This window comes from Pseudoalteromonas luteoviolacea CPMOR-1, assembly GCF_001625685.1.
GTDB classification, from domain to species: domain Bacteria; phylum Pseudomonadota; class Gammaproteobacteria; order Enterobacterales; family Alteromonadaceae; genus Pseudoalteromonas; species Pseudoalteromonas luteoviolacea_K.
Genome location: NZ_AUYC01000038.1, coordinates 57,672 through 173,014 on the forward strand (window position 1 = coordinate 57,672; position 115,343 = coordinate 173,014).

Genomic DNA, 115,343 nt, shown 5'->3' on the forward strand with positions numbered 1-115,343 from the left:
TTCAGTATTGGATGCGATGACATTTGGTCTGTTTATTGGGGTTACTTTTGTCACCACGTCGTTTGGGATTAGTTACTTGTTTGAGCAAAGGCCTCTAAAACTATTTCTAGTGAATGCGGGTTATCATACGTTACAATTTACTTTGATCGGATTTGTGGTTGGGAGTTTAAATTAATTGGCCAAACCTAATAAAAAGGGCCCTACTCGGACAGTCGATGTGTTTTGCTCTAAGTGCAAAGCTAAATTGTTCAAGTACCGAAAAGGCGGTAAGGGCAGCCTCATAAAATGCTTTGTCGAACGAATTAGTGTCGATCATACTATCAATCAAACTCATTGCCCTGATTGCGAACAAGAGTTTTCCAGAAAGACTCTGATAAGGGGGGCACCTGCACTCAAAATTGTTGGCAATAAAGTGACTTTTAAATAAGTGATTTCAATATAAGGACAAATATCCTGTCTCAATCATCATGCTTTTAAGATAATTCATGAGTTTGTGCTGTTTCAACGATTGAAAGTCACCCTACCCATGGAAAAGGGCCAGCGTGTTTGGGTGAGTATCCACAAAATATATGGACAAAAACATGATTGACATTTTATTTGATGTAATAGGTATGACTGGTACTTTTCTTGTGGTTGGTGCGTTTTTCTTACTGCAACTTGAAAAGGTCACACCTGATGGCCTCAAATATAACCTCATGAACCTCTCTGGTGCAATCCTGCTACTTATTAGTTTATGCTACAACTTCAACCTAGCGAGCTTTGTAATTGAGCTATTTTGGATAGTTGCTTCCTTGATTGGCTTGTATAAGTATTTCAAGGCAAAGAAGTTACAGGCTGCATAAAACTTAAGTAAAAACTTGCACAGTTACATTTCATGCGTATTATTTAGATGTATGAACGGTAACTGTGTAAGCAAAATTGGGTGAAATTGTTCACCTGAGTTGAGCTTGTTACGGTATCAGTAGTCAGGCTCAATATGAAAAAAACAGTCCCGCTTATTTTTGTCTTTCTTTTTTGCTTTAATGCAATTGCTTCTCAAGAAGAGCTATTTGAGTTGAGCTTTGAGGAGTTGCTTGACGTCAACATTACCTTAGCCACTAAAACCACTGAATCACCTACCACTGTGCCGTCGAGTACGACCGTTTTTAATCGTCAACATATTCAATTATTAGGTGTCGCCAATGTATATGAACTCATGAACTTCGTGCCTGGCATGCAGTCAACTCGCGGCGATTGGGTTGGTGCTGTGCCAAAAGAGCACGCACGAGGTATCTATTTAGACAGCGGTAATGTGTTGGTCATGCTCAATGGGCAAAGGCTTAACGATGCGTCTTTTGGCAAAGCTTCTGTTTATGCTCCTTTTATCCCCGTTGAAATAGTAGAAAAAGTCGAGTTTATCAGAGGACCTGGTTCCGCTTTGTATGGCAGCAATGCTTTTTTAGGCGTGATGAATATCGTTACAAAGAAAAATTCTAACCAGTTTATGGCTGCTGTTGGCGACAATGGTATGTATCAAGGCGCATTAAGCGTTCATCATACGTTTGAAAATGGTCTATCACTTCAAGCTAATGGCTCTTTATACAGAGATGATGGAGATGAATACTTTGAAGCGAAAGTGCGAGATCCGATTGATGGTAGGTTCGTTGAGGTTGAGTTAAATTGGGAGAATTGGCGATTTGCTATTCATAACACTGAGACACGATTAGATGAGTTTATTAATTTATCAGGTGAGTCTAAAGATAATAGGCACACCAGTCGCAATCTGGGTATGCAATTAGAAGTAAAATCATCCTGGGGTGACTCACTTTCAAATACGACAAGATTAGAATTTATAAAGCATGACATAAAAAGTGCAGGATTAATCGCCAGTGCAGAAGAACTTCAATTAGACCATGATTTTTTTGTAGGCCCACGTTGGCAATCAAGAGATCTTACCTTAAACAGCGAAACTGTTTATGAATATAACCAGTCTCTCAATATGATTTTTGGTGCTGAGTATTCTTGGGAAGAGCAATCTCGTGCTGATGTCTACACTAATTATTACAACCCTGAGACTGGGCAGATTTTTGTAGATGAGCCTTTTTACCTTGGTGGTCTTCAAGTTATTAGCAATCATGAGCCTTTTGAGCCGCTCGAAGCTAGCTTTGACTCTTACGCCGTTTATACGCAAGTTAAATATACCCTCACTGAATCTATCACTGTATTTACGGGGCTTCGTTATGATGATGTGATTGACATCGATCGTAAATTATCACCAAGATTGGCACTCATTTATCAATTTAATCCTGTACATACTTTTAAGCTACAGTATGGCGAGGCATTTAGAGCGCCTGTTAGTAATGAGCTGCATTCAAATGATGAAGTGACCGTTGGGAACCCAAATCTAAAAGCAGAATATTTAAAAACGACAGAATTAGTATGGCATGCAAAAAATGATAATTGGCAAGTGGATTTGGTTTTATTTGATAATGAATTAGAAGATTTTATTAATTTAATTCCTGTGGACGAAGCATTATCTCGTTTTACGTTTGACAATGTATTTGAAACTAGCATGCAAGGTTTTGAATTTAGCGGTACGTTGCATATAAATGAATCAGCTTGGTTATCTAGCACATTCACCCAATACATCGATTTACCGTTTAACCCTAGTTACAAAAAGTTTGGTTCGATAGTATTCAATTATAGCCAAGGAGATATGCAATACTCCGTCAACGGTATATGGAGAGACAGCATCACGGTTATCCCTGCTGTGTTACCTGATGATCCTGAGTTTTCACCTTACCATCAGCCAAGTCATTGGTTATTTGGCGCAACGATTGGATGGAAAATAAACGATAAACAAGGAGTTGCGTTACAAGTCCAGAATGTGTTTGATAAGTCTACCGATGCATTCGATCCCAGAAGGTACGATGGCAGGGTGCCTCAAAAGGGCAGGCAGCTGAGATTGCGTTACACCTACGAATTTTAACCCCGCGTGTGCAAAAGTTCATATAAATCATCTGTTCAACTTTATTATAAAACAAATGAAGATATCTCTTTAGTCCACTTAAATGGGCGAATTGCACGCGCATGAATCCCATTCGTTTATGCCCTTAAATCGTTATTGATAATCTAATATTGATTTTGTAGTATTTTGTTTACATTTTGGTCATATTTATACTGTGAATTTTGTCTTAATTTATCTAACTTCATGAAAGTATTGATTAAAAAATACAGTCGACCATAAGTTTAATTTATGTAAATTAAAGGTTTATTTTTTGTTTTGTTTAGCTAGTCTCAACTATGCATCCAATCAAGGTGCACATTCAGGTATTTTTTGAATGTAATACACACAATCAAGGAGCATAAAGTGAAACACCATAAAATAACTAAATTAACTCTCGCCACTCTTGCGGTATTGAGTTGTGCTGCAAACGCTGCGCAAAAGCAGTATTTAAATCAACATAATAACTTAAATATCATGCTGCAGTCAGGATCGATGAGTTTACTCTCAACCCCCGCAAATCAATTAATCGGCCTTTCTACTGATGACTCGCTAAAAATACTAAAAAGCTTTAAACACAAGAATGGCTCGGTGACTCATCGTTATCAGCAAATGTATCAAGGCCTACCTGTTATTGGAGACACGGTCAGTTTAACTTTTGATAAGCAGGGTCTGTTGAAGCACGCACATGGTGCTGCTGTATACGGCATTAATGCAGATGTCATGTCAGTTAAGCCGAGCTTGGCCGCGGCACAGGCTAAAGCCTTATCGACTGCCTCATTACCAGCAACGCAGTTGGCGCAAAAAACATTTCATGAGACAGAGCAGCTCGCTATATGGGTAGATAAAAATAATCAAGCTCGTTTGGTTTATGAGCTTTCGCATGTCACGTATGGCGACTCACCATCCAGACCATATCAAATTGTTGATGCGCATACTGGGGAAGTGTTACTCAGCTATGATAATATTCAACATGCTAACGCAACAGGTCCCGGTGGGAACCAAAAAACAGGTCGTTATCAATATGGCACTGACTATGGCCACTTGGATGTTAGCCAGTCAGGTAATACCTGTACAATGAACAATGCCAATGTAAAGACCATTCATTTAAATCATGGTAGCAGCGGTTCTAGCGCGCATAGCTTCACTTGCCCAGAAAACACAGTCAAAGAAATTAATGGCGCATATTCACCGCTTAATGATGCGCACTATTTTGGTAATGTGGTGTTCAATATGTACAGTGATTGGTTAGGTACGGCACCACTGAGTTTTCAATTACAAATGCGAGTTCACTACAGCAATAATTACGAAAATGCGTTCTGGGATGGACGTTCGATGACTTTTGGTGACGGTAAAGACAGATTTTACCCACTGGTAAGTTTGGATGTGTCTGCACACGAGGTGAGCCATGGTTTTACAGAACAAAACTCAGGGTTAATCTACCGTAATAAGTCTGGTGGTTTAAACGAGGCGTTTTCTGATATGGCTGGCGAAGCTGCAGAATTTTATATGAGAGGGAGCAATGACTGGTTGGTCGGACAAGATATATTCAAAGGAAGCGGTGCACTTCGATATATGAATGATCCTACGAAAGATGGTCGTTCAATTGACCATCAATCAAACTTTACTTCAGGTATGGATGTGCATCACTCTTCTGGTGTGTTCAACAAAGCCTTTTATCATTTAGCAACAACGGCTGGCTGGGACACTAAAAAAGCTTTTGTGGTTATGGCCAAAGCGAATCAGATGTATTGGACGGCAAGTACAGATTGGGATCTGGCTGGTAATGGGGTGATGGATGCTGCATGCGACCTTGGTTACAACCCAGATGATGTGAAGGCTGCTTTGGCGTTAGTGGGTGTCACATCTCAACTGAGTTCAGGCAGTAGCTGTGGTACACCGCCTACTGATGAAGAGTTAACAAACGGTGTAGCTCGCACTGGCATCAGTGGTGCAGCTAAATCACAGCAATTCTTTGTATTGAATGTGCCTGCAGGGTCAAGCAACCTTAAATTTACCACAACTGGGGGAACTGGTGACGCTGATTTATATGTGAAGTTTGGTGCCAGACCTACCTTACAAACTTATGATTGTAAGAGCACTTCCTCTACGAGTAATGAGTCTTGCCCAATAGCGAATATTCAAGCTGGTACTTATTTTGTGATGGTTGAAGCATGGAATCAAATATCTGGTGTATCACTAACGGGAAATTACTCAGATGGAAGCAATAATACACCGCCTATAGATCGTACAGAAAGTAATGTATCTGTGTCTACAGGGCAGTGGGCTAGGTATACACAAGAGCTCAATGCCGGATACGCAAATTTAACTGTATCGATTTCAGGGGGAAGTGGTGATGCTGACCTCTACGTCAACTTTGGTTCAGCTTCTTCTACATCTTCATACCAATGTCGTCCATATAAAAATGGCAATAGTGAATCTTGCTCTTTCACGAACCCTCAATCAGGGACGTGGCACATAGATTTACGTGGTTATAGTAATGCCAGTGGCGTGACATTGAATATCAAAGCAAACTAGGACTTACTTGATGAAGGCGGCGACATGCCGCCTTTTTGATATCTTCCAAAGGATAAATTATGCGTACAAGCAAATACTTATGTTTGTTGGCGTATCTTACATTTTCCTCTTTATCAAATGCAGTATCTGAAAAAAAATGGATTACGTTAGGTGCATCAGCAAGTCATCACTACCAATTAGAAAATTCTGTTAAAGGTCGTTCATATATCCAAGCTAGTCACACTCACCAAGAAGCTGATATTTTATTAATGCATGAGGCAGAGCACGAAAACCTCAGTCACTTTATGCATGAGCAGTATCACAGATGTGGTGGGTTTGTTGCTCATGATAGTGAAGCAGAAGCAAAGGCTTATTTGAGCACATTAGAGTATGCTCATAATAACCAGCCAGAATTAACATACTCAATTGATAACCCTGAAACAGTGCAAGCTTTAATGGGAAAAGTATCGACCACGGGGTTAATAAACACCGTGAGTGCGATGACCGGGTTTTATAATCGTTACTACACTCAACAATCTGGTGTTGATGCGTCAAACTGGGTTAAAAGCCACTGGGAGAGCTTAGCCAGTGTCCGCCCGGATATCTCTGTGGAGCACTATACACATTCATGGGCGCAGTCCTCTGTGGTGGTGACGGTCCCTGGGAGCGAATTGGCCGATGAAATTGTGATTATTGGTGGGCATTTAGACTCAATCAATGGCAGTAACCCAAGCAGTGGTAGAGCGCCAGGGGCCGATGACAATGCGTCAGGAATTGCGGTACTCAGTGAAGTGCTTAAGGCCATTGTGGATACTAATTATAAGCCGAAAAGAACAGTGAAAATAATGGGGTTTGCAGCAGAGGAAGTTGGACTTAGAGGTTCCAAAGCGATCGCCCAAGATTATAAAGCATCGGGTAAAAATGTAGTTGGTATGGCGCAATTTGATATGTCTGGGCATAAAGGTGGTCAGTACGATATCGTGTTCATTACCGATTATACCAATAGCGCACAAAATAACTTTATGAGCCAGTTGCTTGATAGGTATTTAACGAGCGTGAGCTATGGCTTTGATCGTTGCGGTTATGGTTGTTCTGATCATGCATCTTGGTATCAACAGAGCTTTCCTGCGTCATTTCCATTTGAGTCACGGATGAGAGAGTCAAATCGTTTGATACACACTGCCAATGATACTGAGTACGACGCGGATCATTCAATTCATTTTGCAAAGTTGGCGAGCGCGTATATTGCCGAGTTAGCCAAAACTGCAGGCAGTGTAACACCACCACCAACAGAGCCAACGCCAATTGACCAAACATACACCGATTTGAGCGTATCTTCTGGGCAGTGGTGGCGAACGTCTCTGGCTTTAGGGAGTAGTTATCAAGATCTGACAGTGAAAATTTCAGGTGGAACAGGCGATGCAGATTTGTATGTCAATTTTGGCACTCAGTCGTCAACCTCCCAATTTCGATGTCGCCCTTACAAATATGGCAATGAAGAAACTTGTACCATTTCGCTCCCCGAGTCCGGTAATTGGCATTTTGATTTGAGAGGCTATTCGCCAGCCGCAGGTGTGACGATGACCATTAAAGCAAGGTGATGTTATGCGCTGCTGTCAAACGGCAGTAGCGTTTGCAATTACCTATTTTGCACTGTGTGTGGTAATTAAAAGGTCGGTTTTATGTAACTTAAAGACGTTGTGGGCTTGTGGAAACGCAGGGGGTCATTCATACTGCCTCCTTATTTTAAGTGCACAATTATAAAAAATAGAAAAATGACGGATACAATGGTTAAAGGCAGTTCCATATATAACAAGTTTTGGCTATTTCTAGGCCCTTTCCTTTTTTTAATGACATGTATCACCCATGGCCCTGAAGGTTTATCAGAGCAAGGCTGGCGCACAGCTGGCTTGGCAATGTGGCTTGCTGTTTGGTGGGTAAGTGAGACAGTCCCAATTCCTGTTACCTCATTAGTGCCCTTATTGGCTGTGCCTCTTGCAGGGATAAACGACATAAAGAGCACATCGTCTGCCTATGCGCATCCTTTAATTTTCTTATTCTTAGGTGGGTTTTTGATTTCAATTGCGATGGAAAAGTCGCAGTTGCACAAACGTATTGCGCTGAAAACCATGTTAAAAAGTGGTACAAACCCTAAGTATCAAGTACTGGCTATGATGTTGGTCAGTGGCTTTTTGTCTATGTGGATAAATAATACGGCCACCACATTGATGTTATTACCAATTGCTTTGTCTGTGATCCATGTTTTGCAAAAAAATGGTGCTCGTTGTGATAACTATGCCAAAGCCTTGTTATTGGCTATTGCCTATAGTGCAAGCTTAGGAGGAGTAGGAACTATTATTGGTACTGCACCAAATGCGTTAATGGTCGCTTACCTGTGGGACAACCATCAAATAGAAATAGGGTTTGGACAATGGATGATTGTTGCGGTGCCATTTACATTTGGCATGATTGTTTTGTGTTGGCTTTGGCTAACTAAGTTTGCTTTCAAACTTGCTCCGCAACAAAACAACAGTCAGATGACAGAGATATTTTCCGCTCAGCTCAAAGCGCAAGGTAACATGACGATTGCTGAGAAAAACGTCATGTACGTCTTCTTATTTGCTGTATTTGGTTGGTTATTGAGGCCATATTTACAAACATGGACTGGATTAAACATAACGGATACGGGGATCGCTGTTGCAGCATCTATTATGTTATTTGTTTTACCTGCAGACAGTAAAGGCGAACAAAAAGTCATGGACTGGCCTGCTGCAAAAGAAGTGCCATGGGGCATACTCTTATTATTTGGTGGCGGGTTAACTTTAGCGAGCCAAATAAAAGGATCTGGCCTTGCTGAGTACATCGCAAATCTATTAGCGGGAGCGAGCGCTATTCCACTTGTATTGAGTGTAATTGCTGTGGCTGCTTTAATTACATTTTTAACTGAGCTGACAAGCAATACGGCAACAGCTGCGGGCTTTTTACCTTTACTTGGTCCGGTTGCAGAGCAAGTGACGGGGACTCCGTTGGTATGGATCATTCCTGCGGCAATGGCTGCAAGCTGCGCCTTTATGATGCCCGTTGCAACTCCACCCAATGCGATCGTATTTGGTTCTGGGGAAATAAAAATTAGGGATATGATAAAAGCTGGATTTGTCTTAAATCTAATTGCTATTGCTATGATAAGCCTTCTAACCTTAACGGTTGCTCGTTGGGTTTTTGTATTTTAAGCGATATTTATTTTGAGACGTTGTAAGGCCACCTAAATGAAGGTGGCCTTTTTGTTGGCCCGAAAAAAACTTTATCTTTGTTAACTTTTATTTTTATTGTCGATCTATAAATTTGGTTTACTAATTATTGGTATGATTTAATATCTAAAAACTTTTTAAGCCTGTTTCAATGATTGAATATTGTTTTAAAGTTAAATAATGGGGTAAAAAAAGCGTCGGCATTGTTTAAAATCGTGACGGCTTCGTTTCTGCTTTGACTAGTTGAACATTAGGCCTAGCAATGAGAAAGTCTTAACAGACTGAAAATTTAACGATAAAAAGGTAAGTTTAACTGTTGATGTGATTAGTTTTAATGGAGAGCAAACTTATGAGGCTGAGAGAGTGAATCAAGAACAAGTGATTGAGCAGGGGTTAATGAATTTAAAGTCCGCATACTGTCTTGAGCCATTCCCGGTGAGCTTGAAAAGAAAAGATAAGCTAAAAAAGTTAAATGCAGCAATTATTGCAAATAAACAACGTTTCGTAGAAGCGGCTAATCAAGACTTTAGTGTTCGGGCCGAGTACGACACGCTTGTAGCTGACTTAATCCCTACCGTAAGCCATATTCGTTACTTATGTCGTCATATTGATGCATTTATGAAACCGCAAACTAAAACTGCAGGTTGGCAGTTCTTTCCTTCTAAAGTATGGATTGAATATGTGCCTAAAGGGGTCGTTGGTATTATTGCGCCATGGAATTATCCGATCCAATTGGCGCTTGTTCCGCTAGCGACAGCTATCGCAGCGGGTAATAAGGTGATGATAAAACTCAGCGAATTCACTCCGGCAGTAAACAGTGTGATGAGGGATGTGCTTAAATCAATAGAGGATGACTGCATTGTCGTTGAAGGTGACGCTGCTATTGCATCTGCCTTTAGCCAGCAAAGTTTTGATCACCTATTTTTCACCGGATCTACGGGCGTCGGTAAACAAGTGTATGCAGCCGCAGCACAAAACCTTGTGCCGGTCACTTTGGAACTTGGAGGTAAGTCACCTTTGGTGGTGTTAGCGGATGCGAACCAAGACAAAGCCGTATTAGATATTATATTTGCAAAAAATATGAATGCAGGGCAAGTGTGCGTAGCACCTGATTATGTGTTGGTAGAAGAATCTATTTATGATGCTTTTATCACAAAATTGAAATATCAGTTGCTTAGGCATGAAGATAAAGAGATTAAAACAGGTGTCTTAAACGCACATCATGCCAAAAGGCTAGAGTTAATCATAAAAGAAGCGATTGAAGCTGGAGCGCAAGTTTGCCACTCTAAGCCGCTTGAAGATGTATGTGCTGAGCACTTTGGAATACACTTAGTGCTAAATCCCCCGCTAGATTCACGTATTATGCAAGAGGAAGTCTTTGGCCCTGTACTGAGTGTCTTGAAGGTACGTGACTTAGCTGAGGCTAAAAGCATCATTCAAAGCCAAGGAAGCCCGCTGACGTGTTATTTATACTCGGACAATATTGAAGATCAAATCAATATCAGACAATCTTTGCAAGCGGGTTCTATCAGTATTAATGACATACTGCTGCATGTCGCGGTCACCGATCTGCCATTTGGTGGAGTTGGGAGTTCGGGTATGGGGCAATATCATGGTAAGGAAGGGTTCGTGACTTTTAGTCACACGAAATCGGTATTTCAATCCAGTAGTCGGATTTGGCGAAGTAATTTGTTCAATCAATATAGCCATGCCATTAAAAAACTGCTGACGTGGCTATATTTGAAGTAACTTTACACTTTTACTCGGCGAAGCCACTACCTGCGATATAAGTATTGGCTTGGATTTTGTGATAAATCTCGTTGGCGATACGTTGCCCTCGTTCTAACTGAGAGCGGGATAAACTTTGCTCATCTAGTTGGCGGCTCTCTGCTGCTTGTGCGTAACCGTTAAATTCGGCAAGCAGATTCCAAATATACGAGCGTTCGACATTTTTTTGTACGCCTAAACCTTGGTAATAGAGCAGGGCAAGATTGTACATAGCCAGTGTATAGTTATTGGCTGCTGCACGTTCGTACCAAAAGCGTGCTTTAACATAGTCTTGAACCACGCCGTCACCATTGGCATTCATTACACCAAGGTTAAATTGTGCGGCAGGTAAGCCTTTTTTTGCAGCTTGAGTAAACAGGTCTACGGCTTTTTGCTTATCTAGTTTCACCCCACGTCCATCTTGATAAAGCACAGCAAGGGCAAACATTGCATCAGCACTTCCGAGCTTCACAGCCCTTTGCAGCAGTTCAGCTGCTTTTCTAGGGTTTTTCGGTACGCCATAACCACCGTCATACATTTTGGCCAATTCATACATACCGGGTGCAAAGCCCATGTCTACTAAATATTGAAATTCTTTAATGGCAATATCAAATTGACCTTGATTTGCAGCAGCGATGCCTTCTTCTAACCCTGCAAGTGTTGGCGTAGAGCTTAGAATTAGCCCTGAGAATAAAAGTGTTTGAGTTAACTTTCGCATCTTAATTTCTCCTTATGGCACAGGGTTTTTCGTTTAGTTTAATGCACATAGTATAAATATGCAGTTTAGACTATAACCTTATGAAGGGAAATAAAAAAAGCCCTTTCGGGCCTTTTAATTTTCATATCTACCGTCACCGATATGAGCAATGTAGCAAGTAAATGAGTTTGTGAATATACTGGGTCGAATAGCAATTCACTTAATGAAGTAAGTCTTGTGCGTATAATCAAAACTACCGCTTCATTGAGAATGATTATCAATAACTTTATGTTGATTGTCAACTGCAAATGATTATTAATTGTGTTTGGAGGGGTCGTGTTTAGGTTTACTTTGGTTTTTTTAGTGTTGTTGATGCTGACAGGTTGTTTTTATGGGACTGTGTATAAAAACTCAGACCGGTTGGCGTTAAATCAGCTCGAAAACTATGTAGCGCTCACAGACGATCAGCAAGCATGGTTTTTAAAAGAGTTTGGGCAAGTACAGGTAATACACCAGTCTCGTTACCTGCCAACTTATCAAGAGTGGTTAAGTGTGCTGAAAAATGGCTGGAAGGACATGGATGAGCAACAGCTATATGATCTCAGCATGCGGGTTAATGCACATTGGTATGAACTCATAGAGAGCCTAGAGCCAGCCTCTGTTAAATTTCTGATATCACTGGATAATTCTCAAAGAGCACAACTGATCGACAGCATTAAAGAAAAAATGCAAGCTAGACAAAACGATGAAGATAGGCAGGCGAGGGCCCTAACACGCTTTGAAGATATTTTAGGTAGTTTAGATATTAAACAAAAAGACATGATAGCAAGACATGTAGATAAAACTGCTTTTTATCAAGAAGTAAGGGCATTGAATAATCAAAATAGACTGGCTGTAATCGAGTCACTATTAGTGCAAAAACAGGTAGGTGAAGCTGACCTTAAAAAGCTAGGGCGTTACGTTGTTAACCACCCTCGCTATTGGCCTGAACACCGTATTGAGAAAAGGGATCGGCGTATTCGAGATCAAATCAAGTTCATGCTACAGCTAAGAGAAACGTTATCCAACAATCAACAAAAGGAATTAGCTCAGTATTTTGATGAGTTGAGTGATTTACTCTCGGTACTTAAAAACACCAAATTGTAATGACATTGGTAAAATGCTGGATTTGATTCCAGCATTAATTAAAGCTTGCTAACTGCAGCGCGTTAAGAGGTTATGCTTTTCGCGTCACAGGCAGATCTGGTTTAGCGTATTCCAATCTGTCTATCTTGCTGGTGGTGTGATAGCAGTCAAGTCCTGATACTGCCACTGTGTCTAGTTGCTCAAGGTTAATAAATCCATCTTCTTTTACTGCGATGTCAGCGACTTCAACGTGAACAATTTCGCCAATAACCAGTACCGTTTTGTTGAGCTCAATGGTTTGATGTTGTCTTAACTTTAAGCCTATTTTGACTTGACTCTGTGCAACGAAAGGCGCCTCAAAACTCTCGTGATAATATGGGGTAAGTCCTGTTTCATTAAATTCAGACTGGTCTTCGTCGTATCTAGCCGATGTCTGATGTGCTTCTTGCCAAATAAGTGAGTTAACGTGGTTTATAGTGTATGTTTCGGTTTCTAATATATTCTCTAATGTGTCACGTCTCACACTGTGAGGTCTGAATATAACACCCAGTAAAGGAGGGTTAGCGCCGAGATGAAAAACAGAGCTAACGATAGATAAGTTCTCTTTGCCATTTAAATCACGTGTTCCGATCAAATTTGCGCTTTTATACCCCGATAAGCTGTTTATAAAATGGGCTCTGTAACGTTCAGGGAGATCGAGTATGTCTTGGTTGTTAACAATCATTTTATTACCATTGTATGTTCTTACCTTGCCAGTCAATGAAGTCGACGGCACCGTTAAATTCTCTGTTGTTTTGAAAGATATTGAGTTGCTCAGCAACAAATTCCGGCTTAAATAACTTTTCTGCTGGCACATTGTTTTGAAATGGTTTTGAGAGTGCTGAGTCCGTTGTGCCAGGGTGAAACAACATTAACTTTGCATTGCATTTGCGTCTTTGCAGTTCAATGCTGGCGGTTTTGAAAAGCATATTGAGTGCGGCTTTCGATGCTCTGTAGCTATACCATCCACCGAGTTGATTATCTGAGATGCTGCCTATTCGGGCACTGAGTGCAGTGACGACGCACGGTGTTTGTGTTGACATTAAGTGCGGCATAAATGCTTGCAACCACATGAAAGGTATTGTTGTATTGATATGCATGAGCATGCCAAAGTAATCAATATCAAAAGACTCGAGTCGTTTTTCGGGCATGTGGTCTTCTGTGTGCAGTACTCCATTACATATGCTAATGGAATGGATTGCTGGATATATACGAGATATTCGAGTGGCCAACTCGTCAATATTAGCTTTTGTATAATCTGTTTCAAATTTATTTAGGTGTGCATGCGATGTATTTATTGTTTCGCGGCTTATAGCGACAACATGGTCATTGTGACGTAAGTGTAAATTGACCAGCGCTTTGCCAATTGCGCCGCTTGCCCCGATTACAACGGCCGTTTTTTGAGCCATGATGAAGGTACCTAACTTATGTTTTTGTAGTGTACGGTATTATTCGGGCATTGGATCACTAAAGCGTCTTTTCGTCGTTCATGTCCCTATGTACGTAAATCGTATTGGTCAAAAAGTGTAACTAAATGGTCTTTTCATTTATGTATGTTTAACAGTATATTGGATTGCATAAAATGTATTCAAAGGAAAGCGTATGGATCAGCAATATACAAATCTTCGCCGTAATGTGAGCCTGCTAGGTGAATGTCTTGGGGCAACCATAGAACATGCTCAGGGCTCAGAGTTACTGGAAAAAGTCGAACAGATCAGGCATCTCGCTAAAGCATCGAGAGGGGGCGATCATCAAGCCAGAGAAATGCTAATCGATACGCTCAAAGCGCTTAGCAACGAAGAATTGTTGCCTGTGTGTAGAGCATTCAATCACTTCTTAAACTTGGCGAATGTGGCTGAACAATATCATACGATATCAAAAACCGGTGCGCCTGGCGGTTCGTTTGATACGATTGAGAGCACTATTAAAGAGCTTGCCGATCACGTAGACAAAGGGACCTGTTCTCAAGCAGACGCGTTACAAGTTTTGTCTACGCTGCAAATTGAACTGGTTTTAACTGCTCATCCAACAGAGGTTACTCGACGGACAATTATCAGCAAGCATGTTGAACTCAGTGACTGCTTAAAGGAACTTGAGAGTATAGAGTGCTCAGGTGTAGAACGTGAAACGATTGTTGCTAGGATAGCACAGCTCATCTGTCAAGCATGGCATACTAACGAAATCAGAGACAAACGCCCGACGCCACTGGAAGAAGCCAAGTGGGGATTCGCTGTAGTGGAAAATAGTTTGTGGCATGCCATTCCTCAGTTTGTGAGTGAACTTAGCAAGATGGCTAAACAGCATCTGGGCATTGATTTACCGCAAAGTTTTTCACCGATTAAACTGGCTTCTTGGATGGGAGGAGACAGAGATGGTAACCCCAACGTCACAGCTAAAGTGACTCAGAGTGTGTTGGATCATGGGCGTTGGATGGCGTTGGATCTTTATTATCGCGATCTAGATAAGCTCAGTGCAGAATTATCCATGAGCGGTGCAAATCAGTTGTTGCTGTCGCGAACTGGTGAATCAAATGAACCGTATAGAGCGTTGCTCAAAAGTTTAAAAGCAGATGTGCGTGAAACCATCGATTTTTTAGAAAGTAAAATTAAAGGCTTGCCGACGTCATGCCGAGATAAAATTAAAGACACAGAGCAACTACAAACTCCGCTGTTAATTTGTTTTGACTCACTCAATGAGTTAGGCATGGAAGTGGTAGCCAAAGGCTTGTTATTAGATGTTCTAAGGCGCTTGAACTGTTTTGGTGTTAACTTATGCCAGCTTGATATTCGTCAGGATTCAGCGCGCCATACAGAAGTGCTTTCAGAGCTAACCAGGTACTTGGGAGTTGGTGATTATGCTCAGTGGTCAGAGCAAGACAAGCAAGCATTTTTACTGTCTGAGTTAAGCTCTAGGCGGCCTATTATTCCAAAACATTGGCGACCTAGTGAGTCTGTTAAAGAGGTCATTGATACGTTTGATGTGATTGCACAGCAAGACCGTGCATCTTTAGGCATTTATATCATATCGATGGCGCAATATGCATCTGATGTACTTGCAGTTCAACTTCTTTTAAAAGAGAGTGGTGTAGGATTCAATTTGCCTGTAGCGCCTTTGTTCGAGACGCTAGACGACCTTAATCGTGCCGACAAGGTTGTGACCGAGTTATTTAGTTCGAGCTGGTATAAAGGTCATCTGTCTCATCAGCAATATGTCATGATCGGTTATTCAGACTCGGCAAAAGACGCGGGGATGATGGCGGCTGGTTGGGCGCAATATCGAGCGATGGAATCACTTATTGAGTTAGGTGATAAGCACAGCATTAAGATGAAATTATTCCATGGACGTGGCGGCACTATTGGACGCGGTGGAGCACCGGCACGCCAAGCATTACGCTCACAACCCCCTGGCTCTTTGAAGCATGGTTTGAGGGTGACGGAGCAGGGTGAAATGATCCGCTTTAAATTTGGTCTTACTCCGGTTGCAATTCAAAGCTTATCCTTATATGCCAGTGCGATTATTGAGAACAATTTATTTCCCCCACCAAAGCCAAAAACACAATGGCGCGAGGCTATGGACCTGCTCAGTGAAGCGTCATGCGAAAGGTATCGTAAATATGTGCGAAACACACCAGACTTTGTGTCGTATTTCAGAAGCGCAACGCCTGAGATTGAATTGGCCAAACTACCGCTCGGTTCGCGCCCCGCGAAACGTAACCCAAAAGGGGGAATAGAGAGCCTCAGAGCCATTCCTTGGATTTTCGCTTGGAGTCAAAACCGCCTTATGTTGCCTGCTTGGCTCGGCGCAAATGAAGGTTTGAAAGCGGTTCTAAATTTGGGCGGGGAAGCCCTCATCGAGGAAATGAGCGAACAATGGCCATTTTTTAGAACTCGGCTGGAAATGCTTGAGATGGTGTTTTGTAAGGCCGATCTGTGGTTAAGCGAGTATTACGATGAGCGATTGGTGCCGGAAAACTTGCAGATCATTGGCAAACAGTTACGTGCTGAGCTCAAGGAAACAACGGAAGAGATCATTCGCTTGGCACCTAAGGGGAGTTTATTATCTGCTCAACCATGGGTTAAAGAATCCATATCATTACGAAACCCTTACACAGATCCGCTGAACTTACTACAAGTAGAGTTATTAAAAAGGACGCGCAGTACGGATGCGGATACTTTAGACAGCGCCCTAATGATAACCATGATGGGTATCGCGGCAGGTTTGCGTAATACGGGCTAGTGCTTATGTATTATTTGTATTGCGATATCACATATATATAACTTGTTGAAATAAAAAACCAACCCTTTATGGTTGGTTTTTTATTTTTTACTCATTTTTAAATCTTATTTCATTGACAGCTGCGTGCTTTAAATTAAAATCCCTTCCCTGTTTATTAATTTATTAATCGATCTTTCTGCAGAGTTCTATATGTCAGCATTATCAACCAGTATTACTTATGACAAAACAACGTCACTCATCTTAATGACAGTGCGTGGCAAAGCCGGAGCTGAAGACGTGGTCAATGCTTATAAAGCTGCTAAAGCTTATTCTGAGCAACATGGTAGTAGAAAAGTACTGGTCGACGTGTCTGAGCTAGAGCACAAGTTTGCTGCAATTGATATCGTTAATGTCATGCCTAGGGTGGCACATTACCTGACAAATATACAGATAGCTCGGGTAGTAGGGTTTGAGGGTTACATGCACGATCTCTTCTTACAAAAAGTCAAAAGATTTGGTATTCATGCAGAAAACTTCGAATGTTTTAAATCTGCGAAGGAATGGTTGAGTAACGCATAAAATCTGCGTAAACTGGCATGCCATATTCTATAATAATTAAATTATGGTAATAATAGACAACAAAACAGAAGAATATATTTTCGATATTGCGAAGCAATCCAATGGTACGCTCAGTGCGAATATCGTCTCCCAACTGACTGAACGGCTTCACTGTGAGCTAGAACAACTGCAACAAGCTTTATTGCCAGTCGCCGCAAAATTCTCCCAAGCACCCATCTCACAATTTTTTGTTGGCGCTGTCGCTTTTGATAAAGTGACGGGAAATATGTACCTTGGTGCTAATTTAGAGTTTAAACATCAAGCGTTATCTTTGGTTGTTCATGCTGAGCAAGCAGCCATAAATAACGCGTGGATTAATGGTGCTCAAGAAATCACTTCAATTGCGATTAATGCAGCACCATGCGGATTCTGTCGCCAGTTTATGAACGAGCTAAGCTCTGCTGGAAATTTAACAATATTACTTCCGACTGGGACATACTCGCTCAGTGAGCTTCTTCCTTGTGATTTTGGTCCAAATGATTTAGGCAATGCTTCGTCGTTGATGGCAAATACTGCATCTAATATTAATATCGATTTACCTATCTCTGACGCGCTTAAACAGCATTTACGATTTGCTTATGTTCCATATTCTGAGAATCTATGTGCAGCAGAGTTAGTATTAACTGATGGAAGAGCGTTCTATGGCAGATACGCTGAGAATGCAGCGTACAGTCCGAGTCTGTCGCCAATGAATAGTGTTTTAAGTCAATTAGCGCTGTCTGGTGAGCAACTGGATGAAGCGAATGTAGAACGAATTACACTGGTCGAAAGGGCTGGGTATGAGAATCAAAAATCCGTGGCGCAAGCTGTACTCACTAGCTTAAAAGGCGACGTGCCTCTTATTCACCACGTATTTTAGGCTAAAGTAGGCGTTAGCCTACTTTTCTTGTGTCAGTAATATTTCAGCTGCTTTAATAACAACAGATACTGCACGCTTTTCGACAAGTTGGTGGTCCACATCTGGGATCTCTTGTCGAGTTCGATTAACTAAGACGCCTGCGACACACGCTGCTTTAAGTCCCAGCGCCGCACACATAGTGAAAAGGGTCGCTGATTCCATCTCATAATTCATGACGTTTAACTTTTGCCATTCTTCACATGAACCTTGGAAGGCTTTAGAGACATAGCCTGAGAAAGTATCGTAACGTTCTTGACCTGGGTAAAAGGTGTCACTTGAGGCAGTAATACCAGTATGGTAAGGCACGCCTTCAAATTCACATGCTTGTACCATAGCTTGCGTGCTATGGAAATCAGACACTGCTGGATAAGCCAATGGTGCAAAGTGCTGACTCGCACCGTCTAATCTGACAGATGCCGTACTAACCAGAATATCGCCTTCGTCAATTTGCGGTTGGATTGCGCCAGTTGTGCCAATTCTAAGGAACGTTTTAATGCCAAGTTGAGCGAGTTCTTCAACGGCAATTGACGTAGATGGGCCACCAATGCCTGTTGAGCATACTACAACAGGTTGTTCTTTGATTGTCGCAAGGTAAATGTGAAATTCTCGCGTTTGCGCTAGGCAAATTGCATTATCTAGCTGTTGTGCAATGCGCTTTGAGCGTTCAGGATCACCTGGCACGATTGCAAGTGTAGCCCCTTGAAGATCTGCTTTGGTCAATCCTAAGTGAAATACCTTTTCCATAAAAAACCTTTTTATGTTCTAAAACGTAATGGTTAAAGTTAGCGAGTTTTAAGTACAGGACACATGTCCGCTACGTTCATTCAAGTTAACCAATTGCTCACTTTAAAGGCGAGCTTGGTTTCAATAAAGGTAAACTTGTTACTTGTGACCAGATAATATCGATTTGATCAATAAATACATACATGAACTATTGCAATGCTTGCATGTTGGGCCTCGCTAATCTAAACCTTAATATAGCAATGTAGAGAGGACAATTTTATGCCAACATCTCACTCAGTAGATAAAAACCCGGAGTTCGCACGGTGTTTGGAGAGCAATCAGATCGCCGCTCTAGCACCATTTCACTGGCTGTCATTAGCTTGCAAAGATATTGTTAGAGCGCCTATTCTCAGTCTCGTTTATGGTTTAGTTTTTAGCATTATCCCTGCTTTTATTATGTGGCTTGTCTTTCAGTCTGGCACGCATTTAGTGATATTACCGGCGTCAGTCGCCTTCGCGCTTATTGGTCCAGCGTTTGCTGCTGGGTTGTACGATGTTGCATGGGAATTAGAGAAAGGGCACAAACCAACATTAATACACAGCCTGAAGTCTATGTTTCGAAACCCTGCGGGTGAGTGGGGGTTTGCTATTTTATTGATGGTCATTATGATTGTATGGATGCGGTTAGCTGCCTTAATACATGCTCTATATCCAAATGTACCCAACCCTAATTTTGAACAACTTTCTGCATTTTTAGCTTTGGGTTCCATAGTAGGGGGTGTGCTTATGATGGCGGTCTTTGCTATTTCGGCATTTACGCCGCAAATCATGATGGAACGCCGTGTTGATATCATGACAGCAGTCGTGTCGTCTATTCACGCTGTGGGCACAAATGTACCTGCGATGATTGTCTGGGGATTGACGATAGTTACTCTGGTGCTCATTGGGTTTTTGACTGGCGCAGCTGGATTTATCATTATCATGCCATTGTTATCCTATGCGAGTTGGCACGGTTACATTGCGATTATTAAAACCAAAAAACCTAGAGGGTACGAATAACTAGACAGGTTCTGTGAATATTCAGCCGCTGAGAGAAAAGCGCATTTTTCTCTCAGCGGTTGACTTATATTTCTGCCATGTTATATCAGCGTTATTCTTATTGTAATTTTCTCTCAGCTCAATTTGTTAATTGTACAAATCTTTGAATTTAAATAAGTTTAATTTAAATGGCTTTGTAGTTCTTGAGATGTCACTTGATTATATTTGGGTCGAATTCAATAGCGGATTACGTTTTTGAAGTAGAGTTAATTTAGCATGATTATGCAAATTATTGAGGAGCACGCTATGAGCAACAGCAAATCACAATACCTTGAAAAACTAGAAAATTGTTTGTGCCCACCAGGTGATGGTGTTTTTACTGTAAACACAGCTAAGGAGCGTAAAGACGCACTTAGACAAAAGCTATATGGTCAAACTGAAGGTGTTGAAGCGCTTTGGAAAGAGTCGTTACAGAAGATCGATGATAGCGAGCATAAAGCAGCGATTTTGGGTATCAGCTCAGACTGTGGCGGTGGTATTTTGCGCGGCGCAAATTGGGGACCACTCTTTTTAAGAAGTACTTTAATAGAACAGCAACCGCAAACTTCTGCGTTTGATCTCGGTGATGTGCGTGTTATACCTCATTTACTTCATGATAAGTATTTAAATGAAGGCACTATCTCAAACTGTCAAAAAGCGCTTTATCAGGACGAAAATAGTGATTACTTTGTCGCACCGCTTTCAATTACTGAAGACGTTTGCGACGGATTTTACAAGCACTACCCTGAAAAAGGCGTGTTTGGTATTGGTGGTGACCACTCTATCAGTTACCCGCTGACAAAAGCATATTTGAAAGCTAAAAGAGAGCAGGGGAAGCGCACTGCAATTATTCACTTTGACGCACATACAGACTTACTGGTAGAAAGATTAGGTATTGATCTGTGCTTTGGTTCATGGTGTACCCATATTCTTGAGTTCTTACCTGCTCCACATCACTTGATTCAGTTCGGCATACGCTCAAGTGGTAAAGCGAAAGAACATTGGGAAGGCACGTTTGGTGTTAAGCAACACTGGGCGCATGAAATTCGCGAGCAAGGTGCAGATGCGATTGTTGCCGGTGTTATTGAACAACTTAAAGCCGACAAGGTAGATGAACTTTACGTGAGTTTTGATATCGATGCGCTCGACGAAGAGTTTGCTGCGGCTACAGGCACACCGGAGACGGGTGGTTTGACGCCAGAGGAAGCGTTGACAATCTTGAAAGCACTTGCAAAAGAGTTTCCAATTACAGGTGCTGACATGATGGAAATTGCACCGTTTACAGACAGTTCTTTAGCTGGACAGTCAAGTTCAGAAACGACTTTACGTGAAGGGGCTAAAATCTCTGCATTCTTAATTGATGCGATGAACAAAGCATAACACGTCTGATTAAGGGGGGAAGCCCCCTTTTTTCCTGCTTTATACTTCAGGTTGCGAGTGTATTCACATATATCCTCTGCAAATTTCACAGAGTTGCATTTCTTACCTATAGTTTATAGACATAAACCTAGTCTGATTGGAGAGATGAGTTGTATCGGTGGGTGCTTGGATGCTATTTCCTTTTATTCGTAGCGGTCGCTCAGGCTAATTATACGCTTAATATCGTGACCGAGAATTTTCCAAAATTCCAATACTTAAATGGTGAGGGAGAGTTGGTCGGTAGTGCGGTAGACAAGGTAAAATCTGTCTTGGATAACTCTGAGATAAACTATCGTATTTCAGTTGAAAGTTGGACGACAGCATACAATACCGCTGCACGAGATGATAATACTTGTATTTTTTCAATGGCTAAAAATGAGATCCGGGGTGAAAAGTTTAATTGGATTTTCCCCATTAGTAAGTTCACTACATCTTTTTATGCGCTAAAGTCATCACAAATCTCCCTAGAATCAATTGAGGATACGAAACAGTATAAGGTTGCGGTGATTAAAGATAACTACAGTCACCAATTTTTGGTTAAAAATGGGTTTATTGAAGGGTATAACCTAGTACTGATAAATTCATTTGATCGCGTATTTGAGTTACTTGAAACGAGGCGAAAATTTGTCGATTTGGTTATTTTAAGTGACAACCAGTTTGAGTTTAAACGTCAACATGAACCATTGAGCGAGTTATTGGAGCCAGTTTTAACTTTACACAATTTAGATACTGAACTTTACTTTGCCTGCAATAAAAGATTATCTCCCCATGTTGTTAAGAAAATCATATCGAGTTATGAGCAGCTACAAAGCAGTAAATTAATGCAGTAAGAGGTAGTTACCTCTTACTCACTTGCACTTATTTAGACTGAGGGCTAGTTGGCCACGAAAAGCTGTGGAAAGTGTCTAGATAAAGTTGTTCGACTTTTTCTCTGGCCCATGGGGTTTTGCGTAAAAATTTTAAGCTAGACTTAACCGATGGATCTTTTTTGAAGCAGTTTACATTAACGTGTTGCGCCATTTCTTCCCAGCCAAGTTCAGCTTCAAGTTTTTCTACTATATCTTGCAGTTTTACACCATGAAGAGGGTTATTTGGTTGCTGTGTACTCATGTTTAAACCTAAAATTCGCGACGCGCTAGTGTACTCTTATCTTACCTCTGAGATCCAGCCTTTTAGGTATCCCATCTTTGTCAAGCTGCAGCCAAACTAGCTGGCTATTCGGTTGGTTGGCATATTTGTGACTACATACATAAAGTTTATCAAACTGTTTGATTAATGCACCTTCGCTGTATTGAGATGAATTGAACCAGCAAACGCGCTGCGGTGAGTCAATAAATACCCGAGGTGAATTTTCTTTTGCATATACCGGCAAACAACATAAAAAAAGTATTAAAAATGATAAAAAATTGATCTTATACATGGCATTACTCATAGTCTGGGCTAATGTTTATTAGGTCGAAGTACGTTTATCGGCACTAATGTTACGGTATTAATTTAGTAATGGTAACGGCTGTTCAAAAGGATTGTCAGCGGCAACACCGTCTGACCGATTATATTTAAATGTAAGCACAAGTCATGCCCGAATGGTAGCTTGATTGTAATAGGGGGAAGTATGGCATTTGACACTCAGTTAATGGCGGAACTAGAACTATTGGCAAAATTTCCAAGGAGTAGTTTACACCAAGGCCTCAAAATACATAGCAGTGCGGATCAAAGCATATTAGCTGCAGCGGAGCGGTTATTTGCAAAAGGGGTAATTGATAGGCCTGATGGAGGATATTTGACAGATTTGGGCCACGACTTGCTCGCTCATATTGACCAAGTTCATGGGGCATTAAAGTAATACCCCATGTTCAAATCTCTAGTTAAGCTGCATCCGGTTGATTCTCGGGTGCTGCCTTAATAAACGCTTCTAATGTATTACAGTGTGCGTAAACTGCTGCAATCTTCGGGAATTGCGTCATGTCCACTTTGAAGCGTAGTGCATTGAAGACCTGTGGAACCAAGCAAAGATCTGCCAGCGTTGGCTGCTCGCCGAAGCAGAACGGGCCTTCGCCTAATGTGGGTTCTAACTTTTTAAACCCTTCGATAATCCAGTGTTGATACCATGTTGTTTTTTGCTCATCAGTAACGCCTAACTCACCGCTTAAATATTTAAGTACGCGCAAGTTGTCAATAGGGTGGATATCACATGCTATGGCGTAACTGAAATTACGAACCTGTGCTTTTTGCCAAGGGTCAGACGGTAAAAGGGGTGTATCTGGGTGTGTTTCTTCTAACCATTCTAGGATGGCCAAAGATTGTGCCAAAGTCCCTTGCTCAGTTTCCATTGCAGGTAAAAGGCCCTGTGGGTTTTTATCTGTGTAAGGTGCTTGCTGCTGTTCAGATTTAAGAAGGTTAACTCCTTCAAGCTGGTGCTCAATGCCTTTTAAGTTAAGCGCGATGCGGACGCGATAGGCCGCAGATGAGCGGAAGTAAGTGTATAGTTTCATTTTTAATCCTTATTCACGACAAAGGCCACAAGTGAGTGGCCAGTATAAATGCGTTTGCTAGGGCAAGTTTTTCTATTATGCACCTTTATAGTACTTTTTAATGCCTTTCCAGCAATCTGAATAGTTTGGCTGGCGTTCTTTGCCTTCTAATGCATATTTCGTCGGAGAAATAACATAACGTGACTCGAACATAAACGCCAAAGTGTTCTCATAGCGCTGAGGCTCAAGCTCTGCATTTGAGGCTTTTTCAAATACATCTGCTTCAGGACCATGCGGAGACATGCAGTTATGTAAGCTCATGCCTCCAGGAACGAATCCATGCTCTTTAGCATCATATACGCCCTCAATAAGCCCCATAAATTCACTCATAATGTTACGGTGATAATATGGTGGGCGGAACGTATTTTCTGCGACCATCCAACGTGGAGGGAAGATAACGAAATCAACATTCGCTACACCTTCTTCGCTAGAAGGAGAGGTTAAAACAGTGAAAATTGACGGATCTGGGTGGTCAAAGCTGACCGTATTCATCACATTAAAGCGAGAAAGGTCATATTTATAGGGTGCGCTGTTACCTGTCCATGCAACGACATCTAGTGGAGAATGTCCGATATCACAGCGGAATAGGTTACCGTTAAACTTAGCAACCAGCTCAAAGTCACCTTCAAGGTCTTCAAAAGCAGCGACAGGGTATTGGAAGTCACGTTCGTTGGTATACCCATTTGCGCCAACCGGTCCACGCTCAGGTAAGATATAAGGGTGGCCATAGTTTTCGCAAATATAACCACGTACTTGTTCACTGATAAGTTCTACGCGGAATTTAAGGCCTCGTGGAATAACTGCAATTTCTCCAGGTTTAATTGCAAGCTTGCCACATTCAGTGTGCAGTACGAGTTCGCCTTGTTGAGGAACAAATAGCAACTCACCGTCTGCGTTGTAAAAGTATCGGCCTTCCATTGAAGCATTTGCGACGTATACGTGAATACCGATACCGACTTGACCATTGGCACTGCCGTTAGCAGCCATGGTAATAAGGCCATCAATGAAGTCTGTTTTTTCAGCTGGTACTTCCACTGGGTTCCAACGTAACATTGACGGTGGTGTTGGTACCTCAGTGATAGGGCCTGTTCTCACTAGACCATTGTCCATTGGCTGGTATTCGCCTTGCACAACTGAAGGGCGAATACGATAGAACCAATTTCTGCGGTTTTCAGCGCGAGGGGCCGTAAATGCGGTTGTATTGTATTGCTCAGCGTATAGGTCGTATTTCACTTTTTGTGGTGAAAACTGTCCTACTGGTAACGCACCTGGTAGGGCTTCGGTTTCAAATTCGTTACCAAATCCTGTCAAATAGTCGAATTCTGTACTCATTTTACGTAGACTCCATTGATGTTTTCTGTAAGATACTCTCATGTGAGAGTAATTGCAAACATCCTGAGAAAGATGTACTGTAAATTAATAATTACAAAATAGAGAGGCGCTTTGCACCGTGAGTAAATCAGTGATTTTAGATATTAGTCAATTTTTGCCTTATCAACTTGTCGCCTTGTCTACCAAGGTAAGTGACGATTTTGCCAAAGTTTACGGTCAAGAAGCCGGACTAACGCAGGCTCAGTGGCGCGTCTTGTCACATGTGATCAATATTGATTTTGCAACAGCAAAGCAAATTTGTGAGTTAGCTAATATGGATAAATCCACGGTGTCACGTGCAATAAAGCAATTAGAGCAGAAGCAATTCCTTCGTCTTAACCAACACCCGGACGATAAGCGTGCAACAGTTATAGAATGCACTGATATGGGATTCGATTTGTATAAACAGCTGACGCCAAAAGCGTTAGAGTGGGAGCAAACGTTGTTAGAAAATTTCTCTGAAGGTGAGAAACGTACTTTTAAAGCATTGATAGAGAAGTTATCTAAATCAGTTGAAAATTAGATAGCAAGTCCAAAAGTGTGTGAACTTTCGCCATCACTATGGATAAACTATATATTGTCATAGATAAATACTTTCTTCCGTGTTTAGTTTGTAAAGCAGATTAAAGTGTCCATAGAGTGAAGTTAAAAATGAAAAAAGGGCCAGCATTAAGCTGGCCCTTGACATCTAATTCACTTGTTTAAGTTAGATATTAGAATGTGTATTTAATACCAAAGCGCATTTCCCATACAGAAGGGTCACGTTCGATTGATTGCTCTACAGCACCTGAATTAAAACCAGAGTACGTGTATTGATCTTTACTTCGATCGTAATCTACGCTAACAATACGGTTACCTACAAAGCTGCCTTTGCGCATTACACCCCAATCGTCATTCAACAAGTTTGTTAAGTTATCAATAACGAAGAAGATTTCACCTTTATGGCCATCCATTAGGCCGGGAATTTCTTGACCTACACGGAAATCAAATTTAACAAACCAGTCAGCATTTTCAGAGTTACGGCTCAATGTTGTCCCACGCTCTAAACCTTCTGATGCAATGAAGTCATTGAACTCAGCAATTTCTTCAGCACTCATATCTAGTACTACGTTAGCGTCGTCAACTTTCGGTACGTAGAACAATTGACGGCCTTGGCTATTCCAGCTTGCATCGCCAAAGTTGCGGTCACTTCTGCTAAATAAATAGCTGAAAGGTTGGCCTTTGCTTACTTGACCAAATAAGTTGAACTTCGTCTCGTATCCATCGAAGAACTCACGGTCATAGCCAAGCTGTAGTGTAAAGCGATGAGGCACTTCGTAATCAGATGTTGCAACACCTGGGTTAAGTGGATTAGTGACCGCGATATTACCGTAGTTTGAACCAGCTGTTGAGCTTGTCATTGGGTTAACATCTTTCGAATCTGTGTAAGCATATGAAAGTGTGAAATTGATACCATTATCATAGCGCTTTGAAAGTGAAGTCGAGATGGTATGAGATTCACCGTCATCGCCAGAAACATTTGTTAGCAAATACTCGTTGTCACGCGGATCATCGGCATGTCTTGATGTAAGAAGCGCTCTTCCATCAAAAGTATAATTACCAGATTCTACTAAGCCCAAATCTGTAATGATTGCTGAATCACGCTTTTTGCTCAGTAAATAGTCAACACTGATAACGTAATCGTTTTCAGTCGTATATGTACCACCTAATGCAAACTTCCACTCTGATGGAATTTCAAAGTCTTGTGCGATAGCGTTTGCGTCACCATCACCGTTTCCAACTGGCTGATTACCTACTTGATCGTATAAAGATTGAGGAACATCATAACCAGGAGTACCACCATGGATATTGGTCATTGGTGTTTCAAATAGAGGCATTGGGGCAACTTTTCCATCTGAAGTTGCTCTGTGGCTTACACCTACTTGAGTAACACCATCGTTCGAGTATGCATTTGACACCCAAACATTTGGATTACCGCCAGAGTAAAGACCTAAACCACCACGAAGCTCTAATGCATCATCAACATACCAGTTGAAACCAACGCGTGGTTGAAGAAGATCAATGCCGTCCATATTCTTCGTATTTAAGAATTTATAGCGATTCGCGAAGTTTTGGTTTGCAGTTGGTCTATCGTCGCTTGTGTATTTGTCGTAACGTAAACCAAAGGTCAACGTTGCATCAATCATTGGAAGCGCATATTCGTCTTGAATGTAGAAAGTATGTTGTTGATAAGAAAACTCAGCCGCAACATCATTTTGGTTATTTGTACCCGCTGCATTATTATAATATACACGGTCAGCTAAACCTTTTTCGAAGTCATCAATTGACTTAAAGCGAAACTCACCTTGAACGTGTTGCATGAATAGGTTGAATACATTTAGGTCTTCGTACTCATAACCAGCAGTAACTGTATGCTCATCAAAGTAATATGTACCAGAAAGTTTAACTGTGAAGTTATCCCAGTCTAGGTCATTTGCATGACGAGAATCATCTGGACCAAAATAAACTGTGCCATCGTTTTCAGTTTCAATTTGGAATTCACCAAATCCACTTGCCGCATCTAAAGAGTTTTGGCGAGCATCAAGGTCTGATTTACCTACGCGAACTTCAGTAGAGAATTGGTCATTCCAATCAGAATAAACCGACGCTACAATTGACGTAAACTCAGCGCCGCGCTCATAGTAGTGGCTGCTTAGAGGTAGTTGACCGCCACTTTCGTCAGATTGAGAAAGCTCAAAACCATCATTGTAGTTATACACAACGTTAGCGCGGTGGTCGTCGTTGATATTCCAATCGATTTTAACTAGAAGCTTTTCATCGTCAACAGGCATACTAGGTACCATTGAACCGGCGTCATAGTTATACTTATTTTTTGCGATTTCTGTGATACGTTTAACATCATCTGAAGTAACTGTTTTACCCAGTGCACTGTAGTTAAACTGCTCTACACCTTCAAGTTTTTCATAAGAAGTGAAGATGAATAGTTTGTCTTTAATAAGTGGTGCACCGACGTTAAACCCATAACGCTTTTCTGTGAAGTTACCTGCATCGTATTCTTCACCTTCAATTTTGTCACCTTTAAGTGAATCATTAGTGTAGTCGAAGAACAGACCACCATGAATTTCGTTTGAGCCAGACTTTGTAACCGCATTGATGTTACAAGATGTAAAACCACCGTACTGAACATCAAAAGGAGCAAGTTCAACGGCTACTTGTTCAATCGAATCGAAAGAAAAAGGCGCGCGAACAGTAGGGTAGCCTGTTGAGCTTAAACCGAAGTTATCATTCATGCGAACGCCATCAAGCGTTAAGCTGTTAAAACGAGGGTTACCGCCACCACATTGAATTGCGCCACGGCTTTCGTCAACGTATACACGAGGATCGGCACGTACAATGTCTTTTAGGTCACGGTTAATTGCAGGGGCTTCTTGAAGATCTTCAAGCGTGAAAGTTGCCGCAGGGCCTGTGCCACCAGACATTTGGCTGATTGGGCGACCTGTTACAACGATTTGCTCGATGTCGGACTTAGGCTGAAGTTGCACATTTATAGGGTAAGCTTCACCTAGAGATAAATATACATTTTCAAGTAATTGATCTTCAAATTTATTTGAATCAACAATAATTTGATATGGACCACCAACGCGTAGGCCTTTAGCACTAAAGTAGCCTGCATCATTTACCGTAGAAACTTTTGTTGTACCTGTAGGTAAGTGCATGATGGTAATAGTTGTACCAGCAGCTGGGTTACCTTGAGGGCCTGTAATTTGACCACGTACAGATGAAGCAGTTTCATTAGCGAATGCAGCACCACTAGCACCAATACCAGCGATTACCGCTAGAGAAAGTGCCGTTTTGCGTAGTTGCGTTTTCATTATGTTGTTTCCCGTGTTATTAGGTTTAGTAGTTAGTTTAAATATCATTTCTCAAAACTTTTATTTGTAGCAAGCGCATTAATTAAAGGCTTTGATTGAGTGTCAAAAATTTGGTTTAGTAAACCCGCTAATCTATAACCGCCTTGTTGAAGGCGTTGTTTTATAGTTGGCGTGTATTTATATATATAACTCCAACTTATTTCAGTTTCATTGCTCTTATATATTTCTTCAGCGATTTTATTCGATTCTAATAACCAATCGGCAGGTGAACTATTTAAATAATTAGCAATTAATTGTTTATTCGAGGTTGTTACTGAGCGAGTAAATTCTGTGTAAGATAGCTTTTGATGTTCCACTAGCTCCGTGTCGAAAACTTTATGAAGGTTAGTCGACTTTCCAAAAAATTCTACTTCTATCTTATTTCCACCAAGGTCTTCTGCTCTTCCTGCGTGAAAAGGCTGGTGCGCATCACCCACTAAATGAACGAGGAACTTTAGTGCGAACTGCTTGTCTTCATGTGTAGAGGAAGTGCTTTTTAAAATGTTTACGGCGTAGTTAATGCCGTCAAGAATGTGTTTCACTTCATGTTTATGTTCAATCGAACCATTGTCGTAGCGATGCATTTGCGACGGGTCATCGATATTGATGTAATGCCATTTACCGGATTGCTTTTTCCAGAAAGGACTCGGGCTTGAGCGCATTTCATCTGGCCATGTAGATACTTCGGCCAACGAGTCATCCCCTAAAAGGAGCTGGACATGAGACATTGTGGTGTGGCTGAGGTTGTTTTGCGCAAGTTCACCGATCACTCGGTGTCCATTTTGACCCCAAGCAAAGACAGAGCTGCTCATAAGGCAAGTACTTAGTGCTAAAACTGTAATTGAACTTCTAAACATCATTCACTCGACAAAATGTAAATCAGAAAAAGACCTTGTATTCCAATGCGGTCAATTGTCCGGTTTTTTAAGGAAAAAAAAAGGAGTCAATAGAATTCATAATTTCTTGTTAATAAAGCAGTAAATTCAATAGCTTACTTTTGATTGGTAAAATTACCTATTGCAATAAGTAAAGAAAGTTGATCTAATAAGCTTGTAAGGAATAAAAGAATCTAGTTGATGTGAAATACAATCTCAAATTAAGCAATAATACAACCATTGTTACAGTTTTGTTTCTGTCTGTTTTGGCATGCTTTTATCTTGCAAAGCAGTTAAATAGCCCATCTGTCGTTGTATTACCAAACCTGTTGGAAAAGCACATTCAATGTCAAACTCGCTCAGTGTCGAATAGTCAATCATTTAATGTGCATGTACCGGTAAAAAAGCTTGCGGATACGCTGGCACCTAAATTGTGTTCTGATCCGGTGTTAGCCAAGCAATATGGGTTAGTGAATATCTATTGGAGCGGGAACTTAGCTGAACAAATTGATTTTATTGCCAAAGGTTTGGCTGATTTGACATTGTCAAAGGATAATGTCATGAAAGCATTGATGGCGGAGTCTACATATAGCTACCGCTCTGTGATTGGTTATCCTGAATACACTGCATTTTTTATTTCTAATCGAGAAAAGCCTAAGTTAGAAAAAGCTTATTTCTTAGACAAAAAAATAGGGTTGTTAGATTATCCGACTAGCCGCTCAGGACATATTTTGCCTAAACAGACTTTTAAATCGTTAGATATTGATATTGATGCTTTGAACATACAGTATGTAACTTCCCATGAAATTTTGAGAGAAAAGCTGTCGTCTGGTGAGTTAGACATCATTGCTACCTATTGGAATGAGGAAGATGAAGCGTATTTTTCGAAAAACTATATTACGCCAACTGGGAGCAATATTAGTGGGAGTAAATGGTATTTAAAGATGGTGAATGATAATACCGAATTGGCTTGCTCCCTACAGGGCCTTTTGCATCAAGTTATTAAGGATACTGGCTCGAGTTATTTCGATAGTATCAAACAGTACTGGCAATGTAGCGTTTTTCCCTACGAGTTTTTGGGAGAAAATGTATGAAAAAACTAAAAAAACTCGCTACATTTACATCTTATCTCATGTTCTTCTTAATCATTTTTATTGTGATGTCAAAGTCGACTATCAATGATGTGATTTATCATGACCTACAAGAAGTCAAACTGAGGGTTTCTCTGGATAAACATCGGCTGCCATTAGCTGATCCTATGCTAAATTACTCTGGTGACCCAGAAGCGTTGGCTAGCTATATAAGTGATATTAATCAGAGTTTAAAAGCGCAAAATAGTCGAGTTAAATTGGTATCAATCTCGAATACGCCTTTGCTGCCATCTAAAGGCCTGAGTGTTGAGCATTTAAATGCGCCTGGAAGTAGAACCTACATGCTTTTTAAACTAAATACGGAGCAAAATAATTTTTTACTGATTTTTCCTGTGGTATTTGCCATATTGAATTTTGCGCTACTAAAAAATGTTTCTAGAAGAAAATATAAGATTCAGGTTCGCGATAATATAAAACCGGTACTACCAAAAAAAGCGATATTGCAGATAGATTTATATTCGAAAACTTTACAGTTAACCTCTGACAAAGAAACCAAAGTACAGTTAGCGAATAAACCCTTATGTTTTTATCTCGCTTTATTGGAATACTGCAGAGCTTACCCTGATGCGTCTTTGAATCAAAATAAAGAGCTGCCGGATGAATTGCTGGACTTGGCAGATAAATATTTCCACAGGCTGATATCATTAGGGCATACGATTAGAAAAAGGCCGAATTTTTCCAACAGCTTAGAGAAAACGTTGAGTGAGATCCGGGCTGCACTCGATGAATTGCTCGTAAGCACACCTGATTTAAAAGCAAAGTACTACCCGCCAAAAGCGCATGGTGAGGGATCTCGTTCTAAGTTGCACAGTTATGCACTTACAAACATCGTGGACAATGATATAGATATACTAGGAAAGTAAATAACAAGCATACGGCGCTAAACCGTATGCCTGAATTTAAATGGTTTTATAGCGTGTTGACGTCTATTGGAGAGTATTTCTCTATATATGCTCTTAATACTTGAGCATCTGTACTATCTGTATTTTGAAAGCCTTTCTTTTCAGTGAGTATTGGATAGCCATCTCCACCAGCAGCGTTATAGCTATTAATACTCATTCTATAGGTCGCATTAATATCAAACTCTTTGCCATTAATAGATTTAATGACAGCTTTTGAGTTTACTATACTAAAATCGATTTTATGGTATTGAAGGTAAGCACCCGCGTCAGGTGGGAAACTGCCCACTATAGACAAGTATTCGATTAACTCAGGGCCTTGCCAGTCGATATAAGCAACGCGATTTTTAAAAGGGTGGACTGTTAAAATGTCTTTATAATTAACGTCGCCAGCGTTCATGCTTGCGCGTATGCCACCACCACTGATAATGCCAAAGTCTGCACCGACCGCTTCCGTTTGTGCATTGATAATTAAATCAGCGAGTTTGCTTTGCTCAAATCTGACAAGATCTCTACTGCCGTCAAGGAATGCGTTTATAGAGCCTACTGCTCCGGCAAGTTTTTCAGCGCCTTTTTGTTGATAAGGCAATAAAAATTCATAGAGTGTTTTGTCTTTTTTAATTTCATCAGCAATAAAGTCGCCTTGTTCATTTTTTAAATTAACAGGAACTAGTTCATAACTGATGAGTGTTTTTTTATTTTCTTCTATTTTAAAGACCGCTTTACCAACATATTTACCCCACTCATGAGCTTGCATGATCCAAGTACCATTTTGCTTATCGGGCCAGCATGCTTTCCCTGCGGAAAATGACGCATCTGGATCCCCATTTTTGTCAACACAGATTGGCTCTTGCGAATGGCCACCAATGATCATATCGAGTGTATTTGGTTTTAAGCTTCTCGCTAATGTGACATCACCGGGTGCATTAATACCATGATTTGCGTCATGGTAGTGACCCATGTGCGTCACCGCAACGACCACATCTGGTTGATACTTAGTTTTGATCATATCAACTAAGGGTTGTGTTGCTTTTGCTGGCGTAATGAAATCAAGGTGACCTATATATTGAGGATTGGCAATTTTAGCTGTGTCTACTGTTGTTAACCCAACAACGGCTATTTTAAGTTGACCTTTGTTGATAATGGTATACGTTTGATAGGCGGGTTGCTGAGTTTTTTTGTCTATGATGTTGGCGGACAAAAGCGGGAAGTTGGACCAAGCAATTTGTTTATCAAGCACACTGAGTGGGTTGTCAAATTCGTGGTTACCAATTGCCATTGCATCATAACCAATGATACTCATGCCTTTAAAATCAGGTTCTGCAATTTGTAAATCTGACTCTGGGACACCCGTATTGATATCACCGCCAGATAGTAAAACTACGCTGTGGCCATTTTTTTCAGCGTCATTTCTTAGTTGGTCGATAAGCGTTTTGCGTGCTGCCATGCCATATTCACCACTTTCGTTATGCCAGAAGCGACCATGGTTATCGTTGGTGTGCAAAACCGTTAAATATCTTACATTGTTACTTGCTGTGAGAAGTTGACAGCCAGTTAGAAAAGAGAGTAAAAATAAAGAAATAATTATGCGCATAAATTATTTTAAAAATCTGAACTTATTTATGCGCGTAGTTTAAAGCAATTACACAAAAATGGCATTACAAAGTTGTCTGGCTTTGATTGTTACGAGAATTCAGTACGGCTTCTTCTCTTCTATTAAGCTCATTTTTAGCCAAATCTTGTTTTTCATGCTTGGTTTCAACCATCCAGTTTAAAAAGCAAGCGGGTAATTTATTATATGGCTCTCCAGCGTGCAAGCCAAAGTCACAAATCTGTTCTTCATTCATAGTTTTGCCCCTGTATTTTTAAAAACTTACCTTGTCGTGTCAGCGTGGTTGCTGTGCGTTTTGCATGCAGTGTAGAGCGTTTTTAATGTAAAAAAAACACTTTAGATCATAAAAATTAACTTTTAAGTCTATTTTTCACTCCGGTGGTTTGTTTGTTAGTTTTTCAAGCAGCTTGTGATTAGAGGAGATAGATATTGTGCTTGTCTATATTTAACAAACAGTTACACTTTTTCTAGGCTTATACTTGTATGGGCAGAACTTTAATATCAGTATATAGATAGATGTTTAATAAGATAAGCAAATACGTGTTAATAACCTAATCTGGAATGTAGATGCTTTAAACTGGAAATTTTATGAAAAAATTATTGGCAATAGGTGCTATTTCTCTTGGCATTTTGACTGCTTGTTCAGCGACGAATACGACACAATCTTCAATGCAACTTATTGCGCAGCAGTTGGTGGTCAGCCCGAATGATGATAGAGAGTATAAAACACTGACACTGGAAAACGGGATAGAAGTCGTGCTGGTTTCCGATCCGAGCGCTGAGAAGTCAGCAGCTGCTTTGAGTGTTGGCGTAGGTTTGCTGCATGATCCCATGTCTCAGCAGGGGATGGCACATTATTTAGAACATATGTTGTTTCTTGGCACTGATAAATTTCCTGACCCAGATGAATACGCTGCATTTGTTCAAAAAAACGGTGGTACTCATAATGCGTATACTTGGTTAGATGTGACCAATTATATGGTGAAAATTAACAACAATGCATTTGATGAAGCGCTTGAACGATTCTCTGATTTTTTTAAATCTCCAAAGCTTTATCCTGAATATACAGAAAAGGAAAAGAATGCGGTCAATGCTGAGTGGTCGATGCGACGTGAAATGGATTTTTTTGGTCAGTTTAAATTAGCGCGTCAATTATTAGGTGACCATCCTTCGAACCGCTTTTTAATCGGTAATTTAGAAACCTTGGGTGACAAACCAGACAGCAGCTTACATCAAGAGACTGTTGCATTTTATGACAAATATTACTCTGCCAATATTATGAAATTGGCTATGGTGTCTAATGAATCAATTGTTGAAATGGAAAAAAAAGCGGTTCAGCATTTTAGTTCAATTAAAAACAAAGAGATATCAGAGCCCACAGTATCAACATCGTTGAATTTTGAGAATGTCGGAAAGAAGCGCATTCACTACAAGCCGAATAAAGATGTGAAGTCACTAAACGTCGAGTTTATCATTGAGAACAACATGTCTGATTTTGCGGTTAAACCTAACTATTTTATCAGCTATTTGCTCAGTAACGAAATGCAAGGCAGCCCAGCTCAAGTACTAAAAGAGCAGGGGCTCATATCTTCTTTGACTGCATACGCTTCACCAAACCATTATGGAAATTATGGTGCGCTTAATATTGATATTCAATTGACCGATCAAGGCATGCAGCAACGAGAAGAGATTGTTGCAACAGTGATGCAATATATTAATTTGATAAAAGAACAGGGCGTTAGCAGTAAATATTTTAACGAAATAAAAACCTCCCTGAGTAATCAGTTTAGATTCTTGGAAAAAAGCGATGAGTTTTCTTATGTAAGCTCATTAACCGCCAATATGCAGGATTACCCATTAACTCATGCGGTGAATGCCAGTTATCACTATGCCAAGTTTGACCCGAGTGCAGTTAACAAGGTACTTGAGCAACTTGTTCCTAATAACATGCGTGTTTGGTATATCAGCAAAGACGAACCGGTAGACAGTAAACTGCATTTTTATGATGGTGAATATAAAGTAGAGCAAATAACTGAGGCAGAAATTGCGTCTTGGGAGAAGAAAAGTCAGTTTGCTTTAGCATTACCTAGTGTTAACAAGCTACTGCCTGAAAACTTTGATATAAAGCGTGCTCAATCGGCAGGCGTTGAGCAAGTATATCAAGGGCAACGTGTACATGCTTGGTTAAAATCTAGTGACCGTTTTAGTCATCAGCCAAAAGGTAAGCTTGAAATCTTCTTAAACAGCAGTTTACCTATCCATGATATCAAAGCCCGTGTTGTTTCGAGTTTATGGGCTGATCTGTATCAAATTGAAAAAGCTAAATTAATCACTGAAGCACACGTAGCGGGTATGAGTTTAAATGTAACTAGCTCTACTGGCATAGTGTTATCTGTGTCAGGTTTTACAGATAAACAAGCCACGCTTCTTGATGATGCGCTTCAAGGGTTTGCAATTACACCTAGTCAAAAGCAGCTAGAACAGGCAATTGATCGATATGTGAGAGGCCTTCAAAACAAAGGTAAGCAAATTCCTTATTATCAGGCATTTGATGTTTATAAGCAGACAGTAAGAGAGGGCAGCTTTGATACTGACAGCCTAATCACTACTGCAAAAAGTATTACGACAAAGGATTTTCAACAAGTACAGGCTAATTTGTTGGACGATAACCTAATTCGAGTTTTAGGTTATGGAAACTACGATAAAGAGGATATTTTGAAGGTTGTGTCTCGTATTGAGACTGTTATCGGTAGCGAAGCGCGTCAGCAAGCATATATTCGAGCTGGGTTTTGGCAACCTAAATTAAATGAAACCATTGTAGTTCAAAAAGACGTTGATGTTGCTGATGTTGCCATCGTGGATGTTGCCGTACACCCGCAGCCGGGCTATGCGCCAAAGGCAGCAGCATTAATTTTGCGATCTCATTTAAGGCAATCTCTGTTTAATACTCTGAGAACAGAAGAACAATTGGCTTATGCTGTTGGTGCATTTGCTACCAGTATTGATGAGCGCTCTGCAATGGGGCTATTTATACAAACACCTGTAAAAGGCGTGCAATCAATGCAAGCTCGTTTTGATGCGTTTAAAGTAGAATATGAGGAAAAGTTAGAAAAGTTAACTGACGATGAGTTTAATCAAATTAAAGCGTCTGCGCTTGCCAATTTAACTGAAGAGCCAAAAAACCTCTCTGACGAAGCAGAGCCAATTATTTCAGATTGGTATAAAAACACTTTAAGCTTTGACTCGAAAGCGCAGTTAATCAAGGCCGCTGAGAATGTTACAAAAGAAGATATTCAATCTTATTTCAAAAGCACTCTTTTAAATGAGGCTGCGCCTCGCCTAAATATTCAGTTGCGAGGTTACAAGTTTGCAGATGAACCTTTTGCAGATATGCCGAATCAAAAAAAGATTAACTCTATGGAAGCACTCTATCAAGATGTCCGTTTTAAATAAGCTGATATCTCGTTGAGTTGTCCACTTCTTTTTAATAAATAGAAAGTTAAATATAAAGGCAGTGTTTAAATGCACTGCCTTTTACATAATTAAAAAAACCGGTCTTAGTTATGATAGATGGAATCATTACTGCTTCTTTGCGATGTGAAGTTAGAGAAGCGAACGTAAACGATGTGAACTTTATTTTAAGGTTGCTTAACCAGCAAAGTTTTATTGAAAACATAGGAGATAGACAAGTAAAAGATCACCAAAGTGCGATGGAGTATATTACTCAGTCTTTTTTGATGAAGTATGAGTTGGAAAGCTGCGCGCCTTACATTATTTGTTTAAAGTCGGGTGAAGCAATTGGTCTTGCAGGCTTCTACCAAAGGCCATATCTCCAACATCCAGACTTGGGCTATGCGTTTTTAGATGAATACACGGGGCAAGGGTATGCACTAGAAGTGTGTGATCAATTGCTGACGTTCGCGAATCAATATTTCAATCTCACTCAATTGCATGCTATAACTGCGGATCACAATGCAGCCAGTCAGAAACTTTTGAATAAATTAGGGTTTAATCAAGTAGGAAAAATATATGTACAGACTACAGATAAAGCCGACCACCTATTTACCTATTATTTTGATTAAGTCTTTGCGTGAGTACCGCTTCAATGTCTTGTAGTAATACTTCCCAATTGGTTTGATGTGCCGTTACTAGCGCATTGAAACCATCGGCTTTGAGGGCACTGTCTATGGCAAACCGTTGACTTTGAACTAAACGGCTAGCTCCGCCTTTTAATTGATATAAATACCAGCTTCCGTCTAAAATGGCGCCTTTTTCATAGTGGCCAGCGAAGTCATTAATCATTATTTTTACGCTGTATTGCTTTGTATCTATATCACCAGCTAAGCTGCGAGGTACAACCGCAAAGCCTTGCTTGCTTAAATAGTTTTGTGTCAATTGGGTTAACATGATTTCTGGGTGTTCTGCCCAAAAATGGAAACTAGCGATGTTGACCACATTTGGTTGAGTGTATTGCACGATAGCTTGTTGATTAGCAACCCCTAGGATAGTGACGTCCTCTAGGTAAACAACTTGGTTGTTAAACTTTTGATTTGAAGCCGCATTTTGATGCTGATCAGAAAATTTGTAATACTGATGACTGACGCTGTTGTTACTACACCCAACCAAAAATATAGATAACAAACAAGCGTGTATAGCTAATCTCATTATCGCTTCCTCGGTACAGGATCTTCTGTTGTACTTTTATCAAAAATAAGCATGTTGGGCTGTTCGTTCAACCCTTTGGTCACGGGTTTAAGTGTGTTTGATAAACTTTCAAGCTCACTCAGAGTATCTGTGAGTTGGTCCATAACACTAGAACCTTGTTGGTAAGTTGATAACGTTTTTTCAAACTGTTTTAAGCTTGAAGTCAATTGAGTCAACGTGCCTTGTAATTGAGTTAAGTTTTTGTCCACTTTTTCTGATACTTTTTTGTTGTTTAAATCTTTAATCAAACGCTCTGTTTCGTTGCCTAACTGTTTGTAAGCCGTGAGTGTTTCATGTGCTTCGTTTAGCGTGTCATCTATCGGTAAGCTATTTAGTTTATTAAGCAGTGCCATAACCTGCTCAGATAGCGCTGTAAACCCGCTAGGAACGCTTGGCAAAACAGGGTATACCAAGTGTTTTGCGATTGCTTCTGGTTTAGCCGCATTATAGAAGTCTAACTCTATATATACCGCACCTGTTAACAAATTGCCACTTTTTAATGATGCTCTAAGTCCATTTTTAATCCATTTTTCTATATTCGATTGCCAATATTTTTTGGCTTGTTCGTCTACTTCATAAATTCTACCGTATTCGACTTTAATCAATACTGGAATAGAGGTGTTATCTTGCTGAAAGTAAAGAGGTTGACCATTTCTCACCAGTTGAGCTGGCACTTGTTCAACAGTGCCTATACGCATGCCTCTGTACTCTACAGGCGCCCCAGGTTTAAGACCTTTGATTGACTGCTCAAATTCCACAAGATATAAATCAAATAGGTCAAACCGTCGTTCTAATGCTACGGCAAAGTTTTTATGTAGTTTATATTGCGAACTTTGCTCTGCAATTGTGTCTGCCTCAGTATTGGGCGGGTAGTCAACAGAAATTCCGCCTTTGATGAGTTTTGACAGAGACCCGGTTGATACTTTTATACCTTCTGTAGACAAGTCAACTTCAACGCCAGAATTTACCCAAAATATAGCATTTTTCGAAATCAGTTCGTTATAAGGAGAATTTATGAAAATACCATAATCCATCTCCAACGTTTTTTCATTAAAGCTGGCTGTTTCGACTTGTCCTATTTTGTAGTTTCTGAAAAAAATACCAGTACCTACATCTAGTACTTCCGCATTTGCAGCTTTTAATTTATACCTGACCCCTTCTATGTCGGGTGCAATGAGGGCAGGCTGATTTTGCATGGTAAAGAGGGTTGCGGTATTTTTGCTTTCACCAGGCAGTAATTCTATGTAAGCACCCGAAAGGAGAGTATTTAATCCTGATATACCAGACTCATCGACACGTGGTTTCACAGTCCAAAATTTTGTATCTTCGGTTAACAGTGTGTCGTAATCCTTGAAGATGCGAACAGTTGCGATAACGGCATTTTGATCAATTTGTAATTTTAGTGACTCAACTAACCCAACCTGTACGCTTCTTACTTTTATTTCGGTTTTACCAGCGATAATGCCATCGGCGTTTTCCATTTTAAGAAAAATCGTATGACCTTTATTAGCTTGATGTTGATAAAGCATCCAGCCAGTGATGATGATTGCAATAACAGGAACAATCCAAATAACAGAAAACTTTGGCTTGGATTCAATATAAGCTTTTTTATTCATTTTTATTTAAATTATCCCAAAGTAGTCGAGGATCAAAATGATTAACTGAAATTATCTGACATAATACCATAGCTGTGAAAAACACAATACCTGATTGAGGTTCAACGCTTAATACCGTACCAAGCTGTACAAGTGAGACTAGAAGAATAACGACGAATACATCGATCATGGACCACTTACCCATAAATTCCAACGCTCTGTACAGTTTGCTTGCAAGTTTGGGCTGAGAGCAAACTTTGACTTGGTATATTAAGTAGAACAGTGCAATGCCCTTTATAATAGGAATACAAATGCTGGCTGCAAAAATTAGAATAGCGACAGGGTAGGAACCTGCATGCCACATTACTTCAACGCCGCTATATATAGTGGCTTTGGTATGTAAGCCTAAATTAATTGTGTCCATGATTGGTAAAGCAAGGGCGGGGATTAACAAAACCATGGCTGTTATCATCCACGCCGCGCTTTTTTCTAAAGAGTTAGATTTGCGAAATTTGAGTTTCGTTGTACATCGTGGGCAGTGTTCTTCATTACTAAGCTGACCACATACATGGCACTTTTTTAAAGCTTGTTGCTGAGCCCTTGGGGCACATGTACTTTCATCTGGACAGTAAGTAATTTGCTCTCTTTCCCATAATTGCTCCTTACTGAGCAGTGAAAGTGTTTCTATAAAACATAATACAAATAGAATGTACGACCAGAAGCCGAGACCAACATCTATTTCAGCAAACTCTGTCAATTTAAATGCACTAATTAAAACCGCAACAAGAAATATATCTGCCAGATTGAGTGGTTTAAGCAGCATCAAAGCTCTTACAATAATGCGTGCATGTCCAGGATTTAAATGACGCCATAAAGGTGAATGGGCCAACATAATGAGTATGAGCGCAGCTAATGGCATGACTAAAATAGTGAATGCCAATAAGCCCGCAAGGAGCGGACTAAAATGGGTAGCAAGTAAAGAGATAGCCTCGATAAGGCTAATTGATTGTTTGAGCCCATGCTGTGCGTAGGAAATAAAATGGGGGTGTAAGCTAACCAGAAGAAATAATATTGATGACAATCCAAATGCATTAATGCTTTGGTTATAGTCAATTTTGCAGTTAGCTAGTGTGTTACCACAGTGCGGGCATATGGCCCTCTGGTGCTTGTCCATATGTGCGATAGACACTAAATAATCACAATGTTGGCAAGCAGTTATCACAATCAGAAACACAATAAAAAATATTTATACTCTATTGTGTTCCAGCAATTCAATAATATCAACTATCAAATACAGCGACTGTCTGCCGACTTAATGCCAGTAGCTCACCTGTTCTTGAAAAAATCTTGGCATCTTCAATGCCATAACCATTATTGGCCATATGGGTAATAGCTTCATAGCCCAGCCAATTAAGCTCTTCGATTTTCAGCGGTTGTAGAAATTCAATATACCAAGATACAGAACTTGCCGGAGAGGGGTTGTCGCATAGTTGCAATAACGTTGGAGGCCAAGCATCTGCCAATGCCAATATATATAATTCAGGGCACATGTTTTGAGGGGGCTGTTTAAATCTCATCCAGCCATGCAGTTCAGTTGAGTCTGCACCGCTAAATGGCAAGGCACCTGATTGAATATTGAGATCCACATGTTGGATAAACGCGGGAAAAACACCTTCTATATAGTGAATGGTTTGCTGTGGTTGGATTTGCTGGGTGAGTATGCTCGGTTGGCAAGATGAGCTGACTTGAACCTTAGAGATTCTTTGGGTGCCAAAACAAGCAAGCGACACTAAGCATATAGCACCATTTTGCTCGATTCGAGATTCAATTTGAGTGACGTTTTTTCCATTTCTTAAAATATGAGTGCTAATACTAAATGGCTGTGCAGCAATTAGCGGGGCAACAAAGTTGCAGCTATATGAAAGTAGCTTTCTATCTTGGTCGTTTAACTGTACATACATATGTTTGAGCATCAATGCTGCACTAAGCCCACCAAAAACAGTTCGCCCTTGACTCCAAGTAATAGGAACGCTGCCTGTACATGGCTGTGCATTAAGCTCAAAAGAAGAAAAGAAAGTTTCAAAATCCATAGTAAATCCATACCTCGTTATTTTTGGGTTAGAATATAAACTCTAAACAGATAAATACAGATTTTTTGCCTGCTTTTTGCCCTGTTCATCCTAAAAATAAAAAAAATTGAAAAAAAATGAAATTTTTTTCTTGTTTTAGCTTGAAATAGGATTTGCCGCCCTTATCTATCAAATCATCTAACAGAACAACGAATTTTTTGAGGTCGGAGAAGATTCACATGGGTAAAATTATTGGAATCGATTTAGGTACTACTAACTCTTGTGTAGCAGTATTGGATGGTGAGAACACGCGCGTTATTGAAAACGCTGAAGGCGATCGTACTACCCCGTCGATTATTGCATTTACAGAAGAAGGCGAAACGCTAGTAGGTCAACCGGCAAAGCGTCAGGCAGTTACTAACCCAACAAACACGCTATATGCAATCAAGCGACTAATCGGTCGTCGCTTCGAAGATGAAGAAGTGCAACGTGACATCAGCATCATGCCTTTCAACATTGTGAAAGCAGACAATGGTGATGCATGGGTTGAAGTACGCGGTGAAAAGCGCGCAGCACCACAAATTTCTGCAGAAGTTCTTAAGAAAATGAAGAAAACTGCTGAAGACTTCCTAGGTGAAGAAGTTACAGAAGCTGTTATTACAGTACCTGCATACTTCAACGATTCTCAGCGTCAAGCAACTAAAGACGCTGGTCGTATTGCTGGTCTTGATGTTAAACGTATCATCAATGAGCCAACTGCTGCTGCACTAGCTTACGGTATGGATAAAAAGCAAGGCGACAATGTTGTTGCTGTATACGACCTTGGTGGTGGTACATTTGATATCTCAATCATCGAGATTGACGAAGTAGACGGCGAGCACACGTTTGAAGTACTTGCAACAAACGGTGACACGCACCTTGGTGGTGAAGATTTTGATAACCGTGTTATCAACTATCTTGTTGAAGAGTTTAAGAAAGAGCAGGGTATCGACCTTAAAGTTGACCCACTTGCAATGCAGCGTGTTAAAGAAGCTGCTGAAAAGGCTAAGATTGAGCTTTCATCTGCACAGCAAACAGAAGTTAACCTTCCTTATGTGACTGCTGATGCAACTGGTCCTAAGCACATGAACGTTAAACTAACGCGTGCGAAGCTTGAATCACTAGTTGAAGACTTAGTAACTCAGTCTATCGAGCCGCTTAAGCGTGCACTAGCAGATGCAGATCTTTCTGTAAGCGACGTTAATGACATCATCCTTGTTGGTGGTCAAACACGTATGCCACTAGTTCAGTCAAAAGTTGCAGAGTTCTTCGGTAAAGAAGCGCGTAAAGATGTAAACCCTGATGAAGCAGTTGCACTTGGTGCGGCGGTTCAAGGTGGCGTTCTTTCTGGTGACGTAAAAGACGTTCTTCTACTTGACGTTATCCCACTATCTCTAGGTATCGAGACTATGGGTCAAGTAATGACTGCGCTAATCGAGAAAAACACGACTATTCCAACGAAGAAGTCACAGGTATTCTCGACAGCTGAAGATAACCAGTCAGCAGTAACAATTCACGTTTTACAAGGTGAGCGTAAGCGTTCAACTGATAACAAGTCTCTTGGTCAGTTTAACCTTGAAGGTATTCGCCCAGCGCAACGTGGTGCACCGCAAATCGAAGTTACTTTTGACGTTGATGCTGACGGTATCTTGCACGTATCTGCTAAAGATAAGGATACTGGTAAAGAGCAAAAGATCACAATCCAAGCTTCTTCAGGTCTAAGCGATGATGAAGTAGAGAAAATGGTACGTGATGCTGAAGCAAACGCTGAAGAAGATAAGAAGTTCGAAGAGTTAGTTGGTGCACGTAACCAAGCTGACGCTTTAGTTCACGCTACTCGCAAGCAAGTTGAAGAAGCAGGTGATGCACTTCCAGCTGAAGATAAAACTGCAATTGAAGGTGCTTTAACTGAGCTTGAAGCAGCTATCAAAGGCGAAAGCAAAGAAGACATCGATGCAAAAACTCAAGCACTTGCAGAGAAATCTCAAAAGCTAATGGAAATCGCTCAAGCAAATGCACAAGCACAGCAAGCAGGTCCTGGTGCTGATGCTGGCGCACAACAAGGTTCTGCGAAAGCAGACGACGATGTTGTAGATGCTGAGTTTGAAGAAGTTAAAGACAACAAGTAATTGTTGACTGTTAAGGGCGCGCGGCGACTTCGCTAGACGCGCCCTTCGTGTTTTTAAATTTTGGCTCACAACCGACCATATATGTCGGAGAGTTGTCTTGTAAGAGTAGTGTGATAACTATGTCCAAACGTGATTATTACGAAGTATTAGGTGTTTCAAAAGACGCCGGTGAACGTGATATAAAAAAGGCCTATAAGCGCCTAGCAATGAAGTATCACCCAGACCGTACTGCGGGTGATGAAGCTTTAGAGGCTAAGTTCAAAGAAGTAAAGGAAGCGTACGAGGTCCTTACGGATAGTCAGAAACGCCAGATGTATGATCAATACGGCCATGCAGCGTTTGAACAAAACGGTGGTGGAGGCCATGGCGGGTTCGGTGGTGGAGCCGACTTTGGCGATATCTTCGGGGACGTATTCGGTGATATTTTTGGTGGCGGTGGTGGCCGTCGTCAGTCAAGACAGCAACGTGGTGCCGACCTTCGTTATAGCTTAGACCTAAGCTTGGAAGAAGCTGTTAAAGGCAAAGACGTTGAAATTAAAGTGCCTACATGGGTAAGTTGTAAACCATGTGATGGCAGTGGTGCAAAAGCTGGCTCAAAGCCAAAAACGTGTTCTACCTGTCATGGTGCAGGTCAAGTGCAGATGCGCCAAGGTTTCTTTGCTGTTCAGCAAACGTGCCCTACGTGTCAAGGTACTGGTCAAGTCATCTCAGATCCGTGTGATAGCTGTCATGGTCAAGGTCGCGTAGAAAAAACTAAGACGCTTTCAGTTAAAATTCCTGCAGGTGTTGATACGGGCGACCGCATTCGACTTTCTGGCGAAGGCGAAGCAGGCATGCATGGCGCGCCAGCTGGTGACTTGTATGTTCAGGTTACTGTACGAGAACATCCTATTTTCGTTCGTGACGGTAATAATTTGTATTGTGAAGTACCAATTAGCTTTACAACCGCAGCGCTAGGTGGCGAGATCGAGGTACCGACATTAGATGGCAGAGCAAATCTAAAAATTCCATCAGAGAGTCAAACTGGCAAGATGTTCCGCATGCGTGGCAAAGGTGTTAAGTCTGTCCGTAGTGGTTCTGTAGGTGATTTAATTTGTAAAGTTGTCATCGAGACGCCTGTGAACCTCAATGAACGACAAAAAGAGCTTCTTAAAGAGCTAGAAGAGAGCATGAGTGGTGATACCAGTAAAAATCGTCCTAAAGCGCAGGGCTTTTTTGATGGTGTGAAAAAGTTTTTCGATGACTTAACCAAGTAATTGCTTATTCGTGCACATCAAAACGGCGCCTATGGCGCCGTTTTACTCTCAGTCTAATATTACGAGATAATCCATATCATCGTTGCACCGACATAATAAATCTCGTCGGTTTTCTCCTGAAATCAGTGTTCCAGATTGACACCCTAATAATTCGCATTTTTGATCGCATGCAAGTTTATCCGTCCAAGCGTCATATTCACTATTTAAAAACAACACAGCGGTTAAAACACTCAAAGCGACACCGGTGATACTCGACAAACTCGTATACATATAATCTACCCATGTATATGGCGCAACCAAATCGTGCATGAGCAGCATAATTTAAAAAATATAAAAAATGCTGATACATACTACTTTAGTCGACAATGGCGTAATGTCGAGCATAATTTAGTACAATTTTGACGAGTAGATGACAAAAAGTAGAGCATCAACAACTCGGTACTGATAAAGATAGTTCAGCACAAAAGACGTTATGCTTACCAATGTCTATATGTATGAAAAATAGGGATTTTTATGACTCCAGCAATTAACTTACTAAAAAAAAGTAAAGTGAACTTTCAAGTTTTAAAATTTAAACATGATCCAAATTCCCTGAATTACGCACAAGAGGCAGCTACTAAATTAAATCTTGATGAAAATAAAGTATTCAAAACATTGGTAATTGACGTAGATGGTCAATTATTTGTTGGTGTCACGCCCGCTACTCAGCAAGTCGATTTAAAACTATTTGCCAAGTCTGCAGCGGGCAAAAAAGCCCAAATGGCTGATAAAAATAGTGCACAAACTGCAACCGGGTATCTGCTTGGAGGGATTAGCCCCTTTGCCCATAAAAAGCGAATTCCTATTTTGGTGCATAAAAGTGCAGAAAAGTATGAAGAAATATATGTGAGTGGTGGCAGGAGGGGGTTAGAAATTTCAATTTGCCCGCAGGCACTTATAGCAATCACCAATGCAAATTATGCTATTTTTTAGTATTTATAATTTATCTTTTCAAATTTATGCTTATTCATGCAAAAAAAATATAAATTCAGCGTACACGTGTAAGCTATTAATTCTTGTAAGGTTTTGAAGCGATATTGGCGTCCATTGTAAAAAATTAGTTATTTATTTCATTTGAGCAATTGATCTAAATTGATTTTTATGCCGTAATGTAGGTATATCTATCTGGTCGGATGAGTTAATTATGAGTTTAAGAACACAACTAAGAAAAATTTTGCCAAGCATTTCAGTTACTGAACAAGAAGCACTCGATGCGGGAGATGTATGGCTGGAAGGTTCTGTCTATCAAGGAAAGCCAGATTTTTCTGCATTACGAGCAGTGACAGAATCCAAGCTATCGGCAGAAGAACAGGCATTTTTAGATGGCCCAGTTCAAGAGTTGATGGCAATGATCGATGAGAACCATATTCAAAACTCGAAGCATCTGCCTGAACATATTTTAGAATTCCTCAAGAAAGAAAGGTTTTTCTCTCTGATCATCCCAAAGCAGTATGGCGGTTTAGAATTTAGTCCATACGCAAATTCAACGATTGTTGGGACCATTGCCACTAAATCATCAGCCGTAGCTGTAACTGTTATGGTACCAAACTCTCTAGGGCCTGGTGAGTTACTTCTCCACTACGGTACACCTGAGCAGCAAGCGCATTATTTGCCTAGACTTGCAAACGGACGTGAAATTCCATGTTTCGCGCTTACCAGCCCTGAAGCAGGATCTGATGCAGGTGGTATTCCAGACCAAGGCATTGTTACCAAGGGGATGTTTGAGGGGAAAGAGGTTTTAGGTCTTGAAGTTACTTGGGATAAGCGTTATATCACTTTAGCACCAATTGCCACTGTACTTGGTTTGGCATTTAAGGTGTTCGACCCTAATGGCTTACTTGGTGGTAAGGAGTCATTGGGGATCACGTGTGCTTTAATCCCTAAATCTCACCCTGGTGTTGAACTTGGCAACCGTCATGACCCTATGGGCATACGCTTCTATAATGGCACCACTCGTGGCAACAAAGTATTTATCCCAATGGACTTTATCATTGGTGGCCAAAAAAATATCGGCCGTGGTTGGCAAATGCTTGTTAGTTGTTTAGGTGCAGGTCGAGGCATCTCATTGCCTGCATTGGGTGTATCGACAAGTCAAGTTGCGCTTAAATCTGCATCTGAGTATGCGGCTGTACGTGAGCAATTTGGACTGGCTATTGGTCAGTTTGAAGGGATCCAAGAAAAGTTAGCTGATATCGCTGGTAAAGCATATTTACAAGAATCCATGCGTGTCTTAACGACTGAAGGCTTGGGTATGGGTTTAAAACCATCGGTCGTTACCGCGATTGCTAAATACCACATGACAGAGCTTGGCAGAGATGTACTTGATTCTGCGATGGATATTTTGGCTGGTAAAGCGATTCAAACAGGGCCGCAAAATACGTTGGCAAGCGGCTATGTTGCGCAGCCTATAGCAATTACGGTTGAAGGGGCAAATATCCTTACGCGAAATTTAATGATATTCGGTCAAGGTGTGATGCGTTGTCACCCATATCTACAATCGATGGTTGAATCCATTCATAGTGAGCAACCTAATGCGGACAAAGAATTCAATAAAATCCTCAGAAAAACAGTTGGGTACAGCATAGGTAACGGACTTCGCGCTTTCAAGCTTGGTTTGTTTCCGTTTTTAGCTTCTGGTACCTCACGTTTACCTGAAGTAATACGATACGAAAAAGCGGCTCAGCAACTTGCATCAAAGCTTGCGGTATATGCTGATTTTTCTTTGTTGGTCCTTGGCGGCAAGTTAAAACAAGCTGAACTACTGTCTGCGAGATTGGGTGATGTAATGAGCTTTGTCTATGCTGCGATGGCATCAATTAGATATTATGAGCAAAAAGTGTCTGAGCAAGATAGGGCGCAGGCAGCACCTTATTTTCACTATGCGACCCGCTATGCGTTAATTGAAGCTGAGAATGCGTTACATAAATTTTTAGATAACTTCCCTAATAAGGCAGCACGACGCTTTATGCGTTTTGCAACAATGAACTTTACGCATCGCATGCCACAAATAAGCGACGATATGATCAGAGAGCTGGCAAAAGCTGCACAGTTTGATACTGACTTCAAACAACAGTTAACACATTTGGTTAAGCCAACAGAAGGTGATGGCCATCATATCAATGAACAAGCTTATAAAGCGAAAATGAGTTGTTTAGATTCATTGGCTAAGGTAAAAAGAGCGCTTAAAAAGCGTGAAATTAAAGCAGGGGTTACATTTAGTGACACGCTCAATAATGCGTTTGTTGGTAATGTTGTCAACGAGCAAGAATATGTCAAGTTGGTCGATTATAACCGCAAACGTGAAGTAGCGATTAGAGTAGATGAGTTCGACTTTGATTTAAATTTGATTGATGACTCAAAAGAGACTGAGTTGCTTAAATCAGCTGTAAATCAATAATTATTTAATCATATGCCCGTTTATTTATATAAGCGGGCGTTTCGTTTACACTGCATAAAAAAATGAACGGTTTTTTATGCAGCATCCTCTTTACACGCACTATCTAAATTCTCTCAACAAAGACAGTATTGATACTAAGGCCCTGTGGAATGGCTGTGGTACGCTGGAAAAATTTCAAGTCGGCAATAAGAAATATGCAGTTAAAATCTGCCAAGTGCCGGAAGATTTGGCCCATATTAATATTCAACAAACGGCGTTTTCTTTAAAAAGAAAAGTGAACAGTTATGTAAAAGAGCAATATTTTTACAGCCAGTTCGCAAAGGCATTGCCAGATGTTTGCTTAGCTCCAAAAGCGTTAGAATTAATAGAGTCTGATGGCACTTTCGTTACTTTATTGGAAGACTTCGAGCAAAATGGCTTTAGCAACATAGAGCTGGCCTCAAATACACACATCAAAGCGATGCTTAGTTGGCTCGCTTCATTTCATGCTAATTGGGTAGGGGAGAATTTAAACACTAAGCATTTTAGAGTGCTAGGCTTTGGAAATTATTGGCATCTTGGAACTCGACCCGATGAGTTTACAAAAATGCCTATGTCACCTTTAAAACAAGCAGCATATATAATCGATAAAACGTTGAATAATACTCGCTACAAAACGCTCATACATGGAGATGCCAAACTGGCTAATTTTGCATTTAATGAATTGCAAGTTATTGGCTATGATTTTCAACATGTAGGTTTGGGAAACGGTCTCAGTGATGTAATGCTGCTGTTTACAACAGTATTAGATGAGCGACAGATGGAAAGAAATGCTTCCAGTTTGTTAGACTATTATTTTTGCACATTAAAGCAGGCATTAAAGTCGTTGAATTCACCCATAGATAGCGAAGCCCTTGAGACTGAGTGGCGCAGTTGTTGGAGTTTCATATGGGCTGATTTTTATCGATTTTTATCTGGGTGGCGCCCTGACCATCCGAAAATTAACTCATACATGAAAGCACAAACGCAAATAGCGTTGAATAATTGTTAGGTAGTATATGGAATTTGCCATTTTAAGTGCCTTTTGTTGGGTGGGGTTCGACTACACCCGTAAAAGATTGTCTGCTCATTTTAGCGCCCCGATGATGTCTGTTGTTTTTAGTGCGCTGGTTTTACCTGCTTATTTTATCTATTGGACTGTTGCCAGTAGGGAGTTCCCTCAACTCAATTACTTTGCCCCGGCAACACTCAGTGGGGTTTTAGCAGGGATTGGCAGTGTATGTTTTATTCGCGCATTGGCTGTTGGAAAAGTTGCGCTGATGTTGCCGATGTTATGCCTTACTCCCGTCATTTCTGGCGCAGTTGCTTGGCTGTATTTGGGTGAGGCACTGAAATATGTGGAGCTCGTAGCTGTTACAATACTTGTTATCGCCTCATTCATTCTTCAAGGAGGTCGTTTTGCTATTCGTGAACCAGGATCGGGTTATATTGTCGTTACATCCTTTTGTTGGGGGCTCTGTATTGTTTTTGATAAACAGGCATTACTACATAGCGATGTCGACTTTCATATTCTATATGTGACTTTTATTGTGCTGGTGCTTAATTCTGTGTTGTACAGGCCCACGCTAGATTTAAAAGACATTCGTCGGTTTATGCCAACTTGGGTTGCAGCTGCGGTTTGCTTTTCAATGGCTGTTACCTTTCAATTTATCGCGCTGCAAAACATTCAACCGGGTATTTTAGAAGCGCTCAAACGCGCTATCGGGATCATCGGAGCTGGGCTAATTGGTGTTTATTTATTTAAAGAAAAATTAACCCCAACACAGTGGATTTGCGTTGGGGTTATCTTGTTCACGAGTGTTATATTCTCTCTTTAAGAGAAAAATTAGTTACACTTACCAACTTTGCTCCATACGTTTGTGAATACTGTTGGCTCTGCACCACGTGACCACCAAGTTGATTTGTATTCATAACCTTTATAAGAGACACGGTCACCAACACGGTAGAATGTCGATGCGCTCCACTCGCTAAGACCTGTACAACCAGGAGGTGTTACAGCATCCTCTACAGTTACTTGCTTAACGATTGAATCAAAGTCACCCGCTGAATTGGTTACTTTAAGTGTTACGCTATAAGTACCTGCTTGAGCATAAGTGTGCGTAGGTGAAGTTTGTGAACTACCGTTCCCATCACCAAACGTCCAATTGTAAGTACCTGCAGTCGATGCATTTGAGAAGGTTGCAGTTAAACCGCTTGTCGAGAACGAGAAGTCAGCTACTGGAACTGGGTCGCCACCGCCACCACAGCTTTGAGCTAGATAGTCGTAAGCCGCTTTTGCTTGGACAATACCGTGACCGTATGAAGTATCACGACCAGCTGCGCCTTTATCTTTTGCACTGGCATTAAGAGCAGCGCGGATTTCGGCATTTGAACAAGTAGGGTAGTTACTCCATACTAGCGCAGCTACACCAGAAACATGTGGTGTCGCCATTGACGTACCACTGATACTTCTGTAACCGCCGTTGTTCCATGTTGAGTTTACGCCAACACCAGGGCCTGCAATTTCAACTTGGCTGTTGTACTGTGAGAATGACGCTTTATTTTCTGAGCTATCTACTGCGGCTACAGAAACAACATTGTCATAAGATGCTGGATAACTTAGAGAGCTGTTACCACCGTTACCCGCTGCAGCAATGTGAAGCATGCCGCGCTGATAACTTTGGTCGAATGCATTGCGTTCTGCTGTTGAGCTGCCACTACCGCCTAAGCTCATGCTAGTGATGTGTGCACCAGCGGTTTCACACTGATTAATTGCTTCAATTAGATCTGAGCCGTAAGCCCAGCGTCCTGAGTCATTAAATACTTTAACGATGTGTAGTTTAAGATTACCTGATGCATTCACACCAACCACACCAGTACCATTGCCACCTAGCGCAGCGATAGTACCTGCAACGTGGGTACCGTGCCCGTGACCATCGTTATGCCAAAGACCCGTATCATTTGAGCCGTAACCGTCGTCACCTGTAACGCCAGCGCTAACTAGGTCTTCGTGGCTGCGCATGTAACCTGTATCCATGATACACACTTTACGGTTAGCAGCTGCTGCATCGCTTACTAATTTTGCCTGAACCATGTCAATACCATATGGTGTTGACTCAGCAAAAGGCGCGATTTCTGCATCGATAAGCTCTGGTACGTAGCGTTTTGGATCGACTTCTACAGTAACGACGTTACCATCTTTTTCAAGTGATGATAATTGCTCTGGAGTTAGCTCCATAACTACCGCGTTTATGCTTGGTAGTGTTTTAATCGCTTGAGCGTTGATGTTGTTCGCAAACAAGCTTAAAGACTGTGATTTATAATCTACTAACTCTGCTTCTGACAATGCGACTGGAAATGCATTTGCCATAGATTCTTCTTTTAATGTGACGATCATGCGTTCAGATGTTGCTGCATGTGCAGTCGCAGCACCAAGCGCAGACGCAACGCCAAGGGCAAGTAAAGTGTATTTCGTGCTTGTTAGAATGTTATGTTTCATTTTGTTTGTCCTAGTTACATGTTGTTAACCAATTTAACTAAAACAGGTATTACAAAAGCTGTCAATAGTACAAAAAATACTCTCAAAAAATAAATGGTTAATATTTCTATAACCAAAACTTAATTTGAAATGAAAATTTAATTAATATGGGGGTGCTAGATAAAATTGTGTAAGATTGGCTAAAAAAAGGTCAAAAATTTAATTCTTCGTTTAGTGTCATAATTGTGTAGTTTTTCTTTTGATTGACAAATTGTGAAAAGTCTATTTGATTTAGGTTATCGTCATGTATTGCTTTGTAAATTGCCTCAAAAGTATGGTTGTAGGGCCTAAATATTGCTACTTTCTGTGTACCAATATAGTTGACTAGACCGTACTGATACTTTTTAAGCTCAATGAGCAAGTAGCCACCCAAGAGTACATGACCTCCAATAGAGACATCTAATTTGTCTTCATGTCCATGATCCCAATTTATACCACCAATTTTTAATTTTTCTCTGACCCCCAATTCGATAGCTGCCTGATTAACTCCATAGGCAATCGCATCATTGGCACACCAGATCAACTCGACTTCGCGATACCTTCGTAACAAACCTCTCGCTAACTCATGCGCTCTTTTCTTTGACCATTGAGCGTCGACTTTATCAATCACTTTGATGTGAGAGAGTCGATTCGTGTAGCTTAGTAATCCTTGTTCTCGCTCAAGCGCAGCATTTGTAGCCACGTCTCCAAGAAAAGCTAACATCGAGCGTGATTCGGTACCACTGACAGGAGACTGAGTTAGTTGAACTAACTCTCTAGCCAATGCTTTTCCTGCTTGGTAATTATCAGGCAATATTGCCCCTTTAATTCCGAAGCCTTTAGCACTCAGCCTGTTGATTTCGAGCTGTGTAGGACTGTTTAACAAAAACAAGATGTTTGGATGCGTTTTTGTTGAGTTGAGTAAAACTTCAGTAATAACGCGTTTTTCATCAACCAGTATAATGTAGTCTGTATCTGATTCTAGAGCTTGCTTCGTTAGTTGCTTCATTAATATATGGTTGCGTTCGGCGTATAAGATATTGAGGTCAATATTGGTATCTTGTGCCACAGCGTTCATAACTTTTGAAACGTTTAACCAAAAGTTGCCTGTGGGGTTGAGTCCACTTGATCCGGGATTTACAAAAGTGACCTTAAGAGGCTGGCGTGTTTTTTGTTCAAGTGCTTGTGTTACAGGTAAACAAAAAGCGTTAACTAACACGATGAATATTAAAACTTTTTTAATCGAAAAAATCATATTTTTCATCGCTCATTTTTTACCTTGAATGCAAAGCTGATTTATATATACTAGCCCAAACTTTAAGGGGAGTGTTATGAAGTTTATTCTTGTTGTTCTACTGTTTTTTAGCTTTGCAGTGTGCTCGCAGACAAGTGAGCTTAATCGACTTATGAAAAAAATGGGTCATGAGTATAAATTGGCTATCAAAGCACAACAGCAAGACGCCATGATAGCGCATTTAGATAAATTTATAGCATTGGTTGAACAGGCCAAGGAACAGCGCTTTAATGAAGATAAGAAAGCAAAGTCGATCGAAGGCTTAAATCGCACTATTAGGCTTGCAGAAAAAGCCATAGCACTTGCTAAAAACGCGCAATCGAGTCGAGCTCGTGAAGTTTTACTTGAAATCGATACCCTCAGAGAGGAGTACCACAAATTACATGAGCCACCGAGTATTTGGCAGCTTCTTTTTGGCAGCTAGTCGAAGAAAATCAGGTGTTGAGCTTGAACGATAAAGCTCCCTTCTTCCATCTACTTTTAATATAAAAATCAACAGAAGCAATGACCTGTGTTGATTTTTCTTCTGCCGTTGATAATCAAGTGAGCGTCTTAGTAAACTTTTTATGGTTTAATGGCTGTTTATTACTACACTCTAGTCGGATACCTATCTGAAAAGAACGATGTTAAATGTAGTGATATTGACTCACTGAGGCATGTTGAATGAGAAATCTAGCTTAGTTGAGTTATCACATGAGGTTATATTTAAGAAGTCTCGGCCTCTTGCTTTGATAGGCACTCTAATCATTAAAATGTGAAAAGGGATAAATCAATGAGACTTCTTCATCCTGTTAGTGTTGCTGTCGCGATTGCACTTGGCGGAGCAGCTTATCTCGCGCTGCAAGCGCAAACATTAACGCCTTACGAGCGTAAAGCAGAATTTCTAGAGAAAAAAGCGCAAGCTAAATCACAGTCACCTAAACGATATGATAAACCCAAAGAGGCACAAGAGTTTTATGTTCTTCAAAGGCTTCCTGTAGGTGAAACGACACTCCCTGTAGAAAAGTATTCAGAGGCACTGAAGCAAATTAAGCAAATGACACACTTTTCTATACCTTCAAATAGTGTTATTGCTGACTATACGCCTCAATTGAATGCGCCGGATGGACAAAATCAAGAGCTAGGGCAGTGGCAGGAACTTGGACCTGGAAATATTGGTGGACGCACACGAACTTTAATTATCCATCCTACCAATCATGATATTATGTATACAGCTGGGGTCGCTGGTGGGGTCTGGAAAACAACAGATGCGGGCGCATCATGGCAGCCTTTAAGTGATTTGGCTACCAACCTCGCTGTTACCACTCTGACATTTGACCCAAGTAATTCAGATATTTTATATGCGGGAACAGGTGAAGGCCTATTCAATTTTGATGCGCTCCGTGGTGACGGTATTTTCAAATCTGAAGACGCCGGTGCTACTTGGACTCAAATGTCTAGCACTGCAAGCAATACAGATTTTCAATATGTAAATAAAATTGTTTTTAGTCCAAATAATGCCAATACGCTCTATGCAGCGACGCGTTCGGGGGTTCACAAGTCTTCAGATGGTGGGGCTAGCTGGGAAACGAAGTTTGTACCACAAGGTGCACCAGTCGGCTGTACAGATCTCAAGCTTATATCTCAGTCCAACACCGATGTTTTGCTGACTGCATGCGGTTCATTTAGTACCGGAGGCGTGCACAGGAGTGCTGATGCAGCAGAGAGTTGGACGCAGGTGATTGCTGGTACTAATCAAGGTAGAACAACGATTGCGGTGGCCCCGTCAGATAACAATATTATTTATGCTCTGGCAGCGAATCGCAATGATCATGCAATGGATGCAGTCTACAAGTCTACCGATATGGGGGTTACTTGGGTAACGACGGTAACAAGAGATACAGCTGATAGGTTTACAAGTGTGCTGCTTAGTAACCCTTATTTTGGGTTGTTGGACTTGTGTACAGGTGGCACTGCTCAATCGTTTAATCAGGGCTGGTACGATAATATAATTGCTGTTGACCCTATTAATCCTGATGTAGTTTGGACTGGGGGTATAGATACATTCCGCTCAGATGATGGCGGTCAAACATTTGTGCCTGCCAGTATTTGGTGGCTAAGCCCCACAAATCCTCAATATGCCCATGCAGATCACCATGAGTTTGTATTCCACCCAGATTATGATGGGATAAATAATACGACCTTATTCGTGGCCAATGATGGTGGTATACAAAGAACAGACAATGCCCTTGGTGGGCGCTTAACGATTGATGAAGTGTGCGGTAATGCGAATGCGGATGCGAGCCAGCGCGTGAGTTGGTCAACACTGAATAATGGTTATGCAGTGACACAGTTTTATCATGGCACGGTTAAACCAAGTGGTACCAGCTACTTTGGAGGTACACAGGATAACGGTACACTGGTTGGTGAAGATGGCGGCTTTAATAGTTGGGTTGAAATATTAGGCGGTGATGGAGGTTGGACTGCGATAGATCCGACTGATCCCAATATTCTTTTTGCAGAAACTACAGGTTTATCATTACGTAAATCAACTGACGGCGGACAAAGCTTCGCTAGCTCGGTAAATGGAATATCTGGTGATAGTGGCTTCCCATTTATCACACGTTTTGAAATGGCACCCTCTAACTCACAAGTTTTATGGATCGGTGGCAGCCAGCTTTGGCGCACAGATGATCAAGCTGCAAATTGGTCAGCGGCATCCAGCGCGTTGAATGGCTCAGTTTACTCAATCGCAATAGCGCCAAATACTGAAACCGCAGTTGCTGCTGGTACAAATGGCGGATCTATTTACGTGTCTTACCAAGCTGACCAAGCTACATCTACTTCGACATGGACAACCGCAACACCAGAATCAGGTGTAACGATCAGCTCTCTGGCATTTGACCCTACCGATAATCAAGTTATCTATGCCACTGTATCAAATTTCAATGCAACACATGTATGGAAGTCAACGGATGGCGGTCAAAATTGGCAAGCCAGTGATAACGGCCTGCCGAATATTCCTGCGATGACAATTGCAGTAGACCCACAAAATACACAAAGATTATTTGTTGGTACGGACTTAGGGGTATTTGTTTCCGTTGATGGGGGACAAAATTGGATGGCTGATGGCACAGGTCTTGCGAATACTAACATTGCTAAGCTTGCTATCAAGGGTAATGAATTGTTTGCATTTACCCACGGGCGCAGTGCGTACAAAGTGTCAATAAGTAATCAAATTGAACGTACTTTTTCAACTGATGAAGACACACAAGTGAGTATAGGGTCCGCTTTTGTTGATAACCTTTCTAGCGCATTCGCTTCTGTCGAAATAGTGCAGATCCCTGATAACGGTATGCTAATGCTAGGTGAAAATAAACTAGAGCAGGGTGCCGAAGTGGCGTCTGGGGATTATGCGAATGTAATGTATATGCCTAATGAGAACTATTTTGGAAATGATACATTTATATTCCAAGGTATGACCGCAGATACGCAACCTGAGCCAACAAATGATACGCTTCCTGAAAATCAGTTTGCAGTTAGCATCACAGTAAACTCAGTTAATGATGCGCCGATTATTGAGCCTCTTGAAGATATTGATCTGTTCATCGGTGAGCTCGCTGAAGTGGACTTTAATAGCAAGGTTGAAGATGTAGAAGGCAGTGCGCTCTCGCTTCAACTGGAACCGTCTGTGCCTGGCATGTCGTTTATTGATGGGGTACTAGCGGGAAGACCATTCACTGAGTTTGCCGCAGATATGACATTAACAGTCAGTGACGGCGAGCAGGAGAGTCAGACAACTTTTGCATTAAGCATCGCCGAAGCACCTGAACGCGCCCCCGTGATTGATCAGGGGCAGACATTTGAAGTCATGGAAAATAATGAAGCCGGGGTGTCTATTGGCTTACTTAGCTTTACGGATCCCGATCCGGACATATCGCCTGTAGAGAGTTTCATGATTTTAGATGAAGTCCCCTTTACGATTCAGTCTACCGGTGAAATCATCGCCACTATGGAACTAGATCACGAAATGCAAAGTCAATACAGCTTCTTTGTTCGCGCGATGGACTCATTAGGTAATTATTCTGACTACACCGAAGTGGTTGTTGAAGTACTGGACGAGTTAGGCGATGAAGATGTAGCACCCGTTATTAAAGATGAGCAGAAGTTTGAAGTTACAGAAAACTCAGCGATTGATACGATAATAGGCGTATTGGAGTTTGAAGATCCAGACCCTGATGACTCACCGATTGCTTCATTCACGATTCTAGGGAATGTTCCATTTGATATTGATGAAAATGGTAACATCAAAGTCACTGACTCGATAGATTTTGAGACACAATCTATGTTTGTTTTTGTGGTTAAGGCAATCGACACTGATGGCAATGAATCTGATTATGTTGAGGTTAAAGTTGAAGTTATTGATGTCCCGGATGATGAGGAGAACCCTGATCGCGTTCCATCAATTCCAAGTGGGCAAACATTTGAAGTACTCGAAAATGCAGCCTTAGGCACAATCATTGGTCAATTAGAGTATTTTGATCCAGATCCAGATGTATCGCCTGTTGATGCATTTATGGTGATTGGTAATGCGCCGTTTAGTGTTGCCAGTAATGGCGATATCGTCGTTCAAGGTGAGTTGGACTTTGAGTTTCAAAGTGTGATTCGTTTTGGCGTAAGGGCACAAGATTCATTTGGCAATGTATCAACTTATACAGAAGTCACGGTTAACTTAATTGATGTTAGAGGTAATGATGACGATGATCAGGATGGTGATTCGGGTTCATTGGGCATTTTAGCATTGTTGAGCTTACCATTGGCTTGGCTCAGAAGACGTAAACGTTAGAAATGTAATACCAAGAAAGCGGCGAAAGTCGCTTTTTTTAAGCGTTTTCTAAAAATAAATGAACTAGTAAAATAAAGAGGTAAGAGGATAAATGAGCACTTTGTTGAAAAAGCGCTCTTACTGCGATAGAGGTAATTAGCGTTTTTTCTTCTTATTACCTTGTACAGCTTTGAATCGTGGATTTGTTTTACAAATCACGAAAACACGTCCGCGGCGCTTAACGACTTGACAACCTGGTCTTTTTTTTGCGCTTTTTAATGAACTTAGAACTTTCAACTTATGCTCCTTAGTATATTTGTTACACCATGCTGGCGTTTTACACCACCGCTTATTGCAGTGGTGTAAATTAAAAACCAGATCTTACTTAGTTGAAGCAGATAGGTTTTTGAAACGGCGGTTGAACTTAGCAACACGACCATCGCTAGCAACGATTTTCTGTTTACCAGTGTAGAATGGGTGCGATGCGCTTGAAACATCGATCGGCACATATGGGTACTCAACGCCATCGATTTCAACAGTTCTATCAGACTTGATAGTTGAACCAACGATAAAGTACTTGTCTACTGCCGTGTCATGAAATGCAACAGCTTGATAATCCGGGTGGATATTTGCTTTCATAGTAAATTTAAACCTTACGAAATGTGATAACGTCACAAATGGTATTCTATTTGAGAATGGTTTTCAATTGCTTATCTGAAATTTTTTTTACACTTTTTGTCTATTGATTATACGAATAAGCAAATTGTTACTGGATCTTCAATATCAGACTGTTATAACTAGAGTCGAGATTGAGAAAGAGGACAACACTGTGAGCGAAGAATCACAACAATTAGATAACAGTGTCATTGCGGAACTGCAAAATAGGGATCATTCGACGCTAGCTCAGCAATTAGATGAGTTAAGTTGCGAACACAGTGACATTATTGAGTTGTTAGCCCAATATCAAGTTTTGAGTGAACAAGATGATGACGATAAATTTGATACTTGGTATGACAATTTATGTGAAGATAAATTGAGGGTATTGAAAGGATTTGAATTATACAGAGCGCATTACGAGCAGTTACAATCTGTAGAAAATGATTAATCTAATTTAGCTTACCCCTTAACTATAAAGCCGCTGAGAGTAATCAAAGCGGCTTTATTTTAATCAAAAAAATATCAACTTAGATAAATCTAGTTATTCTATCTTTTAGTTTATAAATCAAATATTACACTCTAACTACAAAAATGTGCTACCTCACAGATAAGTCATACTTTTGAATAACGCTGTCTATATACTTGTATCTTAATGAATCTTGCTGTTCGTGAGCTGCATTGTGACTTAAGGCTTTATTAAGAAGTTTTAGTGCTTCATGCAGTAATAAGCGATGCTCAGGGGGGATATTATTACTGGTTCTATCGTCAGTTAAAGAGTCAACGATTGAGCGACCTAGGTCAATAAAAACGACTTCTTCTACAGCCCCATTTTGACTAATTACCCCGTATTTACTGCAAAGAAACTGTTGCCATACTTGCTGAATATGCTCTATTACATCATCGCCAAATTTGTCGTCTTCACTGACAATACCTTTATCAGCGCAGGCTTTTAGCGTGGTTATGTATTTGTTTTGGAAAAGCTCGTAAGCATGACTAGAATGCTCAACTGCGTGTTTCATTAACATTTGACCCCAGTCAAGCGCACCTCTAGGGTAGTAGTCAGTGACTTCTATACACTCGTATAAGCCAAGGTATGAGCTACATTTTATTAGATTTTCAATGCTGTAACTTGCGTTTGGAAAGACGCTACTTTCTTGCCACATGTGCAGTTGGTCGTGTTCAATTTTCAATAATGCGCATAGTTCGCTGGCATCATAAAAGTTTGACTTCAAATATTCAGATAATCGCATAGTGATACTGGTTATTTATACAGTTGTTTTAAGTTTGTATGATTTTTATCACTTAAGCAAGAAATTTTCTAAATCTTGCTCTTTTACCCTCGGCATACTGAGTCAATTGTGATAAAACATGTCGTATATAAACAATTATCTAAAAATTGCATGCGAAGTATACAAACGATAAGAAAAGCTAGCCTAATTACGGCCATCAAAACTCCATATCTCATGTCAGGTGAAATTGATCTACAAGCGTACGACGCATTAGTAGAGATGCAGATTGCTGCGGGTGTCGACGGTATTATTGTCGGCGGCACAACTGGCGAAGGTCAACTCATGAACTGGGAAGAACATTTGATGCTTATTGCACATAGTGTCAATAAGTTTTCAGACAAGCTGGTAATTGTTGGTAATACAGGTAGTAACAACACACGAGAAGCCATCAAGGCAACCGAGTATGGTTTTGCTTCCGGTATGGATGCAGCTTTACAAATAAACCCATACTATGGTCGCACTTCTGATGCCGGCGTATTGGAGCACCTTAATCGAGTACTTGAAATTGGTCCCGCGTTCATCTACAACGTGCCTGGCCGAACAGGACAAGATTTGACGCCAGATGTTATTGAGCCTCTTTCCAAACATAAACACTTTATTGGCATGAAAGAATGTGCTGGTAATGAGCGAATTGCTCACTATGAAGCGAAAGGGATTGCGTGTTGGTCAGGCAATGATGACGAAGCACATGATGGCCGCCATAAATTTCAATCGCATGGTGTGATCTCGGTGACATCAAATTTGGTACCTAAACTATTTAGACAATTGATGGATACGCCAAATGAAACACTGAACAAGGATCTACAACCATTAATGAGTTGGTTGTTTTGTGAGCCCAATCCAATTGCTATCAATACTGCTTTAATAATGACAGGTGCTGTAAGCCCAGTATTTAGGCTGCCATATGTTCCACTGAGTAAGGAGCAGCAGATAGAAGGCCAAAAGTTAATTAATGCGGTAGATGAGCAATATATTGTTGGTGGAAAGGCAAATTTAGTGGATGAGACGCTACTTAAGCTTTGTTAATCCAAATAATTGACGTATAATCTGCGACCCTTCAGTATTGGTCGCAGGTTTACCGTTATGAATTTTAAATCGTTTAGTTTTCCAGAGCCTTTATTAAAAGCCTTAGATGAAATTGGCTTTACAGAGCTCACACCGATCCAACAGGCGGCCATCCCTGTGATCAGAAAAGGTCATGATGTGCTTGCGACAGCACAGACTGGTACAGGTAAAACAGCTGCCTTTGCCTTACCGGTAATCCATAACCTATTAAAGGGTACGTCAACTAAATCACCTCGCGCTTTATTTTTAGCACCGACTCGAGAGCTTGCAGAGCAAATCGCTAATAATTGTGAATCATTCACAAAGCATACTGCGTTGCGCACTGTTGCTGTGTTTGGAGGCGTGAACGTTGATGGTCAAACCCAACGATTAGCACAAGGTGCAGATATCGTTGTTGCTACACCGGGTAGGTTATTAGATTTAGTTAGATTAGGTAGTGTTGATTTAGCAAATATCGAGCATTTGGTGCTTGATGAAGCTGATCGTATGCTGGATATGGGTTTTATCGATGAAATGCAGCGTGTAATTGCCCTTGCGAAAGAAGACAAACAGCTATTGTTGTTCTCAGCAACTTTCCCATCTGCAGTAAAACAATTTGCCAAACAAGTACTAAAAGAGCCTAAGCTCGTTCAAACTGCACCAGAGAACACGACGGCAGAAACAGTACGTCATGTGGTATATCCAGTTGAACAACAACGTAAAAAAGAGCTTTTATCTGAGCTTATTGGTAAGAAAAATTGGCAGCAAGTTCTGGTTTTCGTCAATATGAAAGACGATGCAGACACAATTGTAAAAGAGTTGGAGCTCGATGGTATTGCTGCGACTGTTTGCCATGGTGATAAAAAGCAGGGGGCGAGACGTCGTGCGCTCAGAGAGTTCAAAGAGGGTAAAGTTCGCGTCCTTGTTGCGACTGAAGTAGCGGCCCGAGGCATTGATATTGAAGGCTTACCTCGCGTAGTTAACTACGATTTACCATACCTGCCTGAAGACTATGTACACAGAATTGGTCGTACGGGTCGCGCAGGAAACTCTGGTCAAGCAATCTCATTTGTTAGCCGAGAAGAAGAGCAGTTTTTACTGCATATTGAAGCTTTGATTGGCCAAAAGATAAAGCGTTACTACCTGCCTGGCTATGAAGTCGCTAGTCGTGAAAACTTAATTGATAACTTGAGTAAAAAACCGAGCCATCAAAGACGTAAAGTTCGTACTAATAGACCTAGCAACCAAGCGAGTGGTGAAGCTCGCGTTAAAAACCGCAGTAAAATCAGCTCAGTGAGAAGCAGGTTGAAAGGCGTGAAACTTAAGCTTGATAAGTAGTTATTTAAGCTAACAGCACTAAAAGGAAGCGAGCAAATAGCTCGCTTTTTTTGTGTTCATAAAATGTTTCTAAACCAGATTTAAGCATTACAATCTGAGCAGTGAAGTATGCAAAAAGCAGCCAGCTAAAAGACTTGGCTGCTGATGGGAGAATTGATTTGATGTTTTTTATTTAAAACTGAATTGAATAATCAACAAATATGGTTCGGCCTTATGTATTGTGGTTTTCAGTATTAAATCCAATGAACCTTTCTAGCCTCACTTCGGGGACTTTATCGAAAATATTTCGCGTCCCGATGGTAAAACTGCCGTTATTATCGCTTTGATAGTTAAATCCCAGATCGACTTCTGTAGCGGATGCATAATCATCCAACTCTCTACTAGCCACTTCGTCTTCATTTGTTTCGCCTTTAAATCTATCGAGATATCTCGCAGCGATATAGGCACTATATTCATCGGTCATATAGGTTATTTGAGAGTTAACTCGGTATTGCGCCCGAATTACATAGCCTACACGATCATACTGAGGCTGATTAGGGTTTGCACGGCTGTCATAGTTTAACGTATAGCTACCATCTAAGGTAAATCTGAGCTCCCATGTCATCAAAGTCTGCACTTGCATTAAAGGTTAGATCTAGCCCAGAGGTCTCTACGCCGACCATATTTATATAGCCAAAACCAACAAAGATGATTTGGCCATTGGTATCTCTGTTAATATAAATTTGCTTAGGGTTATAACTGTCTAGCGCGTTAGCATGGCTCAAATCAATTACATCTTGCGGCTCTATTCTCGAAACTTGGTTTTTTATTTCGATGTGCCAGTAATCAATTGTGATGGCTGTATTTACTGTGATGGAGAATTGCTCAGATGTTTCTGGTTTTAAATTAGGTGTATCCAGTGCTGTTGCAGGTAGGTTTTGTGTATCACAAGTTGTGTTAGGGCAATTAGTTAAATTGTAATAGCCAGTACTTGCATCACCCACTAATCGATTTAAGCCAGCGACTCTACGTACATTGACGCTACTTGATAACTCTCCTGCATCTGGCAGACTGTATTCGTCATAACAGCTCGCAGCTTTGACGACTAATTCATCGAATAAAGGCAGATCTATCTCGATATATGCGCTTTGTAATCTCGCTCTCCAATCATATCGCCACCAAAAGAGCTGACTACATTACCATTTTCTAGTCCTGCGTTAGACTGTGCATCCATTTCATAAGTTATCTGTGTTTGTCTGTATTCAGCACCAATCGCATAGCCTACTTCGCCACTGCGATATGCAGTATGACAGATATTGTCCAATGTTTATCCCGAGGCGTTGCCTCCGGGTACAATGGGCCTATTTAATAAATTCATGTATCAGGTAACTGCCAAGATTGCATTTCTACCAGTCGGCTTTTGGTACGCTCAAATTCAAATGCTAATAACTCTCCGGTATAGAGATTATTTAGGGCACATAGTGAAGAAATAACAATGAGCTTTTTACGGTCATAAAATTCATCAATAAGTGCGATAAAACGCCTTGCCTCATCATCAAATTGCTTTGCTTCAAATGCAGGCTTCGCTCTCATATAACCATCTTCTATGCCTTGAACAACTGAGCTGTCTACTGCTGAGCACCCCATTGCGGGTATATTTTTAACGAAAATTACGTCATAGTCTTTTGCTAGTTGAATATAGTCTTGGGTTGCACGCGGTTCAGCACACAACGCTAGAAATTCTATTAATAAGCCAGCTTTACATTCACCCAAGATCTCTACAGGTCGGTTTTCAATATTGATGTTGGTCAGTTTCTCCGAGCCACCCAGTGATGAAAAAAGAGATGAAAAACCCAACTCATCATTTTCGAAAAAAAAGTTTGCTGAAAAACCATTTGCAAATCTGTGGTCATTTTCTCCGCAAATATTGACCAGTTTGCAATGGGCCAAGATTAAATCAATAGTCGGTTCGAAACGGCTTCTTTGGAGGCCATTTTTGTATAGCTCATTAGGGTGCGAATTAGAGGTTGCAACAAATACAATGCCCGCTTTGAAAAACGCATCTAAAAGACCTGCTAGTATCATGGCATCACCTATATCTTTTACAAAGAATTCGTCGAAGCAAAGTACTTTAGTGTGTTTGGCCCATTGTTTGGCAATCACGTTTAATGGATTCTTTTTTCCTTGGATCTCTTTAAGCTGCTGGTGGATTATTTGCATAAAGTGATGGAAGTGAAGCCGTTGCTTGCGATTACTCCCCAAAGTGTCAAAAAACATGTCCATTAGCATGGACTTCCCTCGTCCAACAGGTCCGAAAAGGTAAATTCCTTTTGTGCGATCCGAAAATTCAATTTGATTGCTAAGCTTGTCTAGTTCATCAATGGCTGTAACTTGCGCTGGATCGAAAGTTAAAGTGTTGCTTTCTATAAGTTGATTATATTTATCTAAAAGGCGGTACATAAGCAGTGGGGTAGGGAGTTTGAATTCTATAATACGTTGAGTTGCGTGAGAGATAAAGTTAAGTAAACGATTAAAGTTTTGCTAAAATAACTCTGCTTCTAATAATGAGGTAAATTAAAAGCCAATTACATGACAAATTAGATTATGTAAAATTGGCTTTAGATTTGTATTTCCGATACAAAGATAACTGGTTTTATTTGTAAGGGCTTAAATCAGTTTGTTCAGTTTCGCAAACCTGTTTAATGACAGGGTGTTTGGCCATTTCACGAAGGTATTTTGCTAAATATTCAAATTGAAGTGGCGGTGTATTTAACTCATCGGCCCAAATACATAGCATAAATAAATAGCAATCACAGATAGTGAATTGTTCATTTACTACATAGTTTTTACCTGACAAGTGCCTATTCACAATAGTAAACATGTCAGTGAGGCGAGTTTGCTGGGTTTTAATGATATCGTCATACATCAAAGCGCTTTGTGTATGGCGCTCAGGGTAAAAATATATCATTAATTCAGCTTGTATTGTCGTTGTAAAGTACATTAACCACTGATAAAAAACACCTTTTTGCACAGGGTCAGTAGGTATCAACTGACTTTCAGGGTGTTTCTCTGCAAGATATAAGCATATTGCACCGCTTTCAAATAGCACAAACTCATCATCTACAAGTGTGGGGATCCTGCCTGTAGGGTTGAGTCTTAAATATTGTGCAGATTTTTGAGCGTGTTTTTTACGGTCAACAAGTTCTAGTTGGTACGGCACTTTGAGTGCTTCTAATACAAAATGTGGAGCGAGACTGGCATTGCGAGGGTAATAAAACAAAGTGTACATAACTGGCCTTATCATCAAGTTTTTTATTGGTGAGAAAGCTCCTTTTACGGTTATTCCTTTAGGACTTTAGGACAGCATTTGAATAATAACAAATGCTTTGACGTATTTTTATTCAAAAATTTAAATCGCCCAAAGGAAGTTAACAAGATTAACCAGGGGTTTCTCTGCCGTTAATAATTTTACCTTAAATAGGAAAGTTATCTACGTATTTAATTATATGTAGCAAAAATAATGAATAAAGTAATTAGAGGCATTTTTTAGAGGTATTAAGAACAGAAAGGTGAGAGCATTTTTGCAGTTGCAAAAATGCTCTTATTATTAATTAGGGCGTGTAATATATTGGTGAATTCGGTCCTACAGGTAGACCAAATCCAAATACCCAGATGTAGAATAGTGCCACCCAACCGACAAAGAAGAACATACTGTAAGGCAGCATAGTCGCGACCAAAGTACCTATTCCCATGTCTTTTTTGTATTTTGTTGCGACAGCTAAGATAAGTCCGAAATAACTCATCATAGGCGTGATCAAGTTAGTTACAGAATCACCGATACGATAAGCTGCTTGAATTGTTTCTGGCGCGTAACCAACAAGCATTAACATCGGTACGAAAATCGGTGCAGTTACAGCCCACTGAGCTGAAGATGAGCCTAAACATAGGTTAACCATTGCGCACATCATAATGAACAAGATGAATACTTCTGGACCAGTAAGATTTAGGGCTTGCAGTAGCGCAGCGCCATTGATAGCCAAAATAGTGCCGAGGTTGGTCCATTTAAAGAACGCCACAAATTGAGCAGCGAAGAAAACAAGCACAATATACATACCCATTGAGCTCATGCTCTTACTCATTGCATCAATGACATCACGGTCAGTTTTCATAGTGCCGACTACACGACCATATACAAAACCTGGGATTGCAAATGTTACAAAAATGAGGACAACGATACCTTTTAGGAATGGGGAGCCAGCTACAGCACCTGTCTCTGGGTGACGCAGAATGCCATCTTCTGGCACGATAGTTAGCGCTAAGATGCTACATACGATAAGTAGAGAAACACCAGCCCACTTTAGACCGCTTTTTTCTTTAGCAGTTAAGTGCTGAATGTCGTTTTCTGATAAATCAACGCTTGCGTCATCTGGATTGTATTTTCCAAGGCGCGGCTCAACAATTTTTTCAGTCACTAAAGTACCTACAATGGCAATTAAGAAAACTGAAATCATCATGAAGTACCAGTTTGCTTCAGGACCTACATGATAGGTTGGGTCAATCATCTGTGCTGCGGGTGTTGTGATACCAGCTAGCAACGGGTCGATTGTGCCAAGAAGTAGGTTTGCACTGTATCCGCCTGAAACACCTGCAAAAGCCGCGGCAAGACCAGCGAGAGGGTGTCTACCAAGACTGTGGAAAATCATGGCAGCTAGTGGAATAAGCACAACGTAACCAAGCTCAGACGCGGTATTTGATAAAATTGCCGCAAAGACAACCATAAAGGTTACAAGGCGTTTAGATGCGCCCATGACCATACCACGCATTGCAGCTGATAGCATACCTGAATGCTCAGCAACACTTACACCAAGTAGCGCCACCAATACCGTACCAAGTGGTGCGAATCCAGTAAAGTTGGTGACAAGGCCTGTCATTATTTTTTGTAGGCCCTCTGCACTCATCAGGCTAACTACTTCGATGACACCGTCAGCATCACGTCCTTTAGCTCCCTCTGGACGAGGGTCAATTGCACTCAAGCCCATCCAGTCGGCAATGCCACTGAAGACCACGATTGCAACACACAAGATTGCAAAAAGGGTGATTGGGTGTGGGAGCATGTTCCCTAAAAACTCTACGGTTGCCAAAAAGCGATTGAATAAGCCGCTTTGTTGTTCTGGCGCTTGAGAGTTTTTATTCGCTTTAGTCTCTACTGCATTCGACATAGCAAGTTTTCTCGGTTCCAAAAAATGCGACATACCATATCACTTTTTCATTCAGCGGTCATTTATAAAAGTTAACTCAAGGTGAAAATGAGATAAAATTACAACTATCGGTGACGAAGAGCGGTCAATATTTATGATGTAAGTAAGTACTCTGTTTTGCCTGCATAAATATTGTTCTATTCAGGTTGAAGGTTATGTTTTTTAATTTTTTATTCTGATTTTTGAGGTTGATTGACGCCTTTAAAAAGCAGTGGATATTGACGACATTTATTTCCAATATGGTCATCAGCCATAATTTGCTGGCAGATACGCTCGATGTCATCATCTGCTGCAAGGATCCACTCTAGGTGTTCAATGGTGCGCTTAAGTCCTTTTTTTAAATAAGCTTGCTGTTGGTAGTATTGACAATTAGCTTTAATCACGTCAATAGCGGTTGGATTTTTCCTTAAGGCGTCGACGACCTGTTTCATATATGTTTGTGATGACTGTGTAGTCGCTCTGTTTCTATTTCTAGTCATCTAACATACTCGCAATGTAATTAATTTTTTTCATGAAATCGGTTTTTTGAGATTCTTTGTCATAATTAAATTGGTATGTGTTATGAAAGCCAAACCTTAAAAAAACCCCACTGCCTTTTAAATAAATTGTGTAACCATCGGGATCCGAAAAAGCGGTGATACCTTCAAACTGTTTTCCTTGTTCATAATCTTGACCTTGTTGCCTGATATGTTCGTACACTTTTAAGATGAGGTTGCTATTTAGTTCATTCTTCATATTTCACCAAATATCTGAAACTGATTGTTAATATTACTATCCGGGCGGATTAACGGATCAGTTTTGATATGGCTTTAAAGTGAGGATGTTTTGCATCTTTAATCATGTCAAATAGCACACTTTCTAAACTCATAATCACTGCCCCATCATGCCTTAATTGTTCAATTGCCCATGTTTTATGTTGGGGGTTTCTGGAAGCTATCGCATCTGCAACGACGATGACAGGCTGTCTCAACTTTAATAAATCTCGAACGGTTTGATAGACACATACATGCGCCTCAATACCAACAACCACTTTGGTTGTTGTCGGATGTAGATTGACCGCTGCTTTTGACGAAGGGTCGTTTAGTGCACTAAATGTCGTTTTTTCAAATCGACATATGTTGAAACCAGCGAGTAGGTCATCTGTGTGCCCTAATCCTTTAGGGTATTGCTCAAACAGTAAAGCTTCATATGATAACAATTCAGCAGCGTGTAGCAGTTTTTCTGTGGTAACCACAACGTCCGAATATTGCACTATATGTGGTTGAAAGCTCTTTTGTATATCGACAACAAGGATTTGATAAGCGTCAGTATGGTCCATTGATTAACCCTTTAGCTATTGTTTGACATCACTTAAACTATGTACAGAAGTATCATCATTATGGATTTAAGTGAGTTATGCAATTGGAGTTTTTGGGGACTTCATCCGGGAGCCCGTCCGCTTTTCGCAATGTTTCAGGCGCTGCGATCAAATTTGAAAAGTCAAAAAAGTGGGTATTGGTAGATTGTGGGGAGGGAACACAACATCAAATACTCAAATCTAAACTATCCCTTTATCAACTCAGTTTGATCTGTATTAGCCATATTCATGGCGACCATTGTTATGGATTACCTGGCTTATTAGCATCTATGGCCATGTCGGGTAGAAAAGAGGCAGTGCATATCGTGGCGCCTAAAAAAGTCATTGAGTTTTTGCATGCCACATTTTCACTTACAGATTTGGCGCTGCCTTTTGATCTTAAAACTAACGCCATTGAAGCGCTCAATTGCGCGAGTTTGAACTTTGACTTCTGTAAAATAGAAGTCATCACACTAAAGCATCGAGTACCCAGTTTTGGGTTCAAAGTTAGCGAAACCCTCATACCGAATAAATTAAAAATCAGCTTGTTGAAACAACATGGTATTGCGACAGGCCCTCACTTTAATCAATTACAAATGGGTTTTGACGTAGAGTATCAAGGGAAAGTACTCGTATCTAACACATATGCTTTCCCCAGCTGGCAGCCTCGTTCAGTGATTGTGTGTGGTGATAATGAGAAACCAAGTCTATTAAAAGGGCACATAGACGGTGTAGACGCGTTAGTTCACGAAGCGACTTATACTCATAAAGACCTCAAGAAAGTCGGTCACCACACTGGTCATAGCGATGCGAAACGGATTGCAGAGTTTGCTAACCAAACTAACGTACCATTATTAGTATTAACACACTTTAGCGCTCGCTATCATGGGCCCGGGTTGTTGGATAATTTGGAAGAGGAAGCTCACACGTATTATCAAGGTGAGCTTGTCCTCGCGAGTGACGGGCTTATGGTTGATATTCCAAAGGTACTACTTTCTGAGAGCCTTGAATAATTCCCAGTCTTCATTTACTTGCTGTGCATATTGATTCGCTTTTTGTATCAAAATGGTAAACAGTGGAGGCAGGGCGGTTATGCAATGTTCTTGAAAGTTCATTGACCGTCTGTCACCTCTCATATGTGCGTAAGCTAACACTTGTGCACAGCTTTTAGCATATTGTTCAAAGCCATTTTTGTGTGCTGCACGCTTGCCCAAGGTGATATGCTCAGGATCAATACCGACTCGTGCATGATGACGAGAACGCACCAGCCAGTGGACACCCTGCCAAAGCGCGTCATCAATGATCAAATCCGGTCTACGCTGCATTTGTCGTTGGCAGTTGACCGTTAAGTGGGCATGGTTGAGGCGATTTATTGGACTTAAATCTTTAAAGTAGTGCAAAGGAGCTGCCAATGTTTGCTGTTTGACTTCGACAATATGATAAAGCGCCGGTGTATGCAGATCTTTGGGGCCTACCAGTAAATAAAAGCGCTTTAAATGATTGCTGCCTGTGCCTGCATCTAATCTTTCAACACAGTCTATGATATCGTCATCTACATATGGCCTAAATTGCTCTATTAGATTGGCTTTAATATCGCTGTGAATGGGTTCAAACTTTAGCGGATCAAGTTTAAATCGCAATGGCACTGAAGTAAGTTCGACGTCTTTCGCTAAGGTACTTTTGACATTAAATGCCGAGCCACCTACCAATCGCTGCAAGCCTTTTTGCCAACGCTTGTGCAATATATGGTCTTTGTCGAAGTCAGTCAACGCGCTTTGGCTATTATTCTCACCACGTAAAGACGCTTCGCAAGTTGCAACATAATGCGCCAAAAACTCAGTTTGAGCTTGAGGTATGCGCTCTGTTAATACAGCAGGCTTTTGCTTGATGTTCATCGAGTCCGTCGACTCTTTAATGTCAAGTCCGGTTTGTTGCGCTAAGTTTAAACTGACTAAAAATCGGAAAATATCCCAAATCGCGTGACCGATACAGGCATCGTCGAAGTCATTTGGGGTGAATACCAGTGTTTCACCATGAGAGCCTTCTTCGCTCAAAAAACCGAAGTTACTGGTATGACAATCTCCCATTATCGTGGTGACTGGAATATCGTAAACGGAGGGAGGTAGATCAATCACCCCGTCAAAAATGTCACTGTACATCAGTGGTGCAGTGCCGCGGAAAAAGTGAAAGGCGCTTCCTGCCATTTTTTCATGCTTACTTAACTTTGTGGATGGAGTTGTTCCATCATGGTGTTCAAAATAACGAGTGAGCAGTTTGTCACGATTCATTTTTATGTCCCCTTGTGCGTGATTCCGAGTTGTTGCTCTGCAAGTTCCACTATTTTGGGATCTATCGGTGGTGGTTCGATGTTTACATTTTCGCTCAGTGCCAGAGTAATTCTTTTCACTACCTCAACACGTGCAAACCATTTATGGTCACCTTGTATTATTGACCACGGTGCGCAATGCGTATGCGTCTTTGAAAACATATCCTCGATTGCAGTTTCGTATTCGTGTCGTTTATGTCTGTTCCTAATATCTTCTGCGGTTAGTTTCCAGCGTTTATATGGGTTGTTTAATCGCTCAGAAAATCTCTTCAGTTGCTCGCAGCTACTTATATGTAAAAACAGTTTTATGACTTTAATGTGATCGTCGAGTAAAAGTTGTTCAAATTCGTTGATTTCACGATATGCCCGCTGCCACTGAGAGGCTGTGGCAAACTCTTCAATTCGCTCTACTAATACTCTGCCGTAATACGAACGATCGAATATGGTGAGAGAACCTGGTTTGGGGAGCTTATTAAAAAATCGATATAAATAATGTCTGCCTTGCTCTTCGGCGCTCGGCGCTGCAATGGGATATACTTGATAGCCTCGAGGATCGAGCTTTTCAGTAACACGCCTAATTGCGCCTCCTTTTCCAGCTGCATCCCAGCCTTCTAATACGATAACAGCCCTTTGTCCTTGATGGTGGTAGGCTTGCTGGACATGTAACAGTTCATTTTGCCAATATTTAAGCGCCTGTTTGTAGGCTTTTTTATTATCAAGTGCAGGGAACTCATTGACGTGTCTTAAAGAAGGAGTTTGGATTGGTTGCCCACAAGGAGTGTTGTTATTATTCAAATTTCTATCCTCTGCCGATATTGCCTCGGCGTTATACCCATTACTTTTTTAAATTGCCGATTAAAATGGGATTGATCAGTATATTCCAGCTGATGCGCAATATCGGTTAATGAACATGTTGGGCTCTGTTTGAGTATATTTCTGGCCTTAGATACTTCTATAAGCGTTGCATATTCTTTTGCAGTCATTCCTAAGGCTTGGTCAAAGATCCGCTCTGCACGCCGACTGTTGATTTGTAGCGTGTCATAAATAGTTGCAAGCTTTATTGATCTGGGTGCTAGCTGTATCTCTTTTGTGATGGTTTCGAGTAAGCTCGATTGTGGCTCGTTGCGCGTTTTAAAACGTTGTTCGAGCCATTGAGAAAGAAATATTATTTTCTCTTTTAGAGTGTACTCACTCTGAGTTATTTTTGTCATTAAACTTTGGCAATTTGAAACCACATCCAAAAGCTCGATGCACTGATTTTTTGTCTCTTTTAATGGCATAGTCGTAAAGCTTTTGGCCCCTAGAGGTGTCAGTCTGACGCCGATGAGATTTTGCACTTCATTTTGAAAATACCACATTGTTGTTTTAGTTTGCGGACCGATAAAATAGGCTCTATTAGATAGGTTAGTCTCGTTCATTTTCGATTTGCCTGAAGCAACAAATAATACCGATATGTACCCATCACTATGTAAAGCTTGGGGTAATAAACGATGGGTGTTGGCATACCAGAAGTTAATAACAAAGGGGCTGAGTTCTGCTGGGGGAGGTAAAATAGTATACATGCTGCCCTCATCCTTGTAGGTTGCGTCAAACTAGAAGATTATTTAATCGGTTATATTTTTAAATTTATCTCTTTAATTTATCTGGCGCAATAAAAAAGCAGCCATAGGCTGCTTTGGGTGTTTAAGTTAGTTTACTTCAATTCATAACAACACAGGATGTTTATCTAGCGTTGGTACTTTCGAAGATTTTATCTGCAGAAGCCGCTACGAAGCCCGTATACAATTCACCGTCAGGTTTGTTGTAACGAAGGGCAAACTCGTAGAAGCAACTTGGGATTTCAAATTTGCCGTCAGAGAATTCAACAGGGTGGTGATCAGCAAGTGTAGAAGATTGCTCAAGTAGTACTTCAGGTGAGCCTTTGATTTCACCACCAGATGTATTTAGAGAGAAACCTGCATCTTTAAGTGCTTGGTTTACTGCTTCTATGGTCTCAAAATTAGCGAGGTAATTGATGTTTACCGTGAAGTGGTTTGCACGGTAACCCCAAGCTGACATCCAAGCTGCGTATTCACTTTCCGCAAGTAACTTTTTATAGGTTTCATGGCTCACTTGCCAGTGCGTACCAGAGTACAAGAAGTTTTCTGCAGTAACGGCACTTTCATCGATGCTATCAATCATTTGGCCAACGATTGCTTGAAGTTCATCTGAGCACTTTTCTAAAAGTAGTTCAGAGATGAAAACTTTTGGCTTACTTGGATCGCTGTGCTCATAGTGCTTCGCATACAATTTCTTAGCTTCAAAGTGATATTCACCACACTCTTTGTAACCAACAGCTTTGAAATGTGCAGCCAGCTTTTCTAAACCAATTTTTTCATGATTGAAAGTACGTAGTGCAATATGGTCGTTGATGACATCGTCTTTTTGAGTTGAACCTAAAAGCTCGTGTACTTTTACAGCAGATGGAGTAACTGCTAAATAGTTGCTCCAAAGGTTCTCAAATAAGCTATCTACATTGTTGTGCATAATGACAATTCCTTAATATAACGGCTTGGCCGCGTTGTAAATGTTACGACAAAGCACGACGTATTTAATTGTTATAAAACAAATCCACTGATCTTATCACCTTGCTTCAACTGCAATGCTTCTGCTGTTTTTGAGGTGATTGTGAATGTTTGTGTATGTTCATTCCATACTACCGCAGTAGTAAATGTGGCTCTAAATTGCGTAAGTTGGCCATTGGATAGCGCCCAGGTTGTTTCACTGTGGGGCAGCTCTTCAGCGATATCTAAAGTTCCGTTTTGAGTTTCACGAACAGTCCGAATATTCTCTAATCTTGCTTCGACTGTTGGACCTGCATCGAACAAGTCAACATATCCTCTGTGCTCAAAACCTTCTTTTTGCAGCAGACGCAGTGCAGGTTTGGTTTTTTCATGTACATGGCCGATAACTGCTTGGGCCTCTGGGCTAAGCAAGTTGGCGTAAATCGGATATTTTGGCATTAACTCGGAGATAAACACTTTATCGCCCAAGCCCACTAGGTGGTCGGCCTTTGGGAACTCAATACTAAAAAAGTGTTCCTGTAGCCATTGCCAAAAAGGGCTGTGGCCGTTTTCATCACTGACGCCACGCATTTCAGCAATCACTCTATCGCTGAAGCGCTCAGCATGTTCTGCCATGAATAAAAAGCGAATACGCGACAAGAATCGACCTGCTAACCCGCGTCTAAATTGCTCTCGTAAGAACAATGTGCAGATTTCCGAACTACCAGTGTAGTCGTTACATATTGATAGGATATCAACGGTGTTGTACACATTTAATGTGCTAGAGTGGTGAACGGTTTTGCCTTGATGGTAATGATACAAGGGGACCTGCATCCCAACAGCGGCCTCAATCGCTGTAGTACCACTAATTTCACCTGTTTCTAAATCTTCGAGGACAAATAAATATCCCTCATCGATTGGCGCATTTAATGATTTACAGAAGCTTTCTTGAGAGCGTTGTATCTTACTTTCCAATAGCTCGTCGTCGACAGGCAAAGATGTGAAACCATGGCCTGACTCTACCGCGATGTTTTTTAACGCAGCAAAGTCTTTGCTGCTAATAGGTCTAAGTACTTGCATAAAAATATCATTTAGGGCGACGAGTCGCCCATAAAAGTTAAGCGTTTACTACATCCGCGACAGCCAACTCAAAACGGGCTAAACCAGCTTTGATCTCTTCTTCCGTAATCACAAGAGAAGGAGTAAAACGCACCACATTTGTACCTGCAACAAGCGTCATTAAGCCGTGCTTTGCACTTGCGACAAGGAAGTCTCTTGCTTTACCTTCATAGTCACCTTTTAGTACGCAACCTAATAGTAGGCCTTTACCACGAACTTCGCTGAATACATTATATTTTTCGTTAATTGCATTTAGGCCATCGCGGAACAGTTGTTCACGCTCTTTAACACCATTTAATACTTCAGGTGTATTAACAGTATCAAAAGCTGCTTCAGCTACGGCACATGCCAATGGGTTACCACCGTACGTAGAACCGTGAGTACCAATTTTTAAATGCTTCGCAATATCAGTTGTGGTGATCATCGCACCAATTGGGAAGCCGCCACCTAATGCTTTAGCTGTTGTTAAAATATCAGGAGTAACATTCAAGCCTTGGTATGCGTACAAATCACCTGTACGGCCAACACCGGTTTGTACTTCATCAAAAATAAGCAGGGCATTGTGCTTGTCACATAACTCTCGAACACCTTGCACAAACTCGATATCCGGAGAGATGATACCGCCTTCACCTTGTAGAGGCTCCATCATAACTGCACAAGTTTTGTCAGAAATGACTTTTGCAAATGTTTCTAAGTCATTGTAGTCAATGTGAGTGATATCTTGTGGTTTAGGGCCAAAGCCATCAGAGTAGGCAGCTTGACCACCGACGGTTACGGTGAAGAAAGTACGGCCGTGGAAACCTTTATTGAATGCAATGATTTGCGTTTTTTCTTCATTATATTTATCAAGTGCAAAACGACGTGCCAGTTTTAGAGCCGCTTCGTTTGCTTCAGCGCCTGAGTTTGCAAAATAGACTTTGTCTGCAAATGTCGCATCAGTCAGCTTTTTAGCGAGACGAAGTGCAGGTTCATTGGTCATTACATTTGATAAATGCCAAATCTTTTCACCTTGCTCTTTCAATGCATTTACCAATGCTGGGTGGCTATGTCCTAGACAGTTTACTGCGATACCGCCAGCAAAGTCGATGTACTCATCACCGTTTTGGTCCCAAACACGTGCACCTTTACCTTTTACTGGTATAACTGCAGATGGATTGTAGTTAGGTACCATTACTTCATCGAATAATTCGCGATTCACTTGCATGACGTCGTCCTCATATAACTTCAACTTCTGGGCACGAATATATGTGCCTATTCTTATTCCGACATTATTGCGTGATGTGATGGAAATTTGCAGTGTAATTTTGTATAAAATGAGTAAAATGTTCGTCAAAATGACACTGGTATTGTGCAAAATGATAAGTAAACAAGATGAGAGATTGATTTCTGTACTGCGTAGCAACGCGAGGGCGAGTATTTCTGAGCTAGCAAGGCTATTGGATATGTCCCGAACAACGGTGCAATCACGATTGCAAAAGTTAGAGCAAAGCGGTGTTATTCAGGGTTATAAGATTGATTTTGGGCAGGATTATTTGGGAAACCTTGTAGTGGCGCATGTTTCGATTAAGGTCAAACAAAAACTCACGGCAAAAACCAATATTGCCCTGAAGCAGCTCTCACATATTTCTGCTTTATATGCGATTAGCGGTGAGTACGACATGATAGCCATTGTAGAAGCGCAAAGTTTAGAGCAATTAAGTCAGTTATTGGATGAAATAGGGAATCTTGATGGGGTAGAAAGAACGAATTCAGCCGTTATCTTAGAGACGAAGTTTCAGCGCTAATTGGCTTTGGGCAGCCATACACTCGTCCCAGTAGTGGCAATGTGATTGACATTGCCTTTAAGTACTTTATCTCCAACATTACGTGAGGTCTCGGGGCGGCTGACCAAGTAACCTTGCACACAACAAATACCCATATCTTTGACCAACTCAAACTGATCAAGTTGTTCAACACCTTCAGCAACGATTTTAAGCCCTAACTGTGCACCAAGCTCACTGATAGAGTTTAGAATTTTGAAGTATTTAGGGTTGTCTTTTGCCTGTGAAATAAACAGTTTATCAATTTTAATTACATCTATTGGTAAATCAGCCAGTGTACTTAACGAGCTAAAACCCGTGCCAAAATCATCAATTGCAATTGTTACACCCGCACTACGACATCGTTCAAGCTGAGCAATAATTTCATCGCTTGCTGTGATTAACGTTGACTCGGTGATTTCGATCATTAATGAGGTTGCTGGCAATCCTGACTTTTCAAGTGCTTCTAAAACCCAATCATAAACAGGGCGGTGTTTAAGTTGAATACCAGACACATTCACAGAGATTTTTACTTTTTTCATCCCCGCATTATGCCAGGCAGACATCTGTCGGCATGATTCAAGTAGGATCCAATCTCCTAGTTCTAAAATTAAATTTGACTCTTCAGCGATGGGTATAAACTCAGATGGCGGAATTAACCCTTCAATAGGGTGGTGCCAACGTGTGAGGGCTTCGAAATAATCTATTGAGCAATCTTCAACATGGACTATTGGCTGAAAAGAGAGTTGAAAATTTTGAGAGGCAATGGCAAGTCTCAATTCTTCTAATAAATAGTGATAGCGCCTAATTTTATTCCCCATTTCCGGAGAGTATACTCTGAATATACCCCGACCATCCGTTTTAGCACGATACATGGCAACATCTGACATTTGTAACAGGGCATTCGGCGTGGATGCACTATCAGGGAATACTGCAATACCGATACTGGCACTTATTTTTACAAGCTTGTTCCCAAGTACAAAATCGCGCTCTATTTCGCTAAGAATAGTTTGTGCTATCTCTGTACAAAAGCCAGCGTCATTCAAATTAGGCACAAATATAGAAAATTCGTCACCGCCTAAACGAGATAAATTTTGGTCTAAGCCATGCACTGGGTGAGCGTCGTTGAGCTTAAATTGTCTAACCACTTGTTCAAGCCTTCTAGAGACTTGGATCAATATTTCATCACCGAAGCTATGACCGAAAGAGTCATTAACTTGTTTAAATCCATCTAAGTCAATAAATAGTAATCCGCATTTAGACTTGCTTTGATCTGCAATGGTGAGTTGCTCACTGATATGTTCAATATATGCATGTCTGTCTATGAGTTTGGTGAGTTTATCTTGATAAACGTGACTATCTGATTGTATTTTTATGCGTTGTAAGTTGTCACTTAACGATTGCACTGCATAACAAATTTGTGTAACTGGGCCACCTGAATGTAGCTCTTTATGTTTGATATCAAGTCCATTGAGTAATGCATTTAGGTCTTTATTAATCGCATTTAGTGCGTCTAACTGAGTTTGTTCACGCTTATTGCGCTTTTGCTGGGTAATAAAAAATAGTACAGCGAGTATGCAAAGCATGAGTAATGTGGGCGATGACCAAACCAGTTTAAATATGCTTGTGGTTGGGGCAACCGTATACTGAGAGGGTTGTTTAGTGATAACAACAAATGTGTGGTTATCTACCTCGATGAATTTTTGGTCGTAATAGACGAACTGATACCAAGGAGAGATTTTCTCTACTTGCTCTATATTTTTGGTTTGCGTGTGTAAAGGGAGCAATCCGGATTGCGCATTCAGGACGTGTTTAGCAAAAGTCAGATTTGCAGCAATACCAATTACTACAACACTGACAACAGCATAAGCTAAATTTTTAAAAACATTCTGCATGATTTACACAATCCAAAATTAACCGAAAACCGGATCCTTCATGTTCCTGTAGTATACATCAATTTGACTTCAGGGATGACAACCTTTTACACGCTTTTATTTACAAGTGCAATTATCAAAATTATTTCAATTTAATTTAGGGACAATCATTTACACTTCTCTGAGCAAGATCAAATATCAATATAATTCACTTTACACGATAATGATTCTTATCTACTTTTTTAAGTCATTGGCCTAATTATTGCTCAAATTCAGATGGGCAATAAAAAGCAATGGGCTTACTGTCCAAAAATGTACTTTTCTGGTGCAAATTTTTGCTGTATTGCACTGTAGTGAGGCGTACAAGGTTACTTTATGTACTAAACTATTCTCACAAAGCGTATTCGTGTAGCGATATATTATACGACATAGTTTTGTGGCAAGGAACACCAACCAAGTTAGGTTTTTGGAGCCAAAAATGTTAACAAAACGTTTTTTTAAAACGAAAAACGAAGCCGAAATCACATTTGAGTTTTCTCACCCTGAAGCAAAAAAAGTAGAGCTAGTTGCAGAGTTCAATGATTGGCAGCCTCTCAATATGAGATTCAACAAAAAAGAGCAGCGATTTAAACTCAAGCACAGACTGCCTACGGATAAGAAATTTCATTTCCGATATTTAATCAATGGTAACCAATGGGATAACGACAACTGTGCTGATGGCTATGCTGCGAATGGTTTTGGCAGCGAAAACAGCATTGTTGATACGCAAAGATTGGCTTAGTCGCCAATGCAAGGGTTACAACAACTTTTTTATCTTCATGGTATTGGGTTTGATTTTGTTAAATACGATGGAGAGCATGTCATTTTTGACAATATAACGAGGCAGGCTGCACTTGAGTGCTGCGGTGTCAACCCTCATGATCCACAGACCATTGAAAATTTAAACTTTGAATTAGATATTGCACCTTGGACGAGAGTCGTTGAAGAAGTCACGTTATGTAGTAGTGAGTCAGGTAAATTTGTGCTCAAGATTCATGAATCTTTAAAACACTCAATGGTGGGTATAAAAGCACAAGCTGTGGGTATCGATAAGACGATTCTACTTAGCGCGTGTGAAGAGAACGGTGAGTATATTCACAACGGCGAACGCTATATCGGAGTTGACGTTGTGTTGGGTCAATTACCTATTGGCTATTTTGATATGACACTTGAAGGCGCTTTTGGTGAAGTCTCATCAGAATTATGGTCAGTGCCTAAACATTGCTACAACCCATATTATTATGACAGCAGCAAAAAACCATTAGGGATATCTTTACAGCTCTATACACTCAAAAGCGACCGAAATTATGGCATTGGAGACTTTGCTGATTTACAGCAACTCATTGATTTATTCGCTTTGCAAGGAGGTGATTTTGTTCTTCTAAATCCACTTCATTTGCTGTTTTCAGATAGTCCAGAAGAAGCCAGTCCATATAGCCCTTCTCACCGCTGCCTCATAAACCCTTTGTATATTGCCCTTGATGATATTGAGCAGACAGTTGGCAATGATTGTGCGCAGCGATTCACGTCGACCGCTGATGTCGGGTCGGGCAGGGCGACCTCAAGCAAGTTTATTGACTACACTAAAACGTCAAATTTGAAATATAAGCTGTTTGAGCGACTGTATGAATGTTGGTTAGAAAGCCCTTTTAGAGAGGATTGTTTCAACCAGTTTATCGATGCAAAGCAAGTCATATTAAGCGGCCTAGAATTAAGTCGTTTTGAATGGTTTTTGCAATGGCTCTGCTCTGAGCAGTTGGCCAGTTGCCAAGCTTTGTGTATAGCAAAAGGAATGGAGATTGGACTGGTTAATGATTTAGCCGTGGGGTGCACCGGAGGTGGGTTAGAGTTTGGTAGTTACCAGTCATGCTTTACTGAAAAAGCAAATATTGGCGCACCTCCTGATCCATGGGCAGAGCAAGGCCAAAACTGGGGGATGCCAGCGTTAAATCCAATCAGAATCAAGCAAAACAAGTTTGCTTATTTTAAATCGCTTGTTCGCTCTAATCTGAATCAGGTTGGTGCATTACGCATAGATCATGTTATGTCATTGAGGCGGCTGTGGTGGTGTTTTACCAGTGAAGAGCGAGAACTTGGCTGTTATGTTTACTATCCATTTGATTATCTCTTGGCAATACTCAAAATTGAGTCGCACTTGCATCATTCACTTGTAATAGGTGAAGACTTAGGCGTGGTTCCACCAGAGGTAACACAGGCGCTTCATGAGTCCGCAATATTTGGTAATACGCTCTTTTATTTTGAAAAGAATCATGAGGGAGAGTTCAAGGCGAATGAAGAACTTAGGGAAAATGCTTTAATTATGGTTGCCAATCATGACGTACCGCCTTTTCATGGCTGGTGGACGGAAAAAGACATCGATATCAAGTATGAGTATGGGTTGATTGACAAACATCAATCCCATCACCAAAAACATGCTCGTACAGTAGAGAAGCAACGCTTAGTCAAGTGGCTTAGTGAGCACGGTGGAGTTGATTTTGATATGAGTGCACTTAGTCAAGAAGTCTACAGAGCTGTCATGCAGATATTAGCCAAAAGCCCGAGTAAGTTGTTGGCTATTCAGCTAGATGATCTGGATTCGCAAGCTTTTCCCGTAAATATACCGGGTACGAATAAGGAGTATCCGAACTGGCGTCGCAAATTAAATCATGAGCTTAATGAGTTATTCGAATTTAATAAAAACTTTATTCAGCATCTCAATGCAATCAGGAAGCAATAATGAATACCGTAAGTAAAAATGTTGAGATTTTAGAAGATTATACAGATCAGGCAAGTGCCTTACAGGCTGGCACATTTTCAGATCCTTTCAGTTTTTTGGGACCTCACAGTGTGAAGGTTGGACCAAAGGTGTATACGGTTTTACGTGTTTATATTCCCAGTGCCCACAATGTTTCTGTTGTATTAAACAAAAAAACGAAAAAGCTTGCGCGTTATTTAGAAACTGACCTATTCACTGTCGTCTTAGATACTGAGCTTGATATTCAAAATTATCGATTAAAAGTAGAGTTTGAGTCAGGTTCTTTGCTTTTTAAAGACGTTTACAGCTTTTGCAGTGCCTTAGATGCAGATGCAATGTACCTATTTAATGAGGGGACATTAGAGCATGGATACGAACATTTCGGTGCGCGCTTTATTGAACATCAGGGCGTAAAGGGGGTTCAGTTTAGTGTTTGGGCGCCAAATGCAAAATGTGTATCTGTAATTGGTGAATTTAATTATTGGCAAGCTAGCCAACATTTTATGCGTCATCATCCTGCCAGTGGCGTATGGGATTTATTTATTCCAGACTTATCAGCAGATAGTTGCTATAAATTTGCCATTACCACTGTAAATGGAGAAAAACTAGAGAAAGCAGACCCTTATGCTAGAAAAATGCAGCAAGCGCCAGGTACCGCAAGCGTATTGCAACAAAGCCTAAACTTACAACCTTTGGACAAGAAAGAGTCGCAGTTGCGTGCAAAGCGTAATCATGTAGAGGCTCCGATATCGATTTATGAGGTGCATTTAGGCTCTTGGAAGCGTAGAGAGCGCGAGGGGAACCGCTTTTTAACTTATCGAGAACTCGCTGATGACCTTGTCCCCTACGTAAAAAAGTTAGGGTTTTCACATATTCAGCTAATGCCCATCAGTGAGTTTCCTTTTGATGGTTCATGGGGGTATCAACCTGTAGGTTTATTTGCACCTTCAAGCCGCTTTGGCTCCGTTGATGACTTCTTGTATTTCAGCAAAGTATGTAACGAGTATGAAATAGGGCTTTTACTTGACTGGGTGCCAGGTCATTTTCCGACTGATCCTCATGGCCTTAATCGATTTGACGGTACACATTTGTATGAACATGCTGACAAGCGTCAAGGGTTTCATCCTGATTGGAACACATGTGTTTTTAATTATGATAGGCCTGAAGTAAAAAGTTATTTGCTTTCTAATGCAAACTACTGGGTTTCAGAGTTTCAGTTAGATGGGTTGCGAGTTGATGCAGTGGCATCCATGCTGTATTTGGATTACTCCAGAAATGATGGTGAGTGGGTAGCAAACCAATATGGGGGCAGAGAAAACCTTGGGGCAATAGATTGCTTACAAAGAAGTAATGCCGTTTGTTATAAAAACTCGCCCCATGCCATGATGGTTGCTGAAGAATCTACCGCTTGGCCGGGTGTAACACAAAGTGTTGATCATGGTGGACTCGGATTCGGATACAAATGGAATATGGGTTGGATGAATGACAGCCTAGGGTATATGCAGCGAGATCCGATTCATAGAAAATTCCATCATCATGAAATGACTTTCTCGATGGCGTATGCATTTTCTGAAAATTACATATTACCATTAAGTCATGATGAAGTTGTCCACGGAAAAGGGTCGCTATTGAGCAAAATGCCCGGAGATGATTGGCAGCAATTTGCAAACCTGCGTGCATATTATGGTTTCATGTTTGCTCATCCAGGTAAAAAGTTACTCTTTATGGGGAGTGAGCTAGCACCAAGAGAAGAGTGGGATCACAATCAACAGCTCAATTGGTCTTTATTGGAAAGTGATGCACATAAAGGGGTTTTTGACTCTGTAAAAGCACTTAATGAGGTATATCATTCAACACCTTCATTATACGAGGTTGATGGTTCGCCAGCTGGTTTCAGATGGATAGATTGCGATAATAGTGAACAATCAATATTGAGCTTTGTGAGATATGGTAAGCAGCAGTCAGATATAATGATTGTTGTAAGCCACTTTACGCCTCAGGTGTTTCATCATTTCCGTTTGGGCGTGCCCAAAAGTGGTGTTTATCAAGTTGTTTTTAACTCGGATGAGAAGCGTTTTTATGGCAGTGGTGTAAACGTTGTGGCCCATCGGCAGCAACTTGTACAAAGTAAAGCGGTCTCAAGTCATGGTTTAGACAATAGTATTGAAATTACGATACCGCCTCTCAGTACCGTCTATTTAAAATTTATATCGGCATAAGCATGGTTATATCTCATAAAGGTAAGATGTTTCCGCTTGGCAGCACAGTGTCAGACGCCGGCGTTAATTTTGCGGTCTACGCGCCTAATGCAGACAAAGTATGCCTTTGCCTATTTGATGGCTTTGGCAGATGTGAGCGAGACAGAATAGATATGTATAGCCACGAAGGGGGCGTGTGGAGTGTCTTTGTCGACTCCCTTAAGGAAGGGGCTCTTTATGGCTATCGAGCAGATGGCCCTTATAGCCTCTCAGATGGGCACTTTTTTAACTTTAATAAATTGCTTCTTGATCCTTATGCAAAGGACTTCAGTGGTGAGTTTACTTGGAGCGAGCGTCACTATTGCCATTTACCTGTTGGAGAATTTAATACCTTAGACAATGCCATTGATATGCCAAAGTCTAAGGTAGTTAAGGCACAGCTATATACAGGTACAAAGCCAAATATTGCTTGGTGCGATACGTTTATTTATGAGTGCCATGTGAAAGGTGCTACGCAATTACACCCAGAAATTGAAAAAAACCAAGTTGGAAAGTTTTCCGCACTTGTGCAGCCGGCTTTTTTGCAGCACCTCAAGTCATTGGGAGTGACTGCAATAGAACTGTTACCTATTCACGCTTTTGTTAGTGAACAGTTTTTGACAACTAAAGGGTTACAAAATTATTGGGGGTACAATACGCTGAGCTTTTTCGTGCCCCATAAAGCTTATTGTATTAATGGTGATATCAATGAGTTTACAACTATGGTGCGACAATTTCATGAACATGATATTGAGGTGATCATAGATGTTGTATACAACCATACTGCAGAAAGTGGCATCGATGGCCCTATGCTGTCTTTCAAAGGGCTAAATAATAACGGATATTATCGAACATTAAATTCTTCAGAGTCTACTTACATCAATGATACTGGCTGTGGTAACACGGTGAATATTGATGACCCGATAACTTTAAAACTTATTATGGACAGTCTCAGGTATTGGGTCGAAGTAATGGGCGTTGATGGGTTTAGGTTTGACTTAGCGACCATTCTTGGACGAACCTCAGAGGGCTTTACAAGCCGCCATTCATTTTTTCAAGCAATTTTACAAGACCCAATCTTATCCTCCGTGAAATTAATTGCAGAGCCTTGGGATGTAGGACCAGGTGGGTACCAACTTGGTGCGTTTCCACCTCCTTGGCGAGAGTGGAATGATAAATATCGTGACGTAGTTAGGCGCTTTTGGCGAGGTGATGGAGGGACGTTGCCTGAACTTGCAAAGCGGATCCATGGCTCTAATGATTTATTTGAACATAATCAAAGGGGACCGCTTAATTCAATTAATTTTTTGACTAGCCATGATGGGTATAGTCTCGCTGATTGGACGAGTTTTGAGCATAAGCACAACGAAGCAAATGGTGAAAACAACCGCGATGGACATAGCGAAAACTACTCGTTTAATTGCGGCGTAGAAGGTGCGACAAACAATAGTGAGGTCAACAACCTACGTATCAAAATGCAATTAAATGCGTTGGTTACACTGTTTTTGTCAAAGGGAGTACCGATGATAGCGGCCGGGACCGAGTTGAATCATAGCCAGCTCGGTAACAATAACGCTTATTGCCAAGACAATGAGGTCAACTGGTTAGATTGGTCAGGCCAAAATATGACTCATTCGCTGAGTCAATCTATCTCAGATTTGATTAAATTAAGAAAGCAATTAAGTGTGTTTCAGCACCCATTCTTCGTGCATGCTGATGATGAGCGGTTTTCGGTAGAATGGTTAAATAAAAAAATGCTTCCGATGAGCGAAAGTGATTGGCATGACGAAGAGAATAAAACTCTTATGTATATCCTTGCCGATAAACTCAAATCAAAAGCGGTGATGGTGATTTTAAATGCAGATACAGAGCACTTGACCATATCGCTTCCAACTTCCCCTTTTTCTAGTAGCTGGGAATGCATGTTTACGTCAGAGTACGCTTTTGACGCAAAGACGCTTCCTATCTCTTTTTGTCTAACTGGACAGAGTGCCTGGGTACTTGTGTCAAATTTAGAGGAAAACACGAATGACTGACAAAAAGTCTAATGTGTGTGTTGTTAAACACTGGCAGGACGCGCCGAAGCTTAATGAGAGCGCACTAGCAGATGATTTAAATCGGCATTTTTATTACACCTTAGGTCGCGATAGGGTTGGAGAGTCTAAACACTATTTGTTTCAAGCGCTAGCGTTAACAATCAGAGATAGAATGGTGGCACGATGCAGAGCGACAAATCAGCATCTAGCACAGAAAAAAACCAAAAAAGCGGCTTACCTTTCGCTCGAGTTTTTGATGGGGCGTGCATTGGGTAATGCCATTTTGAATTTAGATCTTGAAGAGCAAGTAAAATCAGCACTTAAAGAGTATGGTACAGATTTGGAAGAACTTGAGTCTGCTGAACATGATGCAGGGCTTGGGAACGGCGGTTTGGGAAGGCTTGCCGCATGCTTTTTAGATAGTTGTGCATCGCTTGGTTTACCCGTGGTTGGTTATGGTATTCGCTATGAATACGGTATGTTTAATCAATCTATTGAACATGGGGTGCAAATAGAGCAACCGGATAAATGGTTAAGGGAAGGCCACCCTTGGGAGCTAAGTGCGCCCGAGCAAGCGAAAGTTGTTAAGTTTTTCGGTAACGTAGAAACTCATACTGACAAACATGGCCGTATTCATCATCAATGGGTCAACTCGCAAGATGTTTTAGCTGTGCCTTTTGATGTTCCAATCCCAGGTTATCGAAATGGTGTAGTGAATACGCTGAGACTTTGGAAAGCAGAAGCTACAGATGAATTTAATCTGAAAGAGTTTAACGCTGGCAGTTATTCCGAGGCTGTGGCAAAGAAAAATTTAGCTGAGCAAATTACCATGGTGTTATATCCGAATGATGCCAGCGAAAATGGTAAAGAGCTACGATTGCGACAGCAGTACTTTTTATCAAGCGCAAGTTTGCAAGATATTTTGCATCAGTGGACAGAACTGCATGGTAATGATTTTAACGATTTTGCTCAATATCATGTGTTTCAGCTTAATGACACTCATCCCAGCGTTGCTGTTGCTGAGCTAATGCGCTTATTACTGGATGAATATGAACTTGAGTGGGAGCAAGCTTGGAAAATAACGACGACGACGATGGCTTATACAAATCACACTTTATTGCCAGAGGCTTTGGAGAAATGGTCGGTTTCGTTATTCAGTCGTTTACTTCCAAGAGTGCTAGAAATAATTTATGAAATAAATGCGAGATTCTTAGCTGAAGTGGCGCTGAAATGGCCTGGGGATGTTGAAAAACAAAGGCAACTTTCTTTGATTGAAGAAGGTCCTGAGCCACAAATCAGAATGGCATATTTGGCTATTGTTGGAAGCTTTTCTGTAAACGGTGTCGCCGCTCTACATACAGAATTGCTTAAATCAGGACTGTTTAATACTTTTTATAATTTATGGCCCAAGAAGTTTAACAACAAAACAAATGGCGTCACACCAAGAAGGTGGCTTGCGCATTGTAACCCAGATTTAGCGGCATTGATCACCAATAAAATTGGTGAAGGGTGGCAAGCTGATTTTTCTGAGATCAGTGCAATAAGAAGGTACTACGATAAACCTGCTTTTCACACACAGTGGCAAAAAGTGAAAGAAGCTAATAAAGCCAAATTAGCTGAATTAGTTAAAGCGAGGTGTGATGTTGAGTTTGATACAAGCATGATATTTGACGTGCAAGTGAAGCGCATTCATGAATATAAGCGGCAACTTTTAAACATTTTGCATGTTATTGCGTTATATGACCAGATCCGTCGAGGCGATGTAAAAGACATTGTACCAAGGTGTGTTTTATTTGGTGGTAAGGCGGCACCAGGTTATTACATGGCCAAGCTTATCATTAAGCTGATTAATAATGTGGCGAATGTGGTCAATAAAGACAGTGCAGCTCAGCCTTACCTAAGAGTTGCTTTTTTGCCAAATTATAATGTAACCGCAATGGAAACTATTTGTGCTGCCACTGACCTATCTCAACAAATATCTACAGCAGGTAAAGAGGCCAGTGGTACGGGCAACATGAAATTCATGATGAATGGTGCTGTGACTATTGGCACGTTGGACGGTGCAAATATAGAAATTAGAGAACAAGTTGGAGATGACAACTTCTTCTTGTTTGGGGTCACTGCAGAGCAAGCTAACCAGGTAAGACAGCACTATGATCCAACAGGTATTATTGATGCATTTGCGCCGTTGAAAAATGCCATGCAATTGCTTAAAAGTGGCCATTTTAATCTATTTGAACCTAATATTTTCGATGACATTATTGCATCAATTACAAGCCCAAATGACCCGTGGTTGGTTGCTCAAGATTTTGAAAGTTACTTTGAAGCCCAAAAGCGGGCAGCAAAAAGTTATACGAATAAAACACTGTGGAATCGTATGAGTATTTTAAATACAGCGGCTAGTGGCACTTTTTCTAGCGATCGTACTATTTCTCAGTACAGCGAAGAGATTTGGCGATTGAAACCAATGCAGTAACCGCCGTGAACAATAATATGGAGATAAGAAATGCCGAGTTATGCAAACCGTTATATAAGTAACCTGACAAGAGACACTTATGCATTGATCCTTGCAGGTGGACGTGGCAGTCGGTTGCACGAATTAACCGACTGGCGCGCAAAGCCGGCGGTGTACTTTGGTGGAAAACACAGAATCATTGACTTCCCGTTGTCTAATTGTATTAATTCAGGGATACGTCGGGTGGGTATTGCAACGCAATATAAATCTCACTCACTGATTAGGCATGTAAATAGAGCATGGGGCCACTTTAAAAAGGAGTTAGGAGAGTCTGTAGAAATCTTACCTGCTTCACAGCGTTATGGTGATGAATGGTATTGCGGTACTGCTGATGCAGTATTTCAGAATATGGACATAATTCGTCATGAGCTACCAAAATACGTCATGATATTGTCGGGCGACCACGTGTATAGAATGGACTATGGTGCATTGATCGCGAAACATGTCGAAACTGGCGCTGATATGACGGTTTGCTGTCTTGAGGTAGATTGTGATGAAGCGGCAAATACGTTTGGCGTCATGACTGTAGATGAAGGTAAACGGGTACGTCGTTTTGATGAAAAGCCTGCTGAGCCTGCATCTATTCCCGGCAAGCCTGGCACGTGTCTAGCCTCTATGGGTAATTATGTATTCAATACAGAGTTCTTATTTGAACAGCTAAAACGAGATGCGCAAAGAGAGGGATCAGGGCGTGATTTTGGTCACGACATCATTCCTTCAATTATCGAAGAGCATAATGTATTTGCTTTTCCATTTAGAGATCCTAGCCATCCTGGACAGCCTTATTGGCGAGATGTGGGCACCATAGATTCTTTTTGGGAAGCGAATATGGAGTTGGTATCTGTTCAGCCGCAACTCGACCTGTATGATCCATCGTGGCCTATTTGGACTTATCAAGAGCAGCTTCCGCCTGCCAAATTTATATTTGATGACGAAAATAGACGTGGGATGGCGGTAGACTCTACAGTGTCTGGCGGCTGTATAATTTCAGGTGCTGTGGTTCGTAAATCTCTATTGTTTTCAAATGTTCACGTGCATTCTTATTGTGAAATAGAAGGTGCAGTTGTGCTTCCAGGTGTTAAAATAAACCGTCACTGTAGGATTAAGAACGCAATTATCGATAGAAGCTGTGAGATCCCAACTGGTATGAGAATCGGATTCGACCCAGAGGAAGACCGCAGTAATGGTTTCAGAGTCTCAAATAAAGGTATCGTACTCGTTACTAGAGATATGCTTGCTGCCTTGCAAGCAAGCCAAAAACCAAAAGAGTCAAGTTTGGAAAGCGCTTAAGGTTAAATTATGCATGTAGTAATGGTGGCAGCGGAAAATGATAGGCTGCCAAATTGCAAGGTTGGGGGAGTCGCGGATGTTATTCGCGATATCCCTTACGCTTTGTCTCGTCTTGATATCAGTACATCTGTAATTGTGCCCGATTACGGGCAAGCTAATTTAAATAGGCAGTTCGTTGCTGACATTGCAGTCCCTTTTAAACAGCATCTAGAAACTGCTGTGTTGTGGCTAGTTGAGCGAGCTGACGGGGTGTCACAGTATGTTATATCTCACTCTCTGTTTTCTGAACATGGTGGTTCTGTTTATTGCAATGATGTAGACAGGCCGTTTTATACTGATGCTAATAAGTTTGCGTTTTTTAGCGCCGCAGTTTGTGAAGTGATTGAACACGGGCTTATTGGCAATGTAGATGTGTTGCATTTACATGACTGGCACGCTGCTTGTGTGGCCGTTTTACGACAGTTTAGTCCGCGATTCAATGTTCTGAAGCAAGTGAAAACCGTCTTTACAGTGCATAATCTTGCATTGCAAGGCGTGAGGCCTTTTAACGGTGATGAATCTAGCCTTGAAGCTTGGTTTCCAACGATGAGCTATGATGGCCAACAGATATGTGATCATCTTTATCCTCATTGTTTTAATCCCATGAGAGCTGCAATAGGCTTAGTAGATAAGGTACATTTGGTATCGCCTACTTATTGCGATGAAGTGCAAAGAAGTAGTGACCATCAAGCGGGCTTTTTTGGGGGAGAGGGTTTAGAGCATGATATGCAAATTGCGGCGAGTAAAGGGAAACTTGTCGGGATCCTAAATGGCTGTGAGTATTCACAGCAGCAGCCTAAACCAGAACTATCAAACTTATTTCGTAGTGCTGAGTCTAATATCTTTAAATGGATGGCAAAATCGGCGGAATTGAAAAGTGTTTATTACATTGCACATCAACGTCTGCTTGCATGGCAAAAAACCCCCTGTGAGGGCCCTTTAGTAACGAGTGTAGGCCGATTGACTAATCAAAAAGTATTTTTGCTTAAACAAGCAATCGATGGTGATATGACTTTTGATCATTTAGCAAGGGCACTCAATGAGCACAAAGGAAGGATGATTGTACTTGGTTCAGGTGATCATGAATTAGAATTTTTGTTTTCACAAGTTATGGCTCGCAATGAAAATGTGCTTTACTTAAATGGCTATGGGCAGGATGTTGGTGATCTGATGTACGCATTGGGCGATCTGTTTTTAATGCCGAGCTCTTTTGAACCATGTGGAATTAGTCAAATGTTGGCAATGAGAGCGGGTCAGCCATGCTTAGTTAATTCGGTTGGAGGGCTGGCCGATACGGTATCTGATAATGAAAATGGGTTTACTTTTTGCGGAGATAATATACAAAATCAGGCTCATAACTTATTAGAGCGATTTAAAGCGTGTATAAATGTATTTATCCATCACAGAGATGAGTATAATAGAATAGCCGCTGGTGCATCTCAAAGTAGATTCACTTGGGAACAAAGCGCAATTAAGTACAAGGAAAATTTATATGAGTAGATGATATCTACTCATCCTAGTGTTACAAAACTAGTACTTTAATGTTTTAGTTTGATTTTATTTATCAGAAATTCGGGTTAAAATAATAAAAAAGCATAAAACAAAAGTACTGTTATTTATACAGTATAGCTAGGAGCGATGATTTGAAAGTGTTTGTGGCTCGACAAGCCATTTTTAATCGCAAAAAGCACGTAGTAGCTTATGAGCTATTGTTTCGTGATGGCACAAAAAACAGCTTTCCTAATGTCGCTGAAAATGCTGCTACAGCTAAGTTAATAATGGACAACCAACTAAATCTTGGAACGCGTTATTTGACTTCAGGGAAAAAAGCACTAATAAATATTGGAGAAGATTCTTTAAATCAGGAGCTTGCACGATTTTTACCCGCCGATGATGTTATTTTGGAGTTGCTAGAGACGATTGCTCCAACAAGCGAAAATTATGAAAAAGTCAGACAGTTATTTCACAGTAACTATCGCTTGGCATTAGATGATTTTAACTATTCGAAAGAGTGGGAGCCATTCTTAAAACTGGCCCGTCTGGTCAAATTTGATCTGGTTGAAACGCCGTTGGAACAAATAAGACCATTGGTTGAGCAGCTTAAAAAACGTAAAAACTTAAAATTATTAGCCGAAAAGGTTGAGACGGAAGAAGAGTTTATCACTGCAAAAAAAATGGGATTTAGTTTTTTTCAGGGATATTTCTTTGCGAAACCGACCATGATCGCGCAAAACGACATTGAGATAAATTACGCGATAGTAATGCTTATATACGCAGAAGCATTAAAACCTAATATGAATATACCTCGAATCGCTGAACTTTTTGCTCAAGATACAGCTTTAGCATATAAGCTGCTTAGGTTAATTAACTCTGGTGTATTTCCGATTAAAAACCGAATTGAGTCTCTGAAACAAGCGTTGGTATATCTTGGCCATGAACGGATAATTAAATTTGTAAACTTGATTATGACTGCGCATGTAGCTGAAACCAAACCAACCGAGTTGACGCGATTAAGTATTGTTCGCTCTAGGTTTTGTGAGTTATTGAGTAGGCAAGTAGCGCCGTCACTTGCCAGTATGAGTTTTTTAACAGGCTTGTTTTCTTTGCTTGATGCGATTTTAGATAAACCAATGGATGTCGTCGTTGAGAGATTGCCCTTTCCTGAGGTGCTCAGAGACGCATTGGTTGGAGAGCCCAACACGCTATATTATATATTAAATACAGTTAAAGCTTATGAAAGTGGGAGCTGGTGGGCGATGCAAGAGGCATGCACTATGCTGAATATTTCAGATGAGAACCTGCCAGATTTTCATGCACAGGCTGTAAACTGGGCTGATATGTACCGTGACCACGTCTATTAATGTGCAGAATAGAGCCGATTGACTTTATTAGAGGGGTTGCCGTGCTCGGCTTGCCTCTCACCAACTTGATGTACATGTCGAATTTTACTTCCGGCAGTGTTGCTCCAAGCTCTCAGTGGAGTGATGAGCTTATCAGTTACTTAGTTGATGTTTTTGCGCATGGTAAGTTTAGAACTGTTTTTAGCATTTTATTTGGACTTTCACTGTGCTTGGTCTATGCAAAACACAAGGAGAGCAGGGGGGCTGAAATTAAAAGTCGTCTTTTCATCTTAGGCGCGATTGGCTGTATTCATGGTTTTGTAGTGTGGCCGGGGGATATTTTGCTCAATTATGCACTTTCTGGTTTGCTCGTGTTATCTGTCATTAAACTAGACACCCGTATTTTGATGAAGCTTGCCGTTTGCAGCATCTTAATTCCAATCGGAATCCTCATTTTATTAATTTATCAGGGGGGAGAAACAACGAATAGTTACCAACTTGATTTGGATGAAGTTGGATTTAGTGTTTTAGGGCTCCTAGCGTTTAACTTTGAAAATTATTTATCGATGCTGGTGTTACTTCCTACGATTACGCTTTGGTATGTCTTTGGTTTAATGTTAATTGGAGTATTGCTCTATCGGGCCTATTGGCAATTCAAAGCTGTTGTACCAGTAGGGCTCTGTCTATTCCTATTGATGCCAATATCGGTGATTAGCTCTAGTATTGCTCGAGCGTTGTTCTCAGCAGAGTATCGACTGATATATGAGTTATTGAACTGGTTATTTGCCATTCCTTTAAGTGTTGCTGTCGTCTGCATTGTACTTCATTACCGTAACAGTATAGTTTTTCGGGCATCTCTTCTCTCACATGCAGGCAAAAACTCTCTATCACTATATCTGATGCAGTCCGTGCTAGGTGTATGGCTTTTTCAGTTTGCTTTTCCTACATGGAAGATTTATTTCACGCATACGGACTATTTTTTACTATTTATAAGCTTTACTATCCTACAATTAGCATTAGTGTGGTGTCTTTGGCGAATGTCATTGAAGGGCCCAGCGGAGTGGTTCGTTGGTCACTGTCGGGCCTATTTAAACAGAAGAGAGTATTAAATGTCGTTGATAAAAGTGTTTTGCTTCATACTCACGCTGGTGTTTTCATATGTGTCACAAGCCAAAAGTAATTTCTCTGTGCTGTTTGTTAACCCTTCTTTAGAAGGAGAGCCCTTTTGGGGGAAAGTTCAAAAGATCACAGAAAAAGCGGCAGCTCAGCTAGATGTTAACATTGATGTGATTTATGGTGATGGTAATCGTCACATTCAATTGGCTGAGCTTAAAAAGTACCTCGATTATAGAGCGAGCCCTGACTATGTCATATTAATGCTATACCCTGGTGGAGCAGAACAGACGCTCACAATGCTTAATAATTATGGCATTAAGTTTATAACGCTTGAACAAACCATTACCGGACTTGAGAAAGAAGAAATAGGGTTCCCCAAAAAGCGTTTTGAGCATTGGTTGGGAGAGATATACTTTGATAATTATCAAGCAGGTTATGATTTGGCAAAATCCTTACACCAAAAAGTGCTTGCTGATGGACATAAGGGACAGGTCAATGGCTTGGCAATCAATGGGCATTATGGAAGCGAGTCAGATAAACGAAATCAAGGTGCAGCAGATTACTTCAAAGAGCATAACATAAACCTTCAACAAACGGTGCATGCCAGTTGGTCAAAAGAGCAAGCTTACTCAAAAACAAAACGTCTATTTAAGCGTTACCCTCAAACTCACATTATTTGGAGCGCTTCAGATTTAATGGCCATGGGGGCGCAAACAGCAGTCAGACAATTGGTAAAAAATAACGCCGATAAAGTGGCAATTGGGGGATTTGATTGGTTGCCTGATAGTTTAGGACTCATTGAACAAGGCACACTAACGGCTTCAGTGGGCGGGCATTTCATGATGGGGGGCTGGGCACTTGTTTCTCTTTTTGACTTTCATCATGGGGCGAAATATTGGCTAGAAAACAATGCAATTACTTTCCACCTATCTGCAATTACAAGTGATAATGTCGATGAATACCTGTGGATTTCTTCTTCCCCTGATTGGTCTAAGCTCAATTATAAGGATTTAAGCATTTTGGATTCAACATCGAAGTCATATAACTTTTCGCCTGAGCAGTTGAGGCAAACGCAAAATTAAGTCTTTCTTTAGCTAAAGTCACGTCTTCTTTGGTAATAAAGTGACGTGTACTTGAGTGTTCTGATTCATTTTAAGTTGGAATCATTATACAATCAGCGTTTTTTAGAACATTGAGAATGGCGTGGATACACCAAAACGATTAAATAAGTATATCAGTGAAACTGGATTTTGTAGCCGCAGAGAAGCAGATACACTCATCAGTGAAGGCCGCGTGTCTGTGAATGGCCAGATTGCCGAAATGGGCTTAAAGGTCACTGATGCAGATAATATTTTGGTAGATAATAAGCCTTTAAAATCCAAGCCGAAACGCGTTTATATCGCTTACAATAAGCCTGTTGGCGTGACATGCACCACTGAGCGAAAAATAAAAAGTAATATCGTTAACGCAATTAATTATCCTGAACGTATTTTTCCTATTGGCAGATTGGACAGGCCTTCTGAAGGACTGATCTTTTTAACCAACGAAGGTGACATCGTTAATAAAATTTTGCGTGCTGGCAACAATCACGAAAAGGAATACATCGTTACTGTTGATAAAGTCATTGATGATAAGTTTATTCATGGCATGCGTTCAGGTGTACCAATTCTTGGCACTGTGACAAAAAAATGTTTTGTTAAAAAAACTGGGCCTAAAAAGTTCACAATCACGCTTACACAAGGGCTAAACAGACAGATCCGTAGAATGTGTGAATATTTTGGTTACGAAGTTCAGACGCTGAAGCGAGTGAGGATCATGAACGTGAACCTTAATGGGCTGAGAGCAGGTGAGTGGCGTCACTTAAGCGAAAAGGAAATGTCAGAGATCAATGCTTCTATAGAAGGTTCTTCTAAAACGGAAGAAGCATCGGTTGATAATAAAAAAAGAATAAGGCCAAAAGATTCATCTAATCAAAATCGTAGTTCATCAGATAAGCCACGTAGTCAGCATAAGAGTAATCAAGCACGGCCAGACAAACCGAAAAGAAGATCAGCTAAAAAGCCGGAGCGTGTTAAAGGGACACTTTCACTGAAAAGATAAAAATGGCCGCAATTGCGGCCATTTTTAATTTGTTATCGAGCGCTTTCTGGCGCTTTAATTTTGAAAGCCAAACAATAAACAACCGGTATAACAATTAAGGTTAAGATTGTGGCAAAACCAAGCCCAAACATAATTGTTACTGCCATTGATTTAAAGAACACATCAAATAGCAGTGGGATCATACCTAATATCGTCGTGATGGCAGCCATTGATACAGGCCTTACACGGCTTACCCCAGAATCAAAAACGGCTTGATAAGGCGTCTTACCACTGTCGATTTCAAGGTTTATTTGGTCCATCAGTACAATTCCATTTTTTATTAACATGCCAGAAAGACTTAGCAATCCAAGTAGTGCCATAAAACTAAATGGGGCTTGAAAAGTAACTAGCCCGGCTGTTACACCAATAATGGCCAGTGGTACAGTACTCCATATGACTAACGGCTTTTTAACTGAGTTAAACAGTAGCACTGTGATCATAAACATACTTAAATAGCCCAGAGGAAGTGAGCCAAAGATGGCTGTTTTCGCTTTAGACGAAGACTCATACTCGCCGCCCCATTCCATTTTGTAGCCAACAGGGAGCTCAATGGATTCAATATCTGCTTTTATTCGGGCAAAGAGTTTGGCAGGTGTTTCGTTGCCAATCACATCATGGTCAGCCATGACCGTGATAGTGCGCTTTCGGTCTCGACGCATGATCAAGCTGTCTTCCCAGACAACTTCAAATTTATCTACGATTTGGCTTACCGGCACGTATACATTGAGTACAGGGCTAAATACTTGTAAGTCCTGCAAGTTCTCAACACTGTACCTTTCTATTTCAGGAGAACGTGCGACGATAGGTAACATTTGTGTACCATCACGGTATAGCCCAACTTGTTTACCAGAGATGCTAGTCAGCAGTAACTGGTCTAGATCGGTTTTGCTGATCCCTAAACGACGTGCTTTTTGTTCATTAAATACGGGCTGAAGCACTTTGCTTCGTTGACGCCAATCGTCTTTTATACTGTGCGCGCCAGGATCATTTTCTAAAATTGCTTTAGCTTCAGCTGCCAATTGGCGTAAAACCACAGGATCAGGACCTGAGAAGCGCGCTTCGATTTTAGCATCCGTTGAAGGGCCTATCTCCATACGCTTTATTTTCAGTTGTCCATCCAGTTCATTTTCTCCGGAAAAAGCACGGACCTTTGCTATCATGTCAGTGACATCTTCACGTGTTTTTACTCGGATAATGAGCTGCCCATACGCGTCATATTGCTTTTCAGGGCTGTATGTGAGCATAAACCTTGGCGCACCTTGACCAATTGTTGCTGTGACGTCTGTTACCGCATCATGCTGTCTTAGGAATGTTTCTAGCTTTTTAACATTGTCTGAAGTCGCGCGGATATCTGCACCTTGGTAGTTCCAATAATCAACATAGAACATTGGCGTGTTTGATGCTGGGAAAAAGGATTGCTTCACTGACTTAAAACCAACGATTGCGCTGCCAAGCAAAATAACCATGAAGACCACCGTAGCCCACCTATTACGTAAGCTAAATGCGAGTAATGTTTTATAAGCGGTAAAAATAACCCCTTTATAAGGATCGTTTTGCTGTTCGTTACTACCGGATTTAATCTCTTCTTTAAAAAGCATGTTTGCAAAGAAAGGAGTGAGTGTAATGGCGGTTACCCAGCTAAGTAGCAGTGAGATAAATAGCACCCAAAATAATGAACCTGCAAACTCACCACTGGCATCTGAGCTCAATCCAATTGGTGCAAATGCTGTAATACCAATCACGGTTGCCCCCAATAGTGGCCATTTGGTTTGCTCGACAATATTAACCGCCGCTTTCACTTTCGTTTGACCGCGTTTTAAGTTAATCAAAATACCTTCTGTTATTACAATGGCATTATCTACCAACATACCTAATGCGATGATTAAAGCACCCAGTGAGATCCTCTGCAGATCGATAGCAAACAACTTCATAAAAATGAAAGTGCCTAAAACAGTTAGGAGGAGTATACCGCCGATTAAGATACCGCTTTTTACACCCATAAAAATGAGCAATACAATGATAACAATTGCTACGGCTTCTAATAAACTCACGATGAAGCCATCCACTGACTTCTTAACTTCAGCGGGTTGATTGTAAACACTATTCACTTCTATGCCATAAGGCTTCTGATATTCTAATTCTGCAAGGCGCTTTTTAATTGCTACGCCCACATCAACTACGTTGACGCCGGAAGTGAATGAAATACCGACCAATAAAGCCCTATCATTATTAAAGCGAGTAATGTGGTTCGGTACTTCTTGGTATTCTCTTGAGACCGTAGCAACATCGCCTAAATAGATCAGTTCTCTAGCACCTGGTTGAGATATTAGTAAATTCTCGAGCTCAGATACATTTGAAAATTCACCTGTAGGGTGTAGGCGAATTGATTCGTTGCCTACGCGAATTTTACCGGCATTCGATACAGTGTTTTGCGTTTTGAGTAATGAGAAAATATGATTAGGAGAAATCCCTAACTGCGACATCTTTTGGGTCGAGATTTCGACAATGACTTGAGCTTGTTGTTCACCTGCCACTGTGACCTTACTGACACCATCTACTAATACAAGCTCACGACGTAAAAAATCGACATAGTCTTTGAGCTCATCATACGTATAACCAGTGCCAGTAACGCCATATAACATACCGTATACGTCAGCAAAATCATCCATAATTGTGGGCGGTTGTACACCAGATGGCAGTTGTGGTGTAAGGTCATTAATTTTGCGTCTTAACTCGTCCCATATTTGTTTGAGATCCTCTTTACGGTAGGTACTTTTCATTTCAACTGAAATCTGAGACTTACCTGGCGAAGAAATTGAGGTGACATAATCAACGTACGGCAAGCTCTGTATTGCATTTTCAATGGGGTAGGTGACTTCCTCTTCTACTTGCTGTGGCGATGCGCCAGGGTAGGCTGTGATCACCATGGCTTTTTTTAATGTAAACTCTGGATCTTCCAATTGGCCGAGGCCAAAGTATGAAATACCACCTGCTGCAAATAGCAGCACAGCAAACATTGCACTAATGACTTTATTTTCAATAGACCAACTCGCTAAGCTCATAATTATAAGCCTCGCTCTTTTGTCCAAGGCCTCACTTTCAAGTTTTCTTTGAGGTGATGCACGCCAGCGGCTACCACAATTTCACCTGCTTTAAGTCCATCTAAAACTTCAATACTCGACGCTCTCATTTCACCCAGCGTTATACGACGTTTGTTGACTGTATTTGTATCCGTGTTATACACCCAAACGTAGTGATTATTGTCTATTTGTTCATCCTGAGCTGAGAAAACTGCTTCGTTAGGTACTAGCAACGCGCGCTTTTGTAAGTTCATGACTTTGCTAGGGTCGATATACACATGGCCTGTCATACCAGCGAACAAATTGAAATCTTCCGGGATTGGAAGTGAAAATACGACTTTATATGTCAAAGTAACTGGATCTGCTTGAGTGTCCCACTCTTTGATGGTTAACGAGTATGATTTATCAGGAAAACCATCGAAAACAACGGTTGGGTGGTAGTCTAAATCTTTGTTTACACGGGCAACAAGTTTCTCTGGTACTTGAATGACAACATCCATGCGATCACGGGTTTCCAGTCTGAGGATGTTTTGTTTGGCAATAACATTTTCAAAATTTTTGACAAATACTTTCGCAACTGTACCATCAAATGGTGCGCGTAGTTCACTATTTTGTAGATTTGTTTGTGCAATTCTGTATGCAGATTCAGTGACTTGCTTATTGGCGAGAGCTTGATCATATTCAGCTTTACTCGCTGTTGACTTGTTAAACAACGATTCAATACGGTTTAGCTGTAATGTAGCGAGCTCATATTGGGCTTTGCGTTGTTGGAATTGTAGTTCAAAGTCTTCAGGATCTAATTTCGCCAGTAGTTGACCCTTTTTCACTTCTTGGCCCGCTAAAATTGGAAAGTCGATAAGCTCACCGTTGACACGAAATGCGAGGTATGAACCTTGATTTGCGACAACTTCGGCAGGGAAATGTCTTATTGCTGCCGCAGCTGGATCGCTGACCGTATGCAGTTTGACTGGTCTAACTAAGTCTCGATTTGGTGATTGGATAACTTCATCTTGGCAAGCACTAAGTAAAAGTGCGGAAGATAATACGAGTACGCGTTTAAACACTTAAGTTACTCCGAAATATATGACTCCTAAGATAATGTAGTGCAGGATATATAAAATAGTACTAAAATAAAAATTATAAATAATTAGAGTTTTAATAAATAAAATTTATGAAGTTGTCGGATTTAGAAGTGCTCCATGTGGTTGCGCATTCTCAAAGTCTCAATGATGCGGCCAAACGTCTATACAAAACACAACCCGCGGTAACGCAAGCGTTAAAAAGGCTAAGTACCGAGTTGGGATTTCCCTTGGTTACTAGAGAAGACTATAGAATTAAGCTCACAGAGCAGGGACAGCGTTTTTATAAAGAAGCGGTAAAGTTGATTGAGCATCATGAAAACCTTAAATCAATGGCTGCAGATTTTGCTCAAGGAAACGAGCCTAAGTTTAATATTTGCTATGAAGCAATGAGTTATGACTACAACTGTAATGAGCTTATTAAACGTACGTTTAGGCAATTCCCGTCTACAGCGTTTGAAATCACCAGCGGTAAGCGTTTTGTTGCACTCGATAGAGTGAATCAAGGTCTATCAGATATCGGAGTCGGACCTTGGTTTAATTTGTTTCATGCAACCGGTGACTTAGAGTCTGTCGCTATTGGTGAAGTAAAGTTGGGCCTGGTTGCTAAAAAAGGTTTGTTGCCGAGTAAACTGACATTCGAAGCGTTAAATCAGTACCCTTGTTTAGCGATGACAGAGAGTGGATTTGAGTTTGATAGCGACCGCCTAGAGTACTCAAAAAGTCGCAGTGTCATGAAACTTGATGACATTGCAACAATCAAGATGTTTTTATTACAGGGGCTTGGTTTTGCGATTGTGACATTAAACCACTGTGAGAAAGAGCTAGAACAAGGATTGCTTGAACAAATACGGGTATCAGATAGGCAAGATCAGTTTACTGTCGATATCCATGCGTTTAGAAGACAGTTACCGCATCATGGTTCTGTTGCACAGTATTTATGGGAAGGATTTAAAGACTTAGGTAAAAAATATCGTGAACGATGAATTCAAACAAAATGTATACACACTTATAGGCGCTATTCCTAAAGGGAGTGTGGCTACTTATGGGCAAATAGCAAAGCTTGCAGGCGCACCAAAGCATGCGCGTTCAGTGGGCTACCTATTGAAGCATTTGCCTAATGACAGTACTTTACCTTGGCACAGGGTGATTAACAGTCAGGGAAAAATCTCTTTTCCAACAGGCAGTGAGAAGTTTAATGCTCAGTCTTTTAAGCTTCAAGCAGAGGGGGTAGTGCTGCTTAATGGAAAAATATCTCTACAAAAATATTTGTGGCGTTAATTAATATCTTGATAAGAAAGCATCGAGATAATTTCGGAAATTGGGTTGATCGGTTTAGAACATGTTGGCGTAAATAGACTTAGAGATTATCACAACTAAGTTAATATGAAACGAGCACTTTTTCCTTTATCAGTATATATTTTACCGCAGGGTTACACACGGTTACGCATATTTGAGCCTCGCTATTTGCACATGGTTAAAATGGCCATGAAAGAGCATAGTGGCTTTGTGTTGTGTCACAGCGATAAAACGTCTGCGACAGACGTATCGAGAGAAGGTGTCTTTGTTGAAATTGTTGACTTTTCACAAGACAGTGGTGGTCAGTTACTTATAGACGTATACGCTCGGCACCGAGTATTGATCTCGGATGTAACTGTTGACGATATGAACTTAAAGTATGGTTCGTGTGAGACTGTCGATAAGCCATTGTGGGAGCTTGGTAGCGAGAGCTTTGTTTATCATGAACGCTTGGCTGACTTGTTGAGAGATTTATTTGTGGTGAACACTGAACTTAATGACTTGTACAAGAAGAAAAATTATGCGGATCCGATTTGGGTCGCAGCCAGATGGCTGGAGCTATTGCCGCTCACGTTGACTCAAAAGCAAAAAATTCAAAGCTGTCGAACGTATCAAGCGGTTGCAGGTGTTTTGTTCGAAGTTTTTGACGAACAAGAGTGATCTTAATGTCAAAGTATGCCGTATAGTCTACTATGTTACTGGCTGAGAGTGTTACATTATGGTTAGTTTAGAGCAATCAAGTGATTGCCGCACAAAAAAAGGTATAAACCAAGGGATGCAAGAAACCCCTTCAGAGCAGTTAACTCAAGCATTAGTTAAAGTTGCAAATGATGCGGATAAAAAAGCGTACGCATATTTGTTTTCTTATTTCGCACCGAAAATAAAGCGTTTCGGTATCAAGCAATTTGGCTCGGAAGCAATGGCGATGGAGTTGGTGCAGGACACAATGACATCAGTGTGGAGAAAGGCTAAGCTTTACCACCAAGATAAAGGTGCAGCAACAACTTGGGTATACACGATTATGCGAAACGCATCATTTGATGCGCTTAGAAAAGTTAAAAGCAATCGAGAAGATAATTTAAGTGAAGAAATTTGGCCCTTGTTTCATGATGAGCAAGTGTGCGAGAAAAGTTTCAAAGACCATCTACAAACCAATCAACTCAAAGAAAAAATCAAAAACTTGCCAGCGGCACAAAGAGATGTTGTGGTTGGGGTATATTTTGAAGATATGACACAAGAACAACTTGCACATCATCTAGGGATCCCAGTTGGTACGGTAAAATCTAGGCTGCGCTTAGCGTTGAAGAAATTAAAAGTTGAATTGGGAGAGCAGCATGATTAAGTATCATCCCTCTAAGCAGTTAATGCACAAGCACCTTGCCGGGGAGTTACCTGTAGGTTTAAGCGTCGCCATTGCTGCTCATATTGAACTTTGCGACAAATGTAAATGTGAAGTTGAATCGATTGAAGCGAAACAAGCAGAGCAGTTTTTTAATAGTCAATCAGTCATGAGCGATGACCATGATGATGCCTTGTCGACAGAGGACGATTTACTATTTGATGCGATGTTAAGTGATATTACGTCGCTTGACGTTGATGCACAAGTTGTTCGTCATGAAGCAAAAATGTTCGATTATCAAGATAAGTCAGTACAACTGCCAAGAGCCATTGCAGCGTTGAAGTTAGGCAGTTTTATTAATGCTGGAAAGGTATCTCGCGCCCGTTTTGAGCTTGATGAAGGCCCAATGCGAAGCAGTTTACTTCACATAAAGCCTGGTGGAGAGATCCCAGAACACACACATACTGGTTTTGAGCTAACATTACTTTTAGATGGGACATTTGAAGACGAGAGTGGGAAATATGTGCCCGGTGATTTTATCATGTTAGATGGGCGACATAATCATACTCCTAAAACTGAAGAAGGCTGTTTGTGCTTTACGCTAGTCGACAATGCCCTGCATTTTAACAAAGGGTTAAGTAAACTTCTAAATCCTATTGGTAAGCTGATTTATTAGGGAGAGATTTAAGTATGCAATTTAATACACCTATACAGATCGGATTAAGTGCATGTCTAGGCGGAGACAGAGTGCGCTTTGACAAAGGACACAAACGCTCAAATTTTTGTATGGATGAGTTTAGCAAGCATGTAGAGTTTGTTAAGTTTTGCCCTGAAGTAGCCATCGGTATGCCTGTTCCTCGTGAGACCATAAGGCAAGTTCGCTATGGTGATACAATTAGAGTATGTAGACCTGATGGTTCACAAGATGTTGGTCCGAAACTAACGGAATACGGTAAGAAAATCGCTAAAACAAAAGCTAAAGAGTTGTCTGGATTCGTTTTTTGCGCCAAAAGTCCAAGTTGTGGCATGGAGCGTGTGAAAGTATATAACGACACAGGCACTGGTGCGACAGCTGAAGGCGTTGGGGCGTTCGCCGCTGAGATAATGCGTCATAACCCGTTACTTCCATGTGAGGAAAACGGCAGATTGAACGATGTGCACTTGCGTGAGAACTTTGTTATGAGAGTGTTTGTGTATAAGTCTTGGCAAGAATTAATGGAACAAAACGTTACAAAACATATGTTAACAGAGTTTCATGCCAAACATAAATATTTGCTTATGAGCCACAATTACGCTGCATACAGAACGCTTGGACGTTTACTTGCTGAAGGTGATCCTAATGAATCACTTGAAGTGGCGCATCAATATATCTCTGGATTAATGACGGCTTTGAAAAAGCCCGCAAGTAGAAAAGCACAAGCAAATACGCTGGCGCATTTACAAGGTTATTTTAAAAACGAATTATCAAGCATCGAGAAGGCGGAAATGGTTGAGGCCATTGATGAATATAGAATGGGACTTGTGCCATTAAATGTGCCATTGACTCTACTAAAGCATCACCTGCGTGTTCATCCTAAGTCTTATCTAGAACAACAAGTGTACTTTGACCCATATCCACATGATTTAAAATTAAGGTTCTCAATTTGAGCAAAGCACTTTTTTGGTTCAGGCGCGATCTGAGGTTATCTGGTAACCAAGCGCTTGAAGACGCGATTAACAACGGCGCCACTGAGGCGCTGTTTTTTGTTTGTGAAAAACAATGGCAAATACACAATACCAGTAAAATACAAATTGATTTAGTTAAAAGGCGAATTGATTATCTTGGTGTTCAATTGGCAGAGTTAGGTATAAAGCTTCATGTGATTGATGCACAAGATTTTCAGCAATTACCAAGTAAACTTGAAGAATTTATAACACAGCATGGTTTTACTCATATTTATGCCAATAGAGAGTATGAAATTAATGAGCTAAACCGTGATGAACTGTGCACTTCACTCGGTGCTGAACTGCGTTTATATGATGGTGACGTTCTTTGTCCACCTGGTAGTGTTGTTACTAAAAATGGAGAGATGTTTAAGGTATTTACCCCGTTTAAAAAAGCATGGTTATCGCAGTATTCACAGTATACCTTCCCAATAAGTCAGTATATTCACTCAGTAAATCAGCCTATTACTTGGCAAACTCCAGACTTGTTAGTTACTAATGGTGCTTCTGATAAGTGGCCTGTGGATGACCATATACTTTCACAGGTCATCGAGCAGTTCTTAGATGAAAAGTTAAACGAATATAGTGAATACCGAGATGTGCCGAGTATTAAAGGGACTTCAGGGTTGAGTCCTTACCTTGCGTTAGGGGTTATATCTGCTTCGGATCTAATTGGCCGAATTCAACAACGGATGCCGGATGTATTATATAGAACTAAAACTTCTGCATTTACTTATATAAATGAATTACTTTGGAGAGAGTTTTACCGTCATTTAATGTATATCTTTCCAAAACTATGCAAAAGCAATAATTTTAATGAAAAATACAATGCTGTTCAGTGGCTAGATGACGAAGAGGCCTTTTCATCATGGTGTGAAGGTAACACAGGATACCCTATTGTTGACGCGGCCATGCGACAACTTAACCAAACTGGGTGGATGCATAATAGACTGAGAATGATAGTTGCGAGCTTTTTAACTAAACATTTATTAATTGATTGGCGTAAAGGTGAAGCTTACTTCATGAGTAAGCTGATCGACGGTGATTTGGCCGCAAATAATGGTGGTTGGCAATGGGCCGCGAGTACGGGATGCGACGCACAACCTTATTTTAGAATATTTAATCCGATAACCCAAAGTGAAAAGTTTGATCCTGATGGAACTTTTATTCGTAAATATGTACAAGAATTAGAATGGGTGCCAGCTAAGTATATTCATTTTCCACATGATTATATCAACGCTGTTGGCAGGCCTTGTTATACAGCACCTATAGTTGAACATAAAGAAGCGAGAGCCAGAGCGCTTGATGCATTTAAGGTATAGAAATGGAACAACACCTTAACAACTTTGTAGATATTTATAATCAGCTGTCAGACAAAAACCTTGGTTTATTGAAAAATATTTATGATGATAGTGTGGTATTTTCGGATCCTTTACATAAAGTAGAAGGAATTGAAGCCTTAACTAGATATTTTGAGAATTTATATGCAAATGTAAATTCAATCTCTTTTGATATCAATGAACACTACGTTGTAGACAACAAAGGTTTTTTATACTGGGAAATGCACTTTTCTCACAGCAAACTTAACAACAAGAAAAATATCACAGTGGCTGGGCATAGCCAGCTGACCTTTAAGGGGTCTAAAGTTATCAGCCACAGAGATTACTTTGATGTGGGTGCGTTGTTGTATAGAAATATTCCGCTTCTTGGCAGCGTAATTAAAACGCTAGAGAAAAGGGCGGTGTCATGAGTGAAAGTAAAAATCGTGTACTGGTAACTGGCGCAACGTCTGGTATTGGAGAAGCGTTGGTTTATAAGTACGCACAGTCAGATATCGTTACAGCTTGCGGCCGCAACCAAGACAAGTTAGCTGAATTTGAATCGAGAGGCGTGTCTTCTTCACGGTTTGATATGACGGATAAGCAACAGGTTTTTGATGCCGCAGAAAAGCTTGAAGCACACGATATCATTATATTAAATGCCGGCGTATGTGAGTATATCGACAATGCAAACAAATTTGATTCGGCATTATTCGAACGAGTTATACAGGCCAACTTGATTGCGACAGGATATTGTCTGGAAGCGTTCATACCAAAAATAAAAAAAGGTGGTCAACTTGTTATAGTCAGTTCTAGCGCGAGCTTTTTGCCGCTGCCTCGAGCCCAAGCGTACGGGGCATCAAAAGCGGCATTAAGCTATTTAACGCGTGTTATGCAGGTTGAACTTAAAGATATCGATGTAACTTTAGTTCACCCAGGATTTGTAGAGACTCCATTGACGAATAAAAATGATTTCCCGATGCCGTGTTTAGTCAGTGTCGAGCAAGCAGCAGAAAGGATTTATGAAGGGGTTTCTAAACGTAAAAATGAAGTACATTTTCCAAAGCGTTTTACGCTGTTTTTAAAATTGTTTTCATTATTACCATTTAATGTATGGCTGCCATTAGCCAAAAGGATAAAACGTTGAAAAATATCGCAATCATTGGTTCTGGCATATCAGGACTCAGTGCAGCTTACTTACTGAATAAAAAACATAACGTCACAGTATTCGAGAAAGAAGACAGGCTTGGTGGCCACACTGCTACAATCGATGTTGACACGCCTGAAGGTGTCAAAGGTATCGATACAGGCTTTATTGTTTTTAACGACCGCACATATCCCTTATTTGAAAAACTGCTCGATCAGATAGGGGTAGGGCGTAAGCCTACTCAAATGAGTTTCAGTGTAAAAACCGCTGACAGAGACTTTGAATATAACGGCCACACTTTTTTGTCTTTATTTGCTCAGAAACGCAATGCGCTATCGATCAAGTTTTGGCGTTTTTTATACAGTATTATCAAATTCAACCGGCTAGCTAAAGCGCTATATCACAGTGGCGATTATTCAAAGCACACAAATTTGGGTGATTTTCTCGATGCCCACGGATTTGATGAGTTTTTTAAAAAGCATTATATTTTGCCGATGGGCGCAGCTATTTGGTCAACCAGCTTGAAGGGAATGCTTGATTTTGAGATTCAGTTTTTTATTCAATTCTTCTTTAACCACGGCCTGCTAGATGTTGCTGGCCGGCCTCAATGGTATGTTATTCCTGGCGGTTCGAAACAATATATTGACCCGCTCATAGGCTCTTTCAAAGAACACATTAAGCTAGGCGTAAACATAAAGACCGTCATACGCTCTGATGAGCATGTTGAAATCATATTTGAAGATGGCAGCATTGAGCATTTTGATGAAGTGGTATTTGCATGTCATTCAGATCAAGCCTTGAAGTTGCTTGGTGATGCCAGTGAGATTGAGCGAGAAGTGCTTGGTGCAATTCCATATACTTCTAATAGTGTGGTTTTGCATACAGACATATCTATTTTACCTAAAAGAAGAGCTGCTTGGGCAAGTTGGAATTATGCCCTAGACGAGAGTCAGACAAGGCCAGCAAGCGTTACTTATCAGATGAATATTTTACAAGGGTTATCTTCCTCACAGCAGTACTGTGTAACATTAAACAATGATGAACAGATAAACCAGGAAAAAATAGTCCAAAAATTCACTTATTATCATCCAGTGTTTAATACACAAAGTATTCGGGCTCAAAAAAGAAAGTCTGAAGTTGACGGTGTAAACCGAACGTATTTTTGTGGTGCGTATTGGTTTAATGGCTTTCACGAAGATGGTGTGAGAAGTGCTGTTGATGTAGCTGAAAAGCTCGGAGTGAGCTTTGAATAGTGCTATTTATTTAGGTGATGTGAGGCATCGTCGTTTTGCGGTATCCGAGCATCATTTTAAATATCCCATGTATATGATGTGCATTGACTTGGATGAACAGCATCTTCTAGACGATATCCATCCATTATTTGGCACTAAGGGAAAAAAGCTACTACGGTTTGAACAGGCAGATTATTTAATAGGGCCGACAAAAAACTTAAAGCAACGTGCATTAGACAAAAGTCTAGAAATGGGTATAGATGCATCCGATAGCAAAGTATATTTGATGGGTCAGTGTCGTTGTTTTGGTTATTATTTTAGTCCAGTCAATTTTTATTTTTTTTCAAAGGAAGATGGGGAATATACCCACATGATTGCTGAAGTTAGTAATACACCATGGAATGAACGGCATTATTACCTTGTACCACTTGGGAAAAAAGTGAACTTTGAAAAGACCTTTCACGTATCACCTTTCATGAATTTAGATATGGAATACCATTGGCATATAAAAGCACCTTCACAGTATGCTTTTGTCCATATTGAAAATAAAAAAGAGCGTGAACTTTTATTTGACGCAACATTGAGACTGCAACGAGTACCACTAGATAAACCCTCAGTGAGTAGTTTATTAAAGCAGTTTCCAGCAATGACCTTTTCAATTTTAAAAGGCATTTATTGGCAAGCGTTAAAGCTTTTTTTAAAGCGAGTTCCTTTTATCAGTCATCCTGGAAGTTTGTAAGATGGAAAAAACGACACAATCCTATAGCAGTGAGAGCAACGATAGTTTTTTAACAAAAATGTGTAAGGCGCTGGTGTTAAAAGCGTTAGAACAAATCACATGGGGACAAATCAAGCTCATCGACGGAGGGCAAGAATACATCTTCGGCGATAAAGACAGTGCAACTAGTACGGTTATTCATGTTAAGTCGAGCCAAATGTACAACAAGTTTGCGCTTGGTGGCAGTGTAGGCGCTGGAGAGTCGTACATCGATGGTCAGTGGTCTTGTTCTGACTTAACGAGATTGATTGAAATATTCGTCGTAAACCAAGACGTGTTAGATGCGTTCGAAAAGAAGTTCGCCTTGATTTCTGGCCTATTTAACAAAGTAACGCATTTTAAAAATCGAAATACCAAATCTGGCTCAAAGAAAAATATAGTTGCGCATTACGACTTGGGTAATGATCTATATAGTTCGTTTCTGAGTGAAGAAATGCTTTACTCTAGTGCGGTATACCCAACACACACCGCCTCCTTAGAGCAGGCTCAGCAACATAAGCTAAAAGAAATATGTGAGCAAGTGGATTTACATAAATCCGACCATGTTATTGAAATTGGCACTGGGTGGGGCGCATTCGCAATCTATGCCGCTAAAAATTATGGATGTAAGGTAACTACAACAACCATATCAGAAGAGCAGCATGCGTACGTTAGCGAAAAGATCATAGAGCTTGGCTTACAGGATCAAATTACACTGCTCAAAGATGACTATCGAGAATTAAATGGTAAATTTGATAAGCTTGTGTCTATTGAAATGATTGAGGCTGTTGGGCATGAGTATCTTTCTGGATTTTTTGAAAAATGCAGTAGTTTACTTAAGCCTAATGGCGTGATGTTAATACAAGCGATTACAATTGCATGCCAGCGATATCATCATTATTTAAAAAACTCAGACTTTATACAGCAGTATATTTTTCCAGGTGGTTGCTTGCCATCCATTACAGAGATGAGTAAACAAATATGCAGCAGTACAGACTTGGTTGTCCACTCTGTCAAAGATATTGGCTTGCACTACGCCAAAACATTGTTTGATTGGCGTGAACGCTTTGATAAAGCGTGGCCATCATTAGATAATCAAAAATTTGACCAGCGTTTCTATCGACTTTGGGAGTTTTATTTGTGTTACTGCGAAGGTGGATTTAAACAAAGAGCAACCAGTGCCGTACATTTGGTCGCTAGAAAACCAAGGTATTTAAGCGATGATGAAAAAGTATTCTGTCGCTATTAACTTTGTATTGTTTCAGCTCGCCTGGTTTTCCGTCTTTTTTTTAAAAGAGGACGCTTTATTTCCGGTGGCTGTAACTGTTGCACTGATGTTTTTATTCAGTGCACATAAAGGAAGGGACGGCAAATTTGTTGTTGTAGGTTTATCAATTGGCTTAGCAATAGAAATAATCGCAGTTACTGTCGGTGTTATCAGCTATGGTACAGCCTTAATCCCCGTCTGGTTAGTTCTGCTGTGGGTCGCTTTGCTTTTTTCTTTTAGAGAGTCATTGAATAAGCTTTTTCATTTGCCAATAAAGTTGAGAGCGCCTATTGTTTGGTTGTGCACGCCAGGTAGTTATTACGCTGGCTCAAAAGCAGGCGTGTTGATCACACTTGAACCCCTATGGCTATTTTGGATCATTTATGGCGCGATATGGTTTGTTGGCTTTGAGTGTTTGCGTTGGCTTGACGCACAGTCGCACATAAGAAGGAATGATGAGGTATTGAGCTAAATCGTTCCTTTTTTAGCTAAATATATGTGATGCAAGTACAATTTGTCAGATTAATTTCGAATATAGTTGAATTTTGGCTTGCACTAATGCTTAAAATGAATAAACATAGAATTTGCTCCGGCAGAAAATAAAAAATATAGGAATTTTTAAAAATGAACAAAGCTCAACTAGTTGAAAAGATCGCGAACGACGCTGATATCTCTAAGACGGCAGCTGGCCGTGCATTAGATGCTTTAACTAGTGCTGTAACTGAAGCTCTAAAAGAAGGCGATTCAGTAGCACTAGTTGGTTTTGGTACTTTCTCTGTGAAAGAGCGTGCAGCACGTACAGGTCGTAACCCACAGACTGGCGCGGAAATCCAAATCCCAGCTGCTAACATCCCAAGTTTCAAAGCGGGTAAAGGTCTAAAAGACCAAGTAAACCTGTAATTCAGTGATGAATATTTTTGGTTTGAGTTTAAGGCTCAAGCCTATGAAAAAAAGGAGCCAAATGGCTCTTTTTTTAATTTTGACCAGTACCAAATTTTAATCTTTTGACTTGCCTTCGTACTTAAAAGTTTGGTTTATTACGAGCGTCACCACTCGCAATAATGGTTGTGTTTATTAGCTCTTAAGGGCTTTATCACCTCTACCAATGCCTACCGCACCTGAGCGGACTAATTCAATTAAATCGCTTTCATGACGCAACATATCAAGGAAACTTTCTATTTTATCCGTGCTACTTGCCAATTGAAGAGTGTAGCTCTGTTTACCCATATCCACGATTGATGCGCCAAATACGTCACTAACACGCGTCACAGCGGCTCTCATTGCTTCATTTCTAGTGAATACTTTTACCATTAAGAGTTCTCTTTCAATGTGATTGATTTCTGTTAGATCAAACACTTTAAGTACATCGACAAGTTTATTGACTTGCTTAGTGATTTGCTCAACAACTCTATCATCGCCATGTGTTGTAATGGTGATACGAGACAGGGTTTTATCATCGGTTGTACCGACCGTTAAGCTATCGATGTTGTACGCTCTTTGAGAAAAAAGGCCAACGATACGCGAGAGTGCACCAGGTTCATTTTCTAATAATATCGCTAATATACGTCTCATTATACTTTCACTCCTTTTTTCAACCACATTTCGTCAATTGCACCATGTTTAATTTGCATTGGATAAACATGCTCGCTCTCATCTACTCTAATATCTAAAAATACAAGGCGATCGGTAATTGAAAATGCTTTTTCAAGGGCACTATCGAGTTCGTCAGGGTGATCAACACGGATCCCGATATGTCCATAGCTTTCTGCTAAAGCAACAAAATCTGGCAAAGACTCCATATAAGAACTTGAATGGCGGCCATCGTACAGCATATCCTGCCATTGTCTCACCATACCCAGAGAGCGGTTGTTCAGGGAGACGACCTTAACATTCAGCCCATACTGTAGGCAGGTTGAGAGCTCTTGAATATTCATTTGAATAGAACCATCTCCCGTTACGCATACAACTTCATCCTGAGGGAAAGCGACCTTGACACCCATTGCAGCGGGAAGCCCAAAACCCATTGTGCCAAGACCGCCTGAGTTGATCCATTGGCGAGGGTTTTTAAATGGGTAATATTGGGCTGCGAACATTTGGTGCTGACCAACATCAGAGGTTATATATGCATTGCCATGTGTGACCTCATATAACTTTTGAATAACGGTTTGTGGCTTAATCTTGTCAGCATCAGTTTTATAGTCCAAACATTTTTGCGCTCGCCATTGAGTTATGTCTTTCCACCAAGCTTCTTGCGCACTGCGATCAATAGCAATATTGCTATTGTTAATGCCTTCTAGCAGTTGTGAAAGCACTGTATCTAAACAACCAACAACCGGAATATGTGCCTGAATCGTTTTTGAAATTGACGTTGGATCCACATCAACATGGACAATTTTTGCATTTGGACAAAACTTGCTTACATTGTTTGTTACGCGGTCGTCAAACCTTGCGCCAAGCGCCAATATTGTATCAGCATTGGCCATTGCTTTGTTTGCTTCTAAAGAGCCATGCATACCTAACATGCCAATGAAGTTGGGGTGGCAGCCACTGATCCCCCCTAAACCCATCAGGGTGTTGGTGATCGGGGCATTCAGCTTTTCGACAAGCTCCGTCAGCTTCTCAGACGTATCGGAAAGAATAATTCCGCCACCAGAATAAATAACCAGCTTTTTCGCTTGTAAAATAGCTTCGACCGCTTTTTTAATTTGCTTAGTGTGCCCCTTTTTATTGGGGTTATAAGTTCTCATGTCTAATTGTTTAGGCATGGAATAGTTAAATTTAATCTGAGGGTTTAAAACATCTTTAGGCAATTCGACAACCACGGGTCCAGGCCTTCCGGATCCAGCTAGATAAAAAGCTTTTGCCAATATAGCTGGTATGTCTTCTGCGTGCCTGCAATTAAAGCTATGTTTTACTATCGGTCTGGAACACCCAACAATATCGGTTTCTTGGAAAGCATCGTCACCAATCAAGTTCGATGGTACTTGTCCAGACAGCACAACCATCGGAATAGAGTCCATATATGCAGTTGCAATCCCTGTAATGCAATTCGTAGCTCCGGGGCCTGATGTGGCAAGCACAACACCTGTTTTTCCAGTTGCACGAGAATAGCCATCAGCCATATGCGTAGCGGCTTGTTCATGACGAACGAGAATATGCTCGACATCACTTTGTTCAAACAGGGCATCATATAGGTCTAAAACAGAACCGCCCGGGTATCCAAAGATAAACTCTACTTCTAAATCGCTCAGCGCCTTTACAACTAACTCGGAGCCGTTAAATTGCTCATTCATTACCTCATTCCTCAGCCAAGTTAAATCTTGGCATAAAAAAACCCCGCTGATTGGCGGGGTCGATGAAAGCGTATACTCACACAGGCCCCTATGGACTTAATACTAAGACCACCACGAGAACCATTTGTACAAGCTTAACTAAAGTCATTTCAAATCTGCTAAATTATTTAAACACTGTTTATTTAAAGGGCAATTGATGTTTCTGTCAAGCAAACCAATTCTTAATATGCATAATATATCCCCATTTTGTGTTGATAAATTTGAAATGTAGTATTTCATTTTATAAAAACAATCAATATTGCATAATTTAGCGATGCTAATATTTAGGAAAAAGAAACAAAAACTGCGCGTTATGAATGAGGCACTGAGAAAAAACGTTGAAGGTTAACATGTAATGATAAAAAACGGTTTGAAGTGTAAAAGCTGTTGAAGGTAATTAGGGAAGTAAGTAACGAATAAAGAGATAGTGCAGGGCGCACTATCTCACAAGTCTTATAATTAAAGACGCTCAATCACAGCTTGTGTGAAGTCAGTTGTGCCATGGTTACCACCAAGGTCACGTGTTGTACGGTCGCCAGATTTAATTACATCAGCTACTGCACTGCGAATACGCTCAGCAGTGTCACCCATATCTAAATACTCAAGCATTTGAATAGAAGCTAGGATAACAGATGTAGGGTTCGCTAGGTTTTTACCAGCGATATCAGGTGCACTACCGTGTACAGCTTCGAAAATAGCTGCATTTTCACCAATGTTAGCTCCTGGCGCCATACCTAAACCACCAACAAGGCCTGCACATAGATCAGAGATGATGTCACCGAATAAGTTAGTTGTTACAACAACATCAAATTCATCAGGGTTCATCACTAGCTTCATACAAGTTGCATCAACAATCATTTCTGCAGACTCGATGTCTGGGAAGCGTTCACCAACTTCGCGTGCAACTTTAAGGAATAGACCTGAAGTTGATTTAAGGATGTTTGCTTTGTGAACTGCGGTTACTTTTTTACGACCTTCACGTTGTGCAAGCTCATAAGCGAAAGTAACGATTTTTTCTGCGCCTTCACGAGTGATTTTTGACATTGCTTCAGCTTCAGTACCATCTTCAGACGTTACCTGACCAAGGCCAGAGTACATGCCCTGCGTATTTTCACGTACAGTGATGATGTCAATGTTTTCGTAACGCGCTTGAGTACCTTCGAAAGATTTAACTGGACGTACATTTGCATACAGACCAAATTGCTTACGTAAAGTAACGTTGATAGATGTAAAGCCTTCACCGACAGGCGTTGTTAAAGGACCCTTTAATGTAAGCTTATTACGCTCGATTGCTTCTAGTGTTTCAGGTGGAAGAAGTTCACCAGTTTTTTCTAGCGCTGCAAGACCTGCGTCAACGTATTCGTATTCGAAGTCACAGCCAGCTGCGTTTAAGATTTCAATTGCTGAGTCGATGATGCTTGGACCGATACCATCACCACGAATAACGGTAACTGTTTGCTTAGCCATTTAGTTTTCCTTTATCAAAATAAATTGTACACACATTTAAGAAGGACCTGTTTATTGTAGTCAATCAAATAAAAAGTGTGTGTTCGCTTGAAAAATTAAGCGCGTTTTATAGCAATTTATTCATAGATATTCCAGCAAGGAATGATAAAAAGGCATAAATTAAAATTATGTCTAGTATATTCTACATTTATAGAATAAATATTATTCAATCACGCT

The 115,343-nt window shown here is 40.7% G+C and carries 103 protein-coding genes (2 of these 103 cut by a window edge); 59 read left to right on the forward strand and 44 right to left on the reverse strand.

All coding sequences use genetic code 11. The annotated features are described in order from the left end of the window. The 8 genes from N473_RS16710 to N473_RS16740 all read left to right on the forward strand — a co-directional run. Nucleotides 1–175, forward strand: partial view of a DUF1761 domain-containing protein gene (locus N473_RS16710; RefSeq protein ID WP_231099585.1) — the final stretch only. It extends 245 nt beyond the left edge of the window; 175 of the gene's 420 nt are visible here — the last part of the coding sequence; its start codon lies off the left edge, out of view; its stop codon occupies nucleotides 173–175. After that, a complete protein-coding gene (locus N473_RS26780; RefSeq protein WP_080760258.1) occupies nucleotides 176–427 on the forward strand; it encodes a hypothetical protein in 252 nt (83 codons plus the stop codon). It abuts the gene before it with no gap. 154 nt (nucleotides 428–581) lie between these two features. After that, the gene (locus N473_RS16715) at nucleotides 582–842 is read left to right on the forward strand and encodes a CBU_0592 family membrane protein (protein WP_039610969.1); all 261 of its coding nucleotides are present in this window, start codon (nucleotides 582–584) and stop codon (nucleotides 840–842) included. Between the two features lie 134 nt (nucleotides 843–976). After that, a complete protein-coding gene (locus N473_RS16720; RefSeq protein WP_063368924.1) occupies nucleotides 977–2,968 on the forward strand; it encodes a TonB-dependent receptor plug domain-containing protein in 1,992 nt (663 codons plus the stop codon). A 381-nt stretch (nucleotides 2,969–3,349) separates the two neighbouring features. Further along, nucleotides 3,350–5,521: a M4 family metallopeptidase gene (locus N473_RS16725; RefSeq protein ID WP_063368925.1), complete on the forward strand. Its 2,172-nt coding sequence runs from the start codon at nucleotides 3,350–3,352 to the stop codon at nucleotides 5,519–5,521. 59 nt (nucleotides 5,522–5,580) lie between these two features. Continuing rightward, nucleotides 5,581–7,101, forward strand: a complete 1,521-nt coding sequence (locus N473_RS16730; RefSeq protein ID WP_063368926.1) for a M20/M25/M40 family metallo-hydrolase — start codon at nucleotides 5,581–5,583, stop codon at nucleotides 7,099–7,101. 174 nt (nucleotides 7,102–7,275) lie between these two features. Continuing rightward, complete coding sequence (locus tag N473_RS16735) at nucleotides 7,276–8,730, forward strand: SLC13 family permease (RefSeq protein ID WP_063368927.1); 1,455 nt, start codon at nucleotides 7,276–7,278, stop codon at nucleotides 8,728–8,730. A gap of 381 nt (nucleotides 8,731–9,111) precedes the next feature. Then, a complete protein-coding gene (locus N473_RS16740) occupies nucleotides 9,112–10,497 on the forward strand; it encodes an aldehyde dehydrogenase family protein (RefSeq protein WP_155735644.1) in 1,386 nt (461 codons plus the stop codon). 10 nt (nucleotides 10,498–10,507) lie between these two features. On the opposite strand, the gene N473_RS16745 is transcribed toward N473_RS16740, so the two are convergent. Continuing rightward, nucleotides 10,508–11,233, reverse strand: coding sequence for a tetratricopeptide repeat protein (locus N473_RS16745; protein WP_063368928.1), 726 nt, complete (start codon nucleotides 11,231–11,233; stop codon nucleotides 10,508–10,510). Between the two features lie 315 nt (nucleotides 11,234–11,548). On the opposite strand from N473_RS16745, the gene N473_RS16750 reads away from it, so the two are divergent. Beyond that, nucleotides 11,549–12,358 carry a DUF6279 family lipoprotein gene (locus N473_RS16750; RefSeq protein ID WP_063368929.1) on the forward strand — a complete coding sequence of 270 codons (810 nt, stop codon included), beginning with the start codon at nucleotides 11,549–11,551 and terminating at the stop codon, nucleotides 12,356–12,358. Between the two features lie 70 nt (nucleotides 12,359–12,428). Here the strand turns inward: N473_RS16750 and N473_RS16755 are convergent, their stop codons facing one another. After that, nucleotides 12,429–13,061 (reverse strand): flavin reductase family protein, encoded by a 633-nt coding sequence (locus N473_RS16755; protein WP_063368930.1) that lies wholly within the window; start codon nucleotides 13,059–13,061, stop codon nucleotides 12,429–12,431. Nucleotides 13,062–13,065: 4 nt separating this feature from the next. Next, entirely contained in the window at nucleotides 13,066–13,785 is a 720-nt protein-coding gene (locus tag N473_RS16760) for an SDR family NAD(P)-dependent oxidoreductase (protein WP_063368931.1), read from the reverse strand. 193 nt (nucleotides 13,786–13,978) lie between these two features. Here N473_RS16760 and ppc point away from each other — a divergent pair, with 193 nt between their 5' ends. The 3 genes from ppc (at nucleotide 13,979) to cdd (ending at nucleotide 18,068) form a co-directional block, all read left to right on the forward strand. Further along, a complete protein-coding gene (gene ppc, locus N473_RS16765; RefSeq protein ID WP_063368932.1) occupies nucleotides 13,979–16,612 on the forward strand; it encodes a phosphoenolpyruvate carboxylase in 2,634 nt (877 codons plus the stop codon). Between the two features lie 189 nt (nucleotides 16,613–16,801). After that, the gene (locus tag N473_RS16770; protein ID WP_039610289.1) at nucleotides 16,802–17,170 is read left to right on the forward strand and encodes a hypothetical protein; all 369 of its coding nucleotides are present in this window, start codon (nucleotides 16,802–16,804) and stop codon (nucleotides 17,168–17,170) included. A gap of 43 nt (nucleotides 17,171–17,213) precedes the next feature. Beyond that, nucleotides 17,214–18,068 (forward strand): cytidine deaminase, encoded by an 855-nt coding sequence (gene cdd, locus N473_RS16775; protein ID WP_063368933.1) that lies wholly within the window; start codon nucleotides 17,214–17,216, stop codon nucleotides 18,066–18,068. Nucleotides 18,069–18,086: 18 nt separating this feature from the next. On the opposite strand, the gene udp is transcribed toward cdd, so the two are convergent. After that, a complete protein-coding gene (gene udp / locus N473_RS16780; protein ID WP_039610291.1) occupies nucleotides 18,087–18,851 on the reverse strand; it encodes a uridine phosphorylase in 765 nt (254 codons plus the stop codon). A gap of 258 nt (nucleotides 18,852–19,109) precedes the next feature. Between udp and N473_RS16785 the strand changes: the two genes are divergently transcribed. From N473_RS16785 to N473_RS16795, 3 genes are all read left to right on the forward strand, one after another. Beyond that, complete coding sequence (locus N473_RS16785) at nucleotides 19,110–19,889, forward strand: DUF2189 domain-containing protein (RefSeq protein WP_039610292.1); 780 nt, start codon at nucleotides 19,110–19,112, stop codon at nucleotides 19,887–19,889. Nucleotides 19,890–20,174: 285 nt separating this feature from the next. Continuing rightward, the gene (locus tag N473_RS16790; RefSeq protein WP_063368934.1) at nucleotides 20,175–21,287 is read left to right on the forward strand and encodes an arginase family protein; all 1,113 of its coding nucleotides are present in this window, start codon (nucleotides 20,175–20,177) and stop codon (nucleotides 21,285–21,287) included. Nucleotides 21,288–21,436: 149 nt separating this feature from the next. Beyond that, the gene (locus N473_RS16795; RefSeq protein ID WP_231099586.1) at nucleotides 21,437–22,156 is read left to right on the forward strand and encodes a transporter substrate-binding domain-containing protein; all 720 of its coding nucleotides are present in this window, start codon (nucleotides 21,437–21,439) and stop codon (nucleotides 22,154–22,156) included. A 28-nt stretch (nucleotides 22,157–22,184) separates the two neighbouring features. Here N473_RS16795 and N473_RS16800 read toward each other — a convergent pair whose 3' ends face one another. Together N473_RS16800 and N473_RS27005 are read right to left on the reverse strand one after the other, a co-directional pair. After that, on the reverse strand, nucleotides 22,185–22,436 hold the full coding sequence (locus tag N473_RS16800) for a VF530 family DNA-binding protein (RefSeq protein ID WP_039610294.1): 252 nt from the start codon (nucleotides 22,434–22,436) through the stop codon (nucleotides 22,185–22,187). Nucleotides 22,437–22,461: 25 nt separating this feature from the next. Next, on the reverse strand, nucleotides 22,462–22,758 hold the full coding sequence (locus N473_RS27005; RefSeq protein WP_081221239.1) for a DUF1496 domain-containing protein: 297 nt from the start codon (nucleotides 22,756–22,758) through the stop codon (nucleotides 22,462–22,464). Nucleotides 22,759–22,938: 180 nt separating this feature from the next. Between N473_RS27005 and N473_RS16810 the strand changes: the two genes are divergently transcribed. Beyond that, nucleotides 22,939–23,169 (forward strand): TIGR02647 family protein, encoded by a 231-nt coding sequence (locus N473_RS16810; protein WP_039610295.1) that lies wholly within the window; start codon nucleotides 22,939–22,941, stop codon nucleotides 23,167–23,169. Nucleotides 23,170–23,191: 22 nt separating this feature from the next. Here the strand turns inward: N473_RS16810 and maiA are convergent, their stop codons facing one another. Then, nucleotides 23,192–23,818, reverse strand: a complete 627-nt coding sequence (gene maiA / locus N473_RS16815) for a maleylacetoacetate isomerase (protein ID WP_039610296.1) — start codon at nucleotides 23,816–23,818, stop codon at nucleotides 23,192–23,194. A gap of 75 nt (nucleotides 23,819–23,893) precedes the next feature. After that, complete coding sequence (gene hmgA / locus N473_RS16820) at nucleotides 23,894–25,189, reverse strand: homogentisate 1,2-dioxygenase (protein WP_063368936.1); 1,296 nt, start codon at nucleotides 25,187–25,189, stop codon at nucleotides 23,894–23,896. A 118-nt stretch (nucleotides 25,190–25,307) separates the two neighbouring features. Here hmgA and N473_RS16825 point away from each other — a divergent pair, with 118 nt between their 5' ends. Beyond that, nucleotides 25,308–25,751: a MarR family winged helix-turn-helix transcriptional regulator gene (locus N473_RS16825; RefSeq protein ID WP_063368937.1), complete on the forward strand. Its 444-nt coding sequence runs from the start codon at nucleotides 25,308–25,310 to the stop codon at nucleotides 25,749–25,751. A gap of 190 nt (nucleotides 25,752–25,941) precedes the next feature. On the opposite strand, the gene N473_RS16830 is transcribed toward N473_RS16825, so the two are convergent. Then, nucleotides 25,942–29,100, reverse strand: a complete 3,159-nt coding sequence (locus N473_RS16830) for a TonB-dependent receptor (RefSeq protein ID WP_063368938.1) — start codon at nucleotides 29,098–29,100, stop codon at nucleotides 25,942–25,944. 44 nt (nucleotides 29,101–29,144) lie between these two features. Further along, a complete protein-coding gene (locus tag N473_RS16835) occupies nucleotides 29,145–29,996 on the reverse strand; it encodes a S1/P1 nuclease (protein WP_063369004.1) in 852 nt (283 codons plus the stop codon). A gap of 221 nt (nucleotides 29,997–30,217) precedes the next feature. On the opposite strand from N473_RS16835, the gene N473_RS16840 reads away from it, so the two are divergent. After that, on the forward strand, nucleotides 30,218–31,108 hold the full coding sequence (locus N473_RS16840; protein WP_231099587.1) for a hypothetical protein: 891 nt from the start codon (nucleotides 30,218–30,220) through the stop codon (nucleotides 31,106–31,108). Then, nucleotides 31,105–32,028, forward strand: coding sequence for a hypothetical protein (locus N473_RS16845; RefSeq protein WP_063368939.1), 924 nt, complete (start codon nucleotides 31,105–31,107; stop codon nucleotides 32,026–32,028). The genes N473_RS16840 and N473_RS16845 overlap by 4 nt, the downstream gene beginning before the upstream one ends. A gap of 46 nt (nucleotides 32,029–32,074) precedes the next feature. Here the strand turns inward: N473_RS16845 and ushA are convergent, their stop codons facing one another. Further along, nucleotides 32,075–33,658, reverse strand: a complete 1,584-nt coding sequence (gene ushA / locus N473_RS16850; RefSeq protein ID WP_063368940.1) for a bifunctional UDP-sugar hydrolase/5'-nucleotidase UshA — start codon at nucleotides 33,656–33,658, stop codon at nucleotides 32,075–32,077. Between the two features lie 64 nt (nucleotides 33,659–33,722). Beyond that, nucleotides 33,723–33,911 (reverse strand): hypothetical protein, encoded by a 189-nt coding sequence (locus N473_RS16855; protein ID WP_063368941.1) that lies wholly within the window; start codon nucleotides 33,909–33,911, stop codon nucleotides 33,723–33,725. A 353-nt stretch (nucleotides 33,912–34,264) separates the two neighbouring features. Here N473_RS16855 and N473_RS16860 point away from each other — a divergent pair, with 353 nt between their 5' ends. Both N473_RS16860 and N473_RS16865 read left to right on the forward strand, forming a co-directional pair. Next, nucleotides 34,265–37,129 (forward strand): insulinase family protein, encoded by a 2,865-nt coding sequence (locus tag N473_RS16860; protein WP_063368942.1) that lies wholly within the window; start codon nucleotides 34,265–34,267, stop codon nucleotides 37,127–37,129. 110 nt (nucleotides 37,130–37,239) lie between these two features. Beyond that, nucleotides 37,240–37,758, forward strand: coding sequence for a GNAT family N-acetyltransferase (locus N473_RS16865; protein WP_063368943.1), 519 nt, complete (start codon nucleotides 37,240–37,242; stop codon nucleotides 37,756–37,758). On the opposite strand, the gene N473_RS16870 is transcribed toward N473_RS16865, so the two are convergent. The 4 genes from N473_RS16870 to N473_RS16885 are packed head-to-tail and all read right to left on the reverse strand — an operon-like array spanning nucleotide 37,739 to nucleotide 42,065. Beyond that, on the reverse strand, nucleotides 37,739–38,341 hold the full coding sequence (locus N473_RS16870; RefSeq protein WP_063368944.1) for a PqiC family protein: 603 nt from the start codon (nucleotides 38,339–38,341) through the stop codon (nucleotides 37,739–37,741). The two genes, N473_RS16865 and N473_RS16870, sit on opposite strands and share 20 nt — an antisense overlap. Further along, nucleotides 38,341–39,996 (reverse strand): intermembrane transport protein PqiB, encoded by a 1,656-nt coding sequence (gene pqiB / locus N473_RS16875; RefSeq protein ID WP_063368945.1) that lies wholly within the window; start codon nucleotides 39,994–39,996, stop codon nucleotides 38,341–38,343. The genes N473_RS16870 and pqiB overlap by 1 nt, the downstream gene beginning before the upstream one ends. Further along, a complete protein-coding gene (locus N473_RS16880) occupies nucleotides 39,989–41,209 on the reverse strand; it encodes a PqiA/YebS family transporter subunit (protein ID WP_331248563.1) in 1,221 nt (406 codons plus the stop codon). The genes pqiB and N473_RS16880 overlap by 8 nt, the downstream gene beginning before the upstream one ends. A 46-nt stretch (nucleotides 41,210–41,255) precedes the next feature. Then, a complete protein-coding gene (locus N473_RS16885; protein WP_063368946.1) occupies nucleotides 41,256–42,065 on the reverse strand; it encodes a thioesterase family protein in 810 nt (269 codons plus the stop codon). 218 nt (nucleotides 42,066–42,283) lie between these two features. Between N473_RS16885 and dnaK the strand changes: the two genes are divergently transcribed. Then, nucleotides 42,284–44,212, forward strand: a complete 1,929-nt coding sequence (dnaK, locus tag N473_RS16890; protein WP_063368947.1) for a molecular chaperone DnaK — start codon at nucleotides 42,284–42,286, stop codon at nucleotides 44,210–44,212. A gap of 119 nt (nucleotides 44,213–44,331) precedes the next feature. Continuing rightward, nucleotides 44,332–45,468, forward strand: coding sequence for a molecular chaperone DnaJ (dnaJ, locus tag N473_RS16895; protein ID WP_063368948.1), 1,137 nt, complete (start codon nucleotides 44,332–44,334; stop codon nucleotides 45,466–45,468). 48 nt (nucleotides 45,469–45,516) lie between these two features. Here dnaJ and N473_RS26320 read toward each other — a convergent pair whose 3' ends face one another. After that, nucleotides 45,517–45,738 carry a hypothetical protein gene (locus tag N473_RS26320; protein WP_155735645.1) on the reverse strand — a complete coding sequence of 74 codons (222 nt, stop codon included), beginning with the start codon at nucleotides 45,736–45,738 and terminating at the stop codon, nucleotides 45,517–45,519. A 243-nt stretch (nucleotides 45,739–45,981) separates the two neighbouring features. Between N473_RS26320 and ybaK the strand changes: the two genes are divergently transcribed. The 4 genes from ybaK to N473_RS16915 all read left to right on the forward strand — a co-directional run bounded on the left by ybaK (nucleotide 45,982) and on the right by N473_RS16915 (nucleotide 50,760). After that, nucleotides 45,982–46,440 carry a Cys-tRNA(Pro) deacylase gene (gene ybaK, locus N473_RS16900; RefSeq protein ID WP_063368949.1) on the forward strand — a complete coding sequence of 153 codons (459 nt, stop codon included), beginning with the start codon at nucleotides 45,982–45,984 and terminating at the stop codon, nucleotides 46,438–46,440. Between the two features lie 211 nt (nucleotides 46,441–46,651). After that, a complete protein-coding gene (locus N473_RS16905) occupies nucleotides 46,652–48,904 on the forward strand; it encodes an acyl-CoA dehydrogenase (protein ID WP_063368950.1) in 2,253 nt (750 codons plus the stop codon). Nucleotides 48,905–48,980: 76 nt separating this feature from the next. Continuing rightward, the gene (locus tag N473_RS16910) at nucleotides 48,981–49,934 is read left to right on the forward strand and encodes a DUF1679 domain-containing protein (RefSeq protein WP_063368951.1); all 954 of its coding nucleotides are present in this window, start codon (nucleotides 48,981–48,983) and stop codon (nucleotides 49,932–49,934) included. Nucleotides 49,935–49,941: 7 nt separating this feature from the next. Next, nucleotides 49,942–50,760, forward strand: a complete 819-nt coding sequence (locus N473_RS16915; protein ID WP_063368952.1) for an SMR family transporter — start codon at nucleotides 49,942–49,944, stop codon at nucleotides 50,758–50,760. An 8-nt stretch (nucleotides 50,761–50,768) separates the two neighbouring features. On the opposite strand, the gene N473_RS16920 is transcribed toward N473_RS16915, so the two are convergent. Then, nucleotides 50,769–52,421: a S8 family serine peptidase gene (locus N473_RS16920; protein ID WP_063368953.1), complete on the reverse strand. Its 1,653-nt coding sequence runs from the start codon at nucleotides 52,419–52,421 to the stop codon at nucleotides 50,769–50,771. Nucleotides 52,422–52,611: 190 nt separating this feature from the next. Beyond that, nucleotides 52,612–53,703 (reverse strand): ABC transporter substrate-binding protein, encoded by a 1,092-nt coding sequence (locus N473_RS16925; protein ID WP_081221240.1) that lies wholly within the window; start codon nucleotides 53,701–53,703, stop codon nucleotides 52,612–52,614. A gap of 67 nt (nucleotides 53,704–53,770) precedes the next feature. Here N473_RS16925 and N473_RS16930 point away from each other — a divergent pair, with 67 nt between their 5' ends. Together N473_RS16930 and N473_RS16935 are read left to right on the forward strand one after the other, a co-directional pair. Next, nucleotides 53,771–54,157 carry a cytochrome b562 gene (locus N473_RS16930; protein WP_063368954.1) on the forward strand — a complete coding sequence of 129 codons (387 nt, stop codon included), beginning with the start codon at nucleotides 53,771–53,773 and terminating at the stop codon, nucleotides 54,155–54,157. 348 nt (nucleotides 54,158–54,505) lie between these two features. Beyond that, a complete protein-coding gene (locus N473_RS16935) occupies nucleotides 54,506–58,558 on the forward strand; it encodes a rhombosortase-dependent cadherin domain-containing protein (RefSeq protein ID WP_063368955.1) in 4,053 nt (1,350 codons plus the stop codon). Between the two features lie 135 nt (nucleotides 58,559–58,693). Here the strand turns inward: N473_RS16935 and ykgO are convergent, their stop codons facing one another. Together ykgO and N473_RS16940 are read right to left on the reverse strand one after the other, a co-directional pair. Further along, a complete protein-coding gene (ykgO, locus tag N473_RS25990; RefSeq protein WP_080760261.1) occupies nucleotides 58,694–58,834 on the reverse strand; it encodes a type B 50S ribosomal protein L36 in 141 nt (46 codons plus the stop codon). A gap of 84 nt (nucleotides 58,835–58,918) precedes the next feature. Then, the gene (locus tag N473_RS16940) at nucleotides 58,919–59,176 is read right to left on the reverse strand and encodes a type B 50S ribosomal protein L31 (RefSeq protein WP_039610316.1); all 258 of its coding nucleotides are present in this window, start codon (nucleotides 59,174–59,176) and stop codon (nucleotides 58,919–58,921) included. A 190-nt stretch (nucleotides 59,177–59,366) separates the two neighbouring features. Here N473_RS16940 and N473_RS16945 point away from each other — a divergent pair, with 190 nt between their 5' ends. Next, nucleotides 59,367–59,642, forward strand: a complete 276-nt coding sequence (locus tag N473_RS16945; protein WP_039610317.1) for a hypothetical protein — start codon at nucleotides 59,367–59,369, stop codon at nucleotides 59,640–59,642. A 148-nt stretch (nucleotides 59,643–59,790) separates the two neighbouring features. Here the strand turns inward: N473_RS16945 and N473_RS16950 are convergent, their stop codons facing one another. Beyond that, nucleotides 59,791–60,444 carry a DUF6058 family natural product biosynthesis protein gene (locus N473_RS16950; RefSeq protein WP_063368956.1) on the reverse strand — a complete coding sequence of 218 codons (654 nt, stop codon included), beginning with the start codon at nucleotides 60,442–60,444 and terminating at the stop codon, nucleotides 59,791–59,793. A 150-nt stretch (nucleotides 60,445–60,594) separates the two neighbouring features. On the opposite strand from N473_RS16950, the gene dapA reads away from it, so the two are divergent. Continuing rightward, complete coding sequence (gene dapA, locus N473_RS16955) at nucleotides 60,595–61,509, forward strand: 4-hydroxy-tetrahydrodipicolinate synthase (RefSeq protein WP_063369008.1); 915 nt, start codon at nucleotides 60,595–60,597, stop codon at nucleotides 61,507–61,509. Between the two features lie 57 nt (nucleotides 61,510–61,566). Next, nucleotides 61,567–62,865 carry a DEAD/DEAH box helicase gene (locus N473_RS16960; RefSeq protein ID WP_063368957.1) on the forward strand — a complete coding sequence of 433 codons (1,299 nt, stop codon included), beginning with the start codon at nucleotides 61,567–61,569 and terminating at the stop codon, nucleotides 62,863–62,865. Between the two features lie 211 nt (nucleotides 62,866–63,076). Here N473_RS16960 and N473_RS16965 read toward each other — a convergent pair whose 3' ends face one another. From N473_RS16965 to N473_RS17005, 9 genes are all read right to left on the reverse strand, one after another. Continuing rightward, nucleotides 63,077–63,469 (reverse strand): hypothetical protein, encoded by a 393-nt coding sequence (locus N473_RS16965; RefSeq protein ID WP_063368958.1) that lies wholly within the window; start codon nucleotides 63,467–63,469, stop codon nucleotides 63,077–63,079. Beyond that, nucleotides 63,435–63,983 (reverse strand): TonB-dependent receptor domain-containing protein, encoded by a 549-nt coding sequence (locus N473_RS16970; protein WP_155735646.1) that lies wholly within the window; start codon nucleotides 63,981–63,983, stop codon nucleotides 63,435–63,437. Before N473_RS16970 ends, N473_RS16965 begins: the two co-directional genes overlap by 35 nt. Next, a complete protein-coding gene (locus tag N473_RS16975) occupies nucleotides 63,974–64,168 on the reverse strand; it encodes a hypothetical protein (protein WP_063368960.1) in 195 nt (64 codons plus the stop codon). The genes N473_RS16970 and N473_RS16975 overlap by 10 nt, the downstream gene beginning before the upstream one ends. 50 nt (nucleotides 64,169–64,218) lie before the next feature. Then, complete coding sequence (gene zapE / locus N473_RS16980; RefSeq protein ID WP_063368961.1) at nucleotides 64,219–65,304, reverse strand: cell division protein ZapE; 1,086 nt, start codon at nucleotides 65,302–65,304, stop codon at nucleotides 64,219–64,221. A 193-nt stretch (nucleotides 65,305–65,497) separates the two neighbouring features. Beyond that, nucleotides 65,498–66,133 (reverse strand): glutathione S-transferase family protein, encoded by a 636-nt coding sequence (locus N473_RS16985; protein ID WP_063369009.1) that lies wholly within the window; start codon nucleotides 66,131–66,133, stop codon nucleotides 65,498–65,500. A gap of 322 nt (nucleotides 66,134–66,455) precedes the next feature. Then, on the reverse strand, nucleotides 66,456–68,063 hold the full coding sequence (locus N473_RS16990; RefSeq protein ID WP_063369010.1) for an AbgT family transporter: 1,608 nt from the start codon (nucleotides 68,061–68,063) through the stop codon (nucleotides 66,456–66,458). Between the two features lie 209 nt (nucleotides 68,064–68,272). Continuing rightward, entirely contained in the window at nucleotides 68,273–68,581 is a 309-nt protein-coding gene (locus N473_RS16995; RefSeq protein ID WP_063368962.1) for a hypothetical protein, read from the reverse strand. Further along, the gene (locus tag N473_RS17000; RefSeq protein WP_039610325.1) at nucleotides 68,574–68,837 is read right to left on the reverse strand and encodes a DUF3081 family protein; all 264 of its coding nucleotides are present in this window, start codon (nucleotides 68,835–68,837) and stop codon (nucleotides 68,574–68,576) included. Before N473_RS17000 ends, N473_RS16995 begins: the two co-directional genes overlap by 8 nt. Nucleotides 68,838–68,886: 49 nt before the next feature. Then, nucleotides 68,887–69,420: an isochorismatase family protein gene (locus tag N473_RS17005; protein WP_063368963.1), complete on the reverse strand. Its 534-nt coding sequence runs from the start codon at nucleotides 69,418–69,420 to the stop codon at nucleotides 68,887–68,889. Nucleotides 69,421–69,497: 77 nt separating this feature from the next. Between N473_RS17005 and N473_RS17010 the strand changes: the two genes are divergently transcribed. Next, nucleotides 69,498–70,451, forward strand: coding sequence for a ribonuclease Z (locus N473_RS17010; protein ID WP_063368964.1), 954 nt, complete (start codon nucleotides 69,498–69,500; stop codon nucleotides 70,449–70,451). Here the strand turns inward: N473_RS17010 and N473_RS17015 are convergent. The 6 genes from N473_RS17015 to N473_RS17040 all read right to left on the reverse strand — a co-directional run bounded on the left by N473_RS17015 (nucleotide 70,428) and on the right by N473_RS17040 (nucleotide 76,630). Continuing rightward, entirely contained in the window at nucleotides 70,428–71,726 is a 1,299-nt protein-coding gene (locus N473_RS17015) for a DUF2252 family protein (protein ID WP_063368965.1), read from the reverse strand. The two genes, N473_RS17010 and N473_RS17015, sit on opposite strands and share 24 nt — an antisense overlap. Nucleotides 71,727–71,728: 2 nt before the next feature. Beyond that, nucleotides 71,729–72,526, reverse strand: coding sequence for a polyphosphate kinase (locus N473_RS17020; RefSeq protein ID WP_063369011.1), 798 nt, complete (start codon nucleotides 72,524–72,526; stop codon nucleotides 71,729–71,731). A 29-nt stretch (nucleotides 72,527–72,555) separates the two neighbouring features. After that, nucleotides 72,556–73,326 (reverse strand): helix-turn-helix domain-containing protein, encoded by a 771-nt coding sequence (locus N473_RS17025; RefSeq protein ID WP_063368966.1) that lies wholly within the window; start codon nucleotides 73,324–73,326, stop codon nucleotides 72,556–72,558. Between the two features lie 160 nt (nucleotides 73,327–73,486). Continuing rightward, complete coding sequence (locus N473_RS17030; RefSeq protein WP_039610331.1) at nucleotides 73,487–74,290, reverse strand: DUF1338 domain-containing protein; 804 nt, start codon at nucleotides 74,288–74,290, stop codon at nucleotides 73,487–73,489. Nucleotides 74,291–74,361: 71 nt separating this feature from the next. Next, a complete protein-coding gene (astA, locus tag N473_RS17035; protein ID WP_063368967.1) occupies nucleotides 74,362–75,387 on the reverse strand; it encodes an arginine N-succinyltransferase in 1,026 nt (341 codons plus the stop codon). A gap of 37 nt (nucleotides 75,388–75,424) precedes the next feature. Continuing rightward, entirely contained in the window at nucleotides 75,425–76,630 is a 1,206-nt protein-coding gene (locus N473_RS17040) for an aspartate aminotransferase family protein (protein ID WP_063368968.1), read from the reverse strand. 151 nt (nucleotides 76,631–76,781) lie between these two features. Here N473_RS17040 and N473_RS17045 point away from each other — a divergent pair, with 151 nt between their 5' ends. Then, on the forward strand, nucleotides 76,782–77,210 hold the full coding sequence (locus N473_RS17045) for an Lrp/AsnC family transcriptional regulator (protein ID WP_039610980.1): 429 nt from the start codon (nucleotides 76,782–76,784) through the stop codon (nucleotides 77,208–77,210). On the opposite strand, the gene N473_RS17050 is transcribed toward N473_RS17045, so the two are convergent. Further along, complete coding sequence (locus N473_RS17050; RefSeq protein ID WP_063368969.1) at nucleotides 77,207–79,120, reverse strand: putative bifunctional diguanylate cyclase/phosphodiesterase; 1,914 nt, start codon at nucleotides 79,118–79,120, stop codon at nucleotides 77,207–77,209. The genes N473_RS17045 and N473_RS17050 overlap by 4 nt on opposite strands. Before the next feature lie 457 nt (nucleotides 79,121–79,577). Between N473_RS17050 and N473_RS17055 the strand changes: the two genes are divergently transcribed. The 11 genes from N473_RS17055 to rluF all read left to right on the forward strand — a co-directional run bounded on the left by N473_RS17055 (nucleotide 79,578) and on the right by rluF (nucleotide 96,066). Continuing rightward, complete coding sequence (locus tag N473_RS17055) at nucleotides 79,578–79,880, forward strand: isoamylase early set domain-containing protein (protein ID WP_063368970.1); 303 nt, start codon at nucleotides 79,578–79,580, stop codon at nucleotides 79,878–79,880. 6 nt (nucleotides 79,881–79,886) lie between these two features. After that, the gene (gene malQ, locus N473_RS17060; RefSeq protein WP_063368971.1) at nucleotides 79,887–81,875 is read left to right on the forward strand and encodes a 4-alpha-glucanotransferase; all 1,989 of its coding nucleotides are present in this window, start codon (nucleotides 79,887–79,889) and stop codon (nucleotides 81,873–81,875) included. Next, a complete protein-coding gene (glgB, locus tag N473_RS17065; protein ID WP_063368972.1) occupies nucleotides 81,875–84,112 on the forward strand; it encodes a 1,4-alpha-glucan branching protein GlgB in 2,238 nt (745 codons plus the stop codon). The genes malQ and glgB overlap by 1 nt, the downstream gene beginning before the upstream one ends. Before the next feature lie 2 nt (nucleotides 84,113–84,114). Next, complete coding sequence (gene glgX / locus N473_RS17070; RefSeq protein ID WP_063368973.1) at nucleotides 84,115–86,166, forward strand: glycogen debranching protein GlgX; 2,052 nt, start codon at nucleotides 84,115–84,117, stop codon at nucleotides 86,164–86,166. Beyond that, nucleotides 86,159–88,642 carry a glycogen/starch/alpha-glucan phosphorylase gene (locus N473_RS17075; RefSeq protein WP_063368974.1) on the forward strand — a complete coding sequence of 828 codons (2,484 nt, stop codon included), beginning with the start codon at nucleotides 86,159–86,161 and terminating at the stop codon, nucleotides 88,640–88,642. The genes glgX and N473_RS17075 overlap by 8 nt, the downstream gene beginning before the upstream one ends. 30 nt (nucleotides 88,643–88,672) lie before the next feature. After that, the gene (gene glgC, locus N473_RS17080) at nucleotides 88,673–89,971 is read left to right on the forward strand and encodes a glucose-1-phosphate adenylyltransferase (RefSeq protein WP_039610339.1); all 1,299 of its coding nucleotides are present in this window, start codon (nucleotides 88,673–88,675) and stop codon (nucleotides 89,969–89,971) included. Nucleotides 89,972–89,980: 9 nt separating this feature from the next. Further along, on the forward strand, nucleotides 89,981–91,510 hold the full coding sequence (locus tag N473_RS17085) for a glycogen synthase (RefSeq protein ID WP_063368975.1): 1,530 nt from the start codon (nucleotides 89,981–89,983) through the stop codon (nucleotides 91,508–91,510). Between the two features lie 143 nt (nucleotides 91,511–91,653). Beyond that, nucleotides 91,654–92,871, forward strand: a complete 1,218-nt coding sequence (locus N473_RS17090; RefSeq protein WP_039610341.1) for an EAL and HDOD domain-containing protein — start codon at nucleotides 91,654–91,656, stop codon at nucleotides 92,869–92,871. After that, entirely contained in the window at nucleotides 92,871–93,959 is a 1,089-nt protein-coding gene (locus N473_RS17095; protein WP_063368976.1) for a DUF418 domain-containing protein, read from the forward strand. The genes N473_RS17090 and N473_RS17095 overlap by 1 nt, the downstream gene beginning before the upstream one ends. Then, complete coding sequence (locus tag N473_RS17100) at nucleotides 93,960–95,048, forward strand: ABC transporter substrate-binding protein (RefSeq protein WP_063368977.1); 1,089 nt, start codon at nucleotides 93,960–93,962, stop codon at nucleotides 95,046–95,048. It abuts the gene before it with no gap. 121 nt (nucleotides 95,049–95,169) lie between these two features. Continuing rightward, nucleotides 95,170–96,066 carry a 23S rRNA pseudouridine(2604) synthase RluF gene (rluF, locus tag N473_RS17105; protein ID WP_063368978.1) on the forward strand — a complete coding sequence of 299 codons (897 nt, stop codon included), beginning with the start codon at nucleotides 95,170–95,172 and terminating at the stop codon, nucleotides 96,064–96,066. Nucleotides 96,067–96,098: 32 nt separating this feature from the next. Here rluF and N473_RS17110 read toward each other — a convergent pair whose 3' ends face one another. Both N473_RS17110 and N473_RS17115 read right to left on the reverse strand, forming a co-directional pair. Next, a complete protein-coding gene (locus N473_RS17110; protein ID WP_063368979.1) occupies nucleotides 96,099–99,167 on the reverse strand; it encodes an efflux RND transporter permease subunit in 3,069 nt (1,022 codons plus the stop codon). Nucleotides 99,168–99,169: 2 nt separating this feature from the next. Continuing rightward, nucleotides 99,170–100,249, reverse strand: a complete 1,080-nt coding sequence (locus N473_RS17115; protein WP_063368980.1) for an efflux RND transporter periplasmic adaptor subunit — start codon at nucleotides 100,247–100,249, stop codon at nucleotides 99,170–99,172. 107 nt (nucleotides 100,250–100,356) lie between these two features. Between N473_RS17115 and N473_RS17120 the strand changes: the two genes are divergently transcribed. The 14 genes from N473_RS17120 to hupB all read left to right on the forward strand — a co-directional run bounded on the left by N473_RS17120 (nucleotide 100,357) and on the right by hupB (nucleotide 111,228). Next, nucleotides 100,357–101,250 (forward strand): LysR family transcriptional regulator, encoded by an 894-nt coding sequence (locus N473_RS17120; protein ID WP_063368981.1) that lies wholly within the window; start codon nucleotides 100,357–100,359, stop codon nucleotides 101,248–101,250. Continuing rightward, nucleotides 101,240–101,545, forward strand: a complete 306-nt coding sequence (locus N473_RS17125) for an MGMT family protein (protein ID WP_063368982.1) — start codon at nucleotides 101,240–101,242, stop codon at nucleotides 101,543–101,545. The genes N473_RS17120 and N473_RS17125 overlap by 11 nt, the downstream gene beginning before the upstream one ends. Nucleotides 101,546–101,650: 105 nt before the next feature. After that, a complete protein-coding gene (locus N473_RS17130; RefSeq protein WP_063368983.1) occupies nucleotides 101,651–102,223 on the forward strand; it encodes an LON peptidase substrate-binding domain-containing protein in 573 nt (190 codons plus the stop codon). A 58-nt stretch (nucleotides 102,224–102,281) separates the two neighbouring features. Next, nucleotides 102,282–102,905 (forward strand): sigma-70 family RNA polymerase sigma factor, encoded by a 624-nt coding sequence (locus N473_RS17135; RefSeq protein ID WP_063368984.1) that lies wholly within the window; start codon nucleotides 102,282–102,284, stop codon nucleotides 102,903–102,905. Then, the gene (locus N473_RS17140; RefSeq protein ID WP_063368985.1) at nucleotides 102,898–103,578 is read left to right on the forward strand and encodes a ChrR family anti-sigma-E factor; all 681 of its coding nucleotides are present in this window, start codon (nucleotides 102,898–102,900) and stop codon (nucleotides 103,576–103,578) included. The genes N473_RS17135 and N473_RS17140 overlap by 8 nt, the downstream gene beginning before the upstream one ends. A gap of 14 nt (nucleotides 103,579–103,592) precedes the next feature. Continuing rightward, nucleotides 103,593–104,549 (forward strand): YbgA family protein, encoded by a 957-nt coding sequence (locus tag N473_RS17145; protein ID WP_063368986.1) that lies wholly within the window; start codon nucleotides 103,593–103,595, stop codon nucleotides 104,547–104,549. Then, nucleotides 104,546–105,928: a deoxyribodipyrimidine photo-lyase gene (gene phrB, locus N473_RS17150; protein WP_063368987.1), complete on the forward strand. Its 1,383-nt coding sequence runs from the start codon at nucleotides 104,546–104,548 to the stop codon at nucleotides 105,926–105,928. Before N473_RS17145 ends, phrB begins: the two co-directional genes overlap by 4 nt. Before the next feature lie 2 nt (nucleotides 105,929–105,930). Beyond that, complete coding sequence (locus N473_RS17155) at nucleotides 105,931–106,356, forward strand: nuclear transport factor 2 family protein (RefSeq protein WP_327077600.1); 426 nt, start codon at nucleotides 105,931–105,933, stop codon at nucleotides 106,354–106,356. Beyond that, nucleotides 106,353–107,072: an SDR family NAD(P)-dependent oxidoreductase gene (locus N473_RS17160; protein ID WP_063368988.1), complete on the forward strand. Its 720-nt coding sequence runs from the start codon at nucleotides 106,353–106,355 to the stop codon at nucleotides 107,070–107,072. Before N473_RS17155 ends, N473_RS17160 begins: the two co-directional genes overlap by 4 nt. Further along, nucleotides 107,069–108,325 carry an NAD(P)/FAD-dependent oxidoreductase gene (locus tag N473_RS17165; RefSeq protein ID WP_063368989.1) on the forward strand — a complete coding sequence of 419 codons (1,257 nt, stop codon included), beginning with the start codon at nucleotides 107,069–107,071 and terminating at the stop codon, nucleotides 108,323–108,325. Before N473_RS17160 ends, N473_RS17165 begins: the two co-directional genes overlap by 4 nt. Continuing rightward, on the forward strand, nucleotides 108,318–109,043 hold the full coding sequence (locus tag N473_RS17170; RefSeq protein WP_063368990.1) for a DUF1365 domain-containing protein: 726 nt from the start codon (nucleotides 108,318–108,320) through the stop codon (nucleotides 109,041–109,043). The genes N473_RS17165 and N473_RS17170 overlap by 8 nt, the downstream gene beginning before the upstream one ends. A 1-nt stretch (nucleotide 109,044) precedes the next feature. Next, nucleotides 109,045–110,310 (forward strand): SAM-dependent methyltransferase, encoded by a 1,266-nt coding sequence (locus N473_RS17175; RefSeq protein ID WP_063368991.1) that lies wholly within the window; start codon nucleotides 109,045–109,047, stop codon nucleotides 110,308–110,310. Next, on the forward strand, nucleotides 110,282–110,800 hold the full coding sequence (locus N473_RS17180; protein WP_081221242.1) for a DUF2878 domain-containing protein: 519 nt from the start codon (nucleotides 110,282–110,284) through the stop codon (nucleotides 110,798–110,800). The genes N473_RS17175 and N473_RS17180 overlap by 29 nt, the downstream gene beginning before the upstream one ends. Nucleotides 110,801–110,952: 152 nt before the next feature. After that, complete coding sequence (hupB, locus tag N473_RS17185) at nucleotides 110,953–111,228, forward strand: nucleoid-associated protein HU-beta (protein ID WP_023397797.1); 276 nt, start codon at nucleotides 110,953–110,955, stop codon at nucleotides 111,226–111,228. 174 nt (nucleotides 111,229–111,402) lie between these two features. Here hupB and ilvN read toward each other — a convergent pair whose 3' ends face one another. From ilvN to N473_RS17205, 4 genes are all read right to left on the reverse strand, one after another. Continuing rightward, nucleotides 111,403–111,900, reverse strand: coding sequence for an acetolactate synthase small subunit (gene ilvN / locus N473_RS17190; protein ID WP_039610358.1), 498 nt, complete (start codon nucleotides 111,898–111,900; stop codon nucleotides 111,403–111,405). After that, nucleotides 111,900–113,621, reverse strand: a complete 1,722-nt coding sequence (locus N473_RS17195; protein WP_063368992.1) for an acetolactate synthase 3 large subunit — start codon at nucleotides 113,619–113,621, stop codon at nucleotides 111,900–111,902. Before N473_RS17195 ends, ilvN begins: the two co-directional genes overlap by 1 nt. Before the next feature lie 498 nt (nucleotides 113,622–114,119). Then, complete coding sequence (locus N473_RS17200) at nucleotides 114,120–115,127, reverse strand: isocitrate dehydrogenase (protein WP_039610360.1); 1,008 nt, start codon at nucleotides 115,125–115,127, stop codon at nucleotides 114,120–114,122. A gap of 201 nt (nucleotides 115,128–115,328) precedes the next feature. Next, a protein-coding gene (locus N473_RS17205) for a hypothetical protein (RefSeq protein ID WP_063368993.1) crosses the window boundary here: on the reverse strand, nucleotides 115,329–115,343 show its end. The gene runs 1,671 nt beyond the window's last position; only the last 15 of its 1,686 coding nucleotides appear in the window; its start codon lies off the right edge, out of view; the stop codon is at nucleotides 115,329–115,331.

Excerpts from the sequence above, each read along its gene's own strand:
- N473_RS16715 (WP_039610969.1), top strand. The coding sequence starts at position 582 with ATGATTGACATTTTATTTGATGTAATAGGTATGACTGGTACTTTTCTT.
- N473_RS16720 (WP_063368924.1), top strand. The coding sequence starts at position 977 with ATGAAAAAAACAGTCCCGCTTATTTTTGTCTTTCTTTTTTGCTTTAAT.
- N473_RS16730 (WP_063368926.1), top strand. The coding sequence starts at position 5,581 with ATGCGTACAAGCAAATACTTATGTTTGTTGGCGTATCTTACATTTTCC.
- N473_RS16735 (WP_063368927.1), top strand. The coding sequence starts at position 7,276 with ATGACGGATACAATGGTTAAAGGCAGTTCCATATATAACAAGTTTTGG.
- N473_RS16745 (WP_063368928.1), bottom strand. The coding sequence starts at position 11,233 with ATGCGAAAGTTAACTCAAACACTTTTATTCTCAGGGCTAATTCTAAGC.
- N473_RS16755 (WP_063368930.1), bottom strand. The coding sequence starts at position 13,061 with ATGATTGTTAACAACCAAGACATACTCGATCTCCCTGAACGTTACAGA.
- N473_RS16760 (WP_063368931.1), bottom strand. The coding sequence starts at position 13,785 with ATGGCTCAAAAAACGGCCGTTGTAATCGGGGCAAGCGGCGCAATTGGC.
- ppc (WP_063368932.1), top strand. The coding sequence starts at position 13,979 with ATGGATCAGCAATATACAAATCTTCGCCGTAATGTGAGCCTGCTAGGT.
- N473_RS16770 (WP_039610289.1), top strand. The coding sequence starts at position 16,802 with ATGTCAGCATTATCAACCAGTATTACTTATGACAAAACAACGTCACTC.
- cdd (WP_063368933.1), top strand. The coding sequence starts at position 17,214 with ATGGTAATAATAGACAACAAAACAGAAGAATATATTTTCGATATTGCG.
- udp (WP_039610291.1), bottom strand. The coding sequence starts at position 18,851 with ATGGAAAAGGTATTTCACTTAGGATTGACCAAAGCAGATCTTCAAGGG.
- N473_RS16785 (WP_039610292.1), top strand. The coding sequence starts at position 19,110 with ATGCCAACATCTCACTCAGTAGATAAAAACCCGGAGTTCGCACGGTGT.
- N473_RS16790 (WP_063368934.1), top strand. The coding sequence starts at position 20,175 with ATGAGCAACAGCAAATCACAATACCTTGAAAAACTAGAAAATTGTTTG.
- N473_RS16800 (WP_039610294.1), bottom strand. The coding sequence starts at position 22,436 with ATGAGTACACAGCAACCAAATAACCCTCTTCATGGTGTAAAACTGCAA.
- N473_RS27005 (WP_081221239.1), bottom strand. The coding sequence starts at position 22,758 with ATGAGTAATGCCATGTATAAGATCAATTTTTTATCATTTTTAATACTT.
- N473_RS16810 (WP_039610295.1), top strand. The coding sequence starts at position 22,939 with ATGGCATTTGACACTCAGTTAATGGCGGAACTAGAACTATTGGCAAAA.
- maiA (WP_039610296.1), bottom strand. The coding sequence starts at position 23,818 with ATGAAACTATACACTTACTTCCGCTCATCTGCGGCCTATCGCGTCCGC.
- hmgA (WP_063368936.1), bottom strand. The coding sequence starts at position 25,189 with ATGAGTACAGAATTCGACTATTTGACAGGATTTGGTAACGAATTTGAA.
- N473_RS16830 (WP_063368938.1), bottom strand. The coding sequence starts at position 29,100 with ATGAAAACGCAACTACGCAAAACGGCACTTTCTCTAGCGGTAATCGCT.
- N473_RS16835 (WP_063369004.1), bottom strand. The coding sequence starts at position 29,996 with ATGTTTAGAAGTTCAATTACAGTTTTAGCACTAAGTACTTGCCTTATG.
- N473_RS16845 (WP_063368939.1), top strand. The coding sequence starts at position 31,105 with ATGAAAAAACTAAAAAAACTCGCTACATTTACATCTTATCTCATGTTC.
- ushA (WP_063368940.1), bottom strand. The coding sequence starts at position 33,658 with ATGCGCATAATTATTTCTTTATTTTTACTCTCTTTTCTAACTGGCTGT.
- N473_RS16855 (WP_063368941.1), bottom strand. The coding sequence starts at position 33,911 with ATGAATGAAGAACAGATTTGTGACTTTGGCTTGCACGCTGGAGAGCCA.
- N473_RS16860 (WP_063368942.1), top strand. The coding sequence starts at position 34,265 with ATGAAAAAATTATTGGCAATAGGTGCTATTTCTCTTGGCATTTTGACT.
- N473_RS16865 (WP_063368943.1), top strand. The coding sequence starts at position 37,240 with ATGATAGATGGAATCATTACTGCTTCTTTGCGATGTGAAGTTAGAGAA.
- N473_RS16870 (WP_063368944.1), bottom strand. The coding sequence starts at position 38,341 with ATGAGATTAGCTATACACGCTTGTTTGTTATCTATATTTTTGGTTGGG.
- pqiB (WP_063368945.1), bottom strand. The coding sequence starts at position 39,996 with ATGAATAAAAAAGCTTATATTGAATCCAAGCCAAAGTTTTCTGTTATT.
- N473_RS16885 (WP_063368946.1), bottom strand. The coding sequence starts at position 42,065 with ATGGATTTTGAAACTTTCTTTTCTTCTTTTGAGCTTAATGCACAGCCA.
- dnaK (WP_063368947.1), top strand. The coding sequence starts at position 42,284 with ATGGGTAAAATTATTGGAATCGATTTAGGTACTACTAACTCTTGTGTA.
- dnaJ (WP_063368948.1), top strand. The coding sequence starts at position 44,332 with ATGTCCAAACGTGATTATTACGAAGTATTAGGTGTTTCAAAAGACGCC.
- N473_RS26320 (WP_155735645.1), bottom strand. The coding sequence starts at position 45,738 with ATGTATACGAGTTTGTCGAGTATCACCGGTGTCGCTTTGAGTGTTTTA.
- ybaK (WP_063368949.1), top strand. The coding sequence starts at position 45,982 with ATGACTCCAGCAATTAACTTACTAAAAAAAAGTAAAGTGAACTTTCAA.
- N473_RS16905 (WP_063368950.1), top strand. The coding sequence starts at position 46,652 with ATGAGTTTAAGAACACAACTAAGAAAAATTTTGCCAAGCATTTCAGTT.
- N473_RS16910 (WP_063368951.1), top strand. The coding sequence starts at position 48,981 with ATGCAGCATCCTCTTTACACGCACTATCTAAATTCTCTCAACAAAGAC.
- N473_RS16915 (WP_063368952.1), top strand. The coding sequence starts at position 49,942 with ATGGAATTTGCCATTTTAAGTGCCTTTTGTTGGGTGGGGTTCGACTAC.
- N473_RS16920 (WP_063368953.1), bottom strand. The coding sequence starts at position 52,421 with ATGAAACATAACATTCTAACAAGCACGAAATACACTTTACTTGCCCTT.
- N473_RS16925 (WP_081221240.1), bottom strand. The coding sequence starts at position 53,703 with ATGAAAAATATGATTTTTTCGATTAAAAAAGTTTTAATATTCATCGTG.
- N473_RS16930 (WP_063368954.1), top strand. The coding sequence starts at position 53,771 with ATGAAGTTTATTCTTGTTGTTCTACTGTTTTTTAGCTTTGCAGTGTGC.
- N473_RS16935 (WP_063368955.1), top strand. The coding sequence starts at position 54,506 with ATGAGACTTCTTCATCCTGTTAGTGTTGCTGTCGCGATTGCACTTGGC.
- N473_RS16940 (WP_039610316.1), bottom strand. The coding sequence starts at position 59,176 with ATGAAAGCAAATATCCACCCGGATTATCAAGCTGTTGCATTTCATGAC.
- N473_RS16950 (WP_063368956.1), bottom strand. The coding sequence starts at position 60,444 with ATGCGATTATCTGAATATTTGAAGTCAAACTTTTATGATGCCAGCGAA.
- dapA (WP_063369008.1), top strand. The coding sequence starts at position 60,595 with ATGCGAAGTATACAAACGATAAGAAAAGCTAGCCTAATTACGGCCATC.
- N473_RS16960 (WP_063368957.1), top strand. The coding sequence starts at position 61,567 with ATGAATTTTAAATCGTTTAGTTTTCCAGAGCCTTTATTAAAAGCCTTA.
- N473_RS16965 (WP_063368958.1), bottom strand. The coding sequence starts at position 63,469 with ATGACATGGGAGCTCAGATTTACCTTAGATGGTAGCTATACGTTAAAC.
- zapE (WP_063368961.1), bottom strand. The coding sequence starts at position 65,304 with ATGTACCGCCTTTTAGATAAATATAATCAACTTATAGAAAGCAACACT.
- N473_RS16985 (WP_063369009.1), bottom strand. The coding sequence starts at position 66,133 with ATGTACACTTTGTTTTATTACCCTCGCAATGCCAGTCTCGCTCCACAT.
- N473_RS16990 (WP_063369010.1), bottom strand. The coding sequence starts at position 68,063 with ATGTCGAATGCAGTAGAGACTAAAGCGAATAAAAACTCTCAAGCGCCA.
- N473_RS16995 (WP_063368962.1), bottom strand. The coding sequence starts at position 68,581 with ATGACTAGAAATAGAAACAGAGCGACTACACAGTCATCACAAACATAT.
- N473_RS17000 (WP_039610325.1), bottom strand. The coding sequence starts at position 68,837 with ATGAAGAATGAACTAAATAGCAACCTCATCTTAAAAGTGTACGAACAT.
- N473_RS17005 (WP_063368963.1), bottom strand. The coding sequence starts at position 69,420 with ATGGACCATACTGACGCTTATCAAATCCTTGTTGTCGATATACAAAAG.
- N473_RS17010 (WP_063368964.1), top strand. The coding sequence starts at position 69,498 with ATGCAATTGGAGTTTTTGGGGACTTCATCCGGGAGCCCGTCCGCTTTT.
- N473_RS17015 (WP_063368965.1), bottom strand. The coding sequence starts at position 71,726 with ATGAATCGTGACAAACTGCTCACTCGTTATTTTGAACACCATGATGGA.
- N473_RS17025 (WP_063368966.1), bottom strand. The coding sequence starts at position 73,326 with ATGTATACTATTTTACCTCCCCCAGCAGAACTCAGCCCCTTTGTTATT.
- N473_RS17030 (WP_039610331.1), bottom strand. The coding sequence starts at position 74,290 with ATGCACAACAATGTAGATAGCTTATTTGAGAACCTTTGGAGCAACTAT.
- astA (WP_063368967.1), bottom strand. The coding sequence starts at position 75,387 with ATGCAAGTACTTAGACCTATTAGCAGCAAAGACTTTGCTGCGTTAAAA.
- N473_RS17040 (WP_063368968.1), bottom strand. The coding sequence starts at position 76,630 with ATGCAAGTGAATCGCGAATTATTCGATGAAGTAATGGTACCTAACTAC.
- N473_RS17045 (WP_039610980.1), top strand. The coding sequence starts at position 76,782 with ATGATAAGTAAACAAGATGAGAGATTGATTTCTGTACTGCGTAGCAAC.
- N473_RS17050 (WP_063368969.1), bottom strand. The coding sequence starts at position 79,120 with ATGCAGAATGTTTTTAAAAATTTAGCTTATGCTGTTGTCAGTGTTGTA.
- N473_RS17055 (WP_063368970.1), top strand. The coding sequence starts at position 79,578 with ATGTTAACAAAACGTTTTTTTAAAACGAAAAACGAAGCCGAAATCACA.
- malQ (WP_063368971.1), top strand. The coding sequence starts at position 79,887 with ATGCAAGGGTTACAACAACTTTTTTATCTTCATGGTATTGGGTTTGAT.
- glgB (WP_063368972.1), top strand. The coding sequence starts at position 81,875 with ATGAATACCGTAAGTAAAAATGTTGAGATTTTAGAAGATTATACAGAT.
- glgX (WP_063368973.1), top strand. The coding sequence starts at position 84,115 with ATGGTTATATCTCATAAAGGTAAGATGTTTCCGCTTGGCAGCACAGTG.
- N473_RS17075 (WP_063368974.1), top strand. The coding sequence starts at position 86,159 with ATGACTGACAAAAAGTCTAATGTGTGTGTTGTTAAACACTGGCAGGAC.
- glgC (WP_039610339.1), top strand. The coding sequence starts at position 88,673 with ATGCCGAGTTATGCAAACCGTTATATAAGTAACCTGACAAGAGACACT.
- N473_RS17085 (WP_063368975.1), top strand. The coding sequence starts at position 89,981 with ATGCATGTAGTAATGGTGGCAGCGGAAAATGATAGGCTGCCAAATTGC.
- N473_RS17095 (WP_063368976.1), top strand. The coding sequence starts at position 92,871 with ATGTGCAGAATAGAGCCGATTGACTTTATTAGAGGGGTTGCCGTGCTC.
- N473_RS17100 (WP_063368977.1), top strand. The coding sequence starts at position 93,960 with ATGTCGTTGATAAAAGTGTTTTGCTTCATACTCACGCTGGTGTTTTCA.
- N473_RS17110 (WP_063368979.1), bottom strand. The coding sequence starts at position 99,167 with ATGAGCTTAGCGAGTTGGTCTATTGAAAATAAAGTCATTAGTGCAATG.
- N473_RS17120 (WP_063368981.1), top strand. The coding sequence starts at position 100,357 with ATGAAGTTGTCGGATTTAGAAGTGCTCCATGTGGTTGCGCATTCTCAA.
- N473_RS17130 (WP_063368983.1), top strand. The coding sequence starts at position 101,651 with ATGAAACGAGCACTTTTTCCTTTATCAGTATATATTTTACCGCAGGGT.
- N473_RS17135 (WP_063368984.1), top strand. The coding sequence starts at position 102,282 with ATGGTTAGTTTAGAGCAATCAAGTGATTGCCGCACAAAAAAAGGTATA.
- N473_RS17140 (WP_063368985.1), top strand. The coding sequence starts at position 102,898 with ATGATTAAGTATCATCCCTCTAAGCAGTTAATGCACAAGCACCTTGCC.
- N473_RS17145 (WP_063368986.1), top strand. The coding sequence starts at position 103,593 with ATGCAATTTAATACACCTATACAGATCGGATTAAGTGCATGTCTAGGC.
- N473_RS17155 (WP_327077600.1), top strand. The coding sequence starts at position 105,931 with ATGGAACAACACCTTAACAACTTTGTAGATATTTATAATCAGCTGTCA.
- N473_RS17160 (WP_063368988.1), top strand. The coding sequence starts at position 106,353 with ATGAGTGAAAGTAAAAATCGTGTACTGGTAACTGGCGCAACGTCTGGT.
- N473_RS17175 (WP_063368991.1), top strand. The coding sequence starts at position 109,045 with ATGGAAAAAACGACACAATCCTATAGCAGTGAGAGCAACGATAGTTTT.
- N473_RS17180 (WP_081221242.1), top strand. The coding sequence starts at position 110,282 with ATGATGAAAAAGTATTCTGTCGCTATTAACTTTGTATTGTTTCAGCTC.
- hupB (WP_023397797.1), top strand. The coding sequence starts at position 110,953 with ATGAACAAAGCTCAACTAGTTGAAAAGATCGCGAACGACGCTGATATC.
- ilvN (WP_039610358.1), bottom strand. The coding sequence starts at position 111,900 with ATGAGACGTATATTAGCGATATTATTAGAAAATGAACCTGGTGCACTC.
- N473_RS17195 (WP_063368992.1), bottom strand. The coding sequence starts at position 113,621 with ATGAATGAGCAATTTAACGGCTCCGAGTTAGTTGTAAAGGCGCTGAGC.
- N473_RS17200 (WP_039610360.1), bottom strand. The coding sequence starts at position 115,127 with ATGGCTAAGCAAACAGTTACCGTTATTCGTGGTGATGGTATCGGTCCA.